The following is a 93,263-nucleotide window of genomic DNA, read 5'->3' as shown; positions in this document are numbered from 1 at the left end:
TTACGACTGTGATTTTGAACTGCGTAGAGTACTTGCCCATGAAAAAACCCCCAGGAAGTCAGATTGGTGTCCAACTTTTGGGGTGCAGATCAGACTGTGGGAGGCGGCTTGCCGGCGATTGCGTGGTAACAGGCTGCGCAGGTATGCCGGCTTTATCGGCCCTGTCGCGAGCAGGGCTCCCTCCCACAGAATGGGTGTCAGACGGGAAACCGGCGAACCCTTTTGGATTGAATTCCATACCAGGTGCCGGGCTTTTTATTGTCTGCGCAAAGGCTCAGTTCATCATGCCCTTGACCAGTCGCTCCTGCTCGGCCAGGGCTCTCTGCCGGGCGTCAATGCGTGAGGCCACCTGGAAATTGTTGTTGGAGCGGCGTTTGGCGAAGTCCAGTTGCTGGATGGCCTGGCGAAAATCCCCGACCAACGCGAAGTATTCTGCGCGTGCCTCGTGCAGGCCCACGGTGTTGCCGTTCAGGCCGCGTGCCTCGGCCACCTGATACCAGATGTCCGGATCGGCCGGTCGCCGCTTGAGCAGTGCGTCAAGCGCCTTCTCGGCCTCGGCGGTACGTCCTTGCTTGAGTTGTACATCGATGCGCGCCTGGTTGAGCGGGTAATTGCCCGGGTACAGCGTCAGCATGCGGTCGGCCCGTTGTCGCGCCTCGGCCAGGCGGTTGCTGGTGATGTCCAGGTCGATCTGCGCCAGATTGTACACGACCTCGTTAGGCGACTTGTCCAGCAAGGGCTTGAGGCCGTCTCGCGCTTCATTGAGCTGGCCGCCCTTGATCTGCGCGATGGCCAGGCCGTAGCGGGCGTCGTCGGCGTTCGGGTTCTCGACCATTTGCGCCCGAAAACGCTTGGCGGCAATGCCTGGGGTTTCTTCATAGAACAACGCGACCCGTGCGCGCATCAGTTGATAGCGCAGGCTGTCTTCCTGGCCGCCAGGTTTGGCCTGTTCGGCGCGGTTGCGGGTGTCGGCGATGCGTGACTCGCTGACCGGGTGGGTCAACAGAAATTCCGGTGGCCTGGCATCGAAGCGGTACTGGCGCATCAGGCGTTCGAACATGGTCGGCATGTTGCGAGGGTCGTAGCCGGCCTTTTCCAGATTGAGGATGCCGATGCGGTCGGCCTCCTGCTCGTTCTGCCGCGAGAAGCGGCGCTGTTCCTGGATCGCGGCGGCCTGGGTGCCGGCGATGGTCGCGATACCGGCGTCGCCGGCGCCGGCAGCGGCCATGACGATGCCGGCCAGCATGGCGGCCATGATCGGCACCTGCATGCGCTGCTGGGCTTCGACACCCCGGGCAAAGTGGCGTTGTGACAAGTGAGCCAGCTCGTGGGCCATGACCGAGGCGTACTCGCCTTCGGTACGGGCATACAGGAACAAGCCGCCATTGACCCCGATGATGCCGCCGGGCGCGGCAAAGGCGTTGAGCTGGTTGCTGTTGATGAGGATGAACTCCAGGCGCCGGTCCTGCACCTGGCTGGTCTCGGCCAGCTTGTACACCGATGTCTCGACAAAATCCTTCAGTTGCGGGTCCGACAGCTGGCCGACCTGTGAGCGCAACATGCCCAGCCATGCCCGGCCCAACTGGTGCTCCTGCTCAGGAGAGACAATCGACGAGCTGGAATCGCCCAGTGAAGGCAGGTCGTCGGCCAGAAGGGTCGGGGTCGCCAGCAGACAGGCAAGGGTGAGCAATGTCGGACGCAGGAAATTCATGCAGTTGGCTCTGGGCGAATGTGCACCTACTGTAGCCGGCTCAATGGCTTGCTGGCCAGAGTGGGGTATTCTTGCCGGCTTGTGCGAAGGGTCGTGATGACTTTTTGCCAGATTGATGTGTCCGCCCGGAGAAAAGCGATGTCTGACGCTGTAGCCCCCCCATTGTTCGATGCCGAACTCGATGCGCGCGGGCTCAATTGCCCGTTGCCGTTGCTCAAGGCCAAGATGGAGCTCAATCGCCTGGACAGTGGCGCGGTGCTCAAGGTGACGGCCACCGACGCCGGTTCACAACGCGATTTTCGCAGTTTCGCCCGCCTGGCAGGCCATGCCCTGTTGCATGAGCAGGCTGACGCCGGGCTTTACACCTATTGGTTGCGCAAGGCCTAGGCAACCGTTCTCGCGCAAAAGGATGCCTGATGTACAAAGTGCTTAGCGACTGGATGCAGCGCTACTTCTCGGACGAAGAAGCGGTGGTGCTGGCAGTGTTGTTGTTTGTGGCCTTCACCCTGATCCTGACCCTGGGCGGCATGCTGGCGCCGGTGCTGGCCGGCATGGTCCTGGCTTTTCTGATGCAAGGCGTGGTCGGCCTGCTGGTGCGTTTGCGCATGCCGGAGCGTGTGGCGGTGGTGCTGGTGTTCACCCTGTTCATCGGCGTGCTGCTGGTCTTTCTGCTGGTGCTGGTGCCCTTGTTGTGGCACCAGTTGATCACCCTGTTCAACGAATTGCCCGGCATGCTCGCCAAGTGGCAATCGCTGTTGCTGCTGCTGCCTGAGCGCTACCCGCACCTGGTCTCGGACGAACAGGTGTTGCAGGCCATCGAGGTGGCGCGTGGCGAGGTGGGCAAGTTTGGCCAGTTGGCACTGACCTTTTCGCTGTCGAGCCTGCCGTTGCTGGTCAACCTGATGATCTACCTGGTGCTGGTGCCGATTCTGGTGTTCTTCTTTCTCAAGGACCGCCACCTGTTCGGACGCTGGGCGCGGGGCTACCTGCCGCGTGAGCGCGGACTGCTGACCCGCGTGGCCAAGGAAATGAACCGGCAGATCGCCAATTACATTCGCGGCAAGGTCATCGAGATCTTCATCTGTGGCGCGGTGACCTATGTGGCCTTCGTGGCGCTGGGTCTCAATTACGCCGCGCTGCTGGCCATGCTGGTCGGCATTTCGGTGGTGGTGCCCTATGTGGGGGCGGTGGTGGTGACCGTGCCGGTGGCGCTGATCGGCCTGTTCCAGTGGGGCTGGGGTGACCAGTTCATCTACCTGATGATGGTCCACGGCATTATCCAGGCGCTCGATGGCAATGTGCTGGTGCCGATGCTGTTCTCCGAGGCGGTCAACCTGCACCCGGTGGCGATCATCTGCGCCGTGCTGCTGTTCGGCGGGCTATGGGGCTTCTGGGGGATCTTCTTTGCGATTCCACTGGCGACCCTGTTCAAGGCAGTGCTTGACGCCTGGCCGCGCCAGGAGCCGGTGGTCGCGCCGCTGATGTAGCCGTTGACCGAAGGCGTCGCAAGACGCCTCCAGCGCTGGCTCAGCCCTGATTCAGTGCCTGGGCGCGGGCCAGCACCTCGTCCACGTGGCCTGGCACCTTCACGCCGCGCCATTCATGGCGCAGCACACCGTCCTTGTCGATCAGGAAGGTGCTGCGATCCACGCCCAGGTATTCCTTGCCATACAGCTTTTTAAGCTTGATGACGTCGAACAGCTGGCACAAGGCCTCGTCCTTGTCCGAAATCAGCTCGAAAGTGAACGCCTGCTTGGCCTTGAAGTTCTCGTGGGTCTTGAGGCTGTCGCGCGAGACGCCGAACACCACCGTGTTGGCCGCCTCGAACTGCGCCAGGCTGTCGCGGAAGCCCTGGCCTTCAGTGGTGCACCCTGGCGTGTTGTCCTTGGGGTAGAAATAGATCACCACCTGGCGACCCTTGAGCCCGGACAGGCTGACGGTCTGGCCGCCAGTGGCAGGTGCCTGGAAATCGTTGACGGGCTGGTCGACTGCAACGGCCATCGGTTGTCCTCAGGTAGGGGTCTGTGGACGCCATGGCTCGATGAGGGCATCGAGGTTCAGGGCGTCGGAGAAGTCCAGGAACTGGTCGCGCAGCCAACTGATCTGGGTGCCGGCCGGCAGCGTGACGGTAAAGGTGGCGTTGAGCATGGTGCCGCCGGTCTGCGGCGCCTGGTAGGTGTCGCACACCAGGTTTTCCAGCTCGACGTTATGGTCGATGAAGAACTGGCACAGTTCATTGATGATGTCCGGGCGGTACGCCGAGCTGATATAGGCCACGTAGGGCAGCGCCTCGGGACGGCTCTCCAGGGTCGCGCTGCGCACCACACTGGTGGTGAAGGCGTGCTTCTTGCTCAGGTTCGGCAGGGCGGTCTCCAGGCGCGCCAGGGCGTCCCAGCTGCCGGAGATCTGCAGGACCAGCGCACTGCACTCGCCGTGGCGGGTCAGGCGTGAGCTGACCACGGCGCAGCGGCTTTCATGGCTGGCACGGCACAGAACGTTGGTCAGCTCCATGGGGTTGGCGCCAAGGGCACTGATGACAAGGAATTGTTCGCGAACTGGGGGGGTGGACGACATGCAGCATTCCTAGATGATGAACGGTCGGTACATTTCGGCTCTTGCAGAGTCGATTCGGTGGTCTGGGGTGCGCCGCGTCGGCTGGCTGATTGTCGATGAAGACCTGCGTGTCAGGGCTGCAAGGCGCTGGGGCAGGGGTTTGCAGGACAAAACCGGACGATTGCACGCAAGGCGCAGGTGACCTGTACCGAGCAAAGGACGAAGGGTAGCGAAAACCATCGCTCAGGGGAATGCTCAGAGCGTGGTACTTCGCTTGTGCAAGGCTGATGGCGCCAGTACCATTACGGCTCTCTTTTTCCGGCAGGAGCGGTTGCATGATTGCGGGCAGTATGGTGGCACTGGTCACCCCCATGGATGCACAAGGTGGTCTCGACTGGGACAGCCTGAGCAAACTGGTTGACTTCCACCTGCAAGAGGGCACCAACGCCATCGTTGCCGTGGGAACCACAGGTGAATCGGCGACCCTGAGCGTCGACGAGCACATCGAGGTGATTCGTCGCGTGGTCGACCAGGTGGCCGGGCGTATCCCGGTGATCGCCGGCACCGGTGCCAACTCCACCAGTGAAGCGATCGAACTGACCGGCAACGCCAAGGCGGCCGGCGTCGACGCCTGCCTGCTGGTTACGCCTTACTACAACAAGCCGACCCAGGAAGGCCTGTTCCAGCACTTCAGCCACATCGCGCGCACCGTGGACATCCCGCAGATCCTCTACAACGTGCCGGGCCGCACTGCCTGCGACATGAAGGCCGAGACCGTGATCCGCCTGTCGAAGGTGGCCAACATCATCGGTATCAAGGAAGCCACCGGCGACCTGCAGCGCGCCAGGGACATCCTGGCCGGGGTCAGCAACGACTTCATGGTCTATTCCGGTGATGACGCCACGGCGGTCGAACTGATGCTGCTGGGCGGCAAGGGCAACATCTCCGTGACCGCCAACGTCGCACCGCGTGCCGTCAGCGACATGTGCGCCGCGGCCCTGCGCGGCGATGCCGCCGCTGCACGCGCCATCAACGACCGGATTTCCTCGCTCAACAACACCTTGTTCATCGAATCCAACCCTATCCCCGTGAAATGGGCCCTGAGCGAGATGGGCATGATGGCCGACGGTATCCGTCTGCCACTGACCTGGCTCAGCCAGGCCTGTCACGAACCGCTGCGCCAGGCCCTGCGCCAGGCCGGCGTACTGGTTTAATTGAGGAAGTACAACGCAATGAAGCGATTGGCCGGATTCTCCGCACTTGCCCTGATCATCTCCAGCACCAGTGGTTGTGGCTGGGTCTGGGGTCCTGACGGTTATTTCCGTGATCGCGGCAGCGATTACCTGGAATCGACCCAGACTGCACCTATGCAAGTGCCTGCCGACGTCACCGGCGTCAAGCGCCTGGACCCGCTGTTGCCGATCCCGCGCAACGTGGCCGACAGCACCCAGAGGGGCGAGTACACCGTACCGCGACCTGTGCCGATGGCCACCAGCGCAGCCGAGTCCAGCGACTTCAGCCTGCAGCAAAGCGGTGGTGCACGCTGGATCCTGGCCCAGCGCCCGCCGGCTGAAATCTGGTCGGTGGCGCACCAGTATTTTGAAGACAACGGCTTTCGGATTGCCGAGGAGCGCCCGCAAACCGGCGAGTTCAGCACCACCTGGCAGCGTCTGGACGAGCTGTCGGCCTCCGTTTCCCGTCGCCTGAGCGCCAGCGGTACCGCCGCCGACAGCGAAACCCGCGTGCGGGTGCGTATCGAGCCGGGCGTACAGCGCAATACCAGTGAAATCTACGTCGTCAGCGTTTCGCGTGCCGCCGGCAGCACCGCCGAGGTCGAATTCCCCGACAACGCCAGCAGCGCCGGCCTGAACGCCTCGCTGACCGATGACCTGCTCGCCGGCCTGAGCCGCAACGCCAGGCAGGGCGGTTCGGTGTCCCTGCTGGCTGCCCGCGACTACGACACCCCGAGCCGCGTGGCGATGGGCGTCGACGGCAGCGGCAACCCGATGCTCAACCTGGGCGCCGACCTTGATCGTGCCTGGTCCAGTGTCGGCCGGGCCTTGGAGCAGGGTGACTGGCGCGTCGAGGACATCAACCGCAGCCTGGGCCTGTACTACATCAACCTGGCCGAGCGCGCCGACAAGCCTGAAAACGAGCCGGGCTTGATCAGCGGCCTGTTTGGCGGCAAGGCCAGCAAGGAAGAGATAGAAGCGCGTGCCGAGCGTTATCAGGTGCGCCTGAGCAAGGTCGGTGAAAGCGTGCAGGTCACGGTCGAGAAGAACATCAACACCGTGGCCCCTGCCGACGTGGCACGCCGGGTGCTGAGCGTCATTCAGGACCACCTGGGTTAAGTGCGCTTCGCCAGCCTGGGCAGCGGCAGCCGTGGCAATGCCACGCTGGTCGCCAGCCATGACACCTATGTGCTGGTCGACTGCGGCTTCTCGCTGCGCGAGACCGAGCGTCGCCTGGCGCGGCTCGGTGTCGACCCTGCACAACTGAGCGCCATTCTGGTGACCCACGAGCATGCCGATCATGTGCATGGCGTGGGGTTGCTGTCACGGCGCTATACGGTGCCGGTCTACCTGAGCCGCGGCACCCAGCGCGGCTTGCGCAAGCCGCTGGAAGTCGCCGGTCTCCTGAGTGCCGGTACGCCGTTGCAGATCGGCGCGCTGGAGATCGACGTGGTGTCGGTCGAGCACGATGCGCTGGAACCGACCCAGTTCGTCTTCAGCGACGGGCAGCGGCGCTTTGGCCTCCTGACCGACCTGGGGTCATACTGCAGCAACGTGCTGGAGCGCTATCAGGGCCTGGATGCCCTGATGATCGAGGCCAACCACTGTCGCGACATGCTTGCCCGAGGCCGCTACCCGGTCTTTCTCAAGCAGCGCGTGGGAGGCCAATCGGGACATTTGAACAATCACCAGGCTGCCAGCCTGGTGAGCGAGCTGGGCTGGCAGACACTGCAACACCTGGTGCTGGCCCACCTGAGCACCAAGAACAACCTGCCGCAGCTGGCCCGGCAATGTTTCGTCGACACCCTTGGGTGTGACCCGGACTGGCTGCAACTGGCCGATCAAGATTGTGGGCTCGACTGGCGACAGATCGCCTAGCCCTATCATTTAGCAAGCGGAGCCCATCATGGAAAAACGTGAAGAACTCTACCGCGGCAAAGCCAAGTCGGTGTACAAGACCGACGACGCCGACCGCTTGATCCTGCTGTTTCGCAACGACACTTCGGCGTTCGACGGCAAGCGCATCGAACAACTGGACCGCAAGGGCACGGTGAACAACAAGTTCAACGCGTTCATCATGCAGAAGCTCGAAGAGGCCGGCATTCCGACCCAGTTCGACAAGCTGCTGGGCGACAACGAGTCGCTGGTCAAGAAGCTGGACATGATTCCGGTCGAGTGCGTGGTGCGCAACTACGCCGCCGGCAGCCTGGTCAAGCGCCTGGGCGTCGAAGAGGGCCTCAAGCTTGAGCCCTACACCTTCGAGCTGTTCCTGAAGGACGACGCCAAGGGCGACCCGTTCATCAACGAATCCCACGTCGTGGCGTTCGGCTGGGGCACTGCCGAGCACCTGGCGCGCATGAAAGAGCTGTCGCTCAAGGTCAACGACGTACTGAGCAAACTGTTCGACGACGCCGGCCTGCTGCTGGTCGACTTCAAGCTGGAGTTCGGCGTGTTCCACGGCGAAATCGTCCTGGGCGACGAATTCAGCCCTGACGGCTGCCGCCTGTGGGACAAAGAGACCCGCAAGAAGATGGACAAGGACCGCTTCCGCCAGGGTCTGGGCGACGTGATCGAAGCCTACGAAGAAGTGGCCCACCGTCTGGGCGTGCCGCTTTAAGGGCACCTGCGACGCAAGCGCTTGATACCACGCAAAAAAATGCAGAAATTGCTCGACATCTGCATTCAGGCTGGTATGATGCGCGCCATTGGAGAGATGCCAGAGTGGCCGAATGGGACGGATTCGAAATCCGTTGTACTGGCAACAGTACCTAGGGTTCGAATCCCTATCTCTCCGCCATTACCGCTGTAGCTAAAACCCCCGACTATCCTGGCGATAGCGGGGATTTTTTGTTTCTGGGGCTTGGGTGCAAGGCAGTTGCCACGCTCCACACTGCTCAGGCGTGTCCCTCTCATCCATTCATGCGTGCCGCCAGTAACGCCCGCTCCTGGGTCAGGGGCTTGAGCACGCCCGGGTGCTCTGCGGTCTTGATGAACAGGAAATAACGACCCTGGCCATCGTGCAGGATCCGGTAGACATCCGCTGTCCTGTTGGTGCCGGGTGGGGTCAGTTTATCCACGATCAATGTGTAGGCTTCAATACCCTGTCCGTTCAAGGCTGCCTGCAACTCTGCATCAATCCTGAATCGCCACTTCTTCATGTTATGTCGATAAGCCAGGATGGCCAGTGCAATTGCCAGGATCGGCATCACACCGGCTGCGAAGATCGTGAATAACGTGTGCATGACTCTTATCTGCGGCCCGCCAAACCATCATCAATACCTGCAACCGTGCAAGACGGCAATAGTCAGGGGGAGCCGAGATGGGCGGGTCTCCTGATAACAGCTGCCTGAAATACCAATGGGCCACCCAGACGGCAGAAAGAAATCGGGAGCGCAGCATCGGACTTCAGTTAGTTGCTTGGGGTGTGGGCTTTATGACGCCGTTACGGATGTCTACCCATCGGCAACAATCGGGTTGTGCGGGTAGATGCGCCCGCTGTCATCCAGGTCTTGCTGGGCCTGCAGGCGGTACAGCACGTCCCACGTGAATCGGTAGCGTTCGTGGTTCTCATTGCTCAGGGGCCGCGGGCGGCTATTGGGTACTGTCGCGATCATCTTCGGGCTTGGCGGCATTGAGCATTGAGTTTTGCCAGGCGCCAAGTCGCGCAAACTCCATATCATTTTCAAATGACAGGTTGATGCACCAGGAAAAGTCGCTGCGGAACAGGTAGTGGGATTGGGGAATGTCGACAATCATACACAGGAACGCGTGCAGGTCAGCGCTTTTTACAACGTAGGCGTGATCGGTCAGGCTGTCGCCTATATAAATGATCTCCGAGTCATCGTCCTCTAAGTCGGGTAGGGATTTTACAAAGTTGCAATAGTCTCGCTGGATGTGTTCTGGGGTTGCCCTGGCGTATTTGTAGTGAGGCAGCGAGGAGAGGTCTATCCGGCTGCCCAAAGCTGGATACGTTTGGTTGATTATTTCTAAATAGTGTTCTGGCGAATGGCACACGTTGATGGGGAGGCCTGCCTTTTTGCAGGCCTCGATAAGGTCAAGGTCGTATGACATTGTTTTTATACTCCGTGTGAAAGTGAGCGACTGCATGTTCTGACTGTTTTTGTATTTTGGAGACCCTTGATCGTGTTGAGCTGCAAGCCCTGCAACATAGCGATGTAGAGGCGTGCCTTGCATGAGTGACCCTACGGCATCGAACGGTTTTCTCTTGGGCTAACCGTTGTTGAACGAACCCGCAGCGCCAGCCAGATCCCGATCAATATCCCCGCCATGCCCAGCGCGTGGTACAGGTGCAGCGACTCGCCCAGGAATGTGACGGCCAGCACCGCGCCGAACACCGGGATCAGGTGGATGCACAGCGCAGCCTGCGCCGCGCCGAAGCGGGCTACGGCCAGGGTAAAGAGCAAGTAGCCCAGCACCGAGGGAAACACGCCCAGGTACAGCAAGGCCATCAGGCTGTCCGCGTCCCAGTGGGCGACCGCACCCTGTGACGTTTCGATCCACCACAGCGGAATCAGCGCCAGCAGCGCGACGGCGATCTGGGCCGCCATCAGGCCGATCCGGTTGACCTCGGCCGGCACGCTGCGTGACCACAACGTGTAGAACGCGAACGACACCATGGCGCAGAACACAATCAGGTCGCCGTGAGAAAAACTCAGCTTCAGCAGGGCTTGCACGTCACCGTGGGTGATGATCACCAGCACACCCGCGCACGACAGCAGCAGCCCTGCGTTCTGCATGCCATGCAGTCGCTGGCGATAGAACAGCGCACCGAACAGCGCGATCAGCACCGGAATGCAGGAGTTGAGCAGCAGGGCATTGGCTGCCGAGGTGTCGCGCAGGCCGATATAGGTCAGGCAGGTAAAGCCCACCACGCCCGTCAGCGAAAGGCGGGCGAGCAGCCATGGATGCCGGATGTAGAAAGGCCAGTCCTTGCGCAGGTGCTTCAAGGCAAAGGGCAGGATCAAGGCCAGCGCAATCACCCAGCGCCACAGCGACAGCGACATCGGTGGGAGGCTGTCGCGTACGGCCCGGCCGACAATGAAATTACCGGCCCAGAACAGGGGCGGCAGGACAAGCAACAGCCAGTAGGGAGACAGCCATTGGCGTGGTTGTGATGGGTGCACCGTTTTCTCCTTGGCCTGCTCGGCGGGTTTGCGGGCAGGCCATGGTACGTGATCCGGTTACGCCACTACAGGAATCAACGGATCGGCCGCCGCCAGCGCGTTGGCCCGGTGTGCCGCCGGCGGGTAGATCCATTGGGTGTTGATCTGCGTCTTAAGGGCCTTGCCCTCTTGCCCGGTGAGCAGCACCTGACGGTCCCAGCCCTCGGTATAGACAGCACCCCATGCCCCCAGGTCCAGGCAGGTGACGTACTTGACCTGGCGGTAGGGCGTCGCAGCCACACCCAACAGGTCGGCGGCAGCATTGTTGCCGGCCGAGCGGCCCAGGGCAATGGCGTGCTGGCAGGTCATCAGAGCGTGGTTGCCCAGCTCGTCACTGGCGGCGAAGGCCGTGTCGCCCGTGGCGAATATCGCCGCTTGTCCCTGCACCTTGAGGGTGTTGTCCACATGCAGGCGGCCGCTGGGGTCGCGCTCGCCCTGCACATGCTCGGTCAAAGGCGAGGCCTTGACGCCAACGGCCCAGATCACGGTGCCAGCCTCGATGCGCTCGCCGCCTGCGAGCGTCACGCCCTGGGCATCCACGGCCTGGACAGATGCGCCCAGGCGCCAGGTCAGGCCGACCTCGTCGCTGGCCTGGGCGACGATCTCGCCGATAGCCTGACCCATGGCGCCGCCAATCGTCTGGCCGCGATCAATGATCACCACCCGCACGTCCGCGTCCTCGCCCAGTACGGCGCGCAGGCGCCCCGGCATTTCCGTGGCCGTCTCAATGCCGGTGAAGCCGCCACCCACCACCACCACGGTGTTGCGTTGTGGGGTGTCCGGCTGCTCGCGCAGAGCCTGCAAGTGCGCGCCGAGCCGCCGGGCAGAGGCGTAGCTGTCGACGTCGAAGGTGTGCTGGTTGATGCCTGCCACCACGGCGGGTCGGGCGACCTGGCTGCCCGAGGCCAGAATCAGCCGATCGTAGCCCAGGTGCTGCTCGCGGCCACCGGCATCCAGATAGCTCACGCGCCTGGCATCGGCGTCAATGGCGGTGGCACAACCTTGTACAAAATTGATGCCGACAATTTCGAACAGTTCGGCCAGTGGCGCGACAGTCGGAGCAATGTCATGTTCGTAGAAGCGAGGGCGTACATGCAGTTCGGCCTGGGGCGCCAGTACGGTGACGGTGATGTCGAGACGCTGGTGCTGGTCCAGCAGGCGTACGGCGCTCAGGGCGCTCCACAGACCGCCGAAGCCGGCACCGATGATGAGGATGGATGAGTGCACAGTGTCTACTCCTGTAAGGGCAGCCGTCAGGTGGCTGCGACAGGGGAGAGTGTGCAACGCAAGCGGATCATGGTATTGATCCGCTTGTTACTGAACCTGTTGGTCCACTTGAGGCGCTCATGGCTTCCACCTCTCAACCGTCCTGGGTCATGTCATTGCCTCTGGGCGAGCCCTCCGTCGGCACAAGCCTGCAAACCTGGCTGTACCAGAGCCTGCGCGAGGCCATTCTCAGTGGCCGCTTGCCGGCAGGCAGCAAGCTGCCGGGGACTCGCGCCCTGGCCGGGCATTACGCCATTGCGCGCGGCACGGTGCAGGCGGCCTACCAGCAATTGCTGTCGGAAGCCTATGTCGAGGCGCGAGCCGGCAGTGCCACGCGGGTGTGTGAAGTGTTGCCCGAAGCGACCCTGCAGGCCGGTTATGTACAACGCAAGATAGTACCCGACGTTGCCTTGTCGCGTACGGCGCCGGCTACCGGCTGGATCGAGCGGCTGGAGGCGATCACTCCCATCTTTGCCCGGCGTACGGTCACCCCCGGGTTGCGGCCGTTTTTTCCGCACCGGGGGGATGTGGGCGCCTTTCCGGTCGATCTGTGGCGCAAGCTGCACATCCAGCAATTACGCAGTTCGCGCGCCGCGACCCTGCTCGACTCCGACCCCCAAGGGTTGCCGGTGCTGCGTGAAGCCATCGCCGGGTATCTGGCCGTTGCCCGTGGCGTGCAGGTGTCAGCCGGACAGGTTCTGGTGCTCAACAGTGTGCAGCAGGGCCTGGACTTGTGCCTGCGGCTGCTGGTGCCGCCCGGCGGGCAGGTGTGGCTCGAAGACCCCGGTTACCCCGGTGCCCGGCAATTGATCGAAGTGGCTGGCTACACCCCTGTGCATGTGCCGGTCGATGAACAGGGCATGCGTGTGCAAGAGGGCATGCGCCGCGCGCCGAAAGCGGCGCTGGCGTACCTGACCCCTTCGCGGCAGGCGCCACTGGGCAGCGAGCTGTCCCCGGCCCGGCGCATGGCCCTGCTGCGCTGGGCGGCCGCCAGCGGCGCCTATATCTTCGAAGATGACTACGACAGCGAGTACCGCTTCATCGCCAAGCCGATCCCGGCGCTGCGGTCGATGGATGCCGCCAGCCAGTCGGTGATCCTGGCCGGCACCTTCAGCAAGCTGCTGTTTCCCTCCATTCGCCTGGCTTACCTGGTGCTGCCGCCGCATCTGCTGGAATGCTTTACCCGCGCCGCCGCGCTCACTGCACGACATGCCAACAGCCTGAGCCAGGCGGTGCTGGCCGCCTTCATCCAGCAAGGTCATTTTGACCGCCACGTGCGGCGTATGCGCAAGCTCTATGCGCTGCGTGCCGAAGCCTTGAGTGAAGCGGCTGCCAGGCACTGGCCAGGGTTGATCGAAGTGCCCCCGATTCGTGCCGGGCTCGATGTGGCCTGTCGCTTGTTACTGGATGACGAGGCCCAGGCCTGCGCCCGCATTGCCGAGGCCGGCGTGGATGTGATGCCGCTGGCGCGTTATTGCCATCAGCCTCTGCCGGCGGGGATGGTGCTGGGCTTTGCGCCTTATGACGAGGCGTCGATATTCGAGGCGGCACAGGCGGTGGAAAAAGTATTGCGCCAGTGAAAGACGTGAGGTTTCTTCATGAGTGCCTTTATTAGGATCCATTAATGAGCCTTGAACAGTGTTCGGCATTGAATGATGTAAGTGCGGCAGTGCTAACGTCCATGGCGTATAAGGCTTAATAAGGGCTTATTTATGACGCTCTGTAAGGTCTGATAAGCAAGGTGCTGTAATGCCCGTATCAACGGTGTGTGTTTTATTCGCAAGGGTCTATTTAAAACATTTCTGGGTTGATGCGCGTACCCGTGCTGAATGCGTTAGCATGGGTCCTTGATTGCTGGCATTTTAATATCTTGGACAATGGTCTGAGTGGTATCAGGGTTGGTTATGGAACGCGCCGCACTGCTGGAACGCCTGGAGGCTGAAATGGAAAGGCTTTCTGCATGCCCCGATATCGATCAACGGATCATTCGGCACTATGAGTTGATGGAACAGCATTACCTCGGTCGACCGCTGTTTTATAAAAGCATCCTGAAGTACGACCGGTTTATGGTCGCGCTGTCACTGCTGGCGCATTATTACTGTGAGCCTTTTCCGTCACTGTCCCGGGTCAAGGAGTTCTGCGAGCGGCGTGGTTACCTGTCGAAAAACAGCCTGGAGTCTTATTTCGCCTTTTTCCTGATTTCCGGCTACATGGATGTCAGCGATCACCCGGACGATCGCCGCCTGAGGATTTACACGCCTTCGGCACGGGCCATGACCGAGACGGTGAAGATCATCAGCGCCTATTACTTTCCGGCGCTGGGCATCATTGATGAGTCGAGTCTTGAGCGTCGGGTCGATGAGCCCACCGTGCGCCACTCGTTCAGGAATTTCCAGAAAGTGCTCGATGCCAATTTCACCCTGGAGATGCTGGTGCCCGAGTCCCGCTGGCTGATGAACCGTGATGGCGGGCACATGGTGATGCTGGCGCTGTTCTGCGATGCCTTGCAGACGCAGTCCTTGACCGGCACAGGCCGCAAGGTCTCGACCTATGCGCAATTGTCCTCGCGTCTGTCGGTGTCCAGTACGCACCTGATCCGCATGGTCAAGGAGGGTGAAAAGGCCGGCTATTTCAAGGTCTGCAAGAATGCGGTCGAGATCACGGACAGCTTCATGGCGCTGGCACGCAGGATGATGATCGCCAATTTTGCGATCACGCTGGTCAACATCGGCAACGGTGAGGCCGAGCATTAAGGAAGTGCGTCTAACCTGGAGCAAGTCAGTTGCTGTCATCTCTGGATCATCGAATTCGTGCGTTATTGAATCACGGCGTGGCACGCGCCGAATGGCTGGCGATGGGCAGTTGGGTCGTGGTGCATGGCCTTACACAGGCGCCGGTCTCGTTCGCGATGACGGTGATTCCCTTGCTGGCCATGCTGGTGGTGCATAACGTCCAGACATTCACGCGCTCTGATCGGGTCTGGCGTGTTTCCGGGCTGGCCTTCATTCTTACCTTTGTCGCCAGTTACAAGTCACTGTTTGTACAGTTTGACCCGCTGTACCAGGCGTTTTCCCTGCCCTTTGCGGTCATTACGGTGCTGGGCGCCTCGTTGCTGGTTCGAAACACCACTGACTACGTGGTCACGGCGGTGCTGACCTGGTTGATCGTCTGGCCTTATGCAAGCCAGGACGTGTCTGACGCCAGGCTTTATGTGCTGGTATTCGGTTTTTTCTCGCTGACGCTGGGGTGGGTCAATAATCACACCTACCTGTGCTCCCTGAGAAATTTGCTGTTGCTGGAAAACCAGTACCGGGTCATGGCGGAGACCGATTTTCTGACCGGTATCTACAACCGACGCGCGTTGATGCAACAGTTCGAACAGGTCGCGGCATCCAGCCCGTCCGGTTTTTTTCTGATGATCGATATCGACAACTTCAAGCGCGTCAACGATCAGTGGGGACATGAGGTAGGGGATCAGGTGTTGTGTACGCTGGCCCGCTGTATGGAGGCCGTTGACCGACGCCATTGTTACGGGCGCCTGGGAGGAGAAGAGTTCGGTGTTGTCCTCGATACCTCCGATCAGGCTCAGGCCCTTGATTACGTCCAGCGTCTGATGCAGGCCGTACGCAATGTCGACACTTTGCCTTGTCGATTTACAGTGAGTGCCGGGTTGGTGATCTTTGCACAAGGCTGTGACGTATCCGAAGTGCTGCGAGAGGCCGACAGGCACCTGTACGCCGCCAAGAAGTCGGGCAAGGATACCGTTAAGTATGGGCCGCTCTTATCGTCGGTCAGCTGACAGTATCGGCTGTTTTTATTTATCACTGCACGTTGCATGGACGGCATCGTGGCGGTCACGGCGCTGCCGCGCCAGGCCTTTTGCTGTTGATGCCCAACTTTGAATAAGAGGCCGTTATGACAGGCACTTTGCTCGCGGCACTGGATGATTTCGAATCTTGTGTCACTCGTATGAATATTCGTATTTCCGGCTTTTTATTAAAGGTCAACGAAGTGGACTGTGCCCTGGATGTTGTTAAGTCACTGTTGATGAGCCTTGATCATATTCATCAGGCGCAAACCGGCCTTGCCCCTGCAATGCTCGATCCTTCGGTCGGGCAGTTGAAGCATGAAATGCAGCGGTTGATTTCGGTGGTGGAGGAGGGGATTTTCCGCATTCTCGGTATGGCCGGCGTCCTGGCCGATGAGGTCAGGCAACGACTCTTGCTGCTCGACACTGCTTTTCGCGATTTGACGCCGGTGAGTGCACGTATGCAAACGTTGAATGTCTCATTGAGCGAAATGGAGGTGCTGTGCGCCACCATCCTGTTTCGGTCCAACAAACAATTGACCACGCTGGGCCTGATGAGATTTCAGGCCTGAGCGGTTTGAGGTCGATCAATCGAAGGTCGCACTCGCCCATCAGGCAGCGCATAAAAGACCAGGCTTCATGAGGGGTGAATATGTTTGGCCGTTCGTTGAAAGAAGAACTTGGCAGGTGCGTTGCCGAGCGTGATGCACAGCATCGGTTGCTGGCACAGCTGGAAACAGGCCTGTTGTCCATCAGGTTGCTGCCGGATCTGAAGGTCGTGGACGTCAACGCCAGGATCGAGCAGGTCCTGGGCCGCACACGGACTGCGCTGGTCAATGGCGCGTTGCCTGACATTGTGGTCGACTTCGAGGCAAGTCCGGCATTGCGCACAGCCTTCATGGCAAGGCTGCGGGCGTCTGAACCCATTGAAGACTGTTATCGTTGCAAGCGCGGCGATGGCTCTATTGCCTGGCTGAAGATGCACTGGCTGGCTGTCAGGGACGAAACCGGCAAGGTGGCCTATATCCAGGGTTATGGCTCGGACATGAGCGCGGTGATGGAACAGCTGCGCGATCAGTCGCAAATGATGCAGGCGCTGGTCAAGTCGACCGCGGTCATTCAGTTTCATCTCGACGGCACGGTCATCCATGCCAATGAGCAGTTCCTGCAGGCCATGAAATACACCCAAGCTCAGGTTCAGGGGCGGCATCACCGCATGTTTTGTTCGCCCGAACAGAGCGCATCGGCCGACTACCAGGCGTTCTGGGAGCGCCTCAATCGTGGCGAGTATGTGGCGGATCGCTTCAGTCGCCTGGACAGTCGTGGGCAAGCGGTGTGGCTTGAAGCGACCTATAACCCGGTGCACAACCCTGAAGGCCAGCTCTACAAGGTGGTCAAGTTCGCCAGTGTGGTGACCGACCAGGTCAACCGTGAGGTGCAGATCAAGAACGCTGCCCATGTGGCCTATGATATTTCCCGCCAGACCGACATCGATGCGGCCAATGGGGCCGACGTGGTCCAGGAGACGGTGCAGACCATGCACAGCATTGCCGGGCAGATGCAGTCGGTGACCCACAGCATGCAGGCGCTGGGCAAGCAGTCGCAACTGATCAGCAGCATGGTGGAAAAGATCAGTGGCATCGCCTCGCAGACCAACCTGCTGGCCCTCAACGCCGCTATCGAAGCGGCGCGCGCCGGTGAGCAGGGGCGTGGCTTTGCGGTGGTGGCCGATGAAGTGCGGCAACTGGCAGGGCGCACCAGTACCGCGGCAGGTGAAATTGTCCAGATCGTGCAACAGAACAGGCTGCTGGCGGAAAAAGCCGTCGAGGACATCGAATGCAGTCGTGCCCAGGCCGGGCAGGGGCTGCTGCTGGCCGAGCAGGCAGGCGCCGCGATCATTCACATCCAGAAGGGCGCGCGAGAGGTGGTTCAGGCCGTGGAGCGGGTGACCGTGGACTTGTAACGAGCACTGAAAGCCGGCGCGCGCCCCTAAGACACTTGCCTGCATGTCATCAACCTCGTCTATCCTGCTTGGACGTGCAGGCGTCAGAGTGGGAAATCTTTCCCCATGCACGCCTGCAGGATGTTGCAGTCCCGGCCACTTCAGGGCCGGGTTCATTCAGGTGCATGGCAAGGAGTTTCAGATGACCGATGTAGATCAAGCAGCACAATTGCAGTCGTTGCCACGGGGCGATCAGGAACTCATCGCCCAGTTCAAGGCAGAAGGCAAGCAGATCGATTGGTTGTTGCAATGGCTGGTCAAGTTTGTCGTCAGCACCAAGGTCGAGCTGGGCGTTACCTTGTCCATCGGCGGTAACCTGGTGTCGGGCCTGTTGATCTCGCACGACGACTATTTCGATCAACTGGCCCAGGACCTGGCTGCCCCTTTTGGCCAGTTCGACAATGGCGCCGAGACCTCGATGAAAGAAATGATCCTGTCATTCAAGCCAGGCGACCTGGCACAGGACACCTCTGACTTCCACTTCATTCACTTGAAAGACTGCAAGACCTACTCCACGGACCAGAGCCCGATCTGTGCTTCGGGTGTGTTGTGGCGTGGCCGGATTGCAGCGGTTGATGGTTTCAGCGTCGGCCAGATCGTTACCCGCTGAAAATCCTGGCTGGCCCGGCATCGACCGGGTCAGCCGTCTGCCGGGTCAAATTCCGGACAAAGAAAAGCCCGCGATGGGGGAGCGGGCTTAAGGATTCACACTTGGGAGCGGGTTCAGAATGCGACAGCGGCTGTGAAAAGTTCGTGAAGTTGAGGTGATGGTTTCGCAGGGACTGTCATTTTTTTCGGGCGTCTGCAAATGCTGTGGCGTCCCGGGCGTCGGCACAAAGGTTTTCGCTTCTTCAGCGGCCGCTTCCCTGAAGGCGGTCTGGTCCTTGGCGGCCTCGGCCTTTTGCTGTTCGGCCTGCTGCAGGTGCTCCCGGGCCTGTCGTCAGATGGCAATACATTCAGTGCACCGTAGAAGGCAGGGCAGTTGACTGAAAACTGTCGTTTTTTCGCGACAATATGTCGCGACCAGGCGCATGGCGAGTAATATACGCCCCACATTTTTTTATAACGGCCTGAGAGAACTGGCAAAAAGAACAACAATGCAATACGCCAGGTTGCACGCCAAGGTCTTGCACAGAATCAATGAGAGACGAAAAGGCGAAGAAGAAATGACCAATACCACGCGATCCTTATACATTTCCTACGCAGGCCCCTCCTTGCTGGAAATGCCCCTGCTCAACAAGGGCAGCGCGTTCACGCCGCAAGAGCGCATCGATTTCAACCTGATCGGCCTGCTGCCGCAGACCGTCGAAACCATTGAAGAACAGCTTACCCGGGTCTACGACCAGTACCAGCAGTGCGCCAGTGACCTGGACAAGCACATCTACCTGCGTTCGATCCAGGACAACAACGAGACCCTGTTCTTCCGCCTGCTGGACTCGCATCTTGAAGAGATGCTGCCGATCATCTACACCCCGACCGTCGGCCAGGCCTGCCAGGAATTCTCCAAGATCTACCGCACCCACCGCGGGTTGTTCGTTTCCTATCCTGATCGCGACCGCATCGATGACATCCTGCGCAGCGCCACCAAGGACCGCATCCGGGTGATCGTGGTCACCGACAGCGAGCGCATCCTCGGCCTGGGCGACCAGGGCATCGGCGGCATGGGCATTCCGATCGGCAAACTGTCGCTGTACACCGCCTGTGGCGGTATCAGCCCGGCCTACACCCTGCCGATCGTGCTGGACGTCGGCACCAACAACCAGGAGCTGCTCGACGACCCGATGTACATGGGCTGGCGCCACAAGCGCGTCACCGGCCAGGAATACGAAGACTTCATTGCCCTGTTCATCGAGGCCGTCCAGCGCCGCTGGCCTGACGTGCTGCTGCAGTTCGAAGACTTCGCCCAGGCCAACGCCATGCCGTTGCTGGAGAAGTACCGCAATGAGCTGTGCTGTTTCAACGACGACATCCAGGGCACCGCCTCGGTGGCCGTGGGCACTCTGCTGGCGGCATGCAAGGCCAAGCAGCAGACCCTGGGCCAGCAGAAAGTGGTGTTCCTGGGCGCCGGTTCCGCCGGCTGCGGCATTGCCGAACACATCATTGCGGCCATGCAGGTCGAAGGCCTGAGCGAGGCCGAGGCGCGTCAGCGCATCTTCATGGTCGATCGCTTCGGCCTGCTGACCCAAGGCATGGACAATCTGCTGGACTTCCAGCAACGCCTGGCGCAACAGGCCGGTGATGTCGCCGGTTGGGCCGGCAACGATGAGCCTTACGCATCGCTGCTCGAGGTGGTCCGGCATGCCGGAGCGACTGTGCTGATCGGTGTGTCCGGCCAGCGCGGGCTGTTCAGTGAAGAGGTGATCCGCGAGCTGCACGCGCACTGCCCGCAACCGCTGGTCATGCCGTTGTCAAACCCGACCTCCAAGGTCGAAGCGACGCCCGAAGAAATCCTGCGCTGGACCGATGGCCAGGCGCTGGTCGCCACCGGCAGCCCGTTTGCCCCGGTCAGCATCAACGGCCGCACGGTGCACATCGCCCAGTGCAACAACTCCTACATCTTCCCCGGCATCGGCCTGGGCGTGATTGCCTGCAAGGCTTCGCGCATCAGTGACCGCATGCTGATGGCCGCCTCCAATGCCCTGGCGGAATGTTCGCCGATCGTGACCGGCGAAGGCGATGCCGTACTGCCATCGCTCAAGGACATCCAGCAGGTCAGCCGCAAGATCGCCCTGGCAGTGGCCAGGGAAGCCCAGGTCGAAGGGCTGGCGCTTGAAACCTCCGAAGAGGTCTTGCTGGCGGCCATCGAGCGCAACTTCTGGGTGCCGGAGTACCGCAGCTACCGTCGTCGCGCCAACTGACGAACGGCGGGACCTGCGGCGCTGCACGCGCAGGTCCCCATCCGGATGGCTCAGGTTAATCAAAGACTTGCAGCGCCAATGCGCGATCCCTCCCGTGGCGATATATACTGCGCGCCACTATCCAAGGGGAGAGCCGTGTGGCCATCGATATTCACTGGATTCGCGACGACGACAGCCTCGCCCGCCACTGCACGCAATGGCAGACGCTGCCATTCATCGCGCTCGACACCGAATTCATGCGGGTCGACACCTTTTACCCGATCGCCGGATTGCTGCAGATCAGCGCAGGCAACATTGCCTGGCTGATCGACCCGCTGTCGATCGACGACTGGCGCCCGCTGGCGGCGCTGCTTGAAAACCCCGACGTCATCAAGGTGCTGCATGCCTGCAGCGAAGACCTCGAAGTGCTGTTGCGCCTGACAGGCAGCCTGCCGTTGCCGCTGTTCGACACGCAATTGGCTGCGGCTTACCTGAATATCGGTTTTTCCATGGGCTATTCGCGCCTGGTGCAGGAGGTGCTGGGCATCGAACTGCCCAAGGGCGAAACCCGTTCCGACTGGTTGCAACGCCCGCTGTCCGACACCCAGATCAGCTACGCCGCCGAAGATGCGGTGCACCTGGCCGAACTGTTCACCCTGCTGCGCCCGCGCCTGTCACAGGAAAAATACACCTGGGTGCTGGAAGACGGTGCGGAGCTGGTGGCCAACCTGCGTCGCGAAACCGACCCTTATGAGGTCTACCGCGACGCCAAGCTGGCCTGGAAACTGTCGCGCCAGCAACTGGCCGTGCTGCGCGAGCTGTGTGCCTGGCGCGAGCAGCAGGCGCGCATCCGCAATCAGCCACGCAACCGTATCCTGCGCGAACATTCGTTATGGCCCCTGGCCAAGACCCAGCCGGATAACCTCGCGGCCCTGGCGCGTATCGAAGACATGCACCCGCGTACCGTGCGCCAGGACGGCGAGTTCCTGCTGGAGCTGATCCAGGAGGCCGCCCGTGTGCCGGTCGAGCAGTGGCCCGCCGCCCTGCCTGACCCGTTGCCGATCGAGGCCGCCGCTGTACTCAAGTCGCTGCGTGCCATTGGTCAGCAGTATGCCGAGCGCCTGGACATGGCGCCGGAACTGATGCTGCGCAAGAAAACCCTCGAACTGCTGCTCAAGAGCGGCTTCCCTCAAGGGCCTTACCAATTGCCCGAGTCGCTGCGTGGATGGCGCCGCGAGCGGATGGGCCAGGCGCTGCTCGACAGCCTGGCCACTACCGGAGAACAGCCTTGAAACGTATCTGCTCCATCTATCGCAGCCCCAAGAAAAACCAGATGTACCTCTATGTGCTCAAGAGCGATGTGCTGACTCGCGTGCCCGAAGCGTTGCTGACGCTGTTCGGCAAGCCGCAGCATGCGTTCGACCTGGTGCTGAGTCCGGAGCGCACCCTGGCCCGGGAAGACATCACCAAGGTGCTTGAAAACCTCGAGACTCAAGGCTATCACTTGCAGTTGCCACCGCCTGAAGAGGAATACATCGAGCACTTGCCTGAAGAACTGCTGCGCCGCAACGATCCGATGTAACCAGGCCGGTGGATGGCGCTATGGCGTCATCCATCGCTTGCGTCGGTGTTTGCCTGTCTGAATTTTCAAGGTTGTCCTGCATGCGCGTTCTGATTGCTGAACATGATTACGCCCTCTACACCCGGTTGCTGCGCCAGGCTGCACCCGATATCGAGGTCCTGAGCAGCGGCGATTCGGCCGAGCTGGCCGGCATGGCCTGCGATGCGCCAGTCTGGCTGGGACAGCCCGATCTGCTGGCCAGCCTGCTGCGCCAGGGCCACACACCGCAATGGATGCAATCGACCTGGGCCGGCATCACGCCGTTGTTGAGCGAGCGCTTGACCAGGGATTACCGGCTGACGCGCGCGGTGGGTATCTTCGGTCAGGTGATGGCTGAATACGTGCTGACCTACATGCTGGGGCACGAGCGCGAAGTGCTGGCCCGGCTGATGAGCCAGGTCGAGCGCAAATGGGACAATCGTCCCGGGCAAAGCCTGTCCGGGCGCAAGGCGCTGATCGTCGGTGCTGGCGATATCGGCCAGTGCGTGGCGCGGTTCCTGCTGCCGTTTGGCATTGAGGTGCATGGTGTGGCGTCGACCGCGCGCAGCCAGGCCCCGTTTGCCCAGGTCGTTGCCCTGGCGCAGATGGCCGAGGTGATCGGTGACATGGACTACGTCATCAACCTGCTGCCCAACACCGCACAGACCCATGACCTGTTCGATGCCGCGCTCTTTGCCCGTTTCAAGCCCACGGCGTTGTTCATCAACGTCGGGCGCGGCGTGGCGGTGGTCGATGCCGATCTGGTCGAGGCGCTCAAGGAAGGTCATCTGGCGGGCGCGGTGATCGACGTCTGCCGCCAGGAGCCGCTGCCGCGTCGCCATCCTTTCTGGACAGCCTACGGCTTGCTGCTCACCGGACACAGTTCGGCCCCCACCTCACCACCGGCCATGACCGGGCTGTTCGTCGAGAACCTGCGTGCCTTCCAGGCCGGCAAGCCGCTGCGCGGTGAAGTGGACTTCGCGCGCGGCTATTGACGGTTACAGGCTGAAGTCACCTTCAGTGGCCAACTCGGCCACTGGAAGGCGCGGGCTTGGCACTTCGCGGCCTTGCAGGTACTCCGGCAGCGATGCCTTGTCGCCCAGTTTGCCCACCGCAATCACGGTGTGAATGGCGTACTCGGCCGGGATTTTCAGTTCCTGACGGGTCAGCTCCTGATCGAAGCCGGCCATGCCGTGGGTGTGCCAGCCGCTGAGGCTGGCTTGCAGCGCCAGCAGGCCCCAGGCGGAGCCGGTGTCGAAGGTGTGCCACAACGCCGGAGTTTCTTCGCTGGCGCCCGGCGCGGTGAAGGTGGTTTTGGAGATGATCACCACCAGGGCCGAGGCGTGCTGCGCCCAGCTGCGGTTGAACTCGTTGAGCAGGCCCAGGTAGCGTTCCCAGTTCGGGGTGCCACGACGCGCATACAGAAAGCGCCACGGTTGTGAGTTATAGGCCGACGGCGCCCAGCGCGCCGCTTCGATAAAGCTCAGCAGGGTTTCTTCGGCAATGGTGTCTTCGGCAAAGGCGCGTGGCGACCAGCGTTCGATGAACTGAGGGTCAATGGCAAAGTCGGTAACACGAGGATTGGTGCTCATGGCGGTCCTGTCGTAGCAAAAGGGAAGGAAAGGGCAGGATGGGCCGTGGTCGGCAGGCATCGACAGCGGGCTGCAGCGGTGTAACGCAAGACATGTAACAAAGCCTGTCAAAACTACTGTTTCGCTTTCTCGTTGACAAGCCCGGCTTGTTGACAGGACGCGTGACCGGCAGTCGTCAGCGCTTGGCCCGCGGCGGTCATGGCACTAGACTGGCGGCCTTCTGGCCTTCGACAGTTTTTTGCCCATCATGACCGCCACCGCCTCGCCTTTCTGGATCAGCAAGACCCTCGAGCAACTGAGTTCGCAGGAATGGGAGTCGCTGTGCGACGGGTGCGGCCTGTGCTGCCTGCAAAAGCTCGAAGACGAAGACGACAACAGCGTCTATTACACGCGCATCGCCTGCAAGCTGCTGGACCTGGATACTTGCCAGTGTTCAGACTATCCCAACCGCCGGGCAGCAGTGCCCGACTGCATCCAGCTCACGCCGGGGCAGGCCGAGGAGTTCAAATGGTTGCCGCCTACGTGCGGTTATCGATTGGTCAGCGAGGGCAAGGACCTGCCGTCGTGGCATCACCTGGTGTGCGGTGACCGCCAGGCGGTGCACCGCCAGCGTATCTCCCAGTCCGGGCGCATGCTCAGCGAGGGCAGTGTGCCCGAGGATGACTGGGAGGATTACCTGATCTTCAGGGCGGGCTGAATCACACCTGCGGCTTGGGCTCGGTCACCGACTCGATGATCTTGGGCACTTCCTTCTCGGCCTTTTCCTTCAACTGATGCAATTGCGCGCCGGCGCGCTCGATGTCGCTGCGGGCACCGTTCAGGTCGCTGCGGCCTTTTTCCAGCAGGCTCTTGGCCGAGCAGTGACCGGTGATACCGCGTGCCAGTACCGCACCGCCGATTGCCAGTTGCACCAGACCAAACAGGCCGCCACGGCGCAGGCCTTTGCCCAGCAGTGCCACGCCGCCGGCCACCGAAGTGATGCGCTCCCAGCCCTGGACGTTCTGCTCAGGGCGTTGCGGTGGCAGGGTGCGGTCGATGCGTTCAATGATCGGGGTATCGCTCATGGTGCTCTCCAGGATCGTGACGGGGTTGAATCACAACTGACTGCCGGCCAGATGAACTGTTCCATGCATGTTGCTTACTGACTGCCGGAAGGTGCGTTCTTGTCGCGCCCGAAGCCGGGGCCTGAGCGGGTGTTGTTACCCTTGGCCAGGCGATCGTAGAGCACCACGTTGACCGTGGCGGCCAGGTTCATGCAGCCCTCGGTGGGGATGTACACCACGTCTTCGCACCAGTCGCGGATCTCCTGGTCGAGGGAGCCGTCTTCCGGGCCGAAGATGTACAGGGCACGATCCGGATGGGTGTACTCGGGCAGGGCACGGGCGCCTTCGACCAGTTCGACGGCCACCGGGATGCAGCCCAGCGGCAGGATCTTCCTGAGGTCATCGATGCCGATCAGCGGGATGTCCTGATGAATCTTCTTGGTGTCGGTGACAAAGTCCCGGGCGCGCTCGAAGCGCTTGCCGGTGTAGAACACCGACGCCACGCCATAACAGCCGGCGGCGCGCATGACCGAGCCGACGTTCTCCGGCGATTTGGGGTTGTACAGACCGATACAGGCGTAGCGTTTGTTGGCCACGGTGGCGTGCTCTGAATAAAAGCCGCTCAGTATACGTCAGTCTTCACGAGCGCTGCTGCCGGGGTTTCGGGCAGGACCCGATCCAGGTCACGACACGGCCTTTGTAGGAGCGACCAACGGTCGCGAAAGGGCCGGCACCTCCAGCATCGTGGGTGCCTGACACACGGCATTCGCGACCGTTGGTCGCTCCAGCAGTGAAAGCCCGCCTATTCAGCAACCTCAAGGGCTGACAGTTGGTCCGTTCAAAACCACAGGCGCACGCCCAGCACCAGGCGGGTCTGGCTGGCGTCCTCGTCGCCGTCGCCGGCGCTCTGGCCATAGCGCTTGTTCCAGCTCACGCCGACATAGGGCGCAAACTCGCGACGCACCTCATAACGCAGGCGCAGCCCCAGTTCGCTGTCGGCAAGGCCCGAGCCGATGTCGCGTTGCGGGTCATCCTTGCCGTACAGGTTCAGCTCGGCCCTGGGTTGCAGGATCAGTCGGTTGGTCAGCAGCAGGTCGTATTCGCTTTCCAGGCGCAGGGCGCTTTGTCCGGCCTCGCCGATGAACACCGTGGCCTCGGTTTCCAGGCCGGACAGCGGCATGCCTTGCACGCCCAGGGCCGCCCAGGTCTGCGGGGCGCCGGGCTTGAAGTCCTGGCGCACCCCGCCGAGCACATCCCACCACGGCGAAATCGCATGGCCCCACAGCGCCTGCACCTCGGCGTGTTCGGTGCGTCCCTGGCTGCGCTCGCCTTCGGAGCGCAGCCACAGGCGATCAATGTCACCGCCGATCCAGCCATTGATGTTCCAGGCCAGGGCCTTGCCTTCACTGGCATGCTGCCATTCGAGCTGGTCGATCACGATCTGGTGGTTGAGCGCGTTGTCATGCACCTGATGGCCGGCAGGATGCGCGTATACGGCGGCGCGGTCGGCATCGGTCAGCGCGGGTACGGGCGAGGGCGGCGCAGGCGATGCGGCGGGCATGGCGTGCCCGGCATGCGTGCTCATGTCATGGCCGCCCATGGCATGAGCGCTGTGGTCCATGCCGGCCGCCAGGCTCTGTGCGCCGCTCAGCAGCAGGCCGGCGCCCAGCAGCCAGACGAAGGAACGGGGCAGGGTGTAGGTCGTGGTCATGGCAGCGGCGCTCATTCGCTGACCCGCACTTCACGGAACATGCCCGTTTCCATGTGGTACAGCAGGTGGCAGTGATAGGCCCAGCGGCCCAAGGCATCGGCGGTCACCCGATAACTGCGTCTGGAGCCGGGTGGCATGTCGAGGGTGTGCTTGCGCACCTGGAACTGCCCGTTTTCGTCTTCCAGGTCGCTCCACAGGCCATGCAAGTGAATGGGGTGGGTCATCATGGTGTCGTTGACCAGCACGATCCTGATCCGCTCGCCGTACGTCAGGTGCAGCGGCTCGGCGTCGGAAAACTTCACCCCGTTGAACGACCAGGCGAATTTCTCCATGTGCCCGGTCAGGTGCAGCTCGATCGTACGGCTCGGCGTGCGGCCATCGGGGTCGGCGAAGGTGCTGCGCAGGTCGGCATAGGTCAGCACCCGCCGGCCATTGTTGCGCAGGCCGATGCCGGGGTCGTCCAGGCGGGCGGTGGGGTCGGTGGCCTGCATGTCCACCAGCGGGTTGTTTTGTTCGCTGACGGGATGGGTTTGTGCCTGTGCCTGGGGGGACGCGCCATGATCCATGCCTGCCATATTGCCATGGTCCATACCGGCCATATCGCCCTGTTCCATGCCCTCATGGTCCATGCCCATGTCGCTCATGGTCAGTTGTGGCCGTGGGTCCAGGGCCGGCACCGGCGCGCTCAGGCCTGGCCGGCTGCTCAGGGTGCCACGGGCAAAGCCGCTGCGGTCCATGGCCTGGGCGAACAGGGTGTAGACCGGCTCGCGTGGCTCGACGATCACGTCGTAGGTTTCCGCCACGGCGATGCGCAGTTCGTCGACCGTGACCGGCTCGACATGCAGTCCGTCGGCGGCAACCACGGTCATCTTCAGGCCCGGGATGCGCACATCGAAATAAGTCATGGCCGAGCCGTTGATCAGCCGCAGGCGCAGCCGCTCGCCCGGTTTGAACAGGCCGGTCCAGTTACGGTCCGGGGCCTGGCCGTTCATCAGGTAGGTGTAGGTGGCGCCGCCCACGTCGGCGATGTCGGTGGGGTTCATGCGCATTTCGGCCCACATGCGCCGATCAGCCATGGTCTTTTGCCAGCCCTCACGGCCGACGTCGTCGATGAAGTCACCCACGGTGCGCTTGTTGCGGTTGTAATAGTCGCCCTGCTGCTTGAGCTTTTTCAGCAGGGTGGCCGGTTGTTCATCGGTCCAGTCGGTGAGCATGATCACATGTTCGCGCTGGTACTCGAACGGCTCGGGCTCTTTGGCATCAATGATCAGCGGCCCGTAGACGCCGGCCTGTTCCTGTAGCCCGGAATGGCTGTGATACCAGTAGGTGCCGTTCTGGCGGACCTTGAAGCGGTATTCGTACAGGCCATCGGGGGCGATGCCGTCGAAACTCAGGCCCGGCACGCCGTCCATGTTGGCCGGCAGCACAATGCCGTGCCAGTGAATGGAGGTGGGTTCGTCGAGGCGGTTGCGCACCCGCAGGGTGACGGTATCGCCTTCGCGCCAGCGCAGCAGGGGGCCGGGCAGGCCGTTGTTGATGGTCAGGGCGGTGCGTGGCTGGCCTGTGATGTTCACCGGGGTCTGGCCGATGAACAGCTCGAACTCGCGGCCGCTCAGTTCAACGGGCTGGCCGGTGTCGCTGCTGGCGCGCAGAGGCGTGGGCCACAGGCCCAGGCTGCCCAGCAGGCCGCTGGCGGCCAGGCCTTGAACGAAGGTGCGTCTTGAAGTTTTGCCGTGCATCGCGCCGGGGTCCCGTTTCGAGTGATCTGGCGTGAAGATGCCATACGGCGGGGTGGCGGGTGATTACATTTGCGTCAGGTTGGTGAGGGTGAGGGTGAGGGTGAGGGTGAGGGTGAGGCCGGGTGTTTTCCGGGAGATGGGTTCCGACCCTCTCCGGGCCGGGTTACTTTGTCTTGGCAAAGTAACCAAACCGCTGGCTCCTGGCTGGGCCCCTGCGGGGTTCCCTCCTTGCTGCGCCACTCCATCGGGCCGCGCCGATGGGCCGTCCCTGGCCCAGCGGCGCTGGCTCGGCATCCATGCCTCGCTCCCCGATTCCGCGACACCTCCACTCGGCCTGCGCCCAAGTCGCGATCTGTGTCGTCTGGACTATTTGTGTAAAAGATCAAGATCAAGAGCACGCAAAAGCAAACGCTTTTGCTCTGCTTTTCATGCGCGAGGGTGCAGGCGACGCAGAACGCGACTTGTGCAGGCCGAGTGGAGGCGTTGCGCAGGGGGGAAAAGGGCCCGGACGGCCCGTTAGCCGCTTGGGCCAGGGACGGCCCATAAGCGGCGACCCCCGGAGCAATGCCGGAGGGAGGGGACCCCGAAGGGGCCGGAACCAGGAGCAAACGGTTTGCTTACTTTGCCAAGACAAAGTAAGCCGGCCCGAAGAGGGCCGGAACCTCCCTCAAAGGCTATCTGTGCCTCACAGCATTGCCGCTAAATCCAGCCCGGCCTCAGTCGTCTTTCTTCATCAACCCCGCCAGCGCCGCGAACGGGTTATGCGTGGCCTTGGCGATCTTGGGCGTGCTCAGCGAGCCTTCGCCGAAATACTGCTGGTCGGTGTAGCGCGAGTGCTCGTTGTCGTGGCAATACAGGCACAACAACTCCCAGTTCGAGCCGTCCTGCGGGTTGTTGTCGTGGTTGTGGTCACGATGGTGAACGGTCAGTTCGCTCAGGCGCTTGCCGGCGAACTCACGGGCGCAGCGGCCACAGACGTGCGGGTACATGCGCAGGGCCTTGTCGCGATAGCCCATCTCGCGATCACGTTGGGCGTCGGCCAGGATGCGGTCCAGCTTGGAAGTATTGGTAGGCGTGCTCATGGTTTGACCTGTTGTATCCGGGTACTAATGTGCGGTCAGTCTAATGCCTGACAGTGGATTTCACATCTGCTGCGCAAGCAATTGACCATCGACCATGCGCAAGCGCTTGGACAGTGAAATGGCCAGGGCACGGATGATCCTGGCGGCCATCTTCGGCGCCTCCTCGATCATCTTGTCCAGCGAGTCGCGGCCCAGGGTCAGCAACTGGCAATGGCTGGCGGCAATGCAACTGGCCGAACGGCGTTCGCCGTCCAGTACGGCCATCTCGCCCAGCGCCCGACCGCGGCGCAAGGTGGCGATGTTCACCGGCTGGCCGTCAGGATTGAGCTTGCGCACGATGACACTGCCCTGATGGACGATGCACATGAAGGTGCCGGCATCGCCTTCGTTGAAAATGACCTGGTCCTGCTCGAATTCGGTGATGCTGAAAAAGCCGGCGATGCTCAGCAGGTCGGCCGGCAGCATGGTATTGAACAGGCCGCAGTCGAGCAGCATGTCGCGAATGGCCTTGTTCAGGTTAGGGGCGTGTGCAGGCATGGTTCGGTCTGTTGTGGTTGATCTTGTTCGGTTTGATGGCGCTCGCTGTCGCAGTGTCAACGGCGAGCGCCCGGTTTACAAGGCCAGGCCCAGCACCTTGAACACAAACCCGTATTCCAGCGCGACATCGCGCAAGCCCTGATAACGCCCGCTCATGCCGCCGTGCCCGGCATCCAGTTCGGTCTTGAGCAGCAGCAGGTTATCGTCGGTCTTGTGTGTACGCAATTTGGCGACCCACTTGGCCGCTTCCCAGTACTGTACGCGGCTGTCGTTGTAGCCGGCGATCACCAGCGTAGCCGGATAGGCCTGGGCGCGCACGTTTTCATACGGGGCGTAGCCCTTGATGCGCGCATGCACCTCGGGTTCCTGCGGGTTGCCCCACTCATCGTACTCGGTGACGGTCAGGGGCAGGTCCGGGTCGAGCATGGTGTTGAGCACATCGACAAACGGCACCTCGGCAATCGCCGCCTTGAACAGCTCGGGACGCTGGTTGAGCACCGCGCCGATCAACAACCCGCCGGCACTGCCGCCACTGATGACCAGTTGTTCGGCCCGGGTAACGCCCTGGGCGATCAGGTGTTCGGCGCAGGCGATGAAGTCGTCGAACGTATTGTGCTTGTGTTCCTGCTTGCCGGCGCGATACCAGGCCTCGCCCAGTTCGCCGCCGCCGCGCACATGGGCGATGGCAAAGGCCACGCCCCGATCGAGCAGGCTCAGGCGGGCATGCGAGAACCACGGGTCGAGGCTGGCACCGTAGGCGCCGTAGCCGTACAGGTACAGCGGCGCAGGCTGGCCCTGCCGGTCCCGGCGCATGACCAGGCTGATCGGCACTTGCGTGCCATCGGCAGCGGTGGCCCACAGGCGCTGGCTGACATAGGCATCGGCATCGAACTCGCCCAGCACGGGGGTCTGCTTGAGCACGCGCTGTTCGCCGCTGTCGAGCAGCAACTGGCGCACTTGTGCGGGGCGGTTCAGCGACTGATAACGCAGGCGGATGCGGTCGCTGTCGAATTCCAGGCTGTCCTGCACATACAGGCTGTAGGCCGCGTCAGGCAATTGCACCCGATAGGCCGGCAAACCCTGCGGCCGCACTTCGATGACCGGCAGGCCGCCTTCGCGCAGGCTCAGGGTGATGGCCCGGGCATTGAAGGTCACGCCGTCGAGCATCACCGTGTCGCTGTGTGCCACCAGGGGTTGCCAGTCAGCACGGGTCGGGACGCTGTGATCGGTCTGCGGCGCGTGGTACAGCGCAAAGTTGATGCCGTCCTGGTTGCTGCGGATAAACCAGGTCCAGACGCCTTCGAGCAGGCCATGATCGACATCGTACTCGTGGCCTTCGACACGTGGGGCCAGGCAGGTAAACGGCTGTTGCGGCTGTTCGGCATCCAGCACCCAGACTTCACCGGTGGTCTTGCTGCCCAGTTGCAGGATCAACTGGTGTTCGGAACTGCTGCGCAGGCAACTGAGGAAGAACCGTCCGTCCGGCTCGCAGAACACCTCGTGCGCGGCCTCTTCACCCAGGCGATGGCGGTACAGCTTGTACGGCCTGTGGGTGTCGTCCAGCTCAGCGAAGAACAACGTCTGACTGTCGTTGGCCCAGGTCATGCTGCCATCACAGTCCTCGAACGGCAGGCTGTGGATCTGGCCGCTGTCCAGGTCCTTGACGAACAACCGGTAGACTTCCTCGCCCGAGGTATCGAGGCTGTAGGCCAGGCGTTGATGATCAGGGCTGATGCTGAACGCACCCAGCGACAGAAAACCGCCGTCGGCCAGTTCGTTGGGGTCCAGCAGTAACTGTTCCCGGGCTTCGTCAGCCTCATGCGAGCCGTCGACCGGACGCGGGCAGCGGTAGTGGCGCGGGTATTCGTCGCCAGCAGTGGTCCGCGTGTAATACAGGTACGGCCCCCACGGCGAGGGCAGCGACAGGTCGGTTTCCAGAATGCGTGCCTTGATTTCCTGGAACAGGGTCTCGCGCAGGCCTGCCTGATCGGCCAGTTGCTGTTCCTGCCAGGCATTTTCGGCTTTCAGGTAGTCGAGCACCTCGGCTTCGTCGCGTGCCTGCAGCCAGGCATAGGGATCGGCGCCATCGCCCTGGCGGGCAATCGGGGCGCTGATGGGGGCAGAAGATAAAGGCATGCGGGCTCTCTCGAAGATCGAAACGTGGATGACTGACCGCGAACAGGCAGGCATTACTGGCATTCATACATCAGCCAGGCGCGCCGGGTCAGTGAAAAGCCGTTATGATAAGCGCCTCTTTGGCCGGCTTACCACGCACGACATGACTGAACACGACTATCTGATCGCCTGGAGCCTGTACGCCGTTGCCGCACTGGGCTGCCTGTGGGTGAGCTTTGTGATGACCGGCTGGATGTGGCGCTACCTCAAGGAGCCACTGCGGGTGCTGATCGCGGTGCTGTTGTTCACCCCGACCATCGTCGATCCGGCCAAGGATGTCTACGCCCCGGCCCTGGCCATTACTGCGCTGGACCTGCTGTTCAAGGTTGGCAGCACTGTGTGGACCGCCTTGCTCGACCTGGGCATGTACGCCCTGTGCGCGTTCATCGCCTACGCGGTGTTCGTGCTGGTGCGCTGGCCGATCGAAAACAAGCGCAAGGCGCGTCAGGCGCAACAACAGGCTCGCCAGGAGGCGGCAGCGAAAGAGGCGGCCGAAGAAGACCAGGACGAGCAGCCCTTTACCGCCGACGATCGTTATGCCCGTCGCCCGGCGCCGGCCATGGTGCCCGGCACCGGTCGCACACGGGTCGAGCCACGCCTGTAACTTTTCGCTTTGTAGGACGCGCCCGAAAGCGCCGGCAATGTATTGAAGCGAGAACCTGAGCATGTGTGAACTCCTGGGAATGAGTGCCAATGTCCCGACTGACATCGTTTTCAGCTTTACCGGCCTGATGCAGCGCGGTGGCCGCACCGGCCCGCACCGCGATGGCTGGGGCATTGCCTTCTACGAAGGGCGCGGCCTGCGCCTGTTCCAGGATCCGGCGGCCAGTTGCGAATCGGAGGTGGCGCACCTGGTGCAGCGCTACCCGATCAAGAGCGAAGTGGTAATCGGCCATATTCGCCAGGCCAATGTCGGCAAGGTCTGCCTGTCCAACACTCACCCGTTCGTACGCGAGCTGTGGGGCCGCAACTGGTGCTTTGCCCACAACGGCCAGTTGGCGGACTTCACGCCCTTGCGCAGTTTCTATCGGCCTGTGGGTGATACCGACAGCGAGGCGGCTTTCTGTGACCTGCTCAACCGGGTGCGCGAGGCCTTCCCGGAGCCGGTCGAGATCGAGCAACTGTTGCCCTACCTGGTGCAGGCGTGCAGCGAGTACCGCGGCAAGGGCGTGTTCAATGGCCTGCTCAGCGATGGCGACTGGCTGTTCTGTTTCTGCTCCACCAAGTTGGTGCACATCACCCGTCGGGCGCCCTTTGGTCCGGCGCGGCTCAAGGATGTCGACATGATCGTCGACTTCCAGGCCGAAACCACCGCCCATGACGTGGTCACGGTGATCGCCACCGAAGCGCTGACCGAAAACGAAACCTGGAACCGCTACGAGCCCGGCCAATGGGGCTTGTGGCGCAAGGGCGAATGCATTGCCCACGGCACCACTGAACACCTGCCTGCCAACCCCTGAAAAAACCAACAAGAGGGCTATCAATGCTGCGAAGTTATCTGCGTCTGGTGCTGTTCACCACTGGCCTGCTGTTCGGCGTCCAGGCCCCCGGCCTGATCAGCGACTACAGCAAGCGCGTCGAGGCGCACCTGATCGAGGCGCAACAGGCGATCAAGGGCTTCAAGGCCACCGCGCAGCAATTTTTCAATGGCGATATCCAGGCGCTGATCCAGCACTACCGCAACAGCCAGGACCCGGTGTTTCGCAGCGATGCCAATAACATCGAGACCCTGCTGACCCGCACCCAGGTGCTGGAGCGGCAATGGCTGGGGCTGCAGGGCTCCTGGCTGAGCAAGGCCTGGCACGTGACCACCGCGGCCGACCCGGACATTCGCAGCGAGACCCTCAATGGCTATACCTGGCAGGTGTTACTGGCGCCAGCGGTGATCGGCTGGGGCGTGTTCAGCGCCTTCGTGCTGACCCTGCTGGTCGAAAGCCTGTTCCTGCTGGTGGGCTGGGTGGTCAACGGTGGCCGCCGCAAGCCACCGCTGCGCGCCAGCTGGCGCTAGGACCGGCCAGGCATGGCGCGCTCAAGGGTAGGAGCGCGCTTGCCCGCGACCGGCTGCGTTAGCAGTCGTAAAATTTCAGCGTTTAGACGATTTTTGCGAGCGCTGCGCACTCGGTCGCGGGCAAGCGCGCTCCTACAGGCGGATCTTGCGGCTGTGGGGTGTCAGGGCACCACCCGGGTCTGTTCGCGAATGAACGCCATGATCGTCTGCGGCGCGTTCCACATCATTACATCGAGGATCGACAGGTTCTCGACGAAGGGGTAGGGCGCGGGGTCGTAGACCAGCGGTGTCAGCGCCAGAAACCTTAACTCGATGCCCCGGTCCAGCCAGTCCTGTGGCCTGAAGATCGCTCGACCACCCGGGGCATTGATGTAGCACCGGGCGTTCTGGAGCTGGCTGATCTCCAGCGCCCATTGCCCTGCGTAGCTGATCTCGGGCAGGGGCAGTTGCAAGGCCGAGCAGCGCTTCCAGGTAAAGTCCATCCCCAGGTAATCGCACACGCTTTGCAGGCTGCGGGCATTGAGTTCGGTGAGACTATCGCTCTGGCACAGGGCAAAGGTATGTTCCAGCACCTGCAGGGTTTCCCTGAAAAACGGCGCCTTTTTTCGATAGTGCTCCAGTTGTCCCTTGATACGGCGCAACGCGCCCGGACGGTCCAGCACGCGGGCGTGCTCGATAAGCCGTCCTTGCTCCAGGGTCACCGGCACGTTGATGTATTGCCAGCCGCCTTGCGCATCAAGCACGCGGTTGCGGTTCATCCAGCTCTGGCGCTGGTAGTGGACGATATCGAACAGCAGGCCTTGCTCGACCGATGCAATCAACTGGAAATAACCCAGATACGGAAAGAAATACGGCTGCATGATGCCAAGGGTATGAGTCATGTGTCTGTGCGCACCAAGAGGTAGTGGTTGAGGTGGGCGGCACAGATAACGTCAGGAAATGCAGGATGCCTGAAAGGCGCCTCTGCAAGCGTTGTCGATGACAACGCCGATAGTCAGGGCGCCCGGGCGATCCATGCCTGGCCTTGTGCTTGCTTGCACGAACAGGTTAGCGCGCAGGGGCGCCAAGGTGTGGCCTTTTGTCGGCTGGCATGGGTTACCTGGCCAGGTAACGAATGCCTTCGTCGAGCCCTTCCAGCGTCAGTGGGTACATGTGCTGCTCCACCAGGTCGCGCACCAGATGCGTGGAAGTGGTGTAGTCCCAGGTGTTTTTCGGGTATGGATTGATCCAGATGACTTTCCTGAACCGGGCCATGAAGCGCTGCATCCACAGGTAGCCAGGCTCTTCGTTCCAGTGCTCGACACTGCCGCCCGGCTGGCTGATTTCATAGGGCGCCATGGCCGCGTCGCCAACGAAGATCACCTTGTAGTCGGCGCCATAGGTGTTCAGCACATCCTGGGTCGGGATGCGCTGGGCATTGCGGCGCAGGTTGTCCTGCCACAGGGTCTCGTAGACGAAGTTATGGAAGTAGTAATACTCCAGGTGCTTGAACTCGGTCTTGCAGGCCGAGAACAGCTCTTCGCAGACCTTGATGTGCGCGTCCATCGACCCGCCGATGTCGAACAGCAACAGCAGCTTGACCGCATTGCGCTTCTCAGGACGCATCTGGATATTCAGCAGGCCGGCATCGCGGGCGGTGTGCTCGATGGTGCTGTCCAGGTCCAGCTCTTCGGCCGCGCCCTGGCGGGCGAACCTGCGCAGCCGGCGCAACGCGACCTTGAGGTTGCGCGTGCCCAGTTCCACCTGGTCGTCGAGGTTCTTGTACTCGCGCTGGTCCCAGACCTTGACCGCCTTGCCCTGGCGCTTGCCGGCGTCGCCGACGCGAATGCCCTCGGGGTGGTAGCCACCGGAGCCGAACGGGCTGGTGCCGCCGGTGCCGATCCACTTGTTGCCGCCGGCATGGCGCTCCTTCTGTTCTTCAAGACGTTGCTTGAAGGCTTCGAGCAGCTTGTCCAGGCCGCCCAGCGACTGGATCTGCGCCCGTTCTTCGTCACTCAGCGAGCGTTCGAATTCCTTGCGCAGCCAGTCCTCGGGGATCAGCGCCTGCAAGGCATCGTCAAGGTCCTGCAAGCCATTGAAGTAGGCGCCGAACGCCCGGTCGAACTTGTCGAAGTGACGTTCATCCTTGACCAGGATCGTGCGCGCCAGAAAGTAGAACGCGTCGATGTCGGCAAAGACCACTTGCTTTTGCAGCGCCTCGATCAGGTCGAGCAATTCGCGCAGCGACACCGGCACCCGGGCCGCGCGCATTTCATTGAACAGGTTGAGCAGCATGGCTGTCGGCCTTTTGTCTCTTGGTGGAACACAGAGGTCAGCGGTTGCCGCGCCGGCTCATGAACGCCAGGCGCTCAAGCAATTGCACGTCCTGCTCGTTCTTGACCAGAGCGCCGGCCAGCGGCGGGATGGCCTTGGTCGGGTTGCGCTCGCGCAGCACCTGCTCGCCGATGTCGTCGGCCATCAGCAGCTTGAGCCAGTCGACCAGCTCGGAGGTCGAGGGTTTCTTCTTGAGGCCCGGCACCTTGCGCACGTCGAAGAAAATCTCCAGCGCCTCGCTGACCAGGCTCTGCTTGATGTCGGGAAAGTGGACGTCGACGATCTTCTGCAAGGTCTGGCGGTCGGGGAAGGCGATGTAATGAAAGAAGCAACGGCGCAGGAAGGCGTCGGGCAGTTCTTTTTCGTTGTTGGAGGTAATGATGATAATCGGCCGATGACGGGCCTTGATGGTTTCATCGGTCTCGTAGACGTAGAACTCCATGCGGTCCAGTTCCTGCAACAGGTCGTTGGGGAACTCGATGTCGGCCTTGTCGATTTCATCGATCAGCAGGATGACCCGCTCGGGCGACTCGAAGGCTTCCCAGAGCTTGCCCTTCTTCAGGTAGTTGCGCACATCGTGGACCTTGTCCACGCCCAGTTGCGAATCGCGCAGGCGGCTGACCGCGTCGTACTCGTACAGGCCCTGCTGGGCCTTGGTGGTGGACTTGATGTGCCAGGTGATCAGCCGGGCATTGAAGGCCTGCGCCAGCTGTTCGGCCAGCAGGGTCTTGCCGGTGCCGGGTTCGCCCTTGACCAGCAAGGGCCGCTCCAGGGTGACGGCCGCATTGACGGCCAGCTTCAAATCGTCGGTGGCGACGTAGACGGGGGTGCCTTCGAACTTCATCGGGGATCCTCAATGCAATGTGAGACGGACTATAGCGCAGGCGTATCGGCTAATCGGTGCCTTCATAGCGGGCATTGAACGCCTGCACGAAACCGTTGCGCAAGATGCCCCAGAACGCCTGCAGGCCGCTGATGTTTTTCTGGTCCACGCTGCCGCTCAGCTCCACGCGGGTTGCAAACTGGTTTTTCAACTGGTTCTTGAGCACGGTTTCGCTGGTGCCGACCAAAGCTTCCCAGACCGAGCGCAACACGCCCTTGTCGCGGTCTTCGACATCCTGTTGCCAGTTGAACACCTCGACATCACGCAGCAGTGGCTTGATGTAGCCGGACAGCTTGCCGTTGTCGGCCTGGGCCTCGATTACCAGGTCGCCATGACCGGCATTGAAGTCGAACTTGCCATAGGCCGAGGCAAAGTCGTTCAGGCGCCGCAGCTCGATACCCCGGGCGCGCAGGCGAAAATCGAAATCCTGGAAATTGCGAAACGGATCGAAGGTCGCGTGGGTTTCCAGGCTGGCGCTTTCGAGCAGGCGCGCCTTGCCCTCGAAGCGCGCATCGCGATTGCCTTCGATATCCACGATGTTGGTCAGGTTGTACAGGCTGGCATTGACCCGGTCGGCCTGGATGCGCACCTTGGGCGTGGTGGTGAAATTATTGAAGGTGATCTGGCCGTTCTCGACCCGCGCCTCGTTAAGGGTGAAGGGCAAGACTTTGTCGAGCTGGGCGCGCCAGTCCGTGCCTTGACCGGTCTGTGACGCCTTGCGGTCCTGGCCGCCGTCGACGAAGTTGAGCTGCGGCTCGCTGAACTGGACTTCGCCCACCACGGCATGGTCGTACCACAACGAGTGCCAGCTCACGGCAATGTCAATCAGCGGCGCCTTGACGAACGGCACCGGCACCTTGCCGTCGACCTTGACGATCTCCAGGTCCTTGATCCGGTAGGCGCCGCGCCACCAGGCCAGGTCCACATCGCTGACGCGGCCACGGTAGTCGCCCATGTCGGCCAGCTTGTCATTGAGGTAGTCGCGCACCACATAAGGCAGGGCCAGGTGCAGTAGCAACAGCAGAACAGCAAGGCTGGCCAGGGTCCACAAGGGCCAGCGGTAGCGACGTTTCATGGGGCAAACCTCCTGGAACAGTAAGCGATGGACTGTCGGCAGCGGCACAGGTTCGCTGTAACTGGACGCCCAACGACCAGAAGAATAGGCTGTCGGGTCTTTCTCAATGCCTTTGCAACAAGGACACGTCATGAGCCGGATCTACGCAGATAACGCCCATTCCATCGGTAACACGCCGCTGGTGCAGATCAACCGGATCGCGCCACGCGGCGTCACCATCCTGGCCAAGATCGAAGGGCGCAACCCCGGTTACTCGGTCAAGTGCCGGATCGGCGCGAACATGATCTGGGACGCCGAAGGCAGCGGCCGGCTCAAGCCGGGCATGACCATCGTCGAGCCGACCTCGGGCAACACCGGTATCGGCCTGGCGTTCGTGGCGGCAGCACGCGGCTACAAGCTGGTATTGACCATGCCGGCCTCCATGAGCCTGGAGCGGCGCAAGGTGCTCAAGGCCCTGGGTGCCGAACTGGTGCTGACCGAGCCGGCCAAGGGCATGAAGGGCGCCATCGCCAAGGCCGAGGAACTGCTGGCGGCCAACCCCGGGCAGTACTTCATGCCGGCGCAGTTCGACAACCCGGCCAACCCGGCCATTCATGAAAAGACCACGGGCCCGGAAATCTGGGCAGACACCGATGGCGCCATCGATGTACTGGTAGCCGGCGTCGGCACCGGTGGCACGATTACAGGCATTTCGCGCTATATCAAGAACACTCAGGGCAAGCCGATCCTGTCGGTGGCCGTCGAGCCTGAAAGCTCACCGATCATCGCCCAGGCCCTGGCGGGTGAGGCCATCGTGCCGGCACCGCACAAGATCCAGGGCATTGGCGCCGGGTTCATCCCGAAAAACCTCGACCTGTCGCTGATCGACCGGGTCGAGGCGGTCAGCGAAGACGCGGCCAAGGCCATGGCCCTGCGCCTGATGCAGGAAGAAGGCATTCTGTGCGGCATTTCCTGTGGCGCGGCCATGGCCGCCGCCGTGCGCCTGGCGCAAAAGCCGGAAATGCAGGGCAAGACCCTGGTGGTGATCCTGCCGGACTCGGGCGAGCGCTACCTGTCGACCATGCTGTTTGCCGATCTATTTACCGACGAGCAGTTGCAGCCCTGATCGGTATGTCGATTTCTCGCCAGCGGGCCAACAGTTTATGATGGCCGGCTGGCGAGCCGCCTGATCCGCTCGAAGAGACCCGGCCAGTCCTGCACCTGGCCTCATGACACGCCCTGCCTGTTATTCCCGTTCGGGAAGGCAGGCAGTGTTGAAGGAGAGTTCCATGACCTTATCGTTCGCTGTCAAGGCGTCGATCCTGCTGCTGTTCGTGGGCAGCACCCTGTTTGTGCACCTGCGCGGTCGGGCGCGGTTGCCGCTGTTGCGCCAGTTCGTCAACCATTCGGCGTTGTTCGCTCCTTACAACAGCCTGATGTACCTGTTTTCGAAAGTGCCGTCCAAGCCCTATCTGGACCGCCGCCAGTTTCCCGAGCTCGACGTGCTCAAGGACAACTGGCAGGTCATCCGTGAAGAAGCCATGCGCCTGTTCGACGAGGGCTATATCCGCGCCGCCGAAAAGGACAACGACGCCGGCTTCGGTTCGTTCTTCAAGAAAGGCTGGAAGCGCTTCTACCTGAAATGGTACGACAAGGCCCTGCCGTCGGCCGAAACCCTGTGCCCGCAGACCGTGGCGCTGGTCAACAGCATTCCCAACGTCAAGGGCGCGATGTTTGCCCTGCTGCCTGGTGACAGTCACCTGAACCCGCACCGTGATCCGTTTGCCGGCTCCCTGCGCTATCACCTGGGCCTGTCCACCCCCAATTCCGATGCCTGCCGGATCTTTGTCGATGGCGAGGAATATGCCTGGCGCGACGGTGAGGACGTGATGTTCGACGAAACCTTCGTGCACTGGGTCAAGAACGAAACCAGCGTGACCCGCGTCATCCTGTTCTGCGACATCGAACGGCCGTTGACCAGCCGCCTGATGACCCGCATCAACCGCAGCGTCAGCGCCTTTCTGGGCCGTGCCACGGCACCGCAGAATCTCGACGACGAGCGCGTCGGCGGCATCAATCGCGCCTATGCTTTCAGCAAGCGCTTCAGCAACGGCATCAGCGGCCAGGTCAAGCAGTTCAAGCGCAGCAACCCCAAGGCTTACCGCATCCTGCGTCCGGTGCTGGCGGTACTGGTACTGACCTTGCTGGGGTATTGGCTGTTCGGTTAAGTGTCCCGGCCGCTCCTGTGAGGGGCCACCTTGTATGGCGTCATCTTTTCCCGAAGCCGTCGCCGGATCGCTACTGGCCGGTTTCGACGATTACCGCCGTCACTTCCGGCGCCTGACCGACGGCGCCCGGTCGCGCTTCGAGCAGGCGCAATGGGCATTGATCCAGCGCGTCTCGGCCGAGCGCATCGAGCTCTATGAGCTCAAGGTCAACCAGACCGTGGCCCACCTGCGCGAGCGCTTTGCCTCACACCCGTTGCTGGACGTCGGCCACTGGCCGTCGATCAAGCACGCCTGCCTTGAACGGATCGACCCGCGGCGCGATGCCGAGCTGGCCGAGACCTGGTTCAACTCGGTGTTCTGCGGGTTGTTCAGCCATGACCTGATCAGCGACCGCTGCATGTTCATCCACAGCACCCGCCCGCCGTTATCCCGGGACCATCCCTTGGCGCAGCTTCGTCGTTACCGATCCAGAGGTGACCTGCATGACCTGCTGGCGCGGCTCTTTGATGACTACCGCTTCAGCGTGCCTTATGCCGATCTGCCGGGTGACTTGCAACGTCTGTGCGATGTGCTGCGCGGTCATCTGCCGGACTGGGTGATCCGCGACCCGGCCTTGCGCATCGAACTGTTCACTTGCGTGTTCTACCGCAATAAGGGCGCTTATCTGGTCGGGCGGTTGTTCACTGTCGATGAACAGTGGCCGCTGGTGATCCCGCTGCTGCACTGTGAAGGGCAGGGCATTGTGATCGACACCCTGATCCTCGACGAGGCCGAGGTGTCGATCATCTTCTCGTTCACCCGTTCGTACTTCATGGTCGACGTCCGGGTGCCAGCGCAGTTTGTCGCCTTTCTCAAGCGCATTTTGCCGGGCAAGCACCTGGCCGAGCTGTACAGCTCGATCGGCTTCTATAAACAGGGCAAGTCGGAGTTCTATCGGGCGCTGATTCGCCATCTGGCGCGCAGTGATGACCGTTTTATCCTGGCGCCGGGCGTGCCGGGCATGGTCATGAGCGTGTTCACGCTGCCGGGCTTCAATACCGTGTTCAAGGTCATCCGCGACCGCTTTGCGCCGGCCAAGCGGGTCGACCGCGCCACCGTCATTGATCGCTATCGGCTGGTGAAGAACAGCGACCGGGTCGGGCGCATGGCCGACACCCAGGAGTTTGCCGACTTCCGCTTTGCCGTCAGCCGCTTCGAGCCCGCCTGCCTGGCCGAATTGCTGGCGGTGGCTGCCGCGACGGTGGTCATCGAAAACGACGAGACCGTGCTGATCCGCCATTGCTGGACCGAACGGCGCATGACACCGCTCAACCTCTATCTGGAGCAGGCCGGCCCCGCCCAGAGGCAGCATGTGCTGTACGACTACGGGCTGGCGATCAAGCAACTGGCGGCGGCCAATATCTTTCCCGGTGACATGCTGCTCAAGAACTTTGGCGTGACCCGCCACGGCCGTGTGGTGTTCTACGATTACGACGAGATCAGCCTGTTGACCGAGGTCAACTTCCGGCGTATTCCGCCAGCGCGCTGCGCCGAAGACGAATGGGCGGCCGAGCCCTGGTACACGGTAGGCCCACATGATGTGTTTCCGGAAGAGTTCCCGCCGTTTCTGTTTCCCGACCCCGCACTGCGCCGCCTGTTCGAAAGTCTGCATGGCGAGCTGTTCGAGGCCGGCTACTGGCAGGCCATCCAGGCCGACATCCGCGCGGGCCGGGTAATCGACGTGTTTCCCTATCGCAGCCCATTGCAGGGCTGAAGCCCCTGATTTATTGAATATAAAATCCACCGCTTGTAGGAGCGCGCTCTGCCCGCGACCGGCTGCGTTAGCAGTCGTAAAATTGTGGCGTTTCGCCAATTCTGAATGCGTTCGCAGTCATGATTTGTGCCGTCTCGACAAATTTACGACTGCTGACGCACTCGGTCGCGGGCAAGCGCGCTCCTACAAAGGACGGGAATATCAGTTCAGGCTCAGATGCCGGCTCAGCAGCGCGCGCAAGGCCGCCGGCTTGACCGGCTTGGGCAGGTAGTCGAGCCCGGCGGCGTGGACCTGGGCGATCAGTTCCTGGCGGCCGTCGGCGCTGATCAGCACGCCGGGTATCGGCTCGCCCAGGCGGGTGCGCAACCAGGCCATCAGTTCGGTGCCGGTTTCGCCTGCGTCCAGGTGGTAGTCCACCAGCGCCAGTTGCGGGCGCACGCCGCTGTCGAGCAGGGCCTGGCATTCGCGCAGGTTGCGCGCGGTCCAGACCTGACAGCCCCAGCGGCTGAGCAGGCTGTTCATGCCGATCAGGATGCTGTCTTCGTTATCGACACACAGCACCTGGGCGCCATTGAGTGGCTGGCTGGCGGTTTCGACCGGGGCGGGCAGAGGCTTTGAACCCGCCTCGGCCAAGGGCACCTGCACACTGAACACACTGCCACTACCGGGCCATGAGCGTACTTGCAACGGGTGCTCCAGCACCCGACAGAGGCCGTCGGCAATCGCCAGCCCCAGCCCCAGGCCTTTGGCGGCGCGGGTCTGATGGCTGTCCAGGCGCTTGAACTCCTCGAAAATCTCCAGACGCTTGTTTTCCGGGATGCCGGGGCCGCGGTCCCAGACTTCTAGGCTCAGGTAGCGACCACGGCGCCGGGCGCCCAGCAGCACCGGGCCCTTGGCATAGCGAAAGGCATTGGTCAGGAAGTTCTGCAGCACCCGGCGCAGCAGCTTGTGGTCGCTGTCGATGCGCAAGGCACTGCCACGCACGCGAAATTCAAGGTTCTGTTCACGGGCCAGGGCGGTGAACTCGGCGCCCAGGGCATCGAACAGGCTGTCGAGCACGAACGGCTGGCGTTCCGGGGTAATCTTGCCGTTCTCCAGGCGTGAGATATCGAGCAAATCGCTGATCAGGTCTTCGGCCGAGCGCAACGAGCTGTCAAGGTGCTGCACCAGTTGCCGGACGTCGCTGGAAACGCCTTCCTGTTGGTGCGACAAGGCCGCAGAAAACAATCGCGCGGCGTTGAGCGGCTGCATCAGGTCGTGGCTGACTGCAGTGAGGAAACGGGTCTTGGACTCGTTGGCCGATTCGGCATGGGCCTTGGCCTCGCCCAGCGCCTGGTTGAGCTGCGACAGCTCGTGGGTGCGCTCGGCCACCCGTTGCTCAAGGCGTTCATTGACGCCCTTGAGCGCACGTTCGGCTTCGCGGAAGGCGGTGATGTCGGTGAAACTCATGACAAAGCCGCCGCCGGGCATCGGGTTGCCGATCAGTTCGATCACCTGGCCGTTGGGAAACAGGCGCTCGGAGGTGTGGGCACGGCCCTGGCGCATCCAGTGCAGGCGCCGCGCCACATGCACTTCGGCCTCGCCCGGTCCGCACAGCCCGCGCTCGGCATTGAAGCGAATGATGTCGGCAATCGGCCGGCCGACACCGATCAGGCCCTCGGGGTAGTCGAACAGTTCCAGGTAACGCCGGTTCCAGGCCACCAGCCGCAGCGACTGGTCGACCACGCTGATGCCCTGGGTGATGTTCTCGATGGCGCCCTGCAGCAGGGCACGGTTGAACTCCAGTACCTCAGAGGCTTCGTCGGCGATGCGCACCACATCGTCGAGCTGCATTTCGCGGCCTTCGATGGCGGCCTTGACCACGGCGCGGGCCGACGAACTGCCCAGCACACCAGCCAGCAGGCGCTCGGTGTGGGCAATCCATTCGCCGTTGGCATTCTGGCTGGCGTTGAAGTCCTTGCCCTGGCTGTAGGCAAAGCGAATGAAGCTCTTGCTGGCGCGGTCTTCCCCGACAAAACGTGCCGCCAGGTGCAGCAGGTCATCGACTTGTACCGCCAGCAACGAGCGGTTGCCGGACAAGGCGTGGGTCTGCTGGCCGATGAAGCGCCCGGCCTGCCAGTGTTCGGTCACACGGGTACGCGACAGGATCGAGACCCAGGCAAACAGCGTGCAGTTGCCGGCCATCGACAGCACCACGCCTTGGGTCAGTGGGCTGATCGGCAGGTCGAACGGGTTGCTGTGCAGCCAGGCCAGCAGCGGGAAGCTTTCCAGCGGCCAGCCCATGCCATGCGCCGCCACCGGCAGCACCAGGGTGTAGAACCACAGGAAAATACCGGTGGCCAGGCCGGCGAACACGCCACGGCGGTTGGCCTGCTTCCAGTACAGGGCGCCGAACATCGCCGGCGCCAGCTGGGTGATGGCGGCAAAGGCGATCTGGCCAATGGTGGCCAGGCTCGCGGTAGAGCCCAGCAGGCGGTAGCTGACATACGCCAGCAGCAGGATCACCACGATGCTGACCCGGCGCACGGTGAGCATCCAGTGACGGAATGCCTCGAACGGCCGTTCGGTATTCTTGCGTCGCAGCAGCCAGGGCAACAGCATGTCGTTGGAGACCATGGTCGACAGCGCCACGCTGGCCACGATGACCATGCCGGTGGCCGCCGAGGCGCCACCAATGAACGCCAGCAGCGCCAGCGCCGGGTGAGCATGGCCCAGGGGCAGGCTGATGACAAAGGAGTCAGGCAGCACCGAGGCCGGCAGCATCATCTGCCCGGCCAGGGCAATCGGGATCACGAACAGGGCGGCCAGGGCCAGGTAGATGGGGAAGACCCACTTGGCCAGGTTCAGGTCGCGCGGCTCGATATTTTCCACCACCGTGACGTGGAACTGCCGGGGCAGGCAGACGATGGCCATCATTGCCACGCTGGTCTGCACGATCATCGACGGCCAGTTGACGGTTTCCTGCCAGTACTGCTCCAGGCGCGGGGCCTGGCGGGCCTGGTTCAGCAGGTCGCCAAAGCCGTCGTACAGGCCAAAGGTGACGAACACACCCACCGCGATGAACGCCAGCAGCTTGATCACCGCCTCGAAGGCAATCGCCAGCACCATGCCCCGGTGGTGCTCGGTGACATCCAGGTTGCGCGCCCCGAACACGATGGTAAACAGCGCCAGGATCAGCGACACCACCAGCGCGGTGTCCTGGGCGCGGGTGCCGGTCGAATCGGCTCCGGCGCCGATCAGGATATTCACGCCCAGCACGATGCCTTTGAGCTGCAGGGCAATGTACGGCAGCATGCCGACCAGGCAGATGACTGCGACCATCACCGCCAGCGATTGCGACTTGCCGTAGCGGGCGGCAATGAAGTCGGCAATCGAGGTGATGTTCTCCTGCTTGCTGATCAGCACCATCTTCTGCAGCACGCGCGGTGCCAGCACCATCAGCACAATGGGCCCCAGGTAGATGGGCAGGAACGACCATAACTGTTCGGCTGCCTGGCCCACTGCGCCGAAAAACGTCCAGCTGGTGCAGTACACCGCCAGCGACAGGCTGTAGACCCAGGCCCGTTGTGCCGGGCGCAGCGAATTGCTGTGGCGATCGCCATAAAAGGCAATCGCAAACATGAACGCCATATAACAAAGAGCAACGACGGCGATCAGCCCGCTGGACAACGACATGCTGTATTCCATGAAGAATCAAAAGCGGCAGTCTCGCATGCCGCGCAGGATTCGTCTCTGTAGGACTAATGCCGATCAGTCAAGCCTCGACGCGGACCTGTGGGCGGCAAGCTCTGCTGGCGAATGCGGTGGTACAAGTGCAGCAGATGTGTTGTCCCTGCTGGCCCTTTCGCGGGCAAAGCCCCCTCCCACCGGATTGATGTCGCCCAAGGTCTCGTGCCTGACACCGGACTGTGGGAGGCGGCTTGCCGGCGAATGCGGCGGTACAAGCGCAGCAGGTGTATGGGCCTTGCTGGCTTCATCGTCGGATCGCCGCCCGGAGCAGAGCGTCCTCCCACCTGTTTGGCATTCGACGAAATTCATTTTGGCTGATCGGTATTAGTCCTGCGGTACCGGCGTGCACTTTTGGAAATGCCCTATCGACATTCCGGCGCCCAGCGTCTTCAATGTGCCTCGGATTGAGCCTTGATCTTCAATCCGTCAATGCCATTCAGGACACGGACGATGAGCCAGCAGTCACAGTTTTCCCTCCTTAAAAAGCGGCGCTTCTTGCCGTTTTTCATCACCCAGTCGCTGGGGGCCTTCAACGATAACGTGTTCAAGCAAGCGTTGATCCTGGCCATCCTCTACAAGCTCGGGATCCAGGGCGACCAGTCGGTGTACGTCAACCTGTGCGCCTTGTTGTTCATCCTGCCGTTCTTTCTGTTTTCGGCACTGGCCGGGCAACTGGGCGAGAAGTACCCCAAGGATGCGCTGATCCGCGTGATCAAGCTGGCCGAGATCCTGATCATGGCGGTGGGGGCGATGGGCTTTCTGTTCAATCACCTGTGGATGCTGTTGCTGACCCTGTTCGCCATGGGCACTCATTCGGCGTTGTTCGGGCCGGTGAAGTATTCGATCCTGCCCCAGCATTTGCGTGAAAACGAACTGGTCGGCGGTAACGGCCTGGTCGAGATGGGCACCTTCCTGGCGATCCTGGCCGGGACCATCAGTGCCGGCGTCATGCTGTCGTTCACCCATTACGCCTGGGTCGTCTCCGGGGCCATCGTGCTGGTCGCCTGCCTGGGCTTTGCCGCCAGCTGGGGTATTCCCCGCGCCGCCGCCGCTACCCCGGGGCTGGTCCTGAACTGGAATATTTTCAGCCAGTCCTGGGCCACCCTGCGCCTGGGCTTGAGCCAGACGCCGGCGGTGTCGCGTTCGATCGTCGGCAACTCGTGGTTCTGGTTCGTCGGCGCCATTTACCTCACGCAGATCCCGACTTACGCCAAGGACCTGATGTTCGGCGACGAGACCGTCGTTACCCTGATTCTGACGGTGTTCTCCATCGGCATCGCCCTGGGTTCGCTGCTGTGCGAGCGCTTGTCCGGGCACAAGGTCGAGATCGGCCTGGTGCCGTTCGGCTCGTTCGGCATGACCGTGTTCGGCCTGCTGCTGTGGTGGCACTCCGGGCATCTGGTCCAGTCTGAAACCATCAATAGCTGGCGCGATATCCTCGCCCAGTGGCCGGGCCGCTGGGTGCTGCTGGACATTCTGGGCATCGGCATCTTTGGTGGCTTCTACATCGTGCCGCTGTACGCACTGATCCAGTCGCGCACTGCCGAAAAGGAGCGCTCGCGGGTCATTGCCGCCAATAACATTCTCAATGCGCTGTTCATGGTGGTCTCGGCGCTGGTGTCGATCCTGCTGCTGAGTGTGGCCGGGCTGTCGATTCCCGAGCTGTTCCTGGTGGTATCGCTGATGAACATTGCTGTCAACGTCTATATCTTCAGCATCGTGCCCGAGTTCACCATGCGCTTCATGATCTGGCTGCTCGGCCATTCCATGTACCGGGTCGAGCACCGTGACCTTGAGCAGATTCCGGACGAGGGCGCGGCCTTGCTGGTGTGCAACCACGTGTCGTTCGTCGACGCGTTGCTGATCGCCGGGGCCGTGCGCCGGCCGATCCGTTTCGTCATGTACTACAAGATCTACCGCCTGCCGGTGCTCAACTTCATTTTTCGCACCGCCGGCACCATCCCGATCGCCGGGCGCAATGAAGACATGGACATCTACGAGCAGTCCTTCAAGCGCATTGCCCGCTACCTGGCCGATGGCGAACTGGTGTGCATCTTCCCCGAGGGCAAGCTGACCACTGACGGCGAGATCAGCGGCTTCAAGGCCGGCATGAGCCGCATCCTCGAAGAAACCCCGGTGCCGGTGATCCCTATGGCCTTGCAGGGGCTGTGGGGCAGCTTCTTCAGCCGCGACCCGGACAAGGGCCTGCTGCGCCGTCTGTGGTCGCGGGTGGTGCTGGTCGCCGGTGCGCCGATCACCGCCGACCTGGCCAAGCCTGTGGATGTGCGCGAACACGTCAAGCGGCTGCGCGGCGACCAGCGCTGAGGCGTGTCACGCCCGCACGATTGACACATGGCGCTTCTTGCCCAGGCTGACTTGCCACTGTGATCCGTCGGGGTCCAGTGGCAGGTCCGGGTCATCCAGCCGCTCGCCGTTCAGGCGCAGGCCGCCACCCTTGGCCAGCCGACGCACAGCACTGAGCGACGGCTCCAGCCCGGCTTCGACCAGCAGGGCGGCCACCGATACGCCAGCCTGCAAGGCTTCACGGCTCACCGGAATCTTCGGCAGATCAGCCAGGCTGTACTCGCTGAAGATGGCCTGCGCCGCCTGACAGGCCTGCTCGGCCGCTGCCTCGCCATGGGCCAGGGCCGTGACCTGGTTGGCCAGCACGATCTTGGCCTGGTTGAGCGCCGCGCCACCCTCGGCTGTGAGGTGCTCGATCTCTGTCAGGGGCAGTTCGGTAAACAGCTTGAGAAAGCGCGCCACATCGCGGTCGTCGCAGTTGCGCCAGAACTGCCAGAAATCGAACGGCGTGAGCCGCTCGCCGGCCAGCCACACCGCACCGTTCAGCGACTTGCCCATCTTCTTGCCATCGCTGGTGGCCAGCAGCGGCATGGTCAGGCCGAACAGTTCACGGCTGTCACGCCGCCGCCCCAGCTCCACGCCATTGATGATATTGGCCCACTGGTCGGCGCCGCCCAACTGCACCGTGCAGTCGACGCGCCGCGCCAGCTCGGTGAAGTCATGGGCCTGCAGCAGGGTGTAGCCGAACTCCAGGAATGACAGCGAATGCTCGCGATCCAGGCGCTGGCGCACGGCATCGAAGGTCAACAGGCGATTGATCGAAAAGTAACGCCCCACCTCGCTGAGAAACTGCAGATAGCCAATGCCGTCGAGCCACTGGGCGTTATCGACCACCCGCCCTGCGCCGTCACCCAGCACCACGTAACGGGCGAAGGTGGCGCAGATACCGGCGATATTGGCGTCGATCTGTGCCTGCGACAGCAGCGGGCGGCTCTCATCGCGAAAGCTCGGGTCACCGATGCGGGTGGTCGCGCCGCCGATCAGCATCACCGGCCGGTGTCCGGCCTTCTGCAGCCAGCGCATCAGCATCAGGCCCTGCAAATGGCCGACATGCAGGCTGTCGGCGGTGGCATCGAAACCCAGGTAGATCGTACGCGGCGCCTGGGACAGGTGCTGGCGCAGGCCTTCAAGATCGGTGGCTTGATGAATGAAGCCGCGCTGTTGCAGGGTATCGAGGATGTCAGATGTCATGAGGTTCAGCCTGCCAGGAATTCATGCGAGCAATAGGTTGAAATTTGCACAACCTACCGATAGGTAGCTTTCGCAATCATAGGCAAGCGCTGCCTGCCAGGCAACTGCTGATTGGGTGGGGGCGTAGCAAACAGCGTGAGTGAGCCGGCTTTTCAAACCGGGTCACTCACGGCTCGTTTCACGTTTTTATGCTTTCGAATCAAGCGTCCCGGTTGGCGCTTGTTCATCCGGCATTTTGCGGAAGTACGTCGACAGCAAGGCGCCGGAAATATTGTGCCAGACGCTGAACAGCGCGCTGGGCACCGCCGCCAGTGGCGAGAAGTGCGCTGCGGCCAACGCGGCGCCCAGGCCGGAGTTCTGCATGCCGACTTCCAGCGACAGCGACTTGCGTTGTGGCAGGGGCAGCTTGAACAGTTTGCCGGTGAAATACCCCAGCAGGTAGCCGAAGCTGTTGTGCAGGATGACCAGTGCCATGATCAGCAGGCCCGACTCGGCAATCTTCGCCTGGCTGGCGGCGACCACGGCGCAGACGATCAGCACGATACTGACCACCGACACCAGCGGCAGCACCTGCACGGCATAACTGACCCGTGCGCCCAGCAAGCGCTGGACAACCACGCCCAGCACGATCGGCAGAATCACCATCTGCACGATCGACAGGAACATGTCGCCGAACGACACCGGCAACCAGGCCGAAGCCAAAAACCAGATCAGGGCCGGGGTCAGCAGCGGGGCGAGCAGGGTGGTGACCGAGGAAATCGCCACGGCCAGCGCCAGGTCACCCTTGGCCAGCCAGGTCATGACATTGGACGAGGTGCCGCTCGGGCAGCAGCCGACCAGAATCACACCGACCGCAATTTCCGGCGGCAGGGCAAAGACCTGGCACAACAGCCAGGCGACGCTGGGCATGATCACGAACTGTGCGGCCACCCCCAGGGCCACGCGCCACGGATGGCGGGCGACCTCGGAAAAGTCCTCGACCTTGAGGGTCAGACCCATGCCGAACATGACCAGGCCCAGCAACGGCACGATCCAGCCCTTCAGGCCAATGAACACCTGTGGGAACAGGAACGCCAGTACCGCAAACAGCAAGACCCAATACGCAAAGGTGTTGCCGACAAAACGACTCAAGGCTGCCAGTGCACGCATGGCCCTTTCCTTTTCTTATGTTCTTGTTCAATGAAAAGCGCCGCCTCAAGGGCGGCGCCGGATAACGGTGCAGCTTAGATCCCTTGTGGAATCTCCTCACCGCCCAGGGCTTCGAACAGCTCGGGCAAAAACTCGCCGAAGGTCAGCATCATCAGCGTGAAGCTGGCGTCCAGTTGGCCCAGGGCTTCGTCGCCACCGTCCTGTTCGGCCTGGTCCTGCAGCAGTTCTTCGAACTTCAGGCGCTTGATCACCAGCTTGTCGTCGAGCACGAACGACAGCTTGTCCTGCCAGGCCAGCGAGAGCTGGGTGACGATCTTGCCGGTGTTCAGGTGCAGCTGGATCTCGTCGCCGGTCAGGTCCTGACGCTTGCAGCGCACGATGCCGCCATCTTCATGGGTGTCACGCAGTTCACATTCGTCCAGCACGAAGAAGTTGTCGGCGGCTTTCTGAGTCTTGACCCAGTCGGTCAGCGTGGCGCTTGGTGCGACTTTCACGGTCAGCGGACGCACCGGCAGCGAGCCGATCACTTCACGCAGGGTCGACAGCAGGTCTTCGGCACGCTTGGGGCTCGAGGCGTTGACCAGGATCAGGCCTTGTTTAGGCGCGATGGCGGCGAAGGTCGCCGAGCGACGAATAAAGGCGCGTGGCAGGAAGGCCTGGATGATTTCATCCTTGATCTGATCGCGTTCCTTTTTGTAGACCTTGCGCATCTGCTCGGCCTCGATCTCGTCGATCTTCTCTTTGACGGCATCGCGCACCACGCTGCCGGGCAGGATGCGTTCTTCCTTGCGCGCGGCAATCAGCAGAAAATCCTGGCTGACATGCACCAGGGGCGCGTCTTCACCTTTGCCGAACGGTGCCACGAAGCCGTAAGTGGTCAACTCCTGGCTGGCACAGGCCCGCGCAGGCTTGGTGGCGAGGGCGGTTTCCAGCGCCTCGGCATCGAACGGCACGTCCTGGGTAAGGCGATAGACAAGCAGGTTTTTGAACCACATGGGGTGAGTCTCTCTTTCCATTGCAAAGGGGGCATTATTCGCTGCCTGGACCCTCTGGGCCAACCCTGAGCTAAGTCTTTGGAAAATTTATAAATTTTTTTGATTAAGTGCTTGCCAGCCATAAGGTGTGTCCGTAGAATGCGCGCCACACCGAGAGACAAAGGGTGATTAGCTCAGCTGGGAGAGCATCTGCCTTACAAGCAGAGGGTCGGCGGTTCGATCCCGTCATCACCCACCATCTCAGTGTATGCGCAGCGGTAGTTCAGTCGGTTAGAATACCGGCCTGTCACGCCGGGGGTCGCGGGTTCGAGTCCCGTCCGCTGCGCCATCTTCAGCCTGGGTTCACTGAACGATCCGGGCTAACAAAAAAGCGACCTTCGGGTCGCTTTTTTCGTTTCTGGTGCTCCTGAACGGCCTCTTGAGCCACGGCTGACCGTGGCTTTTCCTGTTGGCTATTTTTTAGCGGGTAAACCGATGACCCGGCCGAGCAGGGCGGGCCTTGGCAGCCCGGCCTGCCCGGCGCTGATCGCGGCGAGTCGTTCCAGGGTGGCCTCGGTAAATGGCGCCGAATGCGGCCCGGCCAGGTCAACGTGCAGCAGCATCTGCTCATTGCCGGCCAGTTCCCTGGCCTCTCCAACCCGATGCAGGCTGTGATAAAGGTGCAGGCGCTTGGTGTCGTGGGCGATCAGTTGGGTGTGCACCTCGACCTCGGCACCCAGTTTGACTTCATGCAGGTAATTGAGGTGCAGCTCCAGGGTGAACAGTGAATGGCCGCAGGCTTCACGGTGATCGCTGTCCAGGCCCAGGGTATCCATCAGTGCGTCGGTGGCGTAGCTGAAGATCAGCAGGTAGAACGCGTCGCGCAGGTGGCCGTTATAGTCGACCCAATCAGGCTGGATGCGGGTTGCGTAGGTGGTCAGTGCAGGCATGGGCGGTACTCGGCTTGGCATGGGTCAGTCGGCGAAGTTCATACCGTGCCTGGCCTTGGTGGTCTTCACGGCCTCCAGTACGGCAAGCAGGCAATCATCACGGTAACGCTCCAGGGCTGAAATGCTGTGGGTGCCCAACTGCTCGGTGGTGCCCTCGACCACATCGTCAATCAACCGGTCGGTCAGCTCCGGTGCCGGCAGATAGGTCCACGGCAACTGCAGCGCCGGGCCGAACTGCGCCATGAAGTGCCGCATACCGGCATCGCCACCGGCCAGGGTGTAGGTCAGGAAAGTGCCCATGAACGACCAGCGCAGACCGGCGCCAAAGCGAATCGCGTCATCGATTTCGCCGGTGGTCGCCACGCCGTCATTCACCAGGTGCAGTGCCTCACGCCACAGTGCTTCCAGCAGGCGGTCAGCGATAAAGCCGGGGACCTCCTTGCGCACATGCAGCGGGCGCATGCCGAGCGATTCATACACCGTGATCGCCGCCTGGATCGCCTCGGGTGCGGTGTGCTTGCCGCCGACCACTTCCACCAGCGGCAGCAGGTACACCGGGTTGAACGGGTGCCCGACCACGCAGCGCTCTGGATGGGTGGCGCTTTCATAGAATTCACTTGGCAGCAGCCCGGAAGTGCTTGAACCGATCAGCGCCTCGGGTTTGGCGGCTGCGCTGATCTGACGGTGCAATTGCAGCTTCAATTCCAGGCGTTCCGGCGCGCTTTCCTGGATAAAGTCGGCGTCTTTCACGCATTCTTCAATGGTGTCGACAACGCGCAGGCGGTCCTGGGAGGCGCCCGCTGCCAGGCCCTGTTGCTCCAGGGCGCCCCAGGCATTGGCGACGCGTTGGCGCAGTGCGGCTTCGGCGCCGGGCGCCGGGTCCCAGGCGACCACATCCAGGCCGTGGGCAAGGGCGCGAGACACCCAGCCGCTGCCGATAACGCCGCTGCCCAGGGCGGCGAAGGTTTTGATCTCAGTGATAAAGCGCATGACGATTTCCTGAAAGGGGTGGGTAATCTGTTGTGGCGACGGGCCGGCCATCGTCCACGGTCCTGATGCCGGTTTCGGCCACCGGTCAACCTCGCTGCGCAAGGCCCATCTTCACGCGGCCTTCAGCCGGGGTCAGCACGCGTGCGCCCAGGCGGCTGAGGATTTCGCCGGCGCGTTCTACCAGTTGGCCATTGGTCGCCAGCACGCCCTTGTCCAGCCACAGGTTGTCTTCCAGGCCGACGCGCACATTGCCGCCCAGCAGCACCGCTTGCGCCGTCATCGGCATCTGCATGCGGCCGATGCCGAAGCCGGCCCACACGGCATCGGCCGGCAGGTTGTCGACCATGGCCTTCATGGTGGTGGTGTCGGCCGGTGCGCCCCACGGGATGCCGAGGCACAGCTGGAACAGCGGGTTGTCGAGCAGGCCTTCCTTGATCATCTGCCTGGCAAACCACAGGTGGCCGGTGTCGAAGATTTCCAGCTCGGCCTTTACCCCCAGTGCCTGAATGCGTCTGGCCCCGGCGCGCAGTTGCGCCGGGGTGGACACGTAAATGGTGTCGCCGTCGCCGAAGTTCAGGGTGCCGCAGTCCAGGGTGCAGATTTCCGGCAGCAGTTCTTCGACATGGGCCAGGCGGGTCAGCGGGCCGACCAGGTCAGTGCCCGGGCCGAAGGCCATCGGGTTCTCCCCCGCGCCGATCTCCAGGTCGCCGCCCATGCCGGCGGTAAGGTTGACGATAATGTCAATGTCGGCCTCGCGGATGCGCTCCATGACTTCGCGGTACAACGCCACATCGCGGCTGAACCGGCCGGTCTCGGGGTCACGCACATGGCAATGCACCACGGTGGCGCCGGCCTTGGCGGCTTCCACGGCGGCTGCGGCGATCTGCTTGGGGGTGACCGGCACGTGGGGGCTTCTGGCGGTCGTGTCGCCAGCACCGGTGAGTGCGCAGGTGATGATGACGTCATGGTTCATGAGGCAATTCCTTAGGGCGTGTTAATGCTGTTCGCAGCCTTTCACAGCGGCGAAGCGGTGATTGAACAGGGATTATTTGCCGGTCAGTTGCAGGTTGGCGGCCGCCGGTTTGCCGTCAAAGGTGGTCACGCCTTCCAGCCAGCGAGCCTGGTCCTGCGGGTGATCCTTGAGCCACTGCCTGGCCGATTCCAGCGGATCCTTGTGATCCAGCAGCGGCTGCATCATCCGGCTCTCGTCGGCGGCGGTGAACGTCAGGTTGGTCAGCAGCTTGTGCACGTTGGGGCACTGCTGGGCGTAGGTGGGCGACGTCACCGTCCAGACGGTGGCCATGCCTTCGTTCGGGCCCAGGGCATCTTCGCTGCCGGTGAGGTAGGTCATGGCGACGTTGATGTTCATCGGGTGCGGTGCCCAGCCGAAGAACACCACGGCTTCCTTGCGGCGTACAGCGCGGTCGACGGTGGCGAGCATGCCGGCTTCGCTGGACTCCACCAGCTGGAACTTGCCCAGGCCGAACTGGTTTTTGGTAATCATCGCCTTGATCTGGGTATTGGCCCCCGAGCCTGGCTCGATGCCATAGAGCTTGCCACCCAGTTCTTTTTCGAACCGGGCGATGTCGGCAAAGGTTTTCAGGCCCTTGTCTGCCAGGTAGGTCGGCACGGCGAGGGTGGCACGGGCGTCCTGCAGGCTGGGTTTGTCGAGGACCTTGACTTGCCCGGCGTCGACGAACGGGGTAATGGTCTGGGTCATCAGCGGGTTCCAGTAGCCCAAGAACAGGTCCAGGCGCTGGTCGCGGATGCCGGCAAAGATGATCTGTTGGGACGCACTGGTCTGTTTGGTCTTGTAGCCAAGGCCATCAAGCAACACTTGGGTCATGGCACTGGTGGCGATGACATCGGTCCAGTTCACCACGCCCATGCGCACGTTCTGGCAGGACGCGGCATCCGCTGCCATCACCTGTGTGCTCAGGATGGCGCTGGCGCCGAGTGTGAACACGCAGCGGCTGATCAGTCGGTTCATGGTGGAGCCCTCGGCAGTCGTTATTGTGGGGAGGCGGCGTCTTTGTGCACCGTGACGCCACGTTACGGACCTTCGAGGCTGACAAAGCGTACGGTGGCGACCGGCGTTTGCACTGTGGCGACCTGGCCCCTTGAATCTGCCCATGAACGGGAGTATCACAGTGCCACGCTGCCCGTCCTTCGAGAGCGCCATCGTGGTCCAGAACTTCTACTTTTTGCTGATGCCGGGGTTTTCGGCCATTGGTTTCATCTCCGCGCTGGAACCGTTGCGGGTGGCCAACCGCTTTCGTGGCGAGTTGTATCGCTGGCAGGTGTTGAGCGCCGACGGCGGTGCGGTACTGGCGAGCAATGGCATGTCGGTCAACGCCGATGCCGCGCTGGAACCGTTGAAAAAAGGCGCGACCCTGCTGGTGGTTGCCGGTTTCGAACCCTTGCAGTCCGTCACGCCTGCGCTACAGCACTGGCTGCGTCGCCTCGATCACGAGGGCGTGACCCTCGGTGCCATTGACACCGGCGCCTGTGTACTGGCCGAGGCGGGCCTGCTCGACGGCCATCGCCTGACCTTGCACTGGGAAGCCATCGACGCCTTCAAGGAATCCTACCCACAGCTGACGGTGACCCAGGAACTGTTCGAGATCGACCGCCGCCGTATCACCTGTGCCGGTGGCACCGCGTCCATCGACCTGATGCTCGACCTGATCGCCCAGGCGCATGGCCCGGACCTGGCCATCCAGGTCTCCGAACAGTTCGTGCTCGGCCGCATCCGTCCGCGCAAGGATCACCAGCGCATGCAGATCGCCACGCGCTACGGCATCAACAACAAGAAACTGGTGCAGGTGATCGGCGAGATGGAGCAACACACCGAACCCCCGCTGAGCACCCTGGTGCTGGCCGAGACGATCAAGGTCACCCGGCGCCAGCTGGAGCGCTTGTTCCGCTTGCACCTGAACGACACACCGAGCAATTTCTACCTGGGGCTGCGCCTGGAAAAAGCCCGGCAATTGCTGCGCCAGAGCGACATGAGCGTGCTGGAGGTCAGCATTGCCTGCGGGTTTGAATCGCCGTCGTATTTCACCCGCCGTTACCGGGCGCGGTTTGCCAGATGCCCCAGGGAGGATCGGCGACGCGAAGTGGCTTGAGCGTCGCTTTTGCGGCGCCGCCCAAGGCTCGGCGGCAACCGCACCGTTGAACAAAACCGCCATCAACTGCCGCGTTGTATCTGTTCCAGGATCAGGCTGTCGGTGATGTTCATGTCGTCCAGCAACAGGAACAGCTTGCTCAGCACCTCGGCCATTTTCTGGTCGGTGTCGGCGAACGGCAGGTAGAGCGCCGTGGGCTGGCTGCCGGCGGGCACGATGCACAAATAGTTGCCCGGCTCGATATGGATGACCGCGCTGCCCAGGTGAAGGCGGTAATTCGCACGCTGGCCGGTAATGTGCAGGAAATGCCCCTCGCACCGGACGTTTTGCAGCCCCAGCCCGGCAATCAGTTCACCGACCAGTTCGGCGCGTCGTTGCAGGGTTTCCTGGCTGGTGCTGTAGCCGTCGGCGGCGTGGGCCACCGACACCAGCAGGTCGGCGTCACGCATGACTTCCGAGAACAGCAGCGGCGGGACCTGCTCAAGCGGCAGGGCGTCGCCGTTGCGCTGGAATGCAATGGTGTCGAAGACAAGGTGTTCGGTTTCCGAGAGGTAATGGCCGGTCTCCAGAAAGTCGAACCGGGCCTCGATACCGTGTTGCTTGCTCGAATAATGGACATCCTCGACGTTTGAGGTCGACCAGTGGCGCGCCTGCAACAACCGGGCGGCGACCTTGCCTTTGAGGCGGTGGCCGGCAAACCGGCTGGACCACAGGGCGGTATCGCGCTCGGCCGGGGTCAGCAGGTACAGCTCGCGAAAGGCCTGCTTGAACGGTTGTACGCGACGGTGGCTGACCACCTCTTTCTGCCAGGCCGACAGCTGTCCTGCCGTGAACAGGTGAAACGGGTGGGCAATGCGCAGCTGCTGTTCAATGACGTGCTGGCGGCCTTCGAGGTCAGTCACCGCCAGCGTGGTGGCATCGAGCCAGCCCAGCACCGTGTCGTCGGCCTGCACGATCAGTTGTTCCAGCAGCAGGCGAACGGCAGGCAGGTTCAACAGCGGCTCAAGGTCGACCAGGGCCAGGGCTTCGCCGCTGCTCATCATCGCTTCCAGGGTGCGGCAGAAGCGGGCGATCTGTTCCTTGAGCTGGCTCTGCTGCGTTTTCAAGGCCATGAAGTCGACGTTTTTGCGCAGCGCAGGCGGTGCGCTCTTGAGCGTTTTTCCCGCTTTGCTGATGTGCAGCGTCGGCGACAGACCGTCGATCACCAACGTGACGTCATAGCCCTCCAGAGTGGCGGCGGTCACGGCTGATTCAGCGATCTGCGATTCCATCGCCCATTCCAGGCGAATGGCCGAAGGGTAACCGGCGACACGCGCCAGGTTTTCCAGACCGGCCTGTATGGCCGCATGGGAATTGGCCTGTCGTTCGGCACCGTACTTGCACACCTCCTTGTGCAGTTTTTTCAGCATCAGGTAGCGCTGACGAACGTCGTCCACATCGGTGGCGGGCAGCACGCCATAAATGCGCATGGCCGCCTGGGCATGACGGGCCAGCTTTTTTTCCAGCGCCGGTCGGCCGATTCCCCGGTAGGCGTCGAGCAGCAGGCGTGTCTGGGGAAACGCCCAGGGCGAGGGTTCGAGTGCTGCCAGGTAAGCGCGCAGATGGTCCGGGTCGGCGTCGGCCAGTGCCTGGTCCAGCCGGTCACGATCCACCACCCCCACGGTTTCATCCAGTGTATTGGGCAGGTCAGTGCCCCAGCCGGAGCGGGGCGCCAGGGCAATCTCCAGGTATTGCTGCTGAAAGGCTTGCAGGTCATTCCAGCCGAGCGCGTCGAGCAGCACCGGGCTGGCCTTGCCGGCGTAGGGCAGTGCGGTCAGCAGGGTATTTCTGGAAAAGTCGCTCAGTGCTGTAAGCAGTTCTGCTGACGGGCTACCGGGCAATTGCTCAAGCCGCAGGAAGCGCTCAAGCACCGCGGCTGTATCACCGAAGCTGTCATGGAAGTGATCCGGCGTCATGCCCATACGTTCGATAACTGCCAGCGCCTGCAGCAGCCAGCGCGGCTGGAACACCTCTACCAAACGGAAGGTGTCTGCCAGCCTTGCGGCGTTATCGGGCAAGGCGGCCAGGGCCGCCTCGACATAGCGAACGGTGAAATCAATCAGTTCCGGTGGCACGGCCGTGGTGGCTTCAGCGGCAGAGGCATCCTGTTGTGGCGGTTGATCATCAATGTCTTCGTCGGTGGGGTGTTCATCATCGTCCTCCTCGCATGCCTCATCGGCATACCGATCCAGGTCAACGTCGTCGCTGGCCAGCCCGGTGTCGTCCGAACAGGCCATCATGGCGCGGCCCCAGGTGTCGGCGGCCCGCACAAAACGCGGGTAATCAAGGCCGCCGGCTTGCAGCAGGGCCGCCGCGATGCGGCCGATGTCCTGGTAGGCGTAGACATAGGCGTCGGCGATTTTCCGGGGTGCGTCATGGGGTGAGGACAGCGGCTGCTCGCGGTTCCAGCGGCCGTCCAGCAACCATCCGGCCAGGGTCTGCCAGGCCGGGGTGGGCGGGTAATGACTCAGGCGCCTGATACAGTCCTCGACATCAGGAAAGGCCCAGGCCTGGTCGTGGCGCCGGCGGTAACAGGCCGGGCCGTCTTCGTCCGTGGGCAATGGATAATCACTGTCCTCGAACGCGTATTGCAGCATGTGCTGCAATCGAGCGCCGATCTGCTCTTGCGCATAGGCATCCGGGTGGGCGGTGATCCAGGCATCGCAGAGTCGGTACTGCAGCTCATGACGCTGTTGATCGCGGCGATCCTCCAGATCGTCCCAGACGGTGGGAAAGACAAAACCCTCTGTCAGTGCCCTGGGGCCTTCCCCGGGCTGCTGCCTGACCCAGTCAGTGGCGATGCGCAGCAAATCGACGCCGTTCCAGAAGCCGGGCTCGCCGTTGTCATGGCCTGCGAGTTCGGGGTCATTATCCAGCGCGTGTTCGCAGAAGGCGCGCAGCGCTGCAAGGCGTGTGGCTTGTTCAGGCACGGGACGGCGTGATTGCATGAGGGCATCCGGGAAAGAGAACGATGAGAATCAGCCGCCCATCAGCGGCACCAGGCGGATAAAGGCAAGCGTGGAGGTCGGGCTCAGCTCGATTGACTCATCGAGCCGTTGCAGCATGACGCCGTTGTGCAGAATGCGAAAAGCGCGGGTTTCAAAGCCCTTCAAGGCACGTCTGATTTCAACGCTAACGTCCAGTGCTGGAGGGAGGCTTGCCTGGGGCATGGCAATCACGCCTTCACCGGCTTGCTGAACGATGTCCCGCTCGCTCAGGTACTGGCGGTCAAGTACTTCACGCAGCGAGGCTTGTTGCGCGACATGTTGGGCTGACAGCAAGGTGATCTGTTCGGCAACGGCCAGGCCGATAAGCTCGGTCACCGTCAAGGTCGATGAGGCGGGGCTCAGGCTGACAGAAGGCAGCAAAGGCTCCTGGCGTGCGCCTCTGAGGCAATAGCTATGAACCACCAGCTTCATGGGGTCTTCCTCGCAAGCCAGGCCGGGTTGATGAGTGTATCCCGGCGGGTCGCTTGTCTGCATGCGGCCCGTCTTTTATCAAATACCCGATAACGTGCAGATTCATCGTGCTATGGATTAGCCGCTTGTCATGGATTCGCTCTATACCGGCCCCTTGGGCGCTGTGTCCGCAACAATACGTAAACGTTGATGTTACAAAAGCTTGCTATTGCCGCCAGCACGCCATAGAATGCGCGCCGCACCGAGAGACAAAGGGTGATTAGCTCAGCCGGGAGAGCATCTGCCTTACAAGCAGAGGGTCGGCGGTTCGATCCCGTCATCACCCACCAATCTCAGTGCAATGCGCAGCGGTAGTTCAGTCGGTTAGAATACCGGCCTGTCACGCCGGGGGTCGCGGGTTCGAGTCCCGTCCGCTGCGCCATCTTCAGCTCAGGTTCACTGAACGATCTGAGCCAAACAAGAAAGCGACCTTAGGGTCGCTTTTTTGCTTTCTGCAGGGTGAAGACGGCTTGTTTGCCGTCATTCATCCCTTCACCAGATCCTATACCTGGCTGTTTATACCTTCGGTGAATCCAGGGCGCAGGTTTAGATAAGTTTTATTCATATTTGGATATAGCCAAATAGAATTATCTGACCGTTATAAATTCCGTTATGTTTGCTTTCAACAGCCTACCCCCGCACCCAGGATGGTCCCAATGTGAAGAAGCGCCTGCATCGCAGACCTTCGCATCCCAGGCCAGACGCCTGAGGCTGTGCAGGTTGCCAGGGTGATCCCACAGGATCCCTGAGCAGGAATGTTGGAAGGGAATCTCCCCATGTCGCACACCCAGTCCTGCGATCTGCATAGCCTGCGCCGTCTGCCCACACGGCCTGTCCAGAAGTACCCGCCCACGCCCTTTTGTCTTGCGCCGCCCGGCCTGAACGGCTGAGGTCTGCCTGCGCGTGTCTTGCCGTCCACGGCGGCGCGCAGCACGGCCATCTGTCTCCTCCTTTTTATAACGCGTCATCCCGATGATGGCGTACGTACCCGACTGCGCCGTCTGGCGACACGGATGGCGCATGCCATTCGTTCTGGAGTGACCATGGAGCCTGTGATTCAAGGCAAAGGTGCGCAAGAAAGCCGCCCTACATTCGCACCCGTCCCGTTGGGGCTGGCCATTGCCGGGCTGTTTTGGGCCGGTGCCGTGCAGGCCGATGACCCGGCACTTGCGCCCCGTAGCCAGGCCGACACCCTGTCGACCGTGGTGGTGACCGGCAACCGCGGTGCTGAGCAGCGCACGGTGACCAGCAGCCCGGTGCCGATTGATGTAGTGGGCGCCAGGCAATTGCAGGAAACCGGCAAGCCCGGCCTGATGGAAGCCCTGAGTGCGGTAATCCCGTCGCTGACCCTGCCGGAAAAGACCGGCTCCGATGCCAGCGGCATGGTCAAGGCCCCCAACCTGCGCGGCCTGCCGGCCTCCGAGGTGCTGGTGCTGGTCAACGGCAAGCGCCGCCACACCAGCGCGACGTTGAACATCAACGGTATCAACACCGGCGCAGCGCCCGCGGACCTTGACCTGATCCCCATCAGCGCCATCGACCACGTCGAGGTGCTGCGCGACGGTGCCGCGGCGCAATATGGCTCGGACGCGATTGCCGGGGTGATCAATATCATCCTCAAGGCCGACACCAGCGGTACGTCCATCACCCATGCCGGCATCGGCTACGACGGCAAGAAGCAGACCGTGCAGCAGAGCCTGAACAAGGGCTTCGAGATGGGTAGCGGCGGTATCCTGCAACTGGCCCTTGATGCGCGCAGCCAGAACGACGACAACAAGGCCAGCGACAATGGCTACACCTATGCGCAGGCCTATGACCTGGCGGGCAAATCGACCTATGGCGGTTACGGCACGCCGAAGAACAACCTGCTCAACCTGGCCTACAACGCCGAACTGCCGGTTGGCGACGACCTGACCCTGTACTCGTTCAGCACCTGGTCCCGGCGCAAATACGAGCAAGGCCAGAATTTTCGCCTGCCGACCATCGTCAACACCATTCGCACTGGCCCCAATGGTTACCCGGGCGGCTACACGCCCACCTGGTACATCGACGAAGAAGACTTCCAGGCCGCTTTCGGCGGCAAGGGCCAGGTCGGTGCCTGGGACTGGGATTTGTCGACCACCTATGGCCGTAACGATGCCGAACAGGGCACCTGGCACAACCAGAACCCGTCGCTGGGCGAGGCCACGCCCAATTCATTCAAGTCCGGCACCTGGATCGCCAGCGAGCTGACTACCAACCTGGATTTCAAACGCGGTTTCGATGTCGGCCTGAGCAAGCCGCTGGATGTGTCGCTGGGGTTCGAGCATCGCCGTGATGGCTATGAGGTCGAGGAGGGCGACTGGGCGTCCTGGGCCAACGGTGGTTATTGCCTGGCGGCGGGCAACTGCGCGGCCTCCGGCGCGCAGGTCACCAACGGTATTGCCCCCGACCAGACCGACAAGGCTACCCGCAACAGCCTGGCCAGCTACATCGACGTAGGGTTCAACCCGTTGCCGCAGTGGTACGTAGGCACGGCGCTGCGCTACGAGCATTACAACCAGGGCGTGGGCGCCACCCGCAGCGGCAAGCTGACCACCCGCTATGAATTCACGCCACAGTTTGCCGTACGTGCCACGGTGAGCAACGGCTTTCGGGCGCCGTCCCTGGCCAACAGCCTGTTCAGTGCCCGCTCGACCACCTATGGCGTGGTCGATGGCGTCTACCAGTCGATCAACTATGGCGTGCTGCCGGTGGATTCGGGCGCGGCCAAGGCGCTGGGCGCCGAATCGCTCAAGCCGGAGCGCTCGACCAACTTCAGCCTGGGCTTTGCCTTGACGCCCAGCGAGCGCCTGAGCCTGACCGTCGATGCCTATGTGATCAACCTGCGTGACCGCATCACCCTGACCAACACCTTGCTGGGCAGCGAAGTCACCCAGGTGCTGCTGGGCAATGGCATCGATTCGACCTCGGGCGGGCAGTACTTCATCAATGGCGCCGACACCCGCACCCAAGGCGTCGACCTGGTCGGCAACTACCTCCAGGACCTCGACGGCTTCGGCTCGCTGCGCTGGACGGCGGCGTTCAACTACAACGACACCGAGATCCTCAACTACAAGAACTCCACCACCATCCTGGGCACCGACTACGCGCTGATGGACCGCAAGGCGCGCAACGTGATCGACGGCGTGCAGCCCGCCACCAAGTTCATCCTCAGCGGCGACTGGAAGATCGACCGCTTCAACGTCAACCTGACCCTGACTCGCTACGGCAAGTACACCGAGGTCAATACCGCCAGCGACCGCTCGCTGGATCGCACCTACCAGGCCCGCTGGATCACCGACCTGGACGTGGGCTACGACATTACCCGCGACCTGAACCTGGCCATCGGCGCCAAGAACCTGTTCGACCTTTATCCCGAAAAACAAGGTGTGCCCAGCAGCACCATGGTCAGCAGCTACGGCACCTATTCGCCGTACGGCTTTACCGGTGGCTACTACTACACGCGCCTGAGCTACGCCTTCTGACCCGCCCGTGCGGTTGATCACGACACACGTCTCTGCCTGCAAGGAATATCACATGCCGACCATCGCCAAACCCTTCGATCTGCACCACGAGGTCAAGGATTACACCACCGCCACCGCCCCGCGTCGGCAGGCGCCTGTCCAGGTGCTGCGGGTAGTGCCGACGCGCCATCCGTGGCGCTGGGTCGGCACCGCGTTCGCCGTCCTGGTGCTGCTGACCCTGGGTCATTCGCTGCTGACCAACCCACGCTGGGAGTGGGGCGTGTTCGCCGAATGGTTCCTGGCGCCGTCGGTGCTGCGCGGCCTGGGCCAGACCTTGCTGTTGACCCTGCTGGGCACGGTGTTCAGCATTGTGCTCGGCACTGCGCTGGCGCTGGCGCGGTTGTCGAAATCGCCGCTGCTGGCGTCGCTGGCCTGGGGCTATATCTGGTTCTTTCGGTCGCTGCCGGCGCTGCTGGTGCTGATCATCCTCTACAACTTCGCCTACCTCTACGACCACATCGTGCTCGGTGTGCCGTTCACCGGTTGGGTCCTGGCCGAATGGTCAACGGTGGATGTACTCAGCCAGTTCACCGTGGCGGTGCTGGGCCTGTCATTGATGCAGGCGGCCTACACCGCCGAGATCATTCGCGGCGGCATCCTGGGTGTCGACCAGGGTCAGCATGAAGCCGCCGCCGCGCTGGGTTTGCCGACCCACCGACGCATCGTGCGCATCATCCTGCCGCAGGCGCTGCGTTCGATCCTGCCGTCGGGTTTCAACGAGATCATCGGCCTGGTCAAGGGCACCTCGATCGTCTACGTGCTGGCACTGCCCGAGCTGTTCTACACCGTGCAGGTCATCTACAACCGCACCCAGGCCGTGATCCCGCTGCTGATCGTGGCCACGGTCTGGTACCTGATCATCACCAGTGTGCTGACCCTCCTGCAGTACTACGTCGAGCGTTATTTCGCCCGCGGTACCAGCCGGGTCTTGCCACCGACACCGCTGCAGCGCGTGCAGCACTGGATCGAGGTGCGTCGTCATGGCTGAAGCCAATGCTGCACGGCCGGCAGGCCATATCCGTATCCAGGGCGTGGGCAAGCGTTACGGCCAGCATGAGGTGCTCAAGGGCATCGACCTGGACATCGAGCCGGGCAAGGTCACGGTCATTCTCGGGCCTTCCGGCTCGGGCAAGTCAACCCTGCTGCGCACCATCAACCACCTGGAAAAGATCGACCACGGGCTGATCACCATCGATGGCGAGTACGTTGGCTACCGACGCAAGGGCGAGCTTCTGTACGAACTCAAGGAGCGTGAAGTCCTCAAGCGCCGGGCCGAGGTGGGCTTTGTGTTCCAGAACTTCAACCTGTTCCCGCACCTGACCGCTGCGCAAAACATCGCCGAGGCGCCGCTGGCCCACAAGCGCTGGAGCAAGCCACAGGCAGCGGGCAGGGCGCTGGAGCTGCTGGCCCGTGTGGGCCTGGCCGACAAGGCGGATGCCTACCCCCGGGAATTGTCCGGTGGCCAGCAACAGCGCGTGGCGATTGCCCGGGCCCTGGCGCTGGAGCCCAAGGTCCTGCTGTTCGACGAGCCGACCTCGGCCCTGGACCCCGAGTTGGTCGGAGAAGTGCTGGACGTGATCAAGGGCCTGGCCCGACTGGGCGTGACCCTGGTGGTGGTGACCCACGAGATCGGTTTCGCCCGTGAAGTGGCCGACCATGTGGTGTTCCTGTGCGAAGGCCGGCTGGTCGAGCAGGGGCCGCCGCAGCAGATTTTCAACCATCCGCGCCACCCGCGCACCGCCGCGTTTTTCGGCAAGGTCTTATGAATCCGGATGCACAGGGAGTCCATCGATGATGCTTGTTAATACCACCCGTATCACTTTGCTGGCGCTGGCCGTCAGCCTCGGCCAGTTGGCCGTGGCTGACCCAGGCCCGGCCGATGTCAAGGTTGTGAAGTTCGACCTCAGCGCCGAGCGTGAGCGCATTCGTGCGCCGCGCAACGAGGCGGCCATCGCGCAGATCCCGGCCGGTTTCAGGTTCGCCCAGCCGGGCAAGTTCACCGTGGCGGTGTCTGGCGCCTCCAACCCGCCACTGGCGTTGCTGGCCAGTGACGACAAGACCACCATCGGCAGCGAGGCCGACACTGCGCAATTGATCGCTGACAGTCTGGGCCTGCAGCTCAATGTCGTGCAAAGCAGTTGGGAGGACTGGCCGCTGGGCGTCAGCTCCGGCAAGTACGACGTCGTGATCAGCAACGTGACCGTCACCGAGGCGCGCAAGAAGCGTTTCGATTTCGCCACCTACCGCCAGGACGTGCTGGGGTTCTACGTCAAGAGCACCAGCCCGATCCAGGCCATCAACGCAGCCCCCGATATTGCGGGGCTGAAGATCATCGTCGGCTCCGGCACCAATCAGGAGAAGGTCCTGCTGGCCTGGAACCAGGCCAATGAAAAGGCCGGGCTCAAGCCGGCCTTGCTGCAGTACTACGACGACAACGCCTCGGCGCAACTGGCGGTGCAGTCCGGGCGTTCCGATGCCACCTTCGGGCCCAACGCCACCGCAGCCTATGCCGCCGCCCTGACCGGCGGCACACGTCGGGTCGGGGTGGTCAACGGCGGCTGGCCCTTGCAGGCCGACATCGCCGTGACCACCCGCAAGGACAACGGCCTGATCACGCCCGTTCATACCGCCCTGCAAGGGGTGATCGAGGGCGGTCAATACACCCAGGTGCTGCAGCGCTGGGGGCTGGATGTCGAGCGCATCGCCCGCTCGCAGATCAACCCACCGGGCCTGCCGGACTGACCCAGGAGAACGGACATGACACTGACACGACGTGAAGCCCTGTCGACCCTCGCCACCGTTGGCGGCGAGGGCGCAGTGACCGGGGCGCTGGCCGCACTGGGCCTTGGGCCTTCTGCACACCGTCGCCCGCAACCGCTCAAGCTGGCCGCCAACACCGGGCAGGGCGCCAGCGTGCTGGTTCTGGGCGCTGGTATCGCCGGGCTGGTCTCGGCACTGGAACTGACCCGCGCAGGGTTCAAGGTGCAGGTGCTGGAGGCCCGCCAGCGCGTGGGTGGGCGGACCTGGACGCTGCGCGATGGCGACCGGGTCGACTACCTCGACGGTCGCAGCCAGACCGCGCGGCTTGACCCTGGCTTATATTTCAATGCCGGGCCTGCGCGTATTCCCAGCCAGCATCGCACCTTGCTCGACTATTGCAGCGAGCTGGGCGTACCGCTGGAAGTGCTGGTCAACAGCAGCCATGGCGCCCAGGTCAGGCCGGACCTGCAACAGCCGGCGTTCACCGTCGGCCAGGCCGTCAACGACACCCGTGGGCACCTGGCCGGCCTGCTGGCCACGGCGGTCAGGCGCGATGCGCTGGATGATGTATTGAGCCACGAGGAGCGCACCCGGTTGCTGGCGTTTCTACAGGTCTACGGTGACCTGTCCCAGGAACTGGCCTATGAAGGCAGCCTGCGCGCCGGTCACCGGGAGTCGCAGCGGCACCCCGGTGCCTTGCCGGGCAGCCTGACGCCGTTAAGCCTTGACCGGTTACTGCATCCGGAGTTGTGGGGCGCCTTGCTGCACAGTGAGTTTCCCGAGTTCTCGGCGACCATGTTCCAGCCGGTCGGCGGTATGGACCGGATCACTGATGCCTTCTACCAGCGGGTTCGCGATCATGTGCAGCTGGGCGCCGAGGTGCGCAGCCTGCGCCAGCGCGACGACGGCGTGGCGGTGACCTATCACGACCACGCCTGCGGTCTGGAGCAGGTGGTGCGTGCCGACTACCTGATTTCCACCGTGCCGCTGCCGCTGCTGGCGCGGCTTGATACCGACTTCAGCGAGCCGGTCAAGGCCGCCTTGCAGCGTGTCCCCAATGGCCAGGCCACCAAGGTGGCCTGGCAGTCACCGCGTTTCTGGGAAAGCGACTACCGCATTTATGGCGGCCTGTCCTGGGTCGAGCACCCGGCGCGACTGCTCTGGTACCCGAGCAACGACTTGAACACCCGCAACGGCCTGCTGGTGGCCGGTTACCTCACCAGCGACGACGCCCGCGAATTTGGCCGGCAGCCACTGGCGACGCAATACCAGGCCTCCAGAGACGCGGTCGAGCTGTTGCACCCTGGCTATTCGCAGTACCTGCGCCACCCGCTGGCCGTGTCGTGGGAGCAGATACGGTTCAGTGAAGGGCCGTGGCTGGCGCGTGATCGTTTTCCCGCCCTCGACAGCGCCTTGCTCGAAAAACCTCACGGCCGGGTGTATTTGGCCGGCGACGGGCTGGTGCAAAGCGGTGTCGGCATCTGGCAGGAATCGGCGGCCAACTCGGCGCGCCATGTGATCGGCCTGCTGGCCGAGCAGATCATCGCCCAGCGTCAGGCGGTCCAGGCTGGCCTTTGCACTGCACCCCTCAACCGAACGCCGTGATGCGGCGCGACTTTCAAGGAACATCACCATGAGCGACAGCATTCAACGCACCCGCGCAGGAACCTTTCCCATCTCGCAAACCGTGACCGTGCCGGCCTCGACCAGCCTGGTGTTCATCAGCGGCACCTTGCCGGATGTGGCCGACCCGAGCGCGCCGCCCGGGACGCAGGCGGCTTATGGCAACACCGAGGTGCAGACGGTTTCGGTGTTCAACAAACTGCGCGCCATCCTGCGCCAGCAAGACCTGGACCTGGGCGATATCGTGTCGCTGAAGGTTTTCCTGCTGGGCACCGAGGCCACCGGCGGCCGCCTGGACTTTGCCGGCCTGCAGGCTGGCTACACGCAATTTTTCGGCACTGAACAACAGCCCGAAACACCGACGCGCACCGCCTTGCAGGTGGCTGGCCTGCCATTGCCCGGTGCGCTGATCGAAGTCGAGGCCATTGCCGCCAGGACCGCCTGACGCGATCGGCTGAACGGCGGCCTTGGCGCCGCTGACCATTTTCTCAACCTCATTAATTTGGACTCCGGGACGCTGGCCTGCACTGGCCGCTGTCCCGGCACGGGTTCGTGCGCCCGCGAAAAGCCGATAAGGACGAACGATGAACACCGCAATACAGACCAGGTTCTGGTTGGGCAATCTGTTATGGCTGGGCCTGAGCGCTGAAACAGCCTGGGCCGAAGACGTGCAAAGACGCACCGATCCGCAACTGCAAAAAGTCCAGGTGGTCGGTGCCCGGGTGACCGAGGCCGATGAGGCCATTGGCACCGACCGGATCAGCAATACGGTGTCTATCTCGCACCAGGCACTGCTTTCAGCACCGGCCGGCACCTCCGGGCTGAAAATGCTCGAATCACTGCCGGGCTTCAACGTGCAGGTCAATGACGCGCTGGGGTTATATGAGTTCGGCAACTCAGTGTTCGTACGGGCCTTCAATTTTCAGCAGATCGGCTTTTCCATCGACGGCGTGCCACTGGGGCGCAGCGACCAATTCGGCGGCAGCCCCATCTATCGCTACGTCGACAACGAAAACACCGAGCGGGTGACCGCCTCGACCGGGGCTGGCGATGTCTCGCAGCCTGGCTACACCTCGCTGGGTCCGTACGTGGATTATGTGTCGGTCAATCCCGGCCAGAAGGCGGGTATCAGCACGTCCTACACGTTGGGCAGCGACAGCCTGCGACGCAGTTTCTTCAAGGTCAACACCGGTGAGTACAACGGCCTGTCGGCCTATTTCAGCCGCTCCAAGATCGACGGCGACTTGTGGCGCGGACCGGGCACCATTGACCGCGAGCACCTGGAAGGCAAGGTGCGTTATCAATTTGGCGACGATAACGACCTCCAGTTTCGTGTGGTGCATAACGATTTCTTCGACTACGACTCGCCCTCGATCACTCAGGTCCAGTACCAGGGTATGGCAGGGGATGCCTTTGGCCGCTCGGGACGTGACTTTGCCTACCTCGGCACAGTGCCGGATCTGACCCCCACGGTCGCCGGGGTGCAATACAGTAACGCCGGCTACAACCAGTTCTACAAGACCGCGATCAATCAGCGCCGCGACACGCTGTACAGCCTGAGCGGGCGCTTTGCGCTCAATGACAACCTGGACAACACCACCAGCGTTTATTACGAAGACAAGCAAGGCTTTGGTGTGTCGCCTGAGGCCTACGGCACCTCGTTGGCCTTGCACACCGCCCAGGTGGCCACCGTGCCCGGCCTGAGCGCACCGCGCGGCATCCAGTATGGGTTGTCCGCCCTGAGCGGGCATCGCTACGGCGCCACCACGAACTTCACCTGGCGCGTCGGCCAGCACGCCATCGAAGCCGGCATCTGGGCCGAAAAGGACGTGTTCAATCGCTTGCAGGCCCGTTACAACCTGACCGATGGCAGCCCGGCCGGTTATCGTCTACTCAACGAGCCGGTGCATCTGCAAGGCGACTTCAGCTCGACCCGCGACTCGCTGCAACTGCATCTCAAGGACACCTGGACACTGCTGGACGACCGCCTGCGCCTGCAGTTCGGTGTCAAGCGCCTGGACCTTGATTATGAAGTGCAAGGCTACCGCAACGCCGGCGACTACATTGCCAACCGCCAGCCGAAGCTGGGCACGAACTGGCGCGATAACTTCTTGCCCCAGGCCGGCCTGGTCTATGACTTGACCGGCGACTCACAGCTGTTTGCCTCCTATTCGGAAAACCTCGCCCTGCCGCGCGGCGCCGATGACGTCTACCGGGCAGCCAGCCCCAACGTGCCGGCCCCGGCTGCCGAGACCTCGAAGAACTACGAAATCGGCTACCGCTTCAACCGGCCGACGTTCAACGCCGCCTGGGCGCTGTACCGCACCGAGTTCGACAACCGCCTGCAAGCGTTCGCCGCCATGGTGCCCGGCAGCAGCACCACCGAGACCTTCTACCAGAACGTCGGCAAGGCCTCGGCCTACGGCTCGGAGCTGAGCGGGCAATGGAAGCCGCCGATCCTGGCCAACAAGGTCGTGCTCAACGGCAGTGTCAGCTACAACGTGGCGCGTTTCGACGATGATGCGGCAGGCTTTGCCCTCAAGGACAACGAAATCCCCGACAGCCCGCGCTGGCTGGCCCAGGCCGGCGTGACTTACGAGTTCAGCCCCTGGGCGGTGCTGAACGTCTCGGCCCGGCATATCGGTTCGCGCTACAGCAACTTCACCAATACCGAATCGGTGCCCGGCTACACGTTGTACAACGCCTACCTCGATTTGGGCGGCGACGCGCTGCATTACGGCCCGCTCAAGAGCGTCAAGCTGCGTTTCAACATCGACAACCTGTTCGACAAGGACTACTTGGGCTACATGCTCAGCACCGTCAGTGGCCCGGCATCCTACCGGCCCGGTTCGCCGCGTACCTTCCAGACCACCCTGAGCGCGGAGTTCTAAGCCATGCCCCCACTCAAGCGTTCAGTTCTGCTCGCCCTGGCTCTGACCTCTTTCCAGGCGCAGGCCGACGAGCAGGTCAGCCCTGCGACCCAGGCCTTGCATCAGCGCCTTCTGGTGCTCGACAGCCACTTGGATACTCCGATGAATTTCCTGCGCCCCGGCTGGGACATGCTAGTGCGTCATACCTGCAAGGACGACGGCAGCCAGGTCGACTTGCCGCGCATGCGCGAGGGCGGGCTCGATGGCGGCTTCTGGGTGATCTACACCCCGCCAGGCCCGCGCACCGAAGCCGGGCGCGCCTACGCCAGTCACTACGGACTGTCGGTGCTGGCGCGCATCAAGGACCTGATCAGCCGTGCCCCGGATCAATTCGAGTTGGCGCTGACACCGGCCGATGCCCGGCGCATCGCCAGTGCCGGCAAGCGCGTGGTGTTCATCAGCATGGAAAACGCCGACCCGCTGGGTTCGGATCCGGCGCTGTTGCAGACCTACTACCGTCAGGGCCTGCGCATGCTTGGCCTGGTGCACTTCAGCACCAACGAGATGGCCGACTCGGCCACGGCCTTGCCGGAGTGGCACGGTCTGAGTCCCAAGGGGCGTGACCTGGTGGTGGCGGCCAACCGCGCGGGCATCCTGCTGGATGTGTCGCACGCTTCCGATGCGGTGTTCGATCAGGTGCTGGCGCTGTCGACGGCACCGGTCATCGCCTCGCACAGCAGCGCCAAGGCGATCAGCCCACACCCGCGCAACCTGGACGACGAGCGCCTGCGCCGGTTGGCGGCCAAGGGCGGGGTGGTGCAGGTCAACAGTTATGGCGACTACCTGATCCCGCTCAAGCCCAACCCGCAGCGGCAAAAGGCCCTGGCACCGCTGTACGCCCGCTACCACGACCTGGCGGCCCTGAACCCGGTCGAGGTCAAGGCGTTGCAGGGCGAGATCGCAGCGGTCAAGCAACGCTATCCGCAACCCCGGCCGGACCTGGACGTGTTCATGCAGCACCTGTTGCACATCCTTGCCGTTGTCGGCCCCGAGCACGTTGGTATCGGCGCCGATTGGGACGGTGGTGGCGGAGTCGCGGGGCTCGAAGACGTCAGCCTGCTGCCGCGCATCAGCGAGCGGCTGCTGCGGGCGGGCTACAGCGAGCAGGACCTGGCCAATATCTGGGGCGAAAACCTGCTGCGGGTGCTGCAGGCCGCCCAGGATCGGCGCGACGGGCCGGCGCCTTTGTAGGACCCGCTTCAGCCGGGAAGCAGGCGTCGTTTCTGCGTCGTGGCCTTCGCCGCTGAAGCGGCGCCTACGGTCAGCCTGGGCGCCCGGCTGGTCAACCGCACCACCCGCTCCATGAGCCTGACCACCGAGGGTGAACTGTATTTCAGCCATGCAGCACGCATCCTGACCCAGATCGATGAGGTCGAGCAGTTGGTCAGCAAGGCACAGGCCACACCGCAGGGGCTGATCCGGGTCAATGCCTCGCTGGGTTTTGGCCGACGGCACATCGGGCCGGCGCTGGCCGCCTTTTTCAGCCAGTACCCGCAGGTGCAGGTGCAACTGGAGATCAGTGACCACCCGCTGGACCTGACCGCCCATGGCTTTGACCTGGGTATTCGCTTCGGCACGCTGCCCGATGCTGCCTTTCATGCGCGCAAGATCGCCTCCAACCGCCGGCTGCTGTGTGCTTCACCGCTGTACCTGGAAAAGCACGGTACGCCGCAACGCCTTGGCGATCTGGCGCAGCATAACTGTATCTTTCTGCGTCAGAACGAAACCCCGCATGGCGTGTGGAGCTTCACGCACGGCGGCCGAACGCAGAACATCAAGGTGCAAGGCGCATTGGGCTGCAACGATGGCGAAGTGGCGCTGAACCGGGCGCTGGAAGGTTATGGCATCTTGTTGCGCGCCGAATGGGACATCGCCAAATATGTGCGCAGCGGCCGGCTGCGCCTGGTGCTGGAGGACCAGACACCGACTCGCGCGGACGTCTACGCCGTGTATCCACAGCAATTGCACCTCTCGGCGCGGGTGCGGTGCCTGATCGACTTTCTGGTGGCGCGTTTCGCCAGGCTCGATCAAGTGGCGGTCAGTACATCGCCAGACAACATCTGAACCGGCCCTGAACGGCATGCAGCCGATCCGGGAATACCTTTGTTTACCTGAACTTATCGGGGTTTTCGGTCTCTGATCCCGGTAGCCATTGATCGCGGCGGCCTGATAAGCTCGCGGCTTTACTCGTTTGCCCTTTCGGCGCATGAACAAGGAAACAGCATGAAACAGCATCGGTTGGCAGCGGCGATTGCCCTGGTTGGTCTGGTACTCGCAGGTTGTGACAAGCAGGCCAGCACTGTCGAGCTGAAATCCCCGGCCCAGAAAGCGTCCTACGGCATCGGCCTGAACATGGGCAAGAGCCTGGCGCAGGAAGGTATGGACGACCTGGACTCCAAGGCCGTTGCCCTGGGCATCGAAGACGCCATCGGCAAGAAAGACCAGAAGCTCAAGGACGAAGAACTGATCGAAGCCTTCGCCGCGCTGCAAAAGCGTGCCGAAGAGCGTCTGGCCAAGCAGAGCGAAGAAGCCGCCGCTGCCGGCAAGAAATTCCTGGCCGACAACGCCAAGAAGTCCGGCGTCACCACCACCGCTTCCGGTCTGCAGTACGAAGTCATCAAGAAAGCCGACGGCGCGCAACCCAAGCCGTCTGATGTCGTGACCGTTCACTATGAAGGCAAGCTGATCGACGGCAAGGTCTTCGACAGCTCCGTCGAGCGTGGCAGCCCGATCGACCTGCCGGTCGGCGGCGTGATTCCAGGCTGGGTCGAAGGCCTGCAACTGATGCACGTGGGTGAGAAGGTCAAGCTCTACATCCCGAGCGAGCTGGCCTACGGTGCCCAGAGCCCGAGCCCGCTGATTCCGGCCAACTCGGTTCTGGTCTTTGACCTGGAACTGCTGGGCATCAAGGATCCAGCTGCGGTGCCTGCACCTGGTATGCCAGGCGCCATGGACGAGGAAGAAGAAGCAGAGCCGGCCCAGGCACCTGCCAAGAAGTAACACGCCAGAACGCACATCTAGCGCTTTGACCCGAACGCCCTGTCCCGACAGGGCGTTCTTGTATCCGGTCGAACGCATTGGCGTTCATACAGTCCCAGTATCATGAAACCTGCACCTGTAGGTCCGGCAAACGTGCCAACGGCACGATGGAGCGCCTCAAGCGCTCTAAGTCAACGATTTCACAGGATTTTTCAGGTGAGTAAAAAATGCCCGATTTAAGCGCGCGCCCCGTAAACCGGGGGGCTCAGGCGTGAAAACGGCGGCTGTTCACAAGGTTATCCACAATTTATGTGGATAACATGACGGCCATTGACCTTCATATCCGGACAGCGCGGACATACGGCAAGGGCCGTATCTGAGCGCGTCCATTGGGGACTGATGATGAAAGCACCCTGGACCTTCATTCGATTTCTGCCCGGCGCCCGTCGTCTGCTGGCGGCCGGGCGCCTGCCGGCCTTGCTGTTTGCCGTGGCCCGCAAGGGTTCCAGCGAGGGCAGCCGGCTGGGGCGTATCAAGGATGACCTGCGCCTGCTGCAGTCCTTGTGCCTGGCCTACTGGCGCGGTGAATACCGCAGCATCAGCCCCAAGTCGATCCTTTTTATCGTCGCCGGCCTGATGTATTTCCTGAGTCCGCTGGACGCCATTCCCGACTTCATTCCGGGGTTGGGCATGTTCGATGACATTGCCGTCCTGGCCTGGGTCATGAAACAAGTGACCGATGAACTGGACGCTTTCCGTGCCTGGCGCGAGCAGCAGGCCCCTGAAAAACTGGCGATTGTCGAGCGTCTGCCACCGACCGAGGCCTTGCTGGAGCAGGAAAAAGCCAAAAACTGAGGACGCCCAAGCGAGTGGCGCTGCACCGCACCCTTGCAGGTGGGCAATCTGTGTTCATCCGCTGTTAAGATGTCGGTCATTATTCCTGCTCGACATGAGCCCACATCCTACAGAGGGGGTCGTATGGATCTTCAGGTCATCTCCCGTGACGGCGAACCCGAGTACGCTGTGCTGCCTTGGGCCCAATATCAGGCGTTGTTGAATGCCGCCGGCCTCAAGGAGAAACAACCGGCCGCTGCCGCCCAGGCGCAACCGATGCCTGAGGAGTTTCCAGGCTTTGACCAATTGGGTGCGCTGCGCCAGGCCAAGGGCCTGGAGCTGACGGGTCTCGCCCGTTCAGTGGGCATCAGCCCGGCTTACCTTGAATTGATTGAAAGCGGTACGCGCGAGCCGGATGCAGCCATCAAGCGCAGCCTGGCCTGGAACCTGGGGGTGCCAGGCTGGCGGGCTGAGTCATGAGCGTGCGTATCAGCCGGCAGCAGTGGCAGAGCCTGCTCAACGAACTGGATATGGCGCGCCGGCAGCGTCATCTGCTGACTTATCGCGCCTTGCTGGAGCGCCTGCAACTGCCCACGCCGGCGATGCAGACCCTGACCGCTGCCCTGGAATACCTCGCGGTACTGGACGCCCGCGCCGAGCAGCCGCTGCGCAGCTCGCTGGTCATCAGCCAGGGCGCCAGCCGATTGCCGCGCACCGGGTTTTTCGAGTGTGTAACGCGGCTTGGGCGTTTCAATGGCCCTTCCGATGGCACGGCCGCGGCGGCCTGGCATGCTTCGGAAGTGGTGCGGGTGTTTGAGTTTGCCTATCCGGTCGAGGAAGAAAAACAGCAGGTGGGGTAGGGTGTGTAGGAGCGCGCTTGCCGGTATGCCGGACCACCGCGACCGAGTGCGTAGCGCTCGCAAAATTGATGAAACGCCACAAATTTACGATCTGAAAATCTATGAAACGCTGCAAATTTACGACTGCTACGCAGCCGGTCGCGGGCAAGCGCGCTCCTACAAAGCCTTGGCGGTGTGACAGGACTGTGTCAGCGCTGTATCGATCAGGTGGATGCTGGCGCCGCTGATGTCCTTGGCGTAGTGCTTGGCCTGGGATGCCAGGTCGGCCACCTGGCTGGCATCGACCCGTTCACAAGCGTCGCTGCGCAGATGGACCACGCCGATCGACAGCGACAGCAGCGCAAACTCCTGGCGCTGGCCCTGGCGATTCAGGGCGGTGAAACACCCGGCTTCCAGATGCTCGGCGCGGTAGAAGCGCCGGCACTGGTTCTGGAAGTCCTCAAGCAGCGTCTGAATGCGCCTTTCCCACTCATCCGGGCCCAGCACCATCAGAAAGTCGTCGCCGCCAATGTGCCCGACAAAATCACGGCTGGGATCAATCCGGTCGTTCAGGCACTGCGCCAGGCACAGCAGCACCTCGTCGCCGCGGGCGTAGCCATAGATGTCGTTGAAGGGTTTGAAGCTGTCGATGTCGACGTAGCACACCATCGACTCGCGCTGTTGTTGCAACACTCGGGTCAGGCATTGCTGAATCGGCACATTGCCAGGCAGCAGGGTCAGCGGGTTGGCATAACGGGCCTGCTGGATTTTCAGCTCGGTGATCAGCTTGAGCACATCGATCACCCGGCCCAGGCCCACATAGACGCCGTTGCTGGTAATAATGAAATCTTCCTCGATGCGCTGGCGCGCACGGCTGGTCAGCAAGCGGCTGACCTGTTGCAGTGACTGGTTCAACTCGACGGCCAGAAAATCATCGCTCATCAACCGGCTGATCGGCTTGCGCGCAAACAGCTCGGTGCCGAAGGGCTTGAGCAGCGCCTCGGACAACGAATGGCGATGCACGATGCCACAAGGGCGTGACTGCTCGTCCAGCACCGCCACCGAGTTGAGATTGGCTTGCAGGCGAAAGGCTTCGAGGACCTGAGCGGTGTGGGTGCTCTGGCTGATCGCCGGCTGCGGATTGAGCAGGGCACTCAGGTCGGCGGCTTCCTCGCTCAAGGGCAGGCTGATGCTTTCGGCCTTGGGCAGCATGCTGCTGATGTCGCGGGGCGGGCGCTCCTGCGGGCGCGCCAGCAGATAGCCCTGGACCAGGTCGACACCCATTTCCAGCAACACTTCCAGCTCTTCGGCCAGCTCGATGCCTTCGGCGATCACAATGGCCCGTGAAGCCTTGGCCATGTGCAGCATGGACCCTACGAACTCGCGCTTGACCGCGTCCTGGTGAATGCCATCGATGAAGTGCCGGTCGATCTTGACATAGTCCGGGCGCAGCTCAGACCACAGGCGCAGGCTTGAGTAGCCCGCACCCAGGTCGTCCAGCGCAATCGAAAAGCCCATGTCGCGGTAATGGTGCAGCGCCTTGTACAGCAGTTCAAAATCGTCGGTGGGGGTCTGTTCGGTCAACTCGATCACCACATCCTGAGGCGCAATGCCATAGCGTTGCAGCATCTCCAGGGTACGGCCCGGCGGGTGTGAGACTTCGAGCAATGATTCGGGCGAGACATTGAGAAACAGTTTGCCTGGCAGTTTCTGCTGGCTGAAGCGTCGACAGGCGCTGTCGCGACAGGCCAGCTCCAGCTCACTGAGACGCCCGCTCTGGCGGGCCACGGCAAACAGGCTGACAGGTGAATGCAAAGGGCTGTTGGAGGGGCCGCGGGTCAAAGCTTCATAGCCCAGGATGCGGCGTTGCGAGAGCATGACGATGGGCTGGAACAAGCTGTGCAGGTCACTGCGAGCCAGAATGGAGCTCAGTGCGCTCAGTTGTTCGGTCACGGTCATGGCGGTCTCTACGGCAAAAAGAAGGGCCAGGACGGTGAAGCCGTCCTGGCCCTATTGCACGACAGAATCATGACTGTTTAATGACAATATGGGCAGTTTGCCATTGTCATTGGCAGGTCATTTTTTCGCGACCGAAGTGCTCAGCCCCAGGTAGTCGAGCAGAATGCGCCCGGTCTCGGCCAGGTAGGCGTCGTCTTCGGGCTTGGTCTTCTCGTCTTCCACCGGCAACGCTTCTTCGTCTTCCTTTTTCAGCTCCTTGAGCGGCTCTTCACCCTTGGCCTTGCGACGGGTGTTTTCCAGCGCCAGTTGCTTGTTTTCGATGGCCGTGTGCTCGGCACGACGGTCCGCTTCATTGAGGCTGACGGTTTTCTCGTTCATCAACTGACGGGCAAGGGCCAGGCGATCTTCGATGAACACGAACTCGGCATCCTTGACCTTGCGCTGGTCATGCCGGGCCTGCAGTTGGGCCAGGAACGGCTTGAACGGATCGCTCGCCGGGCGAATGGCCGGACGAATGCTGTCCCACGGCATGGCTTCGGGCAGGGCGCTTTCACCGATTTCCTTGGTGTCGATCAGCGACGGGTAGGCGATGTCAGGCACTACGCCCTGATGCTGGGTGCTCTGGCCGGAAACCCGGTAGAACTTGGCCAGGGTCAGTTTCAGCTCGCCATGATTGAGCGGCTGGATGGTCTGCACCGTGCCCTTGCCAAAGGTCTGGCCGCCCACGATCAAGGCGCGGTGGTAGTCCTGCATGGCGCCGGCGAAAATCTCCGAGGCCGAGGCCGACAGGCGGTTGACCAGCACGGCCATCGGGCCCTTGTAGAACACGCTCTTGGCTTCGTCCTCGAGCACATCGACCTTGCCGTCGGCATTGCGCACCAGCACGGTCGGGCCTTTCTCGATGAACAGGCTGGTGAGTTCGGTGGCTTCCTGCAACGAGCCGCCGCCGTTGTTGCGCAGGTCCAGCACCAGGCCGTCGACTTTCTCGGCCTGCAACTCGGTGAGCAGTTTCTTCACGTCGCGCGTAGTGCTCTTGTACTCCGGATCACCCGCCTTGTAGGCCTTGAAGTCCAGGTAGAACGCCGGAATCTCGATCACGCCCAGCTTGTAGTCGCGACCGTCCTGGTTCAGGTGCAGGATCGACTTCTTGGCGGCCTGCTCTTCGAGCTTGACCGCTTCACGGGTGATCGACACCACCTTGCTGGTCTGGTCGTTCGGAGCGTTGCTGGCCGGGATGACCTCAAGGCGCACCACCGAGCCCTTCGGCCCGCGGATCAGCTTGACCACTTCGTCCAGGCGCCAGCCGATCACGTCGACCATTTCCTTGTCGCCCTGGGCCACACCGACGATCTTGTCGGCCGGCGCTACCTGCTTGGTCTTGGCCGCAGGGCCTGCCGGTACCAGGCGCACGACCTTGACGTTGTCGTTGTCGCTTTGCAGCACCGCGCCAATGCCTTCGAGCGACAGGCTCATGTTGATGTCGAAGTTTTCCGCGCTGTCGGGCGACAGGTAGTTGGTGTGCGGGTCATACGACATGGCGAAGGAGTTCAGGTACGCCTGGAAGATGTCCTCGGCGCGGGTCTGGTTCAGGCGACCCAACTGATTCTTGTAACGCTTGGTGAGCAGTTCCTGGATCTTGGCGGGCTCTTTGCCAGCGATCTTCAGGCGCAGGACTTCATCCTTGACGCGCTTGCGCCACAGGTCGTCCAGCTCGGCCTGGTTCTTGGCCCAGGGGGCTTCCTTGCGATCAACCAGCAAGGTTTCCTTGTCGGTGAAGCTCAGCTTGTCGACGCCCTTGGCCAGTTCGGCGAGGACGAAGTCCATGCGCGCCTTGCTGCGATCCAGGTAGCGTTTATAGATGGTAAAGCCGGCGTTCAGGTCGCCGCTCTTGAGAAAGTCGTCGAACTGGGTCTGCCACTTGTCGAACTCGGCGATATCGCTGGCCGTGAAGTAGCTGCGAGCCGGGTCGAGCAGCTTGAGGTAGCTGTTGTAGATGATGACCGAGCGCTTGTCGTCCAGCGGCGGCTTGCTGTAGTGGTGACGCTTGAGCAGTTCGACGACATTGAGGCTGGCAACCACCTCGTCGCGATCGGGCTGAAGCTTGTCCCAGCTGTTGGCGGCAAAGGTGCAGGCCGACATCGGCACAATGCTGAAGCCGATGAGCAGGGCGAGGGCGGTGCTTGGGAAGAAATGCTTCATGCTGATTCGACGCGGAGACAATTGATCACGCATATTAGGCCGTCTTAGAGATCGCCGGTTCCATGGACCCGGTCGCATAATGCAAAAGCCCGGGGCAGCAGCCGCGGGCTCAGTCCTGACTCACTATGGAGGCACCGTGAAGGCATTGCAAGGCGTTAACGGACATGTGGAATGGGTCCAGACACAGAGCCTGGCTCTGGATGTCGGCCAGGTTCGTATCAAGGTGGCAGCGGCGGGACTCAACCGCGCCGACCTGTTGCAGCGTGCGGGCCAGTATGCGCCGCCGCCGGGGGCGAGTGAATTTCTGGGCCTGGAGTGCTCGGGTGTGATCGTCGAGGTCGGGCCCGGCACCGCCTGGAAAGAGGGCGACAGGGTCTGCGCCCTGCTGGCGGGCGGCGGTATGGCTGAAGAAGTGGTGGTCGATGCCCGGCATGTGTTGCCGGTGCCCGAGGGCCTGTCGCTGCAGCAGGCCGCCGCGATTCCCGAGGTGTACGCCACCGCCTGGTTGAACCTGTTTCAACTGGCCGGCCTCAAGCCTGGAGAAAAGGTCTTGCTGCATGCCGGGGCAAGTGGCGTTGGTTCAGCCGCCATTCAGCTCTGCAAGGCCTTTGGCAGCCCGGTCTGGGTCAGCGTCGGCTCTGCCGAGCGCCTGGCGTACTGCACCGAACTGGGTGCCCAGGGCGGAGTGGTGCGCAGCGACAACCTCGAAACGCTCAAGGACTTTGCCCCCTTCGATGTGGTACTCGATCCGGTCGGCGGCAACGACTACGCCGCGCTCAACCTCAAACTGCTGGGCCAGGACGGCCGCTGGGTGCTGATTGGCCTGATGGGCGGGCGCCAGGCCGGGATCGACCTGGCACAGGTGCTGGGCAAGCGTATCCAGTTGCTGGGCTCGACCCTGCGCAGCCGCGACGATCAGTTCAAGGCCGACCTGCTCAGCGACCTGGGCCAGCATGTATGGCCGCTGTTCAGCGAAGGCCGTCTCAACCCGCAACTGGCCCGTACCTTCCCGATGGACCAGGCCAGTGAGGCTTATGAGACGCTGGAGGGCAATCAGGTCAACGGCAAGCTGGTGGTGGTCATCGACGCCAGCCTGGCCTGACCCTTCACTGGCCGGTCACTTCCAGCGATGCACCGGCCATCCGGCCTGCTCGGCATGCGCCAGCAACACCGGATCAGGGTTGACCACCTGCGGATGATCAACCTTGAGCAGCAGCGGCAGGTCGTTGCGTGAATCGGAGTAGAAGCTGGCGCCTTCGAGGTTTTCGCCTTCGGCGTCCAGCCATTCCAGCAGACGGGCCACCTTGCCCTGCTGGTAGGTCAGCACGCCGACCGTAGCGCCGCTGTACACCCCGTGTTGCACGTCCAGATCGATGGCCAGCACTTCATCGATGCCCAGGCGCTCGGCGATCGGGCGCACCAGGTGCTCGCCGGAAGCCGAGATCACCAGGATCCGGTCGCCCTTGGCGCGGTGTTCGGCGATGGCCTTGCAGGCATCGCTGAAAATGATCGGCTCGATCACATCCTCGACCCAGGGGCCGACCAGGTGTTCGATTTCTTCCGGGGTGCGCCCGATCATGGGCTCCAGGCTGAAGGCCATATAGTCTTCCATGGCCAGCTCGCCGGCACTGTAGGCGGTCATCAGTTCATCGTTGCGTTGCATGAACCACGCCGTGTCGACCCAGCCCAGCCGCCCCATCTGCTCGCACCACAAGGTGGCGCAGTCGCCATCGATCAGGGTTTCGTCCAGGTCGAAAATTGCTACGGGCATGCGTGCCTCCCAAGGCGTTTGAGCGAAGCGGTCATGGTGAGGGCACGCAACGGCTCGTTTCAAGGGGTAAGTCACAAGCCGCAAGCTGCAAGTGAAAGCAAAAGCCATGCGATCAACTTGCCGCTTGCCACGTCTTTAGCTTACGGGGCAGAGGGCCGTTGGTTCGATCTTCAGGCTGACCAGGCTGCCCTCGGCGCGCAGGTCGTCGGCCGAGCGGTTCAGGACGTCGACCACAAGGTCCACGCCGTTGGCCTCGACCCGATAGCGGATCACGTTGCCCAGCAGGCTGTGGCTGCGAATCCGTCCCTGCAGCGTGCCCTCGGCATGCAATTCGATGGCCTCCGGGCGGATGGCGATGCGGCTGGCGACCGGGCGCTGCAGCAGGCGACTGGCCACGTCGGCCTCCAGCAGGTTGTAGTTGCCGATGAAGCCGGCCGCAAAGGCATCCACCGGGGCGGTGTAGAGGGTCTCGGCATCACCGCTCTGGACAATGCGCCCTTTGTTCATCAGGAAGATGCGGTCTGACATCGTCAGGGCCTCTTCCTGGTCGTGGGTCACGAAGATAGTGGTCAGGCCCAGTTCGCGCTGGATGGCGCGGATCTGTTCGCGCAGGTGCTTGCGGATCCGGGCATCGAGTGCCGACAGCGGCTCATCGAGCAGCAGCAGACGTGGGCGGGTGACCAGCGAGCGGGCCAGGGCCACGCGCTGGCATTGCCCGCCGGACAACTGGTGCGGGTAGCGCTTGGCAAAGTCCTGCAGCTCGACCAGCCTGAGCATCTCATCGACCCGTTGCTGGCTGTCGGCCGCACTGACCTTCTGCATGCGCAGGCCGAAGGCGACGTTTTGTGCCACGGTCATGTTGGGAAACAGCGCGTAGCTCTGGAATACCATGCCGATCTGGCGTTTCTGCGGGCTTAAAGGAACCAGGTCCTGGCCATCGAGCAGGATGCGTCCCTGGTCCACCGGGGTCAGGCCGGCAATGCAGCGTAGCAAGGTCGACTTGCCACAGCCGGACGGGCCCAGCAGGGTGATGAATTCGCCCTTGGCGATATGGCACTGGATGTCACTGAACACCGGGGTGCCGCTGTAGGTCTTTTGCAGGTTTTCGATACTGATAAAGCTCATCTCAGTCTTTGTCCTTGTTCAGTCGATTGGCGACCCAGGTCAGTACCAGTACGAAGAGAAAATAGGAGATCACCAGTGCACTGTTGAAGTGGCCGCTGCTGTTGCGCATGTTGTTCAGGTACACCTGCAAGGTCTCGTAACGGGTGCCGACCAGCAGGTTGGCGAACACGAACTCGCCGAACAGGAACGAAAACGACAGCAGCAAGGCGACCATCAGGCCCTTGCGCAGGTTGGGCAGCACCACCAGGAACGCGGCTTGCCAGGTGCTGGCGCCCAGCAGGCGGGCGGCGTCCATCAGGTCGACGAGATTGATGGCCTGCAGGTTGTTGGTGATGGCGCGGTACATGAACGGCAGGGCCACGGTGAAGTAGCAACCGATCAGGATCCACGGTGTGCCGACCATCGCCATGGGCCCGGAACCGTAGAGCTGCAACAGGCCCACCGAAGACACCACCGGCGGCACCGCGAAGGGCAGCAGGATCAGGATGTTCATCAGCCCGTCCAGGCGCGGGAAGTGGTAATGCACCACGAACAACAAGGGCAGGATCAGCACCACGGCCAGCAACAGGGCCCCCACGCACACCAGCAGCGACTGGCCGAAGGCGCTGAGAAAGCGCGCATCGCTCCACAGGGCCAGGTACCACTTGAAGGTCAGCCCGCTGGGCAGCACGGTGGCCGACCAACTGGTGGAAAGTGAATACAGCAGGGTGCCGACCAGCGGCAGCAGCAGGATGGCAAACAGCAGCCAGACCACCAGCCGGTGATAGAGCGGGGCAGGGCGGCGTTCAGCGCGCGACATGGTAGCTCCTCTTGAGCAGCCACTGATGCACCACGGTCACCAGGGTCATGAGCCCGACCAGGATCATTGCCAGGGCGCTGGCCATGTTCGGGTCCAGGGTGATGTCGCCGGACACCATGGCTGCAATGCGGATCGGCAGGACGTTGAAGTTGCCGGTGGTCAGCGCGTACACCGTGGCATAGGCGCCCAATGCGTTGGCCAGCAGGATGACAAAGGTGCCCAGCAGCGCCGGTGTCAGCACCGGCAGGCCGATGTGCCGCCAGAACTGCCAGGGGCTGGCGCCCAGCAAGGCGGCGGACTCCGCCCAGTCGTCGCGCAAGGCGTCGAAGGCCGGGTACAGCAGCAATACACCGAGCGGAATCTGGAAATAGGTGTAGACCAGGATCAGTCCGGTCTTGGAGTACAGGTTGAAGTCATCGATGATCCCGGCCTGCTTGAGGATCAGGGTCAGGGCGCCGTTGAAGCCCAGCAGGATGATGAAGGCAAACGCCAGCGGCACCCCGGAAAAATTGCTGGTCATGTTGGCGAACGCGCTGACGAAGTCGCGCAGCCGTGAATCGACCTGATGCAGCGACCAGGCGCCCAGGGTGGCGATGAGGATACCGAACAGGCTCGACCAGAAACTGATCTCCAGGCTGAACTGCATGGCCTGGCGATAGAAACGCGAGTTGAATGCCTTGGCAAAGTTGTCCAGGCCCCAGCCGTTGTCGGACTGCAGGCTGTGAATCGCCACCCAGGCCAGCGGTGCGATCTGGAACACGATGAAAAACAGCGTAAAGGGCAGCAGGCACAACAGGGCCAGCCATTGACCGCGGGAAAGAGGTTTCACATGAATGGCTCGCAGGCAGTGGATGGATGGCATGGGCGCGCCTGGCCAGGACCAGGCGTGCCCATGTCAACGGGTAATCCCGTTTACCGCATCGGGATCAGTTCATCTCGATGATGACTTGCTCGTTCCATTTCTGCGGCAGGGCCTTGGCGGTTTTTTCCCAGGCATCGGCGTTCTTGATCGGGGTCACGTGCTTGTATTGCTCGTTGGGCAGCAGCCTGGCCTTCACGTCGTCCGGCAAGGTCACATGCTCGGCGCGGATCGGCCGGGCGTTGCCGCGGGCCAGGTTGATCTGCCCGGCGTCGCTGAAGATGTACTCACGCGCCAGCTTGGCCGCGTTGGGGTGCTTGGCGTACTTGTTGATGATGGTGGTGTAGCCGGAGATCACCGAGCCATCGGAAGGAATCAGCACCACGAAATCATCGGGCTTGGCCATCTTGGCCTTGTAGCTCAAGCCGTTGAAATCCCAGACCACGCCGACTTCCACTTCACCTTTTTCGATGGTCTGGATGGTCGGGTTGGCCAGCGACAGGCGTTTCTGCTTTGCAATTTCGGTGAACAACTGCAGGCCGGGCTCGATATTGGTTTCGTCGCCCTTGAAGGCCATGGCCGCTGCCAGCACGCCATTGGAGGCCTGGGCGGCGGTGCTGACATCGCCGATGGAGACCTTGTACTTACCGGTTTTCAGGTCGGCCCAGCTTTTTGGAATGTCCGAACCGTGCAGCAGGTTCTTGTTGACGATAAAGGCGATGGTGCCGGTGTAGGCCAGCGCCCAATGGCCATCCTTGTCCTTGGCCCACTCCGGAACCTGCTCCCAGGTGCTGGGCTTGTACGGCTGGGTTACGCCCTTGGCGGTGGCGATGGGGCCGAAGGCGGCGCCCACGTCACCGATGTCGGCGCTGGCATTGTCTTTTTCGGCGTCGAACTTGGCGACTTCCTGCGCCGACGACATGTCGGTGTCCATGTGCTTGAGGCCATATTTGGCCGTCAGATCGGACCAGGTGCCTTTCCAGTTTGCCCAGTCATCCGGCATGCCAACACTGTTGACCGCGCCTTCGGCACGGGCAGCGTCTTCCAGGGTCTTGAGGTCGGTTTCAGCCGCAAAAGCCAGGTTGCTCATGGCAATGGCCGAACCGAGCAGTGATGCCAACAAAAGGTGTTTCATTCGAAGCTCCTTGAATACGCTGCGGCAAAAAGTGTTGGTTGCACAAGATGTGGTCTAGATCAGCAATACCTGAGCCAAGTTAAGCGCCTTGCATGACATTTTCGTGTCGATGCATGTACAAGCGTTTGTTCAGGTTGTGCTGGAATACAAGCGTAGACCAAGGCAAAAGGCTTGCCGGGCAGGGTATTCACTCCGGCATGAGCTAGTCTTGGCAGGGCGTGAAAGCGTGTGTGTCACAGCACAGTCATGGAGGATGTCTAGGCTGGGCACCTTGAATCATGGCTGCAGGATGTGTCGATCATGCCCGTTTATGGCGCTGGTCTAGACCAAATGGGTAACACAATGCGCGACGATGAACCACGAGCCTTCACCCTTATCTGCAACGCCCTGCAAGAGCAGATCGAGCGTGGCCTGTTGCTGCCGGGCAGCAAGCTGCCGGCCGAGCGCCGGCTCAGCGAAGTGTTCGCCACCACGCGCATTACCTTGCGTGAAGCGCTGGTGCAGCTTGAAGCGCAAGGCTTGATCTATCGCGAAGAGCGCCGTGGCTGGTTCATTTCACCGCCGCGCCTGGCGTATGACCTCAACAGCCGCAGTCATTTCCACGCCATGGTCCAGGCCCAGGGCCGCCAGGCACACACCGAGCTGTTGTCAGCGCGCCTGCAGCCGGCGTCGGCTGCCATCTGCCAGCGTCTGCAACTGCCGGCATTGTCCAGCGTGATCCAGATCTGTCGGGCACGACGCATCGACCAGCGGCTGGTGCTGTATGTGGAGCACTACCTCAAGGCCGACTATTTTGCGGGGATTCTCGATTGCGATCTCAGCCAGTCGCTGACCGAGCTCTACAGCCAGCGTTATGACGTCCATTACGGGCAAGTGAGCTTCGAGATACAGCCGACAGCCCTGCACGCACAGGCGGCCGTGGCGCTGAAAGTGTCAACGGGCACCCCGGGCCTGCGCATTGCCCGGGTCAATCACGACCGCCAAGGGCGGCTGATCGATTGTGACCTGGAGTACTGGCGCCACGACGCGATTGATATCAGCGCCGTGGTGCGAGGGTAACTTCCTGCAATCAGGGCAATTCGACGCTGGCGTAGAACGCCCCCAGCACCTTGACCAGATGTCCCAGGTCCTGGCTGCCGGCCAGTTCGCGAATCGAGTGCATGGCGAAGGTCGGCAGGCCGATGTCCACGGTGCGGATGCCCAGGTGGCTGGCGGTGATCGGACCGATGGTCGATCCGCAGCCCATGTCGCTGCGCACCACGAAGCTTTGCACCGGCACTTCTTCAGCCATGCACAGGTGGCGGAAAAACCCGGCCGTTTCGCTGTTGGTGGCGTAGCGCTGGTTGCTGTTGACCTTGATCACAGGACCCGCATTGAGCTTGGGGCCATGATTGCTGTCGTGCTTGTCGGCGTAGTTGGGGTGTACGCCGTGGGCGTTGTCGGCCGAGATCAGCAGCGAGCGCTGGATGCTGCGCACGTAGGTTTCATGTTCGGGCAGCAGGCGTTGCAGGGTCTGCTCCAGCATCGGGCCGTCGGCGCCGCAGGCCGAGGATGAACCGATCTCCTCGTGGTCGGTGCAGACCAGCAGGCAGGTTTCTTCGCTGCTGGTGTTGAGCAGCGCTTGCAGGCCGGCATAGCACGACAGCAGGTTGTCGAGCCGGGCGCCGGCGATGAAGTCACCATTGAGGCCCACCACGGCAGCACTCTGGGTGTCGTAGAAGCTCAACTCGTAATCGAGTACCACGTCGGCGATCAGGTCGTGCTCACGGGCCAGTTGCTCGGTGAGCAGGGCGCGGAAGTCAGGACGCTCGTCGCCGGCCACTTGCGCAACGATCGGCGGCAGTTCGAGCTGGGCGTTGATCGGCCAGCCTTCGTTGGCTGTGCGATTGAGGTGAATCGCCAGGTTGGGAATCACGGCAATGGGCAGCTTGAAGTCGATCAGCTGGCTTTCGACCTTGCCGTCACGGCGAAAGGTCACGCGCCCGGCCAGCGACAGGTCGCGGTCGAACCAGGGCGCGAGTAATGCGCCGCCATAGACTTCCACGCCCAGTTGCCAGAAGCCCTGGCGTTGCAGTTCAGGCTGTGGCTTGACGCGCAGGCAGGGGCTGTCGGTATGGGCGCCGACCATGCGGATGCCGCCGATCAAGGGCGAGTGGCGACCCATGCGAAAGGCAATGATGGAGGAATCGTTGCGGGTGACGTAATAACGCCCGCCCGACTCGACACTCCAGGTATCACGCTCATCCAGACGCTGGAAGCCACCGGCTTCCAGGTGTTGCACCAATGTGGCAGTGGCATGGAACGGGGTAGGCGAGGCCTTGAGGAAGTCGATCAGGCCCTTGTTCAACTCTTCACGCATAAGTCACTCCAGACAGCAATGGCGCGAGTTTAACGCATTGGCTGGCAAGATGGGGGTCATGCGTTGCGGCGATTCAGAAGGGCGCCGGACACTCGAAACGCAGGCGTTCGCCGCTGAGCGGGTGGGTGAAGCTCAGCATACTGGCATGCAGGCACAACCGCGCGCAGGCGGCCAGCGCTTCGGGGTGCGCATACAGGCCGTCGCCCAGAAGCGGATGACCGATCGACAGCATATGCACACGCAACTGGTGTGAGCGTCCGGTGATGGGGGTCAGTTCCACACGGCAATGATCGGCGTGGCGTTCGATGACCTTCCAGAAGGTCAGGGCGTGCTTGCCCGCCTCATGGTCGACCACATGGCGCGGCTTGGTCGGCGGGTCGTAGCGCAACGGCAGGTCAATGCTGCCGCTGTCCAGTGCCGGCTGGCCCCAGCACAGGGCGGTGTAGGCCTTCTCGGTTTCCCGGTCATGAAACTGACGTGACAGTTCGCGGTGGCTGTCGGCGTCACGGGCCAGCAGAATGATGCCGGAGGTTTCCCAGTCCAGGCGATGAACGATACGCGCCTCGGGATAGCCGTTTTCCTGCAGGCGGGTGATCAGACAGTCCTTGTTGTCGTCGGCGCGTCCCGGCACAGACAGCAGGAACGTGGGTTTGTCGATGACCAGGACGGCGCTGTCCTGATGAAGAATGCGGATGTTGGACAGCGGCATGCGGGTAGGCGGCCTTGATTCACGGTTGAGAAAACGCCAGCGGCGCAACACACGGCTCTGTGATCGCAAAGCCGTGTGTTGCGCCGCTGGCGACTGCCGGATCAGCGATCGGGCAGGGTGACGTTGAGTTCCAGAATCGAAAAGCTGCCCTGGTTTTCCAGAGCGACCTGGACTTGATCGGACTCGATATTGACGTATTTGCGGATCACTTCCACCAGCTCCTGCTGCAGGGCAGGCAGGTAGTCAGGTGTCTGTAAACCGCGTTGACCGCGCTCGTGCGCCACAATGATCTGCAGACGCTCTTTCGCAACCGAAGCGCTGTTGGCTTTCTTGCGGTCACGAAAGAAGTCGAAAATATTCATGCGTCAACCCCCGAACAGACGTTCAAAGAATCCTTTCTTTTGCACATCCAGGAACCGATGTTCCCGGTCTTTGCCCAGCAGGCGGTCGACGGCATCGCTGTACGCCTGGCCGGCGTCGCTCTGTTCGTCGAGAATGACCGGGATACCCTGGTTGGATGCCTTGAGTACGGCCTGGGACTCGGGGATCACGCCCAGCAGGGTCACTGCCAGGATGTCCTTGACGTCTTCCACACCGAGCATTTCGCCCTTGCTGACGCGCTCCGGATTGTAGCGGGTCAGCAGCAGGTGTTCCTTGATCGGGTCTTCGCCGTTCTCGGCGCGACGCGATTTGCTGGCCAGCAGGCCCAGCATGCGGTCGGAGTCACGCACCGAGGAGACCTCGGGGTTGGTGACCACGATGGCTTCGTCAGCGAAGTACATGGCCAGGTGCGCACCGGTCTCGATGCCGGCCGGCGAGTCGCAGACGATGTATTCGAATGTTTCGCGCAGCTCGTTGAGCACCCGCTCCACGCCATCCTTGGTCAACGCTTCCTTGTCGCGGGTCTGGCTGGCGGCCAGTACGAACAGGTGTTCGATCTTCTTGTCCTTGATCAGCGCCTGTTGCAGATTGGCCTCGCCATTGACGACGTTGACGAAGTCATACACCACGCGGCGTTCGCAGCCCATGATCAGGTCGAGGTTACGCAGACCGACGTCGAAGTCGACGATCACTGTCTTGTGGCCACGCAGAGCGAGGCCGGTACCGATGGCAGCGCTGGTGGTGGTCTTGCCCACACCACCCTTGCCGGATGTCACTACGAGAATCTTGGCCAAGGTGTTTCACCCCTAGAGCAAACGGACTTGTTCAGTCCTGAAGAGCGTCTCTTGAAGCGGCGTCAGTAGAGCAATCTGGAAATCTAAGGAAGTTATAGGCTTGTCAGGCAGCCCACTAAGGCGCCTCTAAGGCATAAAGTTCTCTGAATTTCCTAAAGCCTGTGCTACTTGTTCGCGACCACTCAGAGATGCTTTGATAAATGGCGGCAGTATCCGTTAAAGCCTAATGATGTTCAACACATCGCCTGACAGGCTGATCTGCACTCCGGTGCCCCACAGTGGATCACGGCGCAGGTCTTCGGACACCTTGTATTGACCTGCAATCGAAATCAGCTCGGCCCCCATCTGCTGGCAAAAGATCCGTGCCTTGGTATCGCCTTTGATACCGGCCAGTGCCCTGCCGCGCAATGGACCATAGACATGGATGTTTCCATCGGCCAGAAGTTCCGCACCGGGGCTTACCGGAGCGACGATCACCAGGTCACTGCCCTGGGCATAAATCTGCTGGCCGCCGCGTACAGGCGAGGTGACGATACGGGTTGGCCTGATGAGCGGCTCGGGTGGTTTTTCCGGAATTTTCTTAATTGCCAGGGGCTCGGCCTCGGCCGGATCCAGTGGCCGTTCCCGGGCGCCGGAAGGTGGCAGTACCGGCAGGTCGATGGCAATGGCTGCCGCGATGTCCTCGATGCGGCTGGCACGGATTGCCAGGGTGCGCAGGCCGTGCTGGCGGCACAGGCGGATCAGGGCCGGCAAGTCCACCGCCCCTTCATGCGGCGCAAGTTTGTCCAGGGCCAGGATGAGCGGTGTATTGCTGAAGAAATTTGGCGCCTGGGCAACCTTGGCCGCCAATTGGCGATCCAGCGCATCAAGGTCAGCGCGCGCCAGTTCCATCACGGTGATGGCCAGCATGCTGCCCTTGAGCTGGAACACGGGGTCGGTGTATTGCGATTCGGTCTGGCTCATGGTCGACATAGACAACGGCTTGTCACTAAAAGTGCCGTGACTTATAACGAGAACCTCCGCAAGCCGCAAGCCATGACGAACCGATGTAGAATGCGCGGCCACTGTCCTGACGGAAGCTTAAATGGATCGCCCGCGTTTTCGACTGTATTTCCTGCACCCGCGTTTCTGGGCGCTCTGGCTGGGGCTGGGGCTGCTGTGGCTGATCGTGCAGTTGCCGTTTCGCGCGCTGCTGTTCATTGGTCGTCTGCTGGGGGCGGTAATGTACCGGTTCGCCGCTGATCGAAAAGCCATTGCCGCACGTAACCTGCAATTGTGTTTCCCGCACCTGTCCGACGCTGAACGCAAGAAACTGCTCAAGGCCAACTTCGCCTCCACCGGCATCGCCTTTTTCGAAATGGCCATGAGCTGGTGGTGGTCGCCCCGGCGCCTGGCAAAGCTGGCCCGGATCGAAGGCCTGGAGCATCTGCGCGAAGCCCATCGGCAAGGGGAGGGGGTGATTCTCATGGCCCTGCACTTCACCACGCTCGAAATTGGCGCGGCGCTGCTCGGCCAGCAACACACCATCGACGGCATGTACCGTGAGCACAAGAACCCGCTGTTCGATTTCGTCCAGCGCCGTGGTCGTGAACGGCACAACCTCGACTCGCTGGCGGTCGAGCGCGAGGACGTGCGTGGCATGCTCAAGCTGCTGCGCAGTGGTCGGGCCATCTGGTATGCGCCCGACCAGGACTATGGCGCCAAACAGAGTGTGTTCGTGCCGCTGTTCGGGATTCAGGCTGCCACCGTCACGGCCACCAGCAAGTTTGCCAGGCTGGGCCGTGCCCGGGTGATGCCATTCACTCAGCAGCGCCTGGCCGATGGCAGCGGTTACCGGCTGGTGATTCACCCGCCGCTGGATGATTTTCCCGGGCAAAATGATGAAGAAGATTGCTTGCGCATCAATCAATGGGTAGAAAAGGCCATTACCGAATGCCCTGCGCAATACCTGTGGGCGCATCGGCGTTTCAAAAGCCGGCCACCCGGTGAACCCAGGCTGTACGCAAAACGAAAATAAAAATAGCGATCACTGAGGTTCCTGTGGATGTCCGAACCCGCCGTAGTGACAAACCCTTGCAGCGATGCCGAACCGGTCACCGGTCTGATTCTGTCCGGCGGCGGTGCCCGTGCGGCTTATCAGGTCGGCGTGCTGGCCGGTATTGCTGAATTATTGCCCTATGGCGCGCCCAACCCGTTCCCGGTGATTGTCGGCACCTCGGCCGGGGCCATCAACGCCGTGAAACTGGCCAGCGATGCCTTGCACTTTCGTGCGGCCATTCACCAATTGACCCTGTTCTGGCAGAACTTTCGCAGTCATCAGGTGCTGCGCAGCGACTGGCCTGGCGTGATTCGCCAGGCCGGACGCTTCATGGGCAAGAGCCTGCTGGGGCTGGGTTCCCAGGTGCCAGTGGCGCTGCTCAACAGTGCGCCGCTGCGCGACCTGCTCACCGAGCGCATGGATTTTTCCGGCATCGAACAGGCCATCGAAGCCCGGCAGTTGCGCGCCGTTGCCGTGACCGCCTTTGGCTACGAGTCCGGACAGGCTGTGACCTTTTATCAGGGGCGGGGCACCATTGATCCATGGCTGCGCCATCGTCGCGTCGGTTTGCCGACCCGATTGACGGTGGATCATCTGCTGGCCAGTTCGGCGATCCCGCTGTTGTTCGCTCCGGTCATGGTCGAGCAGGAGTACTTTGGCGACGGCGCGGTGCGCCAGTCGGCCCCGATCAGCCCGGCCCTGCACCTGGGCGCCAACCGGGTGCTGGTGATCGGCGTCAGCGGCAACCCACGCGGCGTGAAGGCCCAGGTGCCGGTGCACCGGGTCACCAGCGGCCAGCAACCCAGCCTGGCCCAGATCAGCGGCCATTTGCTCAACAGCACCTTCATTGACAGCCTGGAGAGCGATATCGAGCTGCTGGAGCGTCTCAACGCCCTCAGCGCCCTGTTACCCGACCCGCAAGCGCGCTGCCAGCCGGGCATGGCCCCGGTGGACGTGCTGGTCATTTCGCCCAGCCGCCCGCTGGACGAAATCGCCGCCCGCCACCGTCACGAACTGCCACCGGCGCTGCGCACCTTTCTGCGTGGTCCTGGCGCAACCAAGACCAGCGGTGCCAGTGTATTGAGCTACCTGTTGTTCGAGGCCGGCTATTGCAGCGAACTGATCGAACTGGGCCGGCACGATGCCAAGGCACAAAGCGAAGACCTCCAGCGTTTTCTGCGCATTACTCCGTAGGCATGATGCCGCCCAGAATATCGGGCCTGACACCGGACTGATCTGACCCCAAAAAGTTGGACAGTCTATTGCCATACGCCTACAGAGCGAGTCCTGAACTCCACAGGACTCAATCCACCAAGCTTTACTTTTATCCGGTCATGATTGTA

Annotated in this window: 84 protein-coding genes, 5 tRNA genes and 2 pseudogenes; 48 read left to right on the top strand and 43 right to left on the bottom strand. The window is 62.2% G+C overall.

Annotated elements, in window-relative coordinates; genetic code table 11:
- Window positions 1-274: 274 nt before the first annotated feature.
- Entirely contained in the window at window positions 275-1,711 is a 1,437-nt protein-coding gene (locus DGA31_RS25190) for a M48 family metalloprotease (RefSeq protein ID WP_109514344.1), read from the bottom strand.
- 138 nt (window positions 1,712-1,849) lie between these two features.
- Here DGA31_RS25190 and DGA31_RS25185 point away from each other — a divergent pair, with 138 nt between their 5' ends.
- Complete coding sequence (locus tag DGA31_RS25185; RefSeq protein ID WP_056835091.1) at window positions 1,850-2,098, top strand: sulfurtransferase TusA family protein; 249 nt, start codon at window positions 1,850-1,852, stop codon at window positions 2,096-2,098.
- A gap of 29 nt (window positions 2,099-2,127) precedes the next feature.
- Entirely contained in the window at window positions 2,128-3,198 is a 1,071-nt protein-coding gene (locus DGA31_RS25180) for an AI-2E family transporter (RefSeq protein WP_109514343.1), read from the top strand.
- Between the two features lie 40 nt (window positions 3,199-3,238).
- Here the strand turns inward: DGA31_RS25180 and DGA31_RS25175 are convergent, their stop codons facing one another.
- Window positions 3,239-3,712: a peroxiredoxin gene (locus DGA31_RS25175; RefSeq protein WP_056835094.1), complete on the bottom strand. Its 474-nt coding sequence runs from the start codon at window positions 3,710-3,712 to the stop codon at window positions 3,239-3,241.
- Window positions 3,713-3,721: 9 nt separating this feature from the next.
- The gene (locus DGA31_RS25170; RefSeq protein WP_109514342.1) at window positions 3,722-4,285 is read right to left on the bottom strand and encodes a glycine cleavage system transcriptional repressor; all 564 of its coding nucleotides are present in this window, start codon (window positions 4,283-4,285) and stop codon (window positions 3,722-3,724) included.
- Window positions 4,286-4,599: 314 nt separating this feature from the next.
- Here DGA31_RS25170 and dapA point away from each other — a divergent pair, with 314 nt between their 5' ends.
- The 5 genes from dapA to DGA31_RS25145 all read left to right on the top strand — a co-directional run bounded on the left by dapA (window position 4,600) and on the right by DGA31_RS25145 (window position 8,293).
- Window positions 4,600-5,478: a 4-hydroxy-tetrahydrodipicolinate synthase gene (gene dapA / locus DGA31_RS25165; protein ID WP_109514341.1), complete on the top strand. Its 879-nt coding sequence runs from the start codon at window positions 4,600-4,602 to the stop codon at window positions 5,476-5,478.
- Window positions 5,479-5,496: 18 nt separating this feature from the next.
- On the top strand, window positions 5,497-6,615 hold the full coding sequence (bamC, locus tag DGA31_RS25160) for an outer membrane protein assembly factor BamC (protein ID WP_056835100.1): 1,119 nt from the start codon (window positions 5,497-5,499) through the stop codon (window positions 6,613-6,615).
- Window positions 6,616-7,374 (top strand): MBL fold metallo-hydrolase, encoded by a 759-nt coding sequence (locus DGA31_RS25155; RefSeq protein ID WP_056835103.1) that lies wholly within the window; start codon window positions 6,616-6,618, stop codon window positions 7,372-7,374.
- A 28-nt stretch (window positions 7,375-7,402) separates the two neighbouring features.
- Window positions 7,403-8,113, top strand: a complete 711-nt coding sequence (purC, locus tag DGA31_RS25150) for a phosphoribosylaminoimidazolesuccinocarboxamide synthase (RefSeq protein WP_056835104.1) — start codon at window positions 7,403-7,405, stop codon at window positions 8,111-8,113.
- 90 nt (window positions 8,114-8,203) lie between these two features.
- Window positions 8,204-8,293, top strand: a tRNA-Ser gene (locus DGA31_RS25145).
- Window positions 8,294-8,405: 112 nt separating this feature from the next.
- Here the strand turns inward: DGA31_RS25145 and DGA31_RS25140 are convergent.
- The 5 genes from DGA31_RS25140 to DGA31_RS25125 form a co-directional block, all read right to left on the bottom strand.
- A complete protein-coding gene (locus DGA31_RS25140; RefSeq protein WP_109514340.1) occupies window positions 8,406-8,738 on the bottom strand; it encodes a hypothetical protein in 333 nt (110 codons plus the stop codon).
- 210 nt (window positions 8,739-8,948) lie between these two features.
- On the bottom strand, window positions 8,949-9,110 hold the full coding sequence (locus DGA31_RS29830; RefSeq protein ID WP_153811680.1) for a hypothetical protein: 162 nt from the start codon (window positions 9,108-9,110) through the stop codon (window positions 8,949-8,951).
- Window positions 9,088-9,567 (bottom strand): hypothetical protein, encoded by a 480-nt coding sequence (locus tag DGA31_RS25135; protein WP_109514339.1) that lies wholly within the window; start codon window positions 9,565-9,567, stop codon window positions 9,088-9,090. Before DGA31_RS25135 ends, DGA31_RS29830 begins: the two co-directional genes overlap by 23 nt.
- Window positions 9,568-9,698: 131 nt before the next feature.
- Window positions 9,699-10,640 (bottom strand): DMT family transporter, encoded by a 942-nt coding sequence (locus tag DGA31_RS25130; RefSeq protein ID WP_109514338.1) that lies wholly within the window; start codon window positions 10,638-10,640, stop codon window positions 9,699-9,701.
- A 57-nt stretch (window positions 10,641-10,697) separates the two neighbouring features.
- Entirely contained in the window at window positions 10,698-11,906 is a 1,209-nt protein-coding gene (locus tag DGA31_RS25125) for an NAD(P)/FAD-dependent oxidoreductase (RefSeq protein ID WP_109514337.1), read from the bottom strand.
- 119 nt (window positions 11,907-12,025) lie between these two features.
- Here DGA31_RS25125 and pdxR point away from each other — a divergent pair, with 119 nt between their 5' ends.
- The 11 genes and pseudogenes from pdxR (at window position 12,026) to DGA31_RS25075 (ending at window position 23,187) form a co-directional block, all read left to right on the top strand.
- Complete coding sequence (pdxR, locus tag DGA31_RS25120) at window positions 12,026-13,525, top strand: MocR-like pyridoxine biosynthesis transcription factor PdxR (RefSeq protein WP_109514336.1); 1,500 nt, start codon at window positions 12,026-12,028, stop codon at window positions 13,523-13,525.
- Between the two features lie 324 nt (window positions 13,526-13,849).
- Window positions 13,850-14,698, top strand: coding sequence for a hypothetical protein (locus DGA31_RS25115; protein ID WP_109514335.1), 849 nt, complete (start codon window positions 13,850-13,852; stop codon window positions 14,696-14,698).
- A gap of 77 nt (window positions 14,699-14,775) precedes the next feature.
- The gene (locus tag DGA31_RS25110; RefSeq protein ID WP_109514334.1) at window positions 14,776-15,744 is read left to right on the top strand and encodes a GGDEF domain-containing protein; all 969 of its coding nucleotides are present in this window, start codon (window positions 14,776-14,778) and stop codon (window positions 15,742-15,744) included.
- Window positions 15,745-15,914: 170 nt separating this feature from the next.
- Complete coding sequence (locus tag DGA31_RS25105; RefSeq protein ID WP_056835121.1) at window positions 15,915-16,325, top strand: hypothetical protein; 411 nt, start codon at window positions 15,915-15,917, stop codon at window positions 16,323-16,325.
- An 80-nt stretch (window positions 16,326-16,405) separates the two neighbouring features.
- Window positions 16,406-17,176 (top strand): annotated as a pseudogene (locus DGA31_RS30935) (PAS domain-containing protein); the annotation flags it as partial.
- Window positions 17,162-17,716 carry a methyl-accepting chemotaxis protein gene (locus DGA31_RS30930; protein WP_421958007.1) on the top strand — a complete coding sequence of 185 codons (555 nt, stop codon included), beginning with the start codon at window positions 17,162-17,164 and terminating at the stop codon, window positions 17,714-17,716. The pseudogene DGA31_RS30935 and the gene DGA31_RS30930, both read left to right, overlap by 15 nt.
- Before the next feature lie 181 nt (window positions 17,717-17,897).
- Window positions 17,898-18,365, top strand: coding sequence for a gas vesicle accessory protein GvpU (gene gvpU, locus DGA31_RS25095; protein WP_109514332.1), 468 nt, complete (start codon window positions 17,898-17,900; stop codon window positions 18,363-18,365).
- 556 nt (window positions 18,366-18,921) lie between these two features.
- Window positions 18,922-20,613, top strand: a complete 1,692-nt coding sequence (locus DGA31_RS25090; protein WP_109514331.1) for an NAD-dependent malic enzyme — start codon at window positions 18,922-18,924, stop codon at window positions 20,611-20,613.
- 137 nt (window positions 20,614-20,750) lie between these two features.
- Window positions 20,751-21,884, top strand: coding sequence for a ribonuclease D (rnd, locus tag DGA31_RS25085; RefSeq protein ID WP_109514330.1), 1,134 nt, complete (start codon window positions 20,751-20,753; stop codon window positions 21,882-21,884).
- Entirely contained in the window at window positions 21,881-22,174 is a 294-nt protein-coding gene (locus tag DGA31_RS25080) for a YcgL domain-containing protein (protein ID WP_056835130.1), read from the top strand. Before rnd ends, DGA31_RS25080 begins: the two co-directional genes overlap by 4 nt.
- 80 nt (window positions 22,175-22,254) lie before the next feature.
- Window positions 22,255-23,187: a D-2-hydroxyacid dehydrogenase gene (locus tag DGA31_RS25075; RefSeq protein WP_056835132.1), complete on the top strand. Its 933-nt coding sequence runs from the start codon at window positions 22,255-22,257 to the stop codon at window positions 23,185-23,187.
- Between the two features lie 3 nt (window positions 23,188-23,190).
- Here the strand turns inward: DGA31_RS25075 and DGA31_RS25070 are convergent, their stop codons facing one another.
- Window positions 23,191-23,784 (bottom strand): nitroreductase family protein, encoded by a 594-nt coding sequence (locus DGA31_RS25070; protein WP_056835134.1) that lies wholly within the window; start codon window positions 23,782-23,784, stop codon window positions 23,191-23,193.
- Window positions 23,785-24,031: 247 nt separating this feature from the next.
- Here DGA31_RS25070 and DGA31_RS25065 point away from each other — a divergent pair, with 247 nt between their 5' ends.
- Window positions 24,032-24,481: a YcgN family cysteine cluster protein gene (locus DGA31_RS25065; RefSeq protein WP_056835136.1), complete on the top strand. Its 450-nt coding sequence runs from the start codon at window positions 24,032-24,034 to the stop codon at window positions 24,479-24,481.
- 1 nt (window position 24,482) lies between these two features.
- On the opposite strand, the gene DGA31_RS25060 is transcribed toward DGA31_RS25065, so the two are convergent.
- The 7 genes from DGA31_RS25060 to DGA31_RS25030 form a co-directional block, all read right to left on the bottom strand.
- Entirely contained in the window at window positions 24,483-24,848 is a 366-nt protein-coding gene (locus DGA31_RS25060) for a YgaP family membrane protein (protein ID WP_056835138.1), read from the bottom strand.
- Window positions 24,849-24,922: 74 nt separating this feature from the next.
- Complete coding sequence (locus tag DGA31_RS25055) at window positions 24,923-25,423, bottom strand: RNA methyltransferase (protein WP_056835139.1); 501 nt, start codon at window positions 25,421-25,423, stop codon at window positions 24,923-24,925.
- A 242-nt stretch (window positions 25,424-25,665) separates the two neighbouring features.
- On the bottom strand, window positions 25,666-26,538 hold the full coding sequence (locus DGA31_RS25050) for a copper resistance protein B (RefSeq protein WP_109514351.1): 873 nt from the start codon (window positions 26,536-26,538) through the stop codon (window positions 25,666-25,668).
- Between the two features lie 11 nt (window positions 26,539-26,549).
- Complete coding sequence (locus DGA31_RS25045; protein ID WP_109514329.1) at window positions 26,550-28,277, bottom strand: copper resistance system multicopper oxidase; 1,728 nt, start codon at window positions 28,275-28,277, stop codon at window positions 26,550-26,552.
- Between the two features lie 716 nt (window positions 28,278-28,993).
- Entirely contained in the window at window positions 28,994-29,359 is a 366-nt protein-coding gene (locus DGA31_RS25040) for a YajD family HNH nuclease (RefSeq protein ID WP_056835143.1), read from the bottom strand.
- Between the two features lie 60 nt (window positions 29,360-29,419).
- Entirely contained in the window at window positions 29,420-29,896 is a 477-nt protein-coding gene (locus DGA31_RS25035) for a cyclic nucleotide-binding domain-containing protein (RefSeq protein WP_056835145.1), read from the bottom strand.
- Between the two features lie 75 nt (window positions 29,897-29,971).
- The gene (locus DGA31_RS25030; RefSeq protein ID WP_109514328.1) at window positions 29,972-32,032 is read right to left on the bottom strand and encodes a S9 family peptidase; all 2,061 of its coding nucleotides are present in this window, start codon (window positions 32,030-32,032) and stop codon (window positions 29,972-29,974) included.
- A 142-nt stretch (window positions 32,033-32,174) separates the two neighbouring features.
- On the opposite strand from DGA31_RS25030, the gene DGA31_RS25025 reads away from it, so the two are divergent.
- From DGA31_RS25025 to DGA31_RS25015, 3 genes are all read left to right on the top strand, one after another.
- On the top strand, window positions 32,175-32,675 hold the full coding sequence (locus DGA31_RS25025) for a hypothetical protein (RefSeq protein WP_056835364.1): 501 nt from the start codon (window positions 32,175-32,177) through the stop codon (window positions 32,673-32,675).
- Window positions 32,676-32,736: 61 nt separating this feature from the next.
- Complete coding sequence (locus DGA31_RS25020) at window positions 32,737-33,531, top strand: class II glutamine amidotransferase (RefSeq protein ID WP_056835149.1); 795 nt, start codon at window positions 32,737-32,739, stop codon at window positions 33,529-33,531.
- A gap of 23 nt (window positions 33,532-33,554) precedes the next feature.
- Window positions 33,555-34,079 carry a DUF2937 family protein gene (locus DGA31_RS25015; protein ID WP_056835151.1) on the top strand — a complete coding sequence of 175 codons (525 nt, stop codon included), beginning with the start codon at window positions 33,555-33,557 and terminating at the stop codon, window positions 34,077-34,079.
- A gap of 161 nt (window positions 34,080-34,240) precedes the next feature.
- Here DGA31_RS25015 and DGA31_RS25010 read toward each other — a convergent pair whose 3' ends face one another.
- The 4 genes from DGA31_RS25010 to DGA31_RS24995 form a co-directional block, all read right to left on the bottom strand.
- Window positions 34,241-34,960 carry a WbqC family protein gene (locus tag DGA31_RS25010; RefSeq protein ID WP_109514327.1) on the bottom strand — a complete coding sequence of 240 codons (720 nt, stop codon included), beginning with the start codon at window positions 34,958-34,960 and terminating at the stop codon, window positions 34,241-34,243.
- Window positions 34,961-35,174: 214 nt separating this feature from the next.
- Window positions 35,175-36,353, bottom strand: coding sequence for a vWA domain-containing protein (locus DGA31_RS25005; protein ID WP_109514326.1), 1,179 nt, complete (start codon window positions 36,351-36,353; stop codon window positions 35,175-35,177).
- Window positions 36,354-36,390: 37 nt separating this feature from the next.
- Window positions 36,391-37,236 (bottom strand): AAA family ATPase, encoded by an 846-nt coding sequence (locus tag DGA31_RS25000; RefSeq protein ID WP_056835158.1) that lies wholly within the window; start codon window positions 37,234-37,236, stop codon window positions 36,391-36,393.
- A 49-nt stretch (window positions 37,237-37,285) separates the two neighbouring features.
- The gene (locus DGA31_RS24995) at window positions 37,286-38,350 is read right to left on the bottom strand and encodes a DUF748 domain-containing protein (RefSeq protein WP_109514325.1); all 1,065 of its coding nucleotides are present in this window, start codon (window positions 38,348-38,350) and stop codon (window positions 37,286-37,288) included.
- A 130-nt stretch (window positions 38,351-38,480) separates the two neighbouring features.
- Here DGA31_RS24995 and cysK point away from each other — a divergent pair, with 130 nt between their 5' ends.
- From cysK to aceK, 3 genes are all read left to right on the top strand, one after another.
- Window positions 38,481-39,455, top strand: a complete 975-nt coding sequence (gene cysK / locus DGA31_RS24990; protein WP_056835162.1) for a cysteine synthase A — start codon at window positions 38,481-38,483, stop codon at window positions 39,453-39,455.
- A 163-nt stretch (window positions 39,456-39,618) separates the two neighbouring features.
- Window positions 39,619-40,557: an aspartyl/asparaginyl beta-hydroxylase domain-containing protein gene (locus tag DGA31_RS24985; protein ID WP_056835164.1), complete on the top strand. Its 939-nt coding sequence runs from the start codon at window positions 39,619-39,621 to the stop codon at window positions 40,555-40,557.
- 34 nt (window positions 40,558-40,591) lie between these two features.
- Complete coding sequence (gene aceK, locus DGA31_RS24980; protein WP_109514324.1) at window positions 40,592-42,310, top strand: bifunctional isocitrate dehydrogenase kinase/phosphatase; 1,719 nt, start codon at window positions 40,592-40,594, stop codon at window positions 42,308-42,310.
- A 201-nt stretch (window positions 42,311-42,511) separates the two neighbouring features.
- Here the strand turns inward: aceK and DGA31_RS24975 are convergent, their stop codons facing one another.
- Window positions 42,512-45,985: a hybrid sensor histidine kinase/response regulator gene (locus tag DGA31_RS24975; protein ID WP_109514323.1), complete on the bottom strand. Its 3,474-nt coding sequence runs from the start codon at window positions 45,983-45,985 to the stop codon at window positions 42,512-42,514.
- A 504-nt stretch (window positions 45,986-46,489) separates the two neighbouring features.
- Here DGA31_RS24975 and DGA31_RS24970 point away from each other — a divergent pair.
- On the top strand, window positions 46,490-48,364 hold the full coding sequence (locus DGA31_RS24970; RefSeq protein WP_109514322.1) for an MFS transporter: 1,875 nt from the start codon (window positions 46,490-46,492) through the stop codon (window positions 48,362-48,364).
- Window positions 48,365-48,370: 6 nt separating this feature from the next.
- Here DGA31_RS24970 and tyrS read toward each other — a convergent pair whose 3' ends face one another.
- From tyrS to rdgC, 3 genes are all read right to left on the bottom strand, one after another.
- Window positions 48,371-49,594 (bottom strand): tyrosine--tRNA ligase, encoded by a 1,224-nt coding sequence (gene tyrS, locus DGA31_RS24965; RefSeq protein WP_109514321.1) that lies wholly within the window; start codon window positions 49,592-49,594, stop codon window positions 48,371-48,373.
- A 186-nt stretch (window positions 49,595-49,780) separates the two neighbouring features.
- Window positions 49,781-50,743, bottom strand: a complete 963-nt coding sequence (locus tag DGA31_RS24960) for a bile acid:sodium symporter family protein (protein WP_109514320.1) — start codon at window positions 50,741-50,743, stop codon at window positions 49,781-49,783.
- 74 nt (window positions 50,744-50,817) lie between these two features.
- Window positions 50,818-51,738, bottom strand: coding sequence for a recombination-associated protein RdgC (gene rdgC, locus DGA31_RS24955; protein WP_056835174.1), 921 nt, complete (start codon window positions 51,736-51,738; stop codon window positions 50,818-50,820).
- A 162-nt stretch (window positions 51,739-51,900) separates the two neighbouring features.
- Here rdgC and DGA31_RS24950 point away from each other — a divergent pair.
- Together DGA31_RS24950 and DGA31_RS24945 are read left to right on the top strand one after the other, a co-directional pair.
- Window positions 51,901-51,976: transfer RNA gene (locus tag DGA31_RS24950), tRNA-Val, on the top strand.
- Between the two features lie 13 nt (window positions 51,977-51,989).
- A tRNA-Asp gene (locus tag DGA31_RS24945) sits at window positions 51,990-52,066 on the top strand.
- Window positions 52,067-52,190: 124 nt separating this feature from the next.
- Here the strand turns inward: DGA31_RS24945 and DGA31_RS24940 are convergent.
- The 4 genes from DGA31_RS24940 to DGA31_RS24925 all read right to left on the bottom strand — a co-directional run bounded on the left by DGA31_RS24940 (window position 52,191) and on the right by DGA31_RS24925 (window position 55,647).
- Window positions 52,191-52,667 carry a thioesterase family protein gene (locus tag DGA31_RS24940; protein ID WP_109514319.1) on the bottom strand — a complete coding sequence of 159 codons (477 nt, stop codon included), beginning with the start codon at window positions 52,665-52,667 and terminating at the stop codon, window positions 52,191-52,193.
- Between the two features lie 24 nt (window positions 52,668-52,691).
- Entirely contained in the window at window positions 52,692-53,657 is a 966-nt protein-coding gene (locus DGA31_RS24935) for an L-carnitine dehydrogenase (RefSeq protein ID WP_109514348.1), read from the bottom strand.
- 85 nt (window positions 53,658-53,742) lie between these two features.
- The gene (gene cdhC / locus DGA31_RS24930) at window positions 53,743-54,630 is read right to left on the bottom strand and encodes a 3-dehydrocarnitine:acetyl-CoA trimethylamine transferase CdhC (protein ID WP_109514318.1); all 888 of its coding nucleotides are present in this window, start codon (window positions 54,628-54,630) and stop codon (window positions 53,743-53,745) included.
- A 72-nt stretch (window positions 54,631-54,702) separates the two neighbouring features.
- Entirely contained in the window at window positions 54,703-55,647 is a 945-nt protein-coding gene (locus DGA31_RS24925; RefSeq protein ID WP_109514317.1) for a choline ABC transporter substrate-binding protein, read from the bottom strand.
- 193 nt (window positions 55,648-55,840) lie between these two features.
- Between DGA31_RS24925 and DGA31_RS24920 the strand changes: the two genes are divergently transcribed.
- A complete protein-coding gene (locus DGA31_RS24920) occupies window positions 55,841-56,785 on the top strand; it encodes a GlxA family transcriptional regulator (protein ID WP_056835367.1) in 945 nt (314 codons plus the stop codon).
- A 62-nt stretch (window positions 56,786-56,847) separates the two neighbouring features.
- On the opposite strand, the gene DGA31_RS24915 is transcribed toward DGA31_RS24920, so the two are convergent.
- Both DGA31_RS24915 and DGA31_RS24910 read right to left on the bottom strand, forming a co-directional pair.
- Window positions 56,848-59,772 carry a DUF4132 domain-containing protein gene (locus tag DGA31_RS24915; protein ID WP_109514316.1) on the bottom strand — a complete coding sequence of 975 codons (2,925 nt, stop codon included), beginning with the start codon at window positions 59,770-59,772 and terminating at the stop codon, window positions 56,848-56,850.
- A 30-nt stretch (window positions 59,773-59,802) separates the two neighbouring features.
- Window positions 59,803-60,243 (bottom strand): hypothetical protein, encoded by a 441-nt coding sequence (locus DGA31_RS24910; protein WP_109514315.1) that lies wholly within the window; start codon window positions 60,241-60,243, stop codon window positions 59,803-59,805.
- A 253-nt stretch (window positions 60,244-60,496) separates the two neighbouring features.
- Between DGA31_RS24910 and DGA31_RS24905 the strand changes: the two genes are divergently transcribed.
- The 15 genes and pseudogenes from DGA31_RS24905 to DGA31_RS24835 all read left to right on the top strand — a co-directional run bounded on the left by DGA31_RS24905 (window position 60,497) and on the right by DGA31_RS24835 (window position 75,813).
- Window positions 60,497-60,572: transfer RNA gene (locus tag DGA31_RS24905), tRNA-Val, on the top strand.
- A gap of 15 nt (window positions 60,573-60,587) precedes the next feature.
- Window positions 60,588-60,664, top strand: a tRNA-Asp gene (locus tag DGA31_RS24900).
- Window positions 60,665-61,325: 661 nt separating this feature from the next.
- Window positions 61,326-63,788, top strand: a complete 2,463-nt coding sequence (locus DGA31_RS24895) for a TonB-dependent receptor plug domain-containing protein (RefSeq protein WP_109514314.1) — start codon at window positions 61,326-61,328, stop codon at window positions 63,786-63,788.
- Window positions 63,789-63,840: 52 nt separating this feature from the next.
- A complete protein-coding gene (locus DGA31_RS24890) occupies window positions 63,841-64,815 on the top strand; it encodes an amino acid ABC transporter permease (protein ID WP_056835189.1) in 975 nt (324 codons plus the stop codon).
- The gene (locus DGA31_RS24885) at window positions 64,808-65,593 is read left to right on the top strand and encodes an amino acid ABC transporter ATP-binding protein (RefSeq protein ID WP_109514313.1); all 786 of its coding nucleotides are present in this window, start codon (window positions 64,808-64,810) and stop codon (window positions 65,591-65,593) included. Before DGA31_RS24890 ends, DGA31_RS24885 begins: the two co-directional genes overlap by 8 nt.
- A 28-nt stretch (window positions 65,594-65,621) precedes the next feature.
- Window positions 65,622-66,569, top strand: coding sequence for an ABC transporter substrate-binding protein (locus tag DGA31_RS24880; RefSeq protein ID WP_056835369.1), 948 nt, complete (start codon window positions 65,622-65,624; stop codon window positions 66,567-66,569).
- Between the two features lie 15 nt (window positions 66,570-66,584).
- A complete protein-coding gene (locus DGA31_RS24875; protein ID WP_109514312.1) occupies window positions 66,585-68,192 on the top strand; it encodes a flavin monoamine oxidase family protein in 1,608 nt (535 codons plus the stop codon).
- Window positions 68,193-68,220: 28 nt separating this feature from the next.
- Entirely contained in the window at window positions 68,221-68,655 is a 435-nt protein-coding gene (locus tag DGA31_RS24870; protein WP_109514311.1) for a RidA family protein, read from the top strand.
- 139 nt (window positions 68,656-68,794) lie between these two features.
- Window positions 68,795-71,101, top strand: coding sequence for a TonB-dependent receptor domain-containing protein (locus DGA31_RS24865; protein ID WP_109514310.1), 2,307 nt, complete (start codon window positions 68,795-68,797; stop codon window positions 71,099-71,101).
- A gap of 3 nt (window positions 71,102-71,104) precedes the next feature.
- Window positions 71,105-72,331 (top strand): dipeptidase, encoded by a 1,227-nt coding sequence (locus DGA31_RS24860; protein WP_109514309.1) that lies wholly within the window; start codon window positions 71,105-71,107, stop codon window positions 72,329-72,331.
- A 75-nt stretch (window positions 72,332-72,406) separates the two neighbouring features.
- Window positions 72,407-73,204, top strand: a pseudogene (locus DGA31_RS24855) (LysR substrate-binding domain-containing protein); the annotation flags it as partial.
- 159 nt (window positions 73,205-73,363) lie between these two features.
- Window positions 73,364-74,140, top strand: a complete 777-nt coding sequence (locus DGA31_RS24850) for a BamJ family beta-barrel-assembly machinery protein (protein ID WP_056835205.1) — start codon at window positions 73,364-73,366, stop codon at window positions 74,138-74,140.
- A 381-nt stretch (window positions 74,141-74,521) separates the two neighbouring features.
- Complete coding sequence (locus tag DGA31_RS24845; protein WP_056835370.1) at window positions 74,522-74,974, top strand: YkvA family protein; 453 nt, start codon at window positions 74,522-74,524, stop codon at window positions 74,972-74,974.
- A gap of 123 nt (window positions 74,975-75,097) precedes the next feature.
- Window positions 75,098-75,433, top strand: coding sequence for a helix-turn-helix domain-containing protein (locus DGA31_RS24840; RefSeq protein ID WP_109514308.1), 336 nt, complete (start codon window positions 75,098-75,100; stop codon window positions 75,431-75,433).
- Window positions 75,430-75,813: a hypothetical protein gene (locus tag DGA31_RS24835; RefSeq protein WP_056835209.1), complete on the top strand. Its 384-nt coding sequence runs from the start codon at window positions 75,430-75,432 to the stop codon at window positions 75,811-75,813. Before DGA31_RS24840 ends, DGA31_RS24835 begins: the two co-directional genes overlap by 4 nt.
- 156 nt (window positions 75,814-75,969) lie before the next feature.
- On the opposite strand, the gene DGA31_RS24830 is transcribed toward DGA31_RS24835, so the two are convergent.
- A complete protein-coding gene (locus DGA31_RS24830) occupies window positions 75,970-77,751 on the bottom strand; it encodes a bifunctional diguanylate cyclase/phosphodiesterase (RefSeq protein ID WP_109514307.1) in 1,782 nt (593 codons plus the stop codon).
- 117 nt (window positions 77,752-77,868) lie between these two features.
- Complete coding sequence (locus tag DGA31_RS24825) at window positions 77,869-79,950, bottom strand: carboxy terminal-processing peptidase (RefSeq protein WP_177339440.1); 2,082 nt, start codon at window positions 79,948-79,950, stop codon at window positions 77,869-77,871.
- Between the two features lie 136 nt (window positions 79,951-80,086).
- Between DGA31_RS24825 and DGA31_RS24820 the strand changes: the two genes are divergently transcribed.
- Window positions 80,087-81,052 (top strand): NAD(P)H-quinone oxidoreductase, encoded by a 966-nt coding sequence (locus DGA31_RS24820; RefSeq protein ID WP_056835214.1) that lies wholly within the window; start codon window positions 80,087-80,089, stop codon window positions 81,050-81,052.
- 15 nt (window positions 81,053-81,067) lie between these two features.
- Here the strand turns inward: DGA31_RS24820 and DGA31_RS24815 are convergent, their stop codons facing one another.
- From DGA31_RS24815 to DGA31_RS24795, 5 genes are all read right to left on the bottom strand, one after another.
- Window positions 81,068-81,721, bottom strand: coding sequence for an HAD family hydrolase (locus DGA31_RS24815; protein WP_056835216.1), 654 nt, complete (start codon window positions 81,719-81,721; stop codon window positions 81,068-81,070).
- Between the two features lie 135 nt (window positions 81,722-81,856).
- Window positions 81,857-82,846, bottom strand: coding sequence for an ABC transporter ATP-binding protein (locus DGA31_RS24810; protein WP_109514306.1), 990 nt, complete (start codon window positions 82,844-82,846; stop codon window positions 81,857-81,859).
- Between the two features lies 1 nt (window position 82,847).
- Window positions 82,848-83,645 carry an ABC transporter permease gene (locus DGA31_RS24805; RefSeq protein ID WP_056835220.1) on the bottom strand — a complete coding sequence of 266 codons (798 nt, stop codon included), beginning with the start codon at window positions 83,643-83,645 and terminating at the stop codon, window positions 82,848-82,850.
- Window positions 83,632-84,474 (bottom strand): ABC transporter permease, encoded by an 843-nt coding sequence (locus tag DGA31_RS24800; RefSeq protein ID WP_109514346.1) that lies wholly within the window; start codon window positions 84,472-84,474, stop codon window positions 83,632-83,634. The genes DGA31_RS24805 and DGA31_RS24800 overlap by 14 nt, the downstream gene beginning before the upstream one ends.
- A gap of 97 nt (window positions 84,475-84,571) precedes the next feature.
- Entirely contained in the window at window positions 84,572-85,639 is a 1,068-nt protein-coding gene (locus DGA31_RS24795; RefSeq protein ID WP_109514305.1) for an ABC transporter substrate-binding protein, read from the bottom strand.
- Between the two features lie 342 nt (window positions 85,640-85,981).
- Between DGA31_RS24795 and DGA31_RS24790 the strand changes: the two genes are divergently transcribed.
- On the top strand, window positions 85,982-86,698 hold the full coding sequence (locus tag DGA31_RS24790; RefSeq protein WP_056835226.1) for a UTRA domain-containing protein: 717 nt from the start codon (window positions 85,982-85,984) through the stop codon (window positions 86,696-86,698).
- A 10-nt stretch (window positions 86,699-86,708) separates the two neighbouring features.
- Here the strand turns inward: DGA31_RS24790 and DGA31_RS24785 are convergent, their stop codons facing one another.
- From DGA31_RS24785 to minC, 5 genes are all read right to left on the bottom strand, one after another.
- Entirely contained in the window at window positions 86,709-87,998 is a 1,290-nt protein-coding gene (locus DGA31_RS24785) for a M18 family aminopeptidase (protein ID WP_056835227.1), read from the bottom strand.
- 73 nt (window positions 87,999-88,071) lie between these two features.
- Complete coding sequence (locus DGA31_RS24780) at window positions 88,072-88,809, bottom strand: RluA family pseudouridine synthase (protein ID WP_277749409.1); 738 nt, start codon at window positions 88,807-88,809, stop codon at window positions 88,072-88,074.
- Window positions 88,809-89,069, bottom strand: a complete 261-nt coding sequence (gene minE / locus DGA31_RS24775; RefSeq protein ID WP_056835231.1) for a cell division topological specificity factor MinE — start codon at window positions 89,067-89,069, stop codon at window positions 88,809-88,811. Before minE ends, DGA31_RS24780 begins: the two co-directional genes overlap by 1 nt.
- Before the next feature lie 3 nt (window positions 89,070-89,072).
- Window positions 89,073-89,882, bottom strand: a complete 810-nt coding sequence (minD, locus tag DGA31_RS24770; protein ID WP_109514303.1) for a septum site-determining protein MinD — start codon at window positions 89,880-89,882, stop codon at window positions 89,073-89,075.
- Window positions 89,883-90,098: 216 nt separating this feature from the next.
- A complete protein-coding gene (gene minC / locus DGA31_RS24765; RefSeq protein ID WP_109514345.1) occupies window positions 90,099-90,845 on the bottom strand; it encodes a septum site-determining protein MinC in 747 nt (248 codons plus the stop codon).
- 121 nt (window positions 90,846-90,966) lie between these two features.
- Between minC and DGA31_RS24760 the strand changes: the two genes are divergently transcribed.
- Both DGA31_RS24760 and DGA31_RS24755 read left to right on the top strand, forming a co-directional pair.
- Complete coding sequence (locus DGA31_RS24760) at window positions 90,967-91,899, top strand: lipid A biosynthesis lauroyl acyltransferase (RefSeq protein ID WP_109514302.1); 933 nt, start codon at window positions 90,967-90,969, stop codon at window positions 91,897-91,899.
- A 27-nt stretch (window positions 91,900-91,926) separates the two neighbouring features.
- A complete protein-coding gene (locus DGA31_RS24755; RefSeq protein ID WP_109514301.1) occupies window positions 91,927-93,114 on the top strand; it encodes a patatin-like phospholipase family protein in 1,188 nt (395 codons plus the stop codon).
- 65 nt (window positions 93,115-93,179) lie between these two features.
- Here DGA31_RS24755 and DGA31_RS30925 read toward each other — a convergent pair.
- Window positions 93,180-93,263 (bottom strand): IS3 family transposase (locus DGA31_RS30925; protein ID WP_152034988.1); only part of this gene is annotated, 84 nt, incomplete at its 5' end.

The sequence above is a fragment of the Pseudomonas ovata genome, from assembly GCF_003131185.1.
Classification (GTDB): domain Bacteria; phylum Pseudomonadota; class Gammaproteobacteria; order Pseudomonadales; family Pseudomonadaceae; genus Aquipseudomonas; species Aquipseudomonas ovata.
The sequence above is the reverse complement of the archived record's forward strand: the minus strand, read 5'-3'. Positions and strand labels throughout refer to the sequence as shown.

Bases quoted from the DNA above. Each gene is read 5' to 3' on its own strand.
- DGA31_RS24995 (WP_109514325.1), bottom strand. From the start codon at position 38,350: ATGAAACGTCGCTACCGCTGGCCCTTGTGGACCCTGGCCAGCCTTGCT.
- DGA31_RS24865 (WP_109514310.1), top strand. From the start codon at position 68,795: ATGAACACCGCAATACAGACCAGGTTCTGGTTGGGCAATCTGTTATGG.
- DGA31_RS25090 (WP_109514331.1), top strand. From the start codon at position 18,922: ATGACCAATACCACGCGATCCTTATACATTTCCTACGCAGGCCCCTCC.
- gvpU (WP_109514332.1), top strand. From the start codon at position 17,898: ATGACCGATGTAGATCAAGCAGCACAATTGCAGTCGTTGCCACGGGGC.
- DGA31_RS24755 (WP_109514301.1), top strand. From the start codon at position 91,927: ATGTCCGAACCCGCCGTAGTGACAAACCCTTGCAGCGATGCCGAACCG.
- DGA31_RS24935 (WP_109514348.1), bottom strand. From the start codon at position 53,657: ATGCGCTTTATCACTGAGATCAAAACCTTCGCCGCCCTGGGCAGCGGC.
- DGA31_RS24785 (WP_056835227.1), bottom strand. From the start codon at position 87,998: ATGCGTGAAGAGTTGAACAAGGGCCTGATCGACTTCCTCAAGGCCTCG.
- DGA31_RS24825 (WP_177339440.1), bottom strand. From the start codon at position 79,950: ATGAAGCATTTCTTCCCAAGCACCGCCCTCGCCCTGCTCATCGGCTTC.
- DGA31_RS24870 (WP_109514311.1), top strand. From the start codon at position 68,221: ATGAGCGACAGCATTCAACGCACCCGCGCAGGAACCTTTCCCATCTCG.
- DGA31_RS24815 (WP_056835216.1), bottom strand. From the start codon at position 81,721: ATGCCCGTAGCAATTTTCGACCTGGACGAAACCCTGATCGATGGCGAC.
- DGA31_RS25020 (WP_056835149.1), top strand. From the start codon at position 32,737: ATGTGTGAACTCCTGGGAATGAGTGCCAATGTCCCGACTGACATCGTT.
- DGA31_RS24875 (WP_109514312.1), top strand. From the start codon at position 66,585: ATGACACTGACACGACGTGAAGCCCTGTCGACCCTCGCCACCGTTGGC.
- dapA (WP_109514341.1), top strand. From the start codon at position 4,600: ATGATTGCGGGCAGTATGGTGGCACTGGTCACCCCCATGGATGCACAA.
- DGA31_RS25115 (WP_109514335.1), top strand. From the start codon at position 13,850: ATGGAACGCGCCGCACTGCTGGAACGCCTGGAGGCTGAAATGGAAAGG.
- DGA31_RS25185 (WP_056835091.1), top strand. From the start codon at position 1,850: ATGTCTGACGCTGTAGCCCCCCCATTGTTCGATGCCGAACTCGATGCG.
- DGA31_RS25045 (WP_109514329.1), bottom strand. From the start codon at position 28,277: ATGCACGGCAAAACTTCAAGACGCACCTTCGTTCAAGGCCTGGCCGCC.
- DGA31_RS25070 (WP_056835134.1), bottom strand. From the start codon at position 23,784: ATGAGCACCAATCCTCGTGTTACCGACTTTGCCATTGACCCTCAGTTC.
- DGA31_RS25105 (WP_056835121.1), top strand. From the start codon at position 15,915: ATGAATATTCGTATTTCCGGCTTTTTATTAAAGGTCAACGAAGTGGAC.
- DGA31_RS24860 (WP_109514309.1), top strand. From the start codon at position 71,105: ATGCCCCCACTCAAGCGTTCAGTTCTGCTCGCCCTGGCTCTGACCTCT.
- DGA31_RS24985 (WP_056835164.1), top strand. From the start codon at position 39,619: ATGACCTTATCGTTCGCTGTCAAGGCGTCGATCCTGCTGCTGTTCGTG.
- DGA31_RS24925 (WP_109514317.1), bottom strand. From the start codon at position 55,647: ATGAACCGACTGATCAGCCGCTGCGTGTTCACACTCGGCGCCAGCGCC.
- DGA31_RS25065 (WP_056835136.1), top strand. From the start codon at position 24,032: ATGACCGCCACCGCCTCGCCTTTCTGGATCAGCAAGACCCTCGAGCAA.
- minC (WP_109514345.1), bottom strand. From the start codon at position 90,845: ATGAGCCAGACCGAATCGCAATACACCGACCCCGTGTTCCAGCTCAAG.
- DGA31_RS25030 (WP_109514328.1), bottom strand. From the start codon at position 32,032: ATGCCTTTATCTTCTGCCCCCATCAGCGCCCCGATTGCCCGCCAGGGC.
- DGA31_RS24915 (WP_109514316.1), bottom strand. From the start codon at position 59,772: ATGCAATCACGCCGTCCCGTGCCTGAACAAGCCACACGCCTTGCAGCG.
- DGA31_RS25135 (WP_109514339.1), bottom strand. From the start codon at position 9,567: ATGTCATACGACCTTGACCTTATCGAGGCCTGCAAAAAGGCAGGCCTC.
- DGA31_RS24845 (WP_056835370.1), top strand. From the start codon at position 74,522: ATGAAAGCACCCTGGACCTTCATTCGATTTCTGCCCGGCGCCCGTCGT.
- DGA31_RS24795 (WP_109514305.1), bottom strand. From the start codon at position 85,639: ATGAAACACCTTTTGTTGGCATCACTGCTCGGTTCGGCCATTGCCATG.
- cdhC (WP_109514318.1), bottom strand. From the start codon at position 54,630: ATGAACCATGACGTCATCATCACCTGCGCACTCACCGGTGCTGGCGAC.
- DGA31_RS25175 (WP_056835094.1), bottom strand. From the start codon at position 3,712: ATGGCCGTTGCAGTCGACCAGCCCGTCAACGATTTCCAGGCACCTGCC.
- DGA31_RS24840 (WP_109514308.1), top strand. From the start codon at position 75,098: ATGGATCTTCAGGTCATCTCCCGTGACGGCGAACCCGAGTACGCTGTG.
- tyrS (WP_109514321.1), bottom strand. From the start codon at position 49,594: ATGACATCTGACATCCTCGATACCCTGCAACAGCGCGGCTTCATTCAT.
- DGA31_RS25060 (WP_056835138.1), bottom strand. From the start codon at position 24,848: ATGAGCGATACCCCGATCATTGAACGCATCGACCGCACCCTGCCACCG.
- DGA31_RS25075 (WP_056835132.1), top strand. From the start codon at position 22,255: ATGCGCGTTCTGATTGCTGAACATGATTACGCCCTCTACACCCGGTTG.
- DGA31_RS25025 (WP_056835364.1), top strand. From the start codon at position 32,175: ATGACTGAACACGACTATCTGATCGCCTGGAGCCTGTACGCCGTTGCC.
- DGA31_RS24835 (WP_056835209.1), top strand. From the start codon at position 75,430: ATGAGCGTGCGTATCAGCCGGCAGCAGTGGCAGAGCCTGCTCAACGAA.
- DGA31_RS25140 (WP_109514340.1), bottom strand. From the start codon at position 8,738: ATGCACACGTTATTCACGATCTTCGCAGCCGGTGTGATGCCGATCCTG.
- pdxR (WP_109514336.1), top strand. From the start codon at position 12,026: ATGGCTTCCACCTCTCAACCGTCCTGGGTCATGTCATTGCCTCTGGGC.
- DGA31_RS25170 (WP_109514342.1), bottom strand. From the start codon at position 4,285: ATGTCGTCCACCCCCCCAGTTCGCGAACAATTCCTTGTCATCAGTGCC.
- DGA31_RS24910 (WP_109514315.1), bottom strand. From the start codon at position 60,243: ATGAAGCTGGTGGTTCATAGCTATTGCCTCAGAGGCGCACGCCAGGAG.
- rdgC (WP_056835174.1), bottom strand. From the start codon at position 51,738: ATGTGGTTCAAAAACCTGCTTGTCTATCGCCTTACCCAGGACGTGCCG.
- DGA31_RS24890 (WP_056835189.1), top strand. From the start codon at position 63,841: ATGCCGACCATCGCCAAACCCTTCGATCTGCACCACGAGGTCAAGGAT.
- DGA31_RS24970 (WP_109514322.1), top strand. From the start codon at position 46,490: ATGAGCCAGCAGTCACAGTTTTCCCTCCTTAAAAAGCGGCGCTTCTTG.
- DGA31_RS24885 (WP_109514313.1), top strand. From the start codon at position 64,808: ATGGCTGAAGCCAATGCTGCACGGCCGGCAGGCCATATCCGTATCCAG.
- DGA31_RS25005 (WP_109514326.1), bottom strand. From the start codon at position 36,353: ATGCTGCTCAACCTGTTCAATGAAATGCGCGCGGCCCGGGTGCCGGTG.
- DGA31_RS25040 (WP_056835143.1), bottom strand. From the start codon at position 29,359: ATGAGCACGCCTACCAATACTTCCAAGCTGGACCGCATCCTGGCCGAC.
- DGA31_RS25000 (WP_056835158.1), bottom strand. From the start codon at position 37,236: ATGAAGTTCGAAGGCACCCCCGTCTACGTCGCCACCGACGATTTGAAG.
- purC (WP_056835104.1), top strand. From the start codon at position 7,403: ATGGAAAAACGTGAAGAACTCTACCGCGGCAAAGCCAAGTCGGTGTAC.
- DGA31_RS24830 (WP_109514307.1), bottom strand. From the start codon at position 77,751: ATGACCGTGACCGAACAACTGAGCGCACTGAGCTCCATTCTGGCTCGC.
- DGA31_RS25015 (WP_056835151.1), top strand. From the start codon at position 33,555: ATGCTGCGAAGTTATCTGCGTCTGGTGCTGTTCACCACTGGCCTGCTG.
- DGA31_RS24880 (WP_056835369.1), top strand. From the start codon at position 65,622: ATGCTTGTTAATACCACCCGTATCACTTTGCTGGCGCTGGCCGTCAGC.
- DGA31_RS29830 (WP_153811680.1), bottom strand. From the start codon at position 9,110: ATGATCGCGACAGTACCCAATAGCCGCCCGCGGCCCCTGAGCAATGAG.
- DGA31_RS24975 (WP_109514323.1), bottom strand. From the start codon at position 45,985: ATGTCGTTGTCCAGCGGGCTGATCGCCGTCGTTGCTCTTTGTTATATG.
- DGA31_RS24895 (WP_109514314.1), top strand. From the start codon at position 61,326: ATGGAGCCTGTGATTCAAGGCAAAGGTGCGCAAGAAAGCCGCCCTACA.
- aceK (WP_109514324.1), top strand. From the start codon at position 40,592: ATGGCGTCATCTTTTCCCGAAGCCGTCGCCGGATCGCTACTGGCCGGT.
- cysK (WP_056835162.1), top strand. From the start codon at position 38,481: ATGAGCCGGATCTACGCAGATAACGCCCATTCCATCGGTAACACGCCG.
- DGA31_RS25050 (WP_109514351.1), bottom strand. From the start codon at position 26,538: ATGACCACGACCTACACCCTGCCCCGTTCCTTCGTCTGGCTGCTGGGC.
- DGA31_RS24810 (WP_109514306.1), bottom strand. From the start codon at position 82,846: ATGAGCTTTATCAGTATCGAAAACCTGCAAAAGACCTACAGCGGCACC.
- DGA31_RS25010 (WP_109514327.1), bottom strand. From the start codon at position 34,960: ATGACTCATACCCTTGGCATCATGCAGCCGTATTTCTTTCCGTATCTG.
- DGA31_RS25035 (WP_056835145.1), bottom strand. From the start codon at position 29,896: ATGCCTGCACACGCCCCTAACCTGAACAAGGCCATTCGCGACATGCTG.
- DGA31_RS24960 (WP_109514320.1), bottom strand. From the start codon at position 50,743: ATGCGTGCACTGGCAGCCTTGAGTCGTTTTGTCGGCAACACCTTTGCG.
- DGA31_RS24790 (WP_056835226.1), top strand. From the start codon at position 85,982: ATGCGCGACGATGAACCACGAGCCTTCACCCTTATCTGCAACGCCCTG.
- DGA31_RS24805 (WP_056835220.1), bottom strand. From the start codon at position 83,645: ATGTCGCGCGCTGAACGCCGCCCTGCCCCGCTCTATCACCGGCTGGTG.
- minE (WP_056835231.1), bottom strand. From the start codon at position 89,069: ATGAATATTTTCGACTTCTTTCGTGACCGCAAGAAAGCCAACAGCGCT.
- DGA31_RS25190 (WP_109514344.1), bottom strand. From the start codon at position 1,711: ATGAATTTCCTGCGTCCGACATTGCTCACCCTTGCCTGTCTGCTGGCG.
- DGA31_RS25180 (WP_109514343.1), top strand. From the start codon at position 2,128: ATGTACAAAGTGCTTAGCGACTGGATGCAGCGCTACTTCTCGGACGAA.
- DGA31_RS24850 (WP_056835205.1), top strand. From the start codon at position 73,364: ATGAAACAGCATCGGTTGGCAGCGGCGATTGCCCTGGTTGGTCTGGTA.
- bamC (WP_056835100.1), top strand. From the start codon at position 5,497: ATGAAGCGATTGGCCGGATTCTCCGCACTTGCCCTGATCATCTCCAGC.
- DGA31_RS24940 (WP_109514319.1), bottom strand. From the start codon at position 52,667: ATGCCTGCACTGACCACCTACGCAACCCGCATCCAGCCTGATTGGGTC.
- DGA31_RS24760 (WP_109514302.1), top strand. From the start codon at position 90,967: ATGGATCGCCCGCGTTTTCGACTGTATTTCCTGCACCCGCGTTTCTGG.